We start from the raw sequence: 104,513 nt of genomic DNA, 5'->3' as shown, positions 1-104,513 counted from the left end.
CTTGAAATGATGGAGCACAGTCAGCCCGCCAACCAAGACACCCCGTCGAATGTCCAGGACACCTTGTTGTCCGAGAACCCGTATGGGACTTGGCCTGCGGAAACCATCAGGGCCAGCGGCCGCGTGCGCCGCGCAAACAGGCCGGACACACGTCTGCTTCTGACCAGTGCAAAATTATTTCAAAAATGTCTTGCTATGCAGGGGCTATCCACACAGGACATTCGTTGCAATCTGTACGAAAGACCCGACCGAAGCACTGAATCACGTTCGTGGCGAAACGGTAAAGGTGCACGTTCATTGTAGGAAACAAAAATTCTAAGGATGACACATTGCCCAATGTCGGGTTATCGTAAAGCAATCATTAGAAGAATCCTGCAATTAAAAGATGCTTATGCGTGCCAAATAATAACGAACTCCAAATATAGGCCGTGGCAAATTTAATAGGCAGCGGGCAGTAAAATTGACGAATTTCCATGGGGAGACAACTGGATATGTCACAATTATTACGAAGGCTGACGCAAGCGTCTGCTGCACTCATTTTATTCTCCGGAATGTCGGTGGCGCAGGACGCGTCGAAACCGAACATCCTTGTGATCTGGGGTGATGATATCGGGCAATCGAATATCTCTGCCTACACGATGGGACTGATGGGGTATCGAACGCCAAATATCGACCGCGTCGCCAATGAAGGGATGATTTTCACCGACTACTATGCAGAGCAATCTTGCACAGCTGGTCGATCATCATTCATTACGGGACAGTCGGTCTTCCGCACAGGCTTGTCAAAGGTGGGCATGCCTGGCGCCCCGGAAGGCATGCAGGTTGAAGACCCAACCATCGCGGGCCTTTTGAAAGAGCAAGGCTATGCAACGGGTCAATTCGGCAAGAACCACTTGGGTGACCGGGATGAAATGCTGCCGACAAATCATGGCTTTGATGAGTTCTTTGGCAACCTTTACCACTTGAATGCCGAGGAAGAGCCCGAGAACGAGGATTATCCTGCTGACCCAGCGTTCCGCGAGCAATTCGGTCCTCGGGGTGTGATTAAATCGTCTGCTGATGGTTCAATCGAAGACACGGGGCCACTGACGCGCAAGCGGATGGAGACTGTGGATGACGAAACCCTTGCTGGGGCAATCGATTTTATTAAACGTAAAGAGGCAGAGGGTGTTCCATGGTTTGTCTGGTGGAATGGCACACGAATGCATTTCCGAACCCATGTGAAAGATGACATGCGGGCTCAGGCCAACGAAATTATCGGCGGTGTCGCCGATGAATACACCGCTGGCATGATCGAACATGACATGCATGTGGGCCAGTTGCTGGATCTGTTGGATGAGCTGGGTATTGCTGACGAAACTTTCGTTCAATACTCAACAGACAACGGGCCTCATATGAACACGTGGCCTGATGCCGCTATGACACCGTTCCGTGGTGAGAAGAACACCAACTGGGAAGGTGGTTTCCGGGTTCCTGCGATGGTGCGTTGGCCCGGGAAAATCGAACCAGGTACCGTGTCGAACGAAATTATGCACCACATGGACTGGTTGCCAACTTTCCTGGCGATGGCGGGTGTTCCTGACATCAAGGAACAACTTTTGGCCGGCGACGTTCAAGCGATTGGGCGCAGCTACAAGGTGCATCTGGATGGGTATAATTCGCTTGGTTACCTGCTGGGTGAGGAAGCGGCATCACCACGAAACGAGATTTTCTATTTCTCGGATGATGGCGACCTGACCGCGCTTCGTTATAACGATTGGAAGGCGATCTTCCTTGAGCACCGCTATCCCCAGACTTTGCGGGCATGGGCTGAGCCTTGGACAGAGCTGCGCATTCCACTCCTCTTCAATCTGCGGCGTGACCCATATGAGCGATCCAATATCACATCCAACACATATTGGGACTGGTACATCGACCGCGTTTATCTTTTGCTACCAGCAGCGGATTATGTCGGGAAGTTTCTTGCAACATTCGAAGAATTTCCGCCTCGTCAGAAACCGGGTAGCTTCACGATCGGCGACGCCAAGGACAAAATCCTAGAGCAGACCGGCTCTAAATAAGAGTCTCGTGATTTTATCGGGTTCCGGGGTTTCCCGGGGCCCGACCTCTATTTTGGAGATTGCTATGATGAAACTATTTTCAGCTGGAGTGTCTTTGGCTCTGCTTCCCGCAATTGTATGCGCTGACCCTTTGCCATCTTGGGAAGGGGAGTCTGAAACGCAAATTATTGACTTTGTACAATCAGTTACAGATCCCAAGTCAGAAGATTACGTAATCCCATCTGATCGAATTGCAGTATTTGATAATGATGGCACTTTGTGGGGGGAGCAGCCGGTTTATTTCCAATTGATCTATGCCGTTGATCAAGTTGCCAAGATGGCCGAGTCTGATCCTTCCATCCTCACCTCAGATGCCCTCAAGGCCGCGGCGGAAGGCGATTACGAAGCGCTCATGGCAACGGGAAAGGAGGGGTTGATCGAGGTATTGAAGATTACCCATTCCGGAATGACGGTTGAGAGTTTTCAAGCATCCGTTGCGGAATGGCTGGCTAGCGCAACGCATCCAAAAACGGACTTGCCGTACAATAAGATGACTTATCAGCCGATGGTCGAATTGTTGCGTTATTTGCGGGATGAAGGGTTTAAGACCTATATCGTGTCCGGAGGTGGCATCCATTTCATGCGCGTCTTTACTCAAGAGGCCTATGGCATCCCGACGGAACAGGTGATCGGCACCTATACGGAAACCGAATATCACGTGACTGATGGTGTGCCACAAATCGTAAAAGCTCCCGCCATTGGGTTTGTCGACGACAAAGAAGGCAAACCAATTAACATCGAACGGATCATCGGCAAACGCCCCATCATTGCCGGAGGGAACTCGGATGGTGATTTTGCCATGCTTGAATGGTCAACCGCAGGAGAGGGGCCACGTTTGGGCATTCTCGTGCATCACACCGATGCGGAGCGCGAATGGGCCTATGACCGCGAAGGTCATGTTGGCGTTCTGAACCGTGGCCTGGATGAGGCTGCGGAGCGTGGTTGGGTGTTGGTCGATATGGCGAATGATTGGTCCCGTATTTTCACCGGGTCAAAGTAATCGCACTATAAAAGGCGGCCTTTAACGAGATCTCTTACGCCAGGCTTCCCATTCTTCGGGCGTGTCCAGATCGGTGGTAGCATGGTTTTCGGGTAGGGGGACGTATTCTATTTGCTCGCTTTTTAGCAAAGCATTCGCGCCCCGATCCCCTGAAAGTGTCATCAGCTTCTCGAACATGCGTTGAGGGAAGATAACAGGGTGGCCCGGTTCGCTCATCTGGTTGCAAGCCCGTACGATCGCGTGAGGCGCGGCAGAGGCGTGTGCAAACATTGTCCTAAGATCTGCTAAGGTCACCTCGGGCAGGTCTGCCAGAAGGACCATCACTCCACTTAGGCCCTTCTTTTGTGCCCACTGTGCACCCAACCTGATTGAGGCAGCCAGCCCTTCCGTCGAATTCTGGCACAGGATAACAGTAAGGCCCTTCTCTTCATAAGGGGCGAGCAATTGATGCCTCACAGACTGTTTCGCGGGCAAGGTAACGCAAGCAGGTACATTGCAAGTCAGCGCTAATTCAACCTGTCTCTTGAGGAGGGGAAGCCCATCGACGTCCTGAAGCAGTTTATCGGCACCACGCATTCGCGAGGACGCACCAGCTGCGGGGATCAAAATGCCCAGATCGGAGTGTGTAAGAGCCTTTTCCATTCACCTGCTTCGCGGTTGTTCATGGAATAGCATTACACGGAGTGGATTTGAGGGAAAGAGCCGCAACGTGGCGGCTCAGGCTTCACGCCCCTGCGCAACAAGGCGTGCATGGAGTGCGTCTGTTTCGGGCGCACCGCTGTCGAGCGCAAAGATATAGGCGTGTGTCAGGTAGAAACAGCTTGCATCGACATCGTTCGCCTCATCAGCCGCTTGAGAATAAAGGCGCACCAAGGCGGGTTTGTCACCCGCCTCGTGCGCTGCGATCATTTTCGCATCAAGCGTGTCGCTCATTCAGCCGCCTGCTGCATGGAGCGATAGGTTTCGATCTTGCCAGCCACCCAGTCGTGGAAGCAGTGTGTTGGACTGTCCATCACCGGCGAGAAGCGCCCGCCGTCAAAGCCCTCGACGTGGCGACCCTTTTGCATGCCCTCGACAACGAAGATATCTTCCTCGAACACTTCTTTCCACATCTTGGTATTGGTGGCCCGCAGGGATTGATCTGTTTCCGGTACCGCATAATAGAGGTGGATATGCTCAACCGTTTTTTCGGTGCTGATTGGGTTCAGTACGATGGTGAAGGCATGATCGCGTTGAACTCCCAGCAATACATTGGGATAGACGGCAATGTACTCTGCCTGTTCGCCCCATTTGGGGCCCACTTCGGGAAAGTCAGGAAAGCTTTTGCCGTCTTCGTCCTGAAGCTGGCGATACACAGTTGTGCCTTGGCCGGAGTAGCTGCCGTATTTTTCGATGTTGTAGTGATCTTCAAGGCGCGAATAGCTGTTCAGACCGGGGTGAACCCACGGTAGGTGATAGCTTTCGCAATAGTTTTCGACAGCCAGCTTCCAGTTGGTTTGGAGGTGTAGTTCAAATCGGCTATCTGTGCCGCCATGATACAGTGGCAGATCAAACTCTTTCCACCGTTCGATCAAGTCTGCGTTTACATCTTCGAATTCCGGGGCGGTACCGGATAGGTTGACCCAGATTACGTCACGCCAGATGTGGCTGCGCACTTCGCTGAGGCCCAGTTCCGATTTATTGATCGATTCGTGGGTATTGTGGCCAGCCCCGCCAACGTGGGGTGTGGCAACCAATTTGCCTTTGGTGGAATAGCACCACGAGTGATAGGGGCAGCGAATGGCGCCTTCGATTTTGCGCGGCTCTTCGACAAGGATCATGCCGCGGTGGCGGCAGATATTGTGGAACACGCGGACATCGCCGTCTTTGTCGCGGACCAGCAACAGTGGCTGGCCAAGAAACTCTATTGGCTTTGCATCGCCGTTTTCCGGCACGTCTGCAGTTACCGCAAGGCCTGCCCACTGCGTCTTGAGCAAGGCGTGTTTTTCTTCTTCGAAAACCACAGGGTCAACATAATGCGGATTTGGCAGGCCGTTGGCCTTGTCTACAGTGGTGCGCACATTAGACAGATCGGTGATGGGCTGCGACATCGTGGCTCTCCGTTATCGAGTATACGCTGGCAGGGATGTCCTTGCACTGGCGAATAGAACTATGGTTGTCAGGTTGTTTCTATTGAAACCAAGGCAGATTCTTTCGTGCCTCGTATGCAGTCATAATTTTATCTAAATGCGATAATGGGTCAACTTTTCGCGACATACATAGCATCTGAGGCGACCTGTAAGGGCAACGATTTTAGCGAAACTCCTGATCCAGTCGAAGCAATCTCAGGTGAAACGGTGGAACGTCTTCGCGCGAGATAAGCCCTGATTGCCGCGCACATTGCATGACCTTGGCCATATCGTGGCCGAGGTGTTCATACACCATGCGTGTCGCTCGTCGTCCCGAGACCTTTTCACGTGTGGTGCGGGTCGCGTAACCCTCCCAGAGATTGGATTGGAAAGATGTTTCCTGCGACAGGAAATTGAAGGAGCATGACATTGAATTCCGATGTGAAACGATGGCCATAATGCCCTCCTCCTGGCGCATGATCATTCCTCGATATTCTCTGTGTTGCGGATGTGTCGACAATCCCTGCATTCTAAGTGCTTCGCGCGGCTCAAATCCGCGAACGAACGTATATCCTGATGCTCTTTTGACATGAACGAGGCCCAAAGCGAATTTTGTGTCATCAATGAAGCTAGGGCGGACGAAGCGGTAGAAGCCGCTTGGGAACAATCTTTCATCAACATGAACGGGTTCGGAGCCGAAAAAACCACTCAGGATGGGGTGGTTCAAGAGGTCAATTTCGCGCGCCTTTAACTCGTTGATCGGTTCCAGCAAAATGCGCGCATCAACATCAAAGAATTGGCAGATCTGGCTCAGGATGTCGGGGCGAGGAAAGCTGTCGCCGGACAAATAACGATTGAACTGCGTGCGGTTAATTCTCAATTCCCGGCATATGCTAGAAACTGAAGGGTATTGATCACAAAGCATGCGAAGGTTGTCACCGAAAATTCGTCTCAGCGCAGCGGGTTCAAATTGGGCAGGGGCGGGAGAGGGGATGTTGCTCACAAAAAAGGCCGCTCGTTTGGGTAGAGAAGGATCACTTCATACAGTTTATTGGTTTTTAATCTTAAATTGAATGATTTGATGTGTCTCAAGTCACAGTTGATGCTATTTGGCGTCAATTATCAAAAAAAGTGACACAAAATAGATCTATGCGACACTCAAAAAGCCATACCAGAAACAAAATTCAATGCAGATAATGACCCTATTGCGTAAAGAAGGGGAGCGCATGTTTGGGGTAGTACTTTGGAGTGATCCGGATCAGAATCGGGCTGTAATCTGGTGTGAAGATCATGGGAATTTGGCCTTCTTGAGCAGTGAAGTTGTTCAAGGAGTGGAAGCCTGTGCGATCGAGGCAGGCGACTTGGTTAGATTCGATATCGTGGATGACGGTAAAGTTCGCCGTGCAGAAAACGCGCAGCTTGTTGAGCCCGGAGCGTATCCTCAACTCGTATCGAGTCTTCAAACCGCAGCAGATCGCAAAAAACAAAATGAAGTGCAAAAATTCGAAAGTAGTGGAACCAAAGTGGTTCCGATTGATGTTGCCCGTGCGAGAACACCCTCAAGAACGGGTTTCCTGCAAAATGGCCATCGTCTCAGATCTATTTAACTCAATTCTGTAAATCAAATTGAGTAAAGTGCTGGTCTAGAACTGAACTGAATTAATGGATCTGCAACCTGCGGTCGGACCCCATTTCAAGCTGACGGGCAGTTTTGCCCGCCAATGTTTCTGGATCGAAAGGTGTTCTTATCGCCCACGTGACAAGGCCGCGACACCTGTCCGTGCGATACGCCCAAGGCCAAGGGGGCGCATCAGTTCTGCAAAGGCGTCGATTTTATCTGGGGCACCCGTCAACTCAAATACAAAGCTCTCATGTGTCGAATCTACGACTCGAGCACGGAAGATCTCGGAAAGACGTAGGGCTTCAACTCGTTGGTCACCCGTTCCATGCACCCGAACAAGTGCCAGTTCCCGTTCGACAGAGTCACCCTCGACCGTCAGGTCGTGCACTTCATGAACCGAAACGATGCGGCCAAGTTGCGCTTTGATTTGTTCGATCACCTGCGGTGTGCCAGTGGTGACGATAGTGATGCGTGAAGTGTGCCCGGTGTGATCGACCTCGGCCACGGTCAGGCTGTCAATGTTGTAACCCCGGCCTGAAAATAGACCGATAACCCGCGCTAGAACGCCGGGTTCGTTATCGACGATAACCGCCAATGTGTGCCGTTCAATCACATCCGAAAACGTTGGACGCAGGTTATAAGCCGAGTGCTTGTTCGAGCCTTTTTTGATTTTTAGAGCAGACATGTCTTAGCCTTTCTTTGGATCTGTGCCAGCGACTCAAAAGCGCTTACACAAGCACCGCGCCAGTGTTTCCGATCGCGTCTTCGGTTGACGCTTCGCCCAACAGCATTTTGTTATGTGGTTCACCTGATGGAATCATCGGGAAGCAGTTTTCATGCTTTTCAACCAAACAGTCGAAAATCACCGGGCCATCATAGTTGATCATTTCCATGATTGCGTCATCCAGATCCGCAGGATCCGTGCATATGATACCCTTGGCACCAAAAGCTTCGGCAAGTTTTACAAAATCAGGCAGGGATTCAGACCAGCTGTGTGAATAGCGCTGTCCGTGCAGCAGTTCTTGCCACTGGCGCACCATGCCAAGGCGTTCATTGTTCAAGATGAACTGTTTCACGGGCAGATTGAACTGCATAGCCGTGCCCATTTCCTGCATGTTCATCAGCCACGAGGCCTCACCAGCCACATTAATGACCAAAGCATCAGGGTGTGCCATCTGAACACCGATAGAGGCCGGAAAGCCATAGCCCATCGTACCCAAACCACCCGAGGTCATCCAACGATGGGGATCTTCAAAATTCAGGTACTGGGCGGCCCACATTTGGTGTTGCCCGACTTCGGTGCAGACATATCGGTCATGGCCTTTAGTCAGCTCTTCCAGACGCGCCAGTGCATGTTGTGGCCTGATGGTTTTACCTTCTTGGGTAAATGCGAGGCAATTGACCTTTTTCCAGTCCTCAATCTCTGCCCACCATTGCTGCAAGCCCTCTCGGTTGACCTTGCGTCCTCGTGATTTCCAGACCTTGAGCAGATCTTCCAGAACATGTGCAACATCTCCGACAATTGGGATGTCGGCCTTGATCACCTTGTTAATCGATGAGGGATCAATATCGATGTGTGCTTTGATCGAATTTGGGCTGAATGCATCCACGCGGCCAGTGATCCGGTCGTCAAAGCGGGCACCGATATTGATCATTAAATCGCAGTCGTGCATCGCCATGTTTGCTTCATACAGGCCGTGCATGCCCAACATGCCCAACCAGTTTTTGCCGGATGCCGGATAAGCCCCAAGGCCCATCAGGGTAGAGGTGATTGGAATGCCAGTGGCCTCTACCAGTTCACGCAACAGTTGGCTTGCGGCATTGCCGGAATTGATCACACCGCCACCGGTGTAAAACACGGGGCGTTTGGCCGTTTCCATCGCCTCAACTAGTTCTGTGATGGTTTCGATGTCACCTTTGACTGGTGGTTGATAATGATTGGTCTTTGCTTTGCCGGGCGGGGTGTATTCCGCGCTGGCAAATTGAACGTCTTTGGGGATGTCCACAACAACCGGGCCGGGACGGCCGGTAGTGGCAACGTGGAACGCCTGATGTAATGTGTCAGACAGGTCGCCCGTGTCGCTGACCAGCCAGTTATGCTTTGTGCAGGGACGCGTGATGCCTACGGTATCGGCCTCTTGGAAGGCGTCATTGCCGATCATGAAGGTCGGAACCTGACCGGTCAAAACTACCAGCGGAATGGAATCAAGCAGCGCGTCAGTGATGCCGGTCACGGCATTGGTCGCGCCGGGGCCGGATGTTACTAGAACAACGCCGGGTTTACCGGTTGAACGGGCATACCCTTCAGCGGCATGAACTGCACCTTGTTCGTGTCGGACCAGAACATGGCGAATATCGTTTTGCTGAAAGATTTCGTCATAAATCGGTAACACGGCGCCACCGGGGTACCCGAACACGACATCCACACCCTGATCCCTCAAGGCTTGGACTACCATTTTCGCTCCGCTCATCTGACGTGTCATACTATCGCTCCGTTCGTGACGTCATCGTTATACGCATAAAAAAGCCCCCGATCTTCGGGGGCGCATGGGGTACCGTTATGGTGTCCGTTACCGGCCCATGCGCCATTTGCTTAGAATTACGACTAGCGCGTTCATTGCGCGACTCCTTTGCTGCGTGTGCGAGACACTATGTCTGTGGAAAAGGGGCGTCAACCGGTTTTGCGAGAATTGTTACTGAAATAGGCGCATTTCTTTACATATATTGCGCGTATTGTTCCGGGGTATTGGGCAGAGCAATCGATCTAAGTGTCGGGGTCGACCAGCTTGACCAGATGCCAGCGGATCACATCGCTGCGCACCGGATCGATGTCACGAACACGTTTAGAGAGGCCAACCAGCTGTGTGCGATGAAAGGGAATGAGGGTGCCTGATGTGTCGGCCAGATGTTCTTGCGCGCGAATGTAGAGCTTGCGTCGATCTTCGAAATTCAACTCTTTGCGTGCGGCAAGCAGCATCAATTCAAAGTTTGGGTCGCGATAGTAGCTTTCGTTGCCGCTAGCACTGGAGTGGTAGGCCTCGTTCAGAACCTGATCGGCGGGGCGAGCTGACCAACTTGTTGCAAAGCTATCTTTGTTTTTCCAAATCTCTGTCCAATATCCATCCGCTGAAGACTTAACAATGTTCACATATATGCCAGCCGGTAAGACTTGCTGCTGAAACGCTACGGCCAGCGCTGACCAGGCTTGGTCAATGGTGGAAACATGGAGATCTATTCCAATGCCGTTGGGATAACCTGCTTCAATCAGTAGCTCGCGCGCCGCCTCTATGTCTTGAGGGCACTCCATATTGGCGCGATATTGATCATCCGGAGCAACCGGCGTGTCACATGACACAGTGCCGCCGCCATCAAGAGCCAGTTTTAGAAGTTCTTCGCGATCAACAGCGAGACGGATGGCTTTGCGAACACGCGGATCGGTAAAGGGGGCAGTGTCCGTTCGAAACACAAAGCCTGACCAGTTTCCAGTCGGGATGTCTTGGATGATGTAGCGGTCTGATTGTGTCAGAGCCCGGCGGAGGAGGGGGAGAATTCCACGCTCCATGTCCAACTGGCCTGCCAAAAACGCCTGCAACCGCGCTTGCGAATCCGGAACGCCGATAATCTCTATTCGCTCAATATACGGCGCGCCTTCCCAATAGTTTGGATTGGCGACCAGATGCGTGATCCCATCCGGATCGAACTTTTCCACCATAAAAGGTCCGGTGCCAATTCCAGTTTGAGCGATTTCATCGCCGGTGCCTGCCGGAATGATCCGCAAGCGTGGATCCATCAGCAGTAGTGGTAAATCCGCAAACGTTGATTCCAGTGTGAATTGCACCGTTAGATCGTCCAATGCCTCTATTCCTGAGAACATTCTAAGCAATGATTGCGCTGGGCTATTCGTGGCCGGATCAAGCGTGCGGTTGAAGGTGTAAACGACGTCGGCGGCCACAAAAGGGGAGCCGTCGTGAAAGAGCACCCCTTCGCGCAATTTGACAGTCCAAACCGTGCCATCCTTGTTTGTGTACCATTCGGTTGCCAGATCAGGCTGCGGCAAGCCATCCATTCCGGGACGCGCCAAGCGGTTCATAATTTTCTCGGTGATTTGAAGCACGCGACCTTGAGAAATCGGATCGAGGCTGGAACGGGCACCTTTGCCGACGTCATGCGCCTGACGGAACACGTTATCTGGTTGCGCTGCGGCAGCCGAAGTCAGCAGGCTCACGGCAAGCATTACTATGATCAGCAGGCGCATCTTTCATCCCTGTCTGGTGACTATCTTGATTTGTGACCGATCCGGTTCGATAAATCAAACGTCACGCAGAATTGTGAGGGAAAGTGAGGAAGGACCTATTCGTTTAGCACCCATTCTTCGGTATCGAGGTGGAAGGTGACCATGCGTTTTGCGGAATACTTTGGCACAATGCGTTTTTCGCGTTGACGTAATAGCAACCCATGGAGCCGTTCCATTACCGTGGGTTTGCGACGAATGGTGCGCATTTCTTTGCGGTAAGCCCCGGGAACCTGGCGAGATAGCTGGTCACCTTCAAAAGTGAACGATCCCATATGTGCATTGACGACATAGAGTTCATTCTTTTGAGCTAAAGACTTCCAGAGAAAATAGTCGCCTGCGAGTTTGAACGTCGTGAGGTGCTCTAGGTCAATCAACAAATCTTCGCTTGAACGCCACAGAGTGCTTTCTTGTTGGATCGCATCCAGACGAGTGCCGTACATTCCACAATCGATCAAATTTCTTAGATAAGGGTGACGGAGGCGGCCATCATGAATATGTCCATAGCAGTTGCGTGCCACGGCGCGCCCCGTCAGCCATTTGATTTGGCCATATTTTTTGAAGATCATCGAGACAATCTCGAATGTGTAACGATCATAGCGTTCGCCTGCAGGCATGTAGCTGGTCACATCGCTATCGGTTACACGCGCGAACCCTTTGGCCAGCGCGTCGTACATGCCGCTGTCCGGTTCGGAAATGATCTCGATCCGTGGGTCATCAAACGCACGCACATGATCCAAAGTGTCATCTGTCGAAGCCCCGTCAGCAACGATCACATGAACGCTGTCTTCCCCTTTCAGAACCGACACCTGCTGAAGCAGGCTTTCGATTGTGGTGGCAATCTTGGGGCCGGAATTGAAGACGGGTATGACAATTGAATACTTCATGCGAAATCACAGGTTCTACCAATGGGGGTGACCACCGCTTTAGTGAGGTGGATCACCCAATTGCAATGATAGATATCATGATTGTTTGGCTTCAGGCGATATTTGTTGCCGTCAAGCCTCGGATGAGGCGCGTTGAACCATGCCAAAGAGGTCGCGCGGATCGTCCGGATCAGCCAAAAGATCCAGATCAATGAACAATTCGGTGCCTTTGATGTTATCGCGGACATATCGCAGGGCACTGAAGTCCTCGATTGCGAAGCCAACGCTGTCGAACAGAGTGATTTGCTCAGGATTGGTGCGACCTGCTTGTTTGCCTGAAATGACCTCCCACATTTCGGTTACCGGGTGGTCATCCTCCATTTGCTGGATCTCACCTTCAATACGGGTCTGTTCAGGGTATTCAACAAATATATCACTGCGGTGCAGGATCGCCGGGGCCAGTTCTGTTTTGCCCGGGCAGTCGCCACCTATGGCGTTGATGTGCACGCCCGAGCCGATCATGTTGTCTGTCAGGATCGTGGCACATTGCTTGTCGGCCGTGCAGGTGGTGATGATTTGCGCACCTTCCATCGACTCTTCCGCCGTGGAACATTTCACCACGTTCAGTCCCATACCTGCCAGATTGCGCGCGGCTTTATCCGTTGCCGCCGAGTCGATGTCATAGAGGCGCACGGAATCGATACCACAGATGGCTTTCATCGCGAGGCTTTGGAATTCGGACTGCGCGCCGTTTCCGATCATCGCCATGGTGGTTGAGCCTTTGGGGGCGAGGTATTTTGCGACCATAGCCGAGGTTGCAGCCGTACGAAGCGCCGTCAAAACCGTCATCTCTGTCAGTAGAACCGGGTAACCGGTGTTCACGTCCGCCAGCAGGCCGAAGGCCGTCACGGTTTGTAGGCCCTCCTTGGTGTTCTTTGGGTGGCCGTTGACGTATTTGAAGCCGTAAACCTCTCCGTCCGAAGTGGGCATCAGTTCGATAACGCCCTCTTGTGAATGGCTGGCGATGCGCGGGGTTTTGTCAAAAAGTTCCCAGCGGCGAAAATCAGCCTCGATATAGTCCGCAATCCCTTTCAGCATCGGTTCAATTCCGATGTGGTGGACCAGCTTCATCATGTCGTCGACAGATACAAATGGAACGAGGGCTTTGTCAGATGGTTGCAGCATTGTGGTCGCTCTTTGGTTCAAGGGTTGCGTTTGGACAGATGGATGCCGGCCAGCATGCAGCGTACAGAGCCGCCGGCACTTTCCAATGTCGGGATCGAGAGAGGGAGCAGCCGAACCGACTGTTCCAAAGTGATTACCTGATCTGGGGTGAGCGCATCGAAGGCGCACTGCGATAGCGCCAAGACCCGACCATCTGGTGATGAAAGTTCAATCGCGTTACCTGCGAAGGCATGGATCTGTTCATGGGTAAGAGCCACAACCTCGCGATCAGGTTCGCGCAGACGCCGTTCGATTTCAGCGCGGCGGTCTCGATCTGGAATCATATCCAGACCGACCATAGCCACCTTGGTTCCGATCGCCATCAGCACGTTGGTGTGATAGACTGGAACACCATTTTGATCGACGGCGTCGAAAACGATTGGTTCATAACCGAACTGCGTACAAAACCTTTCCAATAGGATCGGATCTGCACGGTGCGAGCGGGCGACATAGGCGACGCGGGTCAGGTGGTCGATGACCATGGCACCGGTGCCTTCAAGATAGAGGCCATCTGGCTCCAGTCCCGAATAATCCACCACTTCCTGAACACGGTAGTCTTGCTTCAGCATCTCAATGACGTCTGACCGGCGCTCGCGGCGGCGGTTCTCAGCGTACATCGGATAGACCGCGACCGATCCGCCTGCATGGGTGGAAAACCAGTTGTTCGGGAAAACCGAATCCGGCGTGTCTACGCCGTGATCCTGAAACACGTGGACACCAATGCCAGCACCTTGCAGGGCGCTAACTGCTTGATCAAACTCGTTTTGCGCCTTTGCGGCGATTGCGGCAGGGTCGTTGCTCAACTCGGTCTGAAAGACGTTGTCACCTGCGGTTTGCGGATTCGGATGAAATTGATCCGGGCGGATCATTACAACGCTGGAGGGGGCTTGAATACTCATGTTCAGAAGGCTCGTGTTGGCCGGTCAAAGACGCGGCGACCCAAGGCAGAGGCTGAGAGATCGACCATGACCTGTGCGGTTTTTCCGCGTTCATCAAGGAAGGGATTCAATTCAACCAGATCAAGCGACGTCATCAATCCGCTGTCGCTGATCATCTCCATCACCAGATGTGCCTCGCGCATTGTTGCGCCACCGGGCACTGTTGTGCCAACGGCGGGGGCGAAAGAAGGATCGAGAAAATCAACGTCCAATGACACGTGCAGCGCACCATTTTGTTGTGCGACATGATCCAAAAACGCGGCCAAGGGACGGGCGATCCCGTGCTCGTCAATCTGCCGCATGTCATGATAGCGCATGGGGGTTTCTTGCAACGAGTCGCGCTCTGCTGTGTCGACGGAGCGTAGGCCAATCAGGCAGATGTTTTCCAGTGGTACAGGATTTTTTACTTCGGGGAACCCGAAAAAACCATCGCGACCAGTGACGTAACCAAGGGGAGTACCATGCAAGTTGCCCGATGCGGTGGATTGTGGGGTGTGGAAATCGCTATGTGCATCAAGCCAGAGCACAAACTGTGGACGGCCGTTTTGAGCAGCGTGATTGGCAACACCGGCGACAGAGCCCAAAGACAAGCTGTGATCCCCGCCCAAGAAGATGGGGAGGCCCTTGTCCATTGCGGTTTCTGCGTTGCTGATCAGGGTCTGTGTCCAGCCAATGGTCTCCTCGCCCGCGTGGATGTGCGGGGGTAATTCATCGACCTTGGCCACGTCATCAGGAGACAAGTTCCCCCAATCTTCAACGGTATAACCAAGTTCGGTCAATGTTTCGGGCAGGCCGGCGACGCGGTAGGCATCCGGGCCCATGACGCAACCCTGACGGCGTTTGCCACTATCCACAGGAGCGCCAATCAGAATGCAGGAGCGAGGAGTCATCTTACAATCCTTTTCGAGTGATAAGATAAAAATACCGCTGAAACGGTTGTTTTGAAGTCCTCAATTTGCACATAATGGAACTTAACTATGCAAAACGGACCTTGGGATATCCAAAATGGACAAAATTGATCAGCAATTGATTTCAGCGCTTCGGCATAATGCGCGGGCGTCCTTGTCAGATCTGGCGCTGACATTGGGGGTGTCGCGGACCACCGTGCGAGGGCGGATTGAGCGGTTGAAGCAGAGCGGCGAGATCGTCGGGTTTACCGTTGTTCTAAAGGGGGAAACAGCGCTGGACCCGGTGCGTGGATTGATGTCACTGGGGATAGAAGGGCGCGGAATGGAGAGAATATTGAGACAACTCAATGGTTTGCGCGAAGTGCGGGCAATTCACACCACCAACGGGCGCTGGGATTTGATTGTTGAGATTGGCACCACGACTTTGGAGCACCTCGACAAAATCCTTGCTCAGATTCGCAAGTTCGATGGGGTCGCCAATTCGGAAACCAGCCTGCTGCTGAGCACGCGGAAATCCTCCACCGGGTAAGCGGAAATTTGTACAACTTGTACAGGTTGTACGCGGGTTTTGTACAAACCTACTATCCTACAATCCTGCTGTGAGAAGGAGCGCCTGCGGCGCACAGGTTTATCTCGTTGTCGGCCTCCGGTCTCCGCCTCGGGGTGTGCCTCCGGCGGAGATATTTATGGTCAGATGAAACGGGTGGATTGGGGCGTGTTCGCCCTTCGGTGGACCGCAAATTTTCTAGCCTAAGGCGCGCTGCCGAAAGCCTCGAAATAGCATTGATGCAAAAAAGGGCTGCGGTGGGCGAAAACGGAGTTGGCGATTCCAGCACCTGTAAGTTCCCAAACGCCGTAGCTTGTTTCCACCTGATGACGGCGCAGGAAGGTCATGCCAAGATCGCGACAGATCTGTTCGCCAGCGGGGGAACAGGTGATTGATCCAAAACCATGCAGCAAAATCCCACTGCGCGCCTGAATTTCCAGAAAATCGATGAAGGAAGACAGCAACAAAGTGCTGGCAGCCTGATGACCGGGGGCAACAATCAGGGCTGGACAGTAGCCGAAATAATGACCGGGCAACATCGGTTTTCTGATGCGGTCAACAGAGAGTTCAATTTCAACAAAGGAGCCCGCGCGAAAGCGGGTTTCATCCTCGGGGAGCAGAAACGGCAGGGCCCATTTCGCGACCATCTGATCGTTGTGCAAGACGGCGCACCAGTGATCGCGGTAGGTGTCATAGATCGGGCCAAAGACCGAGTCGTTGGCGGCGAAGGCACCATGGATGCCGGGGATAGAAGCACAGGCGAGATCGATAGAGGCGCGGGCGGCATCGCGCCAGGAGCCGTTGTAAAGTTCTGAGACGACTGTGTCGTCGAGCAGACGATAGGGGGCGGCGTCTGTATCGCGCCTTTGCCGTGTTTCCCAATCGGTGCGGCAGGCCAGGATGTCAGCGGATGTCCAGCCGAGGTCTTCGCTCAGGCGATGTTCCAGATCGCCGCGAATGAACGACAAAGAGCGCTCGTACTTGCTGATCGCTTCGACGCTGACTCCAAGCAACTCGGCCAGACTTTCTTGCGTCACACGACCATGCGTGCCGTTGCGGGCGCGCCAGTCCCGTAGTTTGCGGGCGAAGAGGGATGCAGTCGGAGCCATGAGAGGAGCATGGCATCGGCAATCCTTATTCGCCAAGCGAATTCGCAATGACTTACGGGTTGTTACGGGTCTCGCCAGATCAGGGCCGTGGTTTGAAATGCGGGAAACAGGCAGGTTGAAGTGCGAAGACCCATTAGGAGAAATTCCATGACCCGCCGCATTTCATCGCTGACACAGACCAGTTTTCTGTTTTCTTTGCCACCGAAGCGGGGAGGTGGCCTGCATCGGCAACCCGTTGATCCGGATGATTGGTATAGGCGAGATCGTCGCGAAAGGGCGAAACGGAGCCAGAGCAATTTCTGAATCTGCATGTCCGCTCAGTCTGAGTGTATTGGACGCAAGAGTGTCCTCTTCGTGTTTGTCTCAATATGCCAAATTAAAATTGGAATGGGAGACGAGTAAAACCAGTTTCGATCTTTTTGTCTGCGGTCAATGGCTTTCATGCGAGCAAATCTGCCGTTGCTTAGGTCGCAAATGAGTGGTTATGCTGACGCATGCCAGTTCAACCACCTGCCTCTTCACCGCAGTTCAGAATCGCACTTATCAGGAAGCTAAAAAACCTGTTTCCTGAGTACCAATTGGAGTTTCTAGAGGCGAGTCGAGGCGTGTCCTTTGTCATGAAGGACGGCCGAGGTCGCACCTGTTCGAAACCGATCCAAATCTATCGAAATACTGGAAGCTGCCTGCAAACCGAAAATATGAAACAGCAATTGGCGGGCGCTCAATTTCTAAAGATGCCACCCTTTTACGATTGATGAGTCCAATGTCCGTAACATGGGTTTAAACTGCCATTTGCTTTGCGCACCCCGCGCGGAATCAAGGCCGTAAGGCCGCCGCGTGATCGCCAGACCGCCCGCAAGGGCTGGCGATTTTGAAAGCTACCCGCACAATTTCGAGGGTCTGCTGGATTTGCCGGGATAAACTGGCAGCTAGAAACGGTCGGCCGCCACCCCGCGGCCTGGCAATTGCGCGGCTTTGCGCTTGCGGGGGATGGCTGCTACGGGTTCAAAGCAGACTTTGTGCAAGTAAAGTCATGAGCATCTGACCGCGGCCCGTCGCTGCGTGCCTTGTTGGTCTGGGGAGTGCCGCTCAGGTCACCGACAGGCAGGCGCATTTGGCTTTGTGGGTAACGGCCTGAGATGTGCTGCCTTGCAGGAGGGCACCGACGTTTCCCAGACCTCGGCGACCGGTGACAATCAGGTCTGCGCCGCAGGTATCGGCGTATTCTGTGATATGGTCGGCCGGGTCGCCATTTTTCAGGTGGGCCTGCGTGATGTCGATGTTGCAGGTCTTGGCGACGGCTCTGCCGGAGTCTAGTATTTTGTTTCCGGCCTCCTCGACCTCTTGTGGGGAGGGCATGGTGGTGGCCGCGTGGTAACCCGGCACCGCGCCCATGGCAAAGGCGACGGTTTTGGGCTGTGGGCTGTGGATCAGGTGAATTTTGGAATCGTATTTCTGGGCCATGTCACAGGCGACGCGCAGTGCATGTTCCGCAGAGTCTGATCCGTCGATACCGACAACAATGTTTTTGAACATATCCTGTCCTCCTTTGATTAAGGTGGCCCAAAGCATAGGTATTGCGCCTTCTGCGGGCCTTGATCTGCATCAAGAGAGGGTTTTGGCGGCTTTTTCTGGCGTTAGGGTACGGAGAGACAGGCGCAGTGGGCCTTTTGGTTGACGGCTTGCGAGGTGCTGCCTTGGAGGAATGCGCCAATGCTGCCCAGACCGCGCCTGCCGGTGACAATCAGGTCGGCGTTCAGGGCCTCGGCATAGACAGTGATCTGATTGGCGGGATCGCCGGATTTCAGATGCGCCTGGGTGATGGTCACATCGCAGGATTTGGCGACTTGCTTGCCGGATTCGAGGATTTTGTTGCCGGCGGTGCGCACCTCGTCCGAGGTGGGCATGGAGGTGGCGGTGTGATAGCCGGTCATCGCCCCCATGGCGAAGGCCACGGTTTGGGGTTGCGGCACATGAACTAAGTGGACATCTGCACCGCATTTCAGCGCCAAAGTGCAGGCGAGGCGCAGGGCGTGTTCAGAGGTTTCCGATCCGTCAATTCCGACAACGATTGTCTTGAACATAATATCCCCCGGTATGCTCGAAGTGTTCTTGAAATACCGGGAGTATAGCGGAATTTGGGTTTATTGCCATTGATTTAGGGGGCATCAACCCCCGGCCATCCCTGCGAGCATGGCGAAGAGCGCCACAATGTGGATGAGCATGATCGCCTTGTCATTCCACAGGATGCCGACGGTGCCCCAGCCCAGAACCCCGATCAGGAAGAGGTAGAGGTTCCACGGGGTCCAGCCAAAGGCGGTGGCGGTGTAGCCCATGATCTGGATGACCGAGGCCACCCATTTGATGATGAAGGCGATGCGCTCGGTGCGCGCGGTGGGGAGGAATTGATCAGACAGCACGGGTTAGCCCCCCGTCAACGCGCAGGTTCTGGCCGGTCATATAGGCGCCGTCACCTGAGGCGAGCCATGAAATCAGCGAGGAAACCTCGGTCACGTTGCCGTAGCGGCCCATGGGGATGCGCGCCTTGCGGTCTTCGGTTGCGGGCAGGCTGTCGATAAAACCGGGCAGGACGTTGTTCATACGGATGCCATGGGCGGCGTATTTATCGGCATAGAGTTTGGAAAAGGCTGCAAGGCCAGCGCGAAATACGCCCGACGTTGGGAACAGCGGATCAGGCTCGAACGCGGCGAAGGTCGAGATGTTGATGATCGAGCCGCTGCCTTGCTCTTGCATCAGGGGCGTGACCAAGCGGGTCGGACGGATCACGTTCAGCAGGTAATAGTCCATGCCGGAATGCCACTCGTCATCTGAGATGTCGAGGACCTCGCCCTTGGGCCCGTGGCCGGCGGAGTTGACCAGGACATCAACACGGCCCCAGCGGGATTTAGCACCTTCGACCAATGCCGTGAGGTCATCAGGGACGAGGTTGGACCCGGTGACGCCAAAGCCGCCGAGCTCTTGGCCCAGAGCCTCGCCCTTGCCGGAAGAGGACAGGATGCCAACGCGATAGCCATCGGCGGCGAGACGACGGGCAGCTGCGGCGCCAAGGCCGCTGCCTCCTGCGGTGATGAGGGCGACTTTTTCTACTGACATGATGAGGTCCTTTCGATGTTAAAGTTAATATAATTTGATGTTTGTGGAATTTCGCGTCAGAATTGATGTGACATGACTGTAGAAATATTATTGCCATATGGATGACCTTCCCCCTTTAAATGGACTGCGGGCCTTTGCGGCCTCGGGTCAGCATCTGAACTTTCGTGCAGCGGCTGATGCGCTGGGCGTGACACAGGGGGCGGTGGCGCAGCAGGTGCGCGCGCTGGAGGCGCATTTGGGCCTGCCACTGTTTGAGCGACTGCCCAAAGGCTTGGCCTTTACCCCGGCCGGGCGGGCTTATCATGCGCGGGTGCAAAGTGCGTTCGATGCGCTGCGTGAGGCGACGCTGATGGTAAAGCCGCAGCCGGAAAAGGTGCTAATCAGCGTAACGCCGACCTTTGCGGCGAAATGGTTGATCCCCAATCTGTCGGCGTTTTCGCAGGCCCATCCTGACGTTGACCTGCGAGTGGTGGCGACTGAACAAGTATCTAGCTTTCACAGCGATGGCATTGATCTGGCGGTGCGCTATGCAAATCCGCCCTTTGGGTCAGGGGTTGAGGCGAGCCTGATGTTTGCGCAAAAGGTGATTGCCGTGGCGGCTCCGCAGGTGGTTGAGGGGCAAGCCTTGCCCTTGTCGGCAGAGGTGTTATCCGGGTTGCCGAAGCTGCACGATGCGCATGATCTGTGGCCGGTGTTTTTGGGCGCGTTCGGTTTGGTTTGCCAGAATGAACGTGGTTTGCGGTTGAGCCAGACGTCGCTGGCGATTGATGCGGCGATTTCGGGGCAGGGGGTAGCGCTGGTCAGCCGGTTCCTGGTGGCGCGGGATCTGGAGGCGGGGCGACTCGTACAGGTGCGGCCCGAGGTGTTGGAGAGTGACAAGGATTTTTATCTGTTGGCTGCGCGGCGCAGCAAACGCAGCGCGGCGGCAGAGGTGGTGTACCGGTGGCTGTTGTCAGTGGCCAGGGCCGATTAGGCGCGGCGTGCGGCCATAATCCAGAGTGCGGCAAGCCCCAGTGACAGGAGCATGTTCCAGCTCGCCATTGACAGGGTGAAGAGCTCCCACGGAACCTCGTCACAGCGGATAACTGGCGCGGCCATGATCTGATCAAACAGTTCATCGGAGGTCAGGCCGGAGGTGCCTGCAGAGGTGCATGTGGCTGGGCCTTCCCACCAGCCGCGCTCGACACCGGTGTGGTAGCCGCCGAAGGCAGCGGTGGTCAGTGCAGCAAGCGCGCCGAGCCAGCACAAGAGGCGCGCGGGCAGGGCCAGGGCGATGGCACCGATAGCGATGGCAGCGGCGTGGGGCCAGCGCTGCCACAGGCACAGCTTGCACGGGGCCATGCCGCCGATGTGCTGGAACCCGAACGCCATGGCGAGGGTGAGGGCAGAACCAGCCGTGGCCAGAAAGATCAGAGTGCGTTGCGTGATCATCCCATGTGCCTCACCAGATAGAAGCCGCCGATCAGCAGAATAATGAACAGCGTGAACATCAGGCCAAGGCGCTTTTCAATGAACTCCCGGATCGGCTCGCCGAATTTCCACAAAAGACCCGCGACAAGAAAGAAGCGGATGCCACGGGCAAGGATGGAGGTGGCGACAAAGGTCATCAGCGGCATGCCGGTCCAACCCGACATTATGGTGATGACTTTGTACGGGAAGGGCGTGATGCCGGCGGTCAGCACGGCCCAGAAACCGAAGTCGTTGAATCGGGTGCTGAATTCGGCCATGGAATCGGCTTTGCCCATCGATTCCAGAATGGGCTGACCGATTTGTTCAAAGGCAAAGGCCCCGATGGCATAGCCGAGCAGGCCGCCGAGCACAGAAGAGACCAATGCGACGAGTGCGATTAGCCAAGCCCGGCTGGGGCGGGCCAGAATCATCGGAATCATCAGGATGTCGGGGGGGATCGGGAAAAATGAGCTTTCTATAAATGACACGCCTGCCAGCACCCACAGGGCGCGGGGGTGGTCGGCCATTCGGATTGTCCAGTCGTAGAGGCCCTTGAGCATGTCCCAGATCCACTTGTTTTTATTGCCCGCCACAGACCACGGGCCACGGCGGGGGTCAAGTTTGATGGGGGAACATGGTGTCGCGGCGGGAGCAATCAATGCACGACGAAATAATTGCAAATTTATCAGCCATGGGGTGATTGTAGGGCTGGACCTCAGGTTTCAGCTTGGATAGAGAGACCACCAGTGCCCAAGTGGCGGAATGGTAGACGCAGGGGATTCAAAATCCCCCGCCTTTGCGGGCGTGCCGGTTCGAGTCCGGCCTTGGGTACCACTGATTTTGGAATGAAGTCAGCCTTCCGTATTTTCAGACATAAACACGCTATGCACAGTCCCAACGTGAATGTGAACGCTCAGGGCTTGTGTATCTGGTATCCGCATATTTTATCAATCGCGCAACGAAAGGGAATTGCAGGCATGCCGAAAGCTGTCCTCTATCGAATGGATCTGCCCAATTATACCTGTGGTTATGGGACCGCTGCGCGGGATCTATTGCGCAACCACAAGTATGACATTGAAGAGCACATCCTTAGAACGCGTCGGGAAGCAGACGCATTCAAAGACAAGCACAACATCACGACGACACCATTGATTCTTATCGATGGGGTCAAAGTTGGTGGTTACACCGAACTGAGAAAATACATCAAAGCACAAAGGCCTAAGTCAAAACGGTTTTGGGCGCGTTGAGCAATTCGGCATTTGATTGCCGTCTAGATCGTCATACTGGTTTTTCTTTGAAGACAAGAGGTGTTTGCGGTCTTGCATTGTTAAGCGATTAGGTATCGCGTTAAAGACATGGATTATTGAGAATCCATGTCTTGGAGCGGTGATATGTCATTGGTCGGAAAAATTTCCCGAAAATTTAAAGAATATCGGCAGCAAAAACACCTCACTCATATACTGTCAGATGCGGAAAGCATGAAGCGGGATGCGCTTGCCAAGACAATGCCGCAACGCTGGCTTGAAACGACCAACGCGACGATTCTACATTTGAAAGCCCCGAGGTTTCCGAAGGACATCACTGTGAACCAAGATCCGGAAATGCCCAAGGCAGCCTGGCAATTGACTCTGTCGGAAGAGACATCTGCTTTGCGGTACGGCACCGGAGTTGAACGAGCTGGAAGCTCTATCTTCGAAGGGGTATGGAGTGCATCGTTTGCTGCGTTCGATTTTGAGAATGCGGACTATGTTTTTGGATCGGGCGTGACCTCCAAGCCAGAAGGCTGCTTGGTTCTGACCCCTCCAACGCATATGTTGGAAAGTATTTTCGTTCTGTATGATGCTGAGCGAAATACTCTGGCAGCCTCGAATTCATTGGCGGGTGTTTTGGCCTGTCTGCCGGAAGACATCCGAGAGGGCTTTGTCGCAAAAACTTCGGACATGATCCGCGCGGTGAATGATGCCCAGACGGATGCGGGGCTCTTTGGATATGATCCGAAGGTCCTTGAATACGAAAGCGTCGAATTGCATGCAGTTTTTGCACATAATTTGGTGTTGTTTCCGGGGCAGTCCCCGCGTTTCAGCCTGCGTCTGAACGAGCAGATATATGATCGTTATGAGGATTACGTCGGTTTTTTAAGGCAGGTGCTGGCTTCTGTGTTTGAAAACGGCGCGGATCCGGCGCGCAGTACGGCGGTGTTTGACCCGGCCTCCTGCATTAGTGCGGGATACGACAGCCCCGCCGTTACGGTTCTGGCTATGGGTCTGGGCGTAAACAACGCCTTTACGCTGGATTTAACCGTGCACACGGTCAATGACAGCGGACAGGAGATTGCGCGCGACCTGGGGGTGAAGTGTACGAGTTTTGTACATCCGGCGGGCAAGGTTATCGACAACCTGAACATGATGTACGAAGGAGACTTAGCGGAAACAGCACAGGAATTCATAGGGACCGCCGGATTCGGTGATGACATTTTGTATGCGGCTTTCGAAAGTGTTCTGCCAAACAAGATTTTGCTGGACGGTCGTTTTGGCGATGGTATTTGGGCGAAAGATACGATGAAGGCGGCTGGTGCTCCGGTCAACATATCCTTTAACAAGAGCATCACTGAATTCAGATTGCGGGTTGGGTTTGTCTTGATCCCGGTTCCGACCATTGGAGCTGAATTTCCAGAATCGATTGCCCGGATCAGCCGCTCCAAGGAGATGCAGGACTGGAGCGTTGGAGGGCACTACGATCGCCCAATTCCACGCCGGTTGGTTGAGCAGGCTGGCGGACAAAGAGGCAACTTTGGCCAAAAGAAAGGCGCCGCCAACCCGAATCCTTTGAATTTTGATGACCTCAAGCTTGATGCACTGAAAGCTATGGTGGATCGATACCTGTGATGCCAACCAATTTTGGACGGTATAAGGCTTCCTAAGTCAAGAAAAATGCCCCAGACGGGTAGTTTGTATTCATTTCTGAGCTCAAAGAGAGCATTTGCCGGTTGGGCGGTCTATCATTGGCGCTAACAAACGGCTATCAATTGTCTATATACGACTGCCTTTGGAACAGTTTGACAGGGACGGTGATCGGGTTTGGTCAGGTAAATTGGCCATGGGTATCACAAAGTAGCCAGATGAAGTTCGTGACGGATATTGATTGTGTTCTGTCGCTATTTGATTTGTTGCTGTTAACTGGGTAAGAGGCTGCAAAAGCAGAATCGGATGCAGGGAACAGTAGCGAATTGATGCAAACTTTCACGTTAAAGCGCGGACTTGAGTTGCCGGTTACCGGCGCCCCCGCGCAAGAAGTTCATCCGGGGCCAGAATGTCGATATGTCGGTGTTTTGGGCGCGGATTATTTGGGCCTCAAGCCACGGATGCTGGTGCAAGAGGGCGATGAGGTCAAACGCGGGACGCCGCTGTTTTGTCACAAGGATGCAGAAGAGGCGATGATGGTCGCCCCGCTGTCGGGCAAGGTGGTTGCAATCAACCGCGGTGCACGCCGGGTTTTGCAAAGCGTTGTGATCGAAGTGAGCGATTCCGAGGATACTGGCGTGAGCTTTGCCGATGTGGGCGACGCGGACAGCCGTGAAGGTGTCACTGCAAAGCTTTGCGCGGCTGGCCTATGGACCTCGTTCCGTACGCGGCCCTATTCCAAGTTGCCTGCGCCTGGATCTGTTCCGTCATCGATTTTCGTGACTGCGATGGACAGTGAGCCACTATCGCCGAATGCAGGTCCGATTATTGCGGCGGCGTCCGATGATTTCGCAGCCGGTGTGAAAGCGATTTCCGCCCTGACTGATGGTACCACCTACGTCTGCCATGATGCTGGAGCTTCGGTTCCAGGTGGAGATTTGGCGGGTGTTGAGGCGGCGTCATTTTCTGGGCCGCACCCTGCTGGGCTGGCGGGTACGCACATTCACTTTCTAGCACCCCCAAAAGGCAACGAGGAAGTTTGGACCATCGGTTATCAGGATGTGATTGCCATTGGCCGCCTGATGCAGACTGGTCATCTGGACCCAAGCGTTGTTGTGGCAATCTGTGGTCCTGAGGCGAGCAATCCGCGTTTGGTGCGGACTGTCATGGGTGCCTCGACCGAGGAGTTGACAGCGAATGAAGGCGCTGATGCCACATCGCGGGTGATTTCCGGATCGATCCTGAGTGGTCGGGCGGCGGCAGGACCAGAGGCTTATTTGGGCCGGTTCGCCCGTCAGGTCACAATCATTCGCGAAGATGCTGATCAGATCCCGATGGGCTGGATCCGTCCAATGCCATCGAAATATTCGGTGCAGCCGGTTCTGGGCTCGGCGTTTTCCAAGAAGCTGTATGCGCTGACTAGTAACCTGAACGGTGGTCGCCGTGCGATGGTGCCAACAGGCGTTTTCGAAGAGCTGATGCCGCAGGATTACCTGCCAACGCAGCTTTTGCGGGCGCTATTGGTGATGGACACTGATACGGCACAGGCGCTGGGTGCGCTGGAGTTGGACGAAGAAGATCTGGGGCTTGTCGGTTTTGCTTGCCCTGCGAAATATGAATACGGGATGGCGCTGCGCGATTGTCTCACCAAGATCGAGAAGGAGGGTTGAGCCATGGGTTTGCGCAACTTCTTTGACCGGATCGAGCCGAACTTCACCAAAGGTGGCAAGTACGAGAAGTATTTCCCCATCTATGAGATGATTGAAAGCTTCATCTACACGCCGAAAACCGTGACAACCGCTGCGCCACACGCGCGGTCTTACGTGGATATGAAGCGGATCATGACCTATGTCGTGATCGCGACCATTCCTTGTATCCTGTTCGGCATGTGGAACACAGGCTATCAGGCCAACTCGGCGATTGCCGCGATGGGCCCTGATGCGGCGACCGGGTGGCGTATTGGTATCTTGCAGGCCTTTGGCATCTCGCAAGATCCAAGCAGCTGGTTTGCCAATTTCTCGCATGGGTTCCTATATTTCCTGCCCATTTACCTGACGACGCTGATTGTCGGCGGTATATGGGAGGTGATCTTTGCCACTGTACGCGGACACGAGGTGAACGAAGGTTTCCTTGTGACTTCGATGCTCTACACGCTGATCATGCCCGCCACAGCGCCTTTGTGGCAGGTGGCTTTGGGTATCTCTTTCGGGGTTGTGATCGGTAAAGAGGTGTTTGGTGGCACCGGCAAAAACTTCCTTAACCCGGCACTTGTAGGCCGGGCGTTCCTGTACTTTGCCTATCCGGCAAGCATGTCAGGCGACACGGTCTGGACGCCGGTTGATGGGTTTTCAGGTGCGACTGCACTGTCGGTCTCAGCATCTGAGGGCTATCAGCAGCTAGCCGCGAATGGTCTGACCTGGTGGGATTCCTTCTTTGGCTTCATGCAGGGCAGCTTTGGCGAGACATCGACACTGGCCTGTTTGATTGGTTTGGCCTTCCTGCTGACGACGCGGATTGCCAACTATCGCCTGATCCTTGGCTGTCTGGCGGGGACGATTGGTTTCAGCTTGCTGCTGAACCTGATTGGCTCTGACAGCAATCCGATGTTCTCGATGCCGTTCTATTGGCACATCGTTGTTGGCGGTTATGCCTTTGGCATGGTCTTTATGGTGACCGAGCCTGTGTCTGCCAGCCACACCAATCTGGGGCGTTATATCTACGGTGCGCTGATTGGTGTCATGGTGGTGCTGATCCGGGTGATCAACCCGGCCTTCCCAGAAGGCATGATGCTGGCCATCTTGTTCGGGAACGTCTTTGCGCCGCTGATCGACTATTTCGTCGTGCAGGCCAATATCAAACGGAGGGCGCGCCGCCATGTCTGATCAACAAAATCAGGGGCCGATTGCCCGTTTTCTTGCGGCTTCGCCGGATTCGGTCGGTAAGACCATTATCGTTGCGGTATCGCTTTGCCTCTTTGCCTCGATGGTGGTGAGCCTTGCAGCGGTATCCTTGCGCCCGGTGCAAGAGGCAAACAAGCTGCGCGACAAGCAGGTGAACGTTCTGCAGGTGGCGGGTGTTTATGAACCCGGTATCGATGTCGCTGAGGCATTTTCTGCGTTCGAGCCGCGCGTGCTGGATCTGGCCTCAGGTGAGTTTACCGATGAATTTGATGCCAATTCGTTTGATGATCTGGCTGCAGCAGACGATCCAGAACTGAGTGTCGCACTGACCGACGACCCTGCAGGGATTGGTCGCAAGGCCAAGTACCGTGTGATCTACTTGTTGAAAGACACGGATGGTGCATTGGACAAGGTGATTTTGCCAATTCACGGCTATGGCCTGTGGTCGACGCTGTATGGTTTTATCGCGCTGGAAAACAATGGCAACGATATTTATGGCCTGCAGTTCTACCAGCATGGTGAAACGCCGGGTCTTGGGGCCGAGGTGGATAACCCCCGCTGGAAGGCCCTGTGGAGTGGTAAGAAATTGCGCGATGATGCAGGCGATCTGCAGATCAATGTTTCCAAATCCACGTCAGCCGCTGGTCCGGACTATCATATTGATGCATTGGCAGGGGCGACTTTGACGTCTGTTGGCGTCGACAATCTGGTGAAGTTCTGGATGGGCGACGAAGGTTACGGACCGTTTCTGGCCAAACTAAAAGCAGGAGAGATCTGATGTCCCAGACAAGAAGAGAGATGCTGGTCGATCCACTGGTCGACAATAACCCGATCACCTTGCAGGTTCTGGGCATTTGTTCGGCGCTTGCGGTGACGTCTTCGCTGCAGGTGGCCTTTGTTATGACACTGGCGGTGACCTTTGTGACGGCGTTCGCGTCGATGTTCATCTCGTTGCTGCGCAATCAGATCCCGGGTTCGATCCGGATCATCGTGCAGATGGTGATCATCGCCTCACTGGTGATTCTGGTGGACCAGATCCTGAAGGCCTACGCCTTCCAGATCTCAAAAACCCTGTCGGTTTTTGTCGGCCTGATCATCACCAACTGTATCGTGATGGGCCGTGCGGAAGCGTTTGCCATGAAAAACCCGCCAGTGGCGTCGTTCATTGACGGGATCGGCAACGGTCTGGGCTATGGCCTGATCTTGATGCTGGTCGGCTTTTTCCGCGAGCTGTTTGGTTCGGGTTCGCTGTTTGGCGTCACCATTCTGGAAACCGTGAACAACGGTGGCTGGTATGTGCCTAACGGTATGCTGCTGCTGCCTCCTTCGGCCTTCTTCATCATTGGTCTTTTGATCTGGGGCTTCCGCACTTGGAAACCTGCGCAGGTCGAAGATCGCGAGTATAAAATTCAGACGGTGGAGGCGCACTGATGGAAGGTCTTCTTTCACTGGCCGTAAAGGCCGTCTTTGTTGAAAACCTGGCGCTAAGCTTTTTCCTTGGGATGTGTACGTTCATCGCGGTTTCCAAGAAAATCTCAACCGCTTTGGGTCTGGGCATCTCGGTGATGTTGGTGCAGGCCATTACGGTCCCAACCAACAACCTGCTTTTGACTTACCTGCTCAAGCCCGGCGCGCTGGCCTGGGCCGGGTTCCCTGATGTTGATCTGACCTTCCTTGGTCTGATTTCCTACATTGGCGTGATCGCGGCGATGGTTCAGATCCTTGAGATGATCTTGGATAAGTACTTCCCGCCGCTTTACAACGCGCTGGGGATCTTCTTGCCACTGATCACGGTGAACTGTGCGATCCTTGGTGGCTCGCTGTTCATGGTGGAGCGCGATTACAACTTTGCCGAAGCGACAACCTATGGTCTGTCTTCAGGCTTTGGCTGGGCGCTGGCGATCACTGCGATGGCGGGTGTGCGCGAGAAGCTGAAGTATTCGGATGTGCCGGATGGTCTGCAGGGCCTGGGTATTACTTTCATAACCGCGGGATTGATGGCCTTGGCCTTCATGTCCTTCTCGGGCGTGAAACTGTAAGGAGGAGCTGAGATATGGAAACGTTTTCACTTGGTGTCATCCTCTTTACCCTGATTGTTGTGGCGCTGGTCGCGATCATTCTGGCGGCCCGGTCCAAGTTGGTGTCGACCGGTAATGTGAACATCACGATCAATGGCGAGAAAACCATTTCGGTTCCTGCGGGAGGCAAGCTGCTGCAGACGCTGGCGGCAGAGAAGCTGTTTGTGCCATCGGCCTGTGGTGGCGGTGGTACTTGCGCGCAGTGCCGTGTGAAGGTGCATTCAGGCGGCGGATCGATCCTGCCAACGGAAGAAAGCCACATCACCAAACGCGAGGCATCCTGCGGTGACCGTCTGTCGTGTCAGGTTGCGGTTAAGCAGGACATGGATGTCGAAGTGCCCGAAGAGGTCTTTGGCGTTAAGAAATGGGAATGCACCGTTCGTTCAAACGAGAACGTGGCGACCTTTATCAAAGCGCTGACTCTGGACTTGCCTGAAGGTGAGGATGTGAACTTCCGTGCGGGTGGCTATATTCAAATCGAAGCGCCGGCGCACCAGCTGGTCTACACCGATTTCGATGTTGAAGAAGAGTATCGCGAGGACTGGGACAAGTTTAACCTCTGGCAGTATAAGTCAGTGGTGTCCGAGCCCATCGAACGCGCCTATTCGATGGCGAATTATCCGGATGAGCGGGGCATGATCATGCTGAACGTGCGGGTGGCTTCACCGCCTCCGGGTTCCGAAGGGATCCCAGCCGGTCAGATGTCATCGTATATCTTCAACCTCAAACCCGGTGACAAGGTCACGATCTCTGGCCCGTTTGGTGAGTTCTTTGCTCGCGATACCCAGAAGGAAATGGTCTTCATTGGTGGTGGTGCAGGTATGGCGCCAATGCGCAGCCACATCTTTGACCAGCTTAAGCGGCTGCAGAACCGTGATCGCAAGATTAGCTTCTGGTATGGCGCGCGCTCGAAGAAAGAGATGTTCTTTGTCGAGGATTTCGACACGCTGGCCGCAGAGTTTGACAACTTCGACTGGCATGTCGCGCTGTCTGACCCGCAACCGGATGATGATTGGGATGGCTACACCGGCTTCATTCACAATGTTCTGTTCGAGGAATACCTTAAGAACCACCCGGCCCCTGAGGATTGCGAATTCTACATGTGTGGCCCGCCAATTATGAACCAGTCGGTCATCAACATGCTGCTGGATCTGGGCGTGGACCGCGAAGACATCATGCTGGACGACTTCGGCGGATAACCGGATCATTTGAGAACAAAAAACACCGGCCTCAAAGGCCGGTGTTTTTCTTTTGAGCATGTGTGTCGCTATCAGCCGACGATCATCTGCTTCATGCGCAGGGCTTCGTATTCGACCTCTTTCAGGCGGAAATTGACAACGTCGCCAATGGTGATCATGCCGCACAGGCGGTCGTTTTTGACCACCGGCATGTGGCGGAATTTGCCTTCGGTCATTTTCTTCAGGACGTCTGACAGCAGATCATCCGGCGAGCAGGTGACCACGTTCTTGGTCATCAGTGCGTCAACTTCTTGTGGCAGGGTCTGGCCCGGTGTTTCCGCCATGCGGCGGACGATGTCGCGCTCCGATATAATGCCCTGCAATGCGCCATTCTGATCGGTCACCACCAGCGCACCGATGTGTTTTTCGCTGAGCACCTGAACCACGTGGCTGATGTTATCATTGGCCCGGACCGAGAAGATTGCATCCCCTTTGCCTGATATCAGCTTGGCCACCGTGGTCTGGGCGTTGGACAAGTTCGACTCAAGCGATTGGCTGTGGGTCTTCTTATCGGTCTTGTCGCCTCGGGATGGAGCTTGGTAAGAGCTGGGTGCCATCTTTGGGTGTCTCCTGTCGGTTATGATCTGTTTTCTCTATCTTATCGTGGGATTGTGAACCCGAAAGGGGTAAAATGTAAAGAATGGCCCAATGGGTCCGTGTTGAAGGACGTTATAATGCTCTCAAACCTCTATCTGACCCCTGTGATCGGCACCATTTTGGTGGTGATCGTTGCGCTGAGCGGTCACCGTTTTCGCAAAGCGTGGAAGGAACAGGAAGAGGGGTGGAAAGCACGGGCCTGGATTTTCGGCATTCTGGCGATTTCGGGGCTGTGCACGCTGGCCTTTGTGCCGCTGAAGGCGTGAGTTTGATGAAGCGTCTGGTTGCGATATTCGCCCTGTTGGCCCTGACCGCCTGTTGGGGTGAGGGAGAAGCCGAGGTGCTGCGCCTGTCCGGAGAGACGATGGGCACAACCTACAACATAACGGCTGTTGGTGAGGAATTGGACGAGGAGGCGATTGCGACGGCGGTGGTTGATGCTTTGGCCATGGTGAATGCCAGCATGTCGAACTGGGATCCAGAATCAGAGGTGTCGAAATTTTCGGCATTGAAGACGTTGGATGCTATTCCTGTTTCTTCGGGGCTTGCCAGGCTGATGGCTGTGGCCAATGAGGTGAATGACCAAAGCGAAGGGCGGTTTGATGTCACGCTGGATCCGTTGATTTCGTTATGGGGGTTTGGGCCGCGCAAGCCTGAGGACCCTGTGCCATCGGATGAAGAAATCACCCAAGCCTGGTTGCAGGTGGGGCAGGGGCATCTGCTGACGCTGGATGCAGAGGCGCAGACCCTGACCAAATCACACCCGGATGTGAGTCTGAACCTGAGTGCGATTGCCAAAGGGTTTGGGATTGATGCGGTTGCGACGGCGTTGCAGGCGCAGGGGCTTGAGAACTATATGGTGGAAATCGGCGGCGATCTGGTTGCTGAAGGCCGCAATCCCAAAGGCGAGCCGTGGCGGATTGGCGTTGAGAAACCGCAACTGGGGGCGCAGAGCGTTCAGGTGGTTGTGCCGCTGCTGGGGCAGGGGCTGGCGACCTCGGGCGATTATCGCAACTTCTTTGAACACGAGGTCCAGCGCTATTCGCATATCATCGACCCCACAACTGGGCGGCCCATTACCCATGCCACCACCTCCGTGACCGTGATTGCCGACACGGCCATGCTGGCCGATGCCTGGGCGACGGCGATGCTGGTGCTGGGGGCCGAGGCCGGGCTGGAGCTGGCCGAGGCCCATAAACTTGCCGTGTTCTTTATCAGCAGGGATGTATCTTTGGGCGAAGATGCGTATATAACAGCGCAGAGCAGCGCGTTTCATGCCCTGCTGCAAGCCCAGACCGATTAATGGAGCCCGCCATGAGTACCTTTATCCTTGCCTTTGTGATTCTTGGGTTGGTGATGGTTGGCATGTCGCTGGGTGTGATGCTGATGGGCAAAACCATCAAGGGCAGCTGCGGTGGTCTGAATGCCATTTCCGGCGCGGATAAATGTCTGGTCTGTAAAAAAGACGTCGACCCCAACAGCCCCCTGCGCGACAAGATCCAATGCAAACGCGCCCGCAAGATGATCGAAGAGATGGAACGCACGGGCTGAGGGTTTCGCGACTACCGTTCAGACGGCGTAGGGTGGGTTTTCAACCCACCTTTTTTGTGTAGTGGTAGGGCGTGCCTGCATTTCCTGCAATTGGAGTTTTTATGATTTACCGCCCTTTTGTCGAAAGAGAACGCTTTGATACTGGTCTTTGGTGGAGCGACAATCCGTACGAAGAGGTTAGTCAGGCGAACCCGCGTCAGACGATGAATTTGGATATTCTTCTGGCCGATCCATTGACCGAGAAAAACAAAGCGTTTGTTGCGCGCCATTGGGCGGTGGTGAGTGGAGAAATCGACAGGCTGGGGGATGCGTTTCAAGGCTTTGATACGCGCGACATCGTGGTCGGTGGGAATGTCGCGCAAGCTATCGATAAATTGGAACCGGGTGTGCATGATCTGATCCCAATTCCGAATGTCTGGTCTTTGGGTAGCCAGCAGCGAGTGGAACGCAAATTTTATTTCCTCAATATATATGCAACCACCCGCACCGTAATCATGGAAAAGTCAGATACGTCTGGCGGCATTCGGAAAACGGATGGAAAAAGATGGAAATCATTGAGTGCCATTGCCCCTGAGTGTTGCCATGTGTTGGCAGAAGCCGCTGATGGGCGTCATTTGTGGCGTGACGACCTGACCCGTGCTGTTTTTATGTCTGACACGCTGGTTCGTGCACTAAACGAGGCGGGCGTTCGGGGCTTCGAATATATGGAAACAACTGTAATCACTCACTAAAACGGGATGAGAGTGCCCGCGATGCGGAGTGGTTTTTCAACCCACCTTTTTTGTGTAGTGGTGGGGTGGATGCCCCGTTAAGGATCAGAGTATGAAGTGCTATGTTATAGAAGGTAATTACGGCAAGCCGGACTTTGCTGACTACGTTTTTGCGAGAGCACCTGATCATAGTGAGCGAATTCATTGGAATGACCATGAAGGCGAATGGGTTCCTGATCGGGACATGCAGTATGAGCATGGCGGGCCGATGTCATACGGTGCTACGGTTAATGGAGGGCGCTTCACAGAACAAACGCGAAAAAAGCTTAGGAACCTCTGGTGCGTTAGTAGGTCGAAACATGCCCGACCGTTTAACGTTATTAAAGCGTTTGATGAAAGCCTTGTTTCTATCCCATTGATCTCTGAGGCTTTTAAGATTGCGATTGAAGCTGCGAGTTCTGATTTATTTGAATTTATGCTCATGGAACAGATTTGGGATGATACACACAAACAGCCTATTGCAGGCGGGCCGTTTTTTTTAGCGAACCTGCTTGTGCGACGGGATTGCTGGGATCAAGAGCGAACAAAGATAGTTCCGCAAAAGCGTGGTGATGGCTCATTCTTTAACGTAATCTCAAGCTCTTCAAATGTGGTTCTGCGATCGCGGATCGAAGGAGATTTGATCTGGCGCGACACCCTTACGATGACTGTAGTGTGCACGGATACCTTCAAGGAAATAGCCGACGCTGTTGGCTGTGGTGGTTGGTGGTTTCGAGAGATAAATGTCACCGATGACAGGTAGAGCTGTTTTCTGTCAGGTGATGGCTGTCGGAAAATGGTGGCTTGACACCCACCTTACGGAGTGATCTGCGGTGGCAGGTGGGCAGAGATTGCCCACCCTACGATTTTGTCTTTACCCTTCCGCGATGTGGGCGGCGGCGGCTTTGATGGCGGCGTGGGTTTGGTCCAGGTCGGCCTCGGTGATCGCCAGTGATGGGTATGTTTTACCCGGGGATTTGAATAAGCCATGTTCACGCAGGACCTTGTTGTAGGCGGCGCCTTTCTGGGCGTCGGCCTTGAGGACATCACGGTAGTCACTAACGTCGCGCTCAGTAAAGACCACCTCGAACAGGGTCTGGTCGCCAACGATCCTGTGCGGGATGTCATGGGCGTTCAGTTCCGTCGCGGTCATGTCGATGATGCGCTGGCCGATCTGGCGCAGCCTGTCGTATTGACCGTCCCGCTTGAGGATTTCCATGGTTTTTAGGCCTGCGACGGCCGCGACTGGATTGCCCGAGAGCGTGCCAAGCTGCATCAGCCAGCCTTCGGCTCCGACCTTGGCCTTGTCGAAATGCGCCATGATGTCGGCGCGGCCCACGGTGGCGGCCAGAGGGAAGCCGCCGCCGATGACTTTGCCTTGCGTGCAAAGGTCAGGGGTGACGCCATAGAGCTCTTGCGCGCCGCCGTAAGCGAAACGGAAACCGGTGACAACCTCGTCAAACACCAGCACGATGCCATATTTGTCGGCTTCTTCACGCAGCAGCTCCAAGAAGCCCGGTGCGGGCGGGATGATGCGTTGCAGTGGTTCGGCAATGATGCAGGCGACCTGATCACCATATTCCACCAGCAGTGAGCGGATATAGTCGAAGTCATTAAAGGGCGCGATCAGCATCTGGTCGCGCACGCTTTCGGGGATGCCGGCACTGTCAGGCACGGCCATGGGGAAATTGACCAGTTTGGTCGGCGCAAGGCTCATCTGTGCCTCAGCCGACATGCCGTGGTAGCCGCCTTCAAACTTGACCACCAGATCGCGACCGGTGAAGGCGCGCGCGGCGCGGATGGCGTACATGTCGGCCTCGCCGCCCGAAGAGACATAGCGCAGCTGTTCACCGCAAGGGGTGGCGCTGATGATCTCTTCGGCCAGTTCAATGGCGGCGGCGTTGTTGGCAAAGAAGGTCATGCCTTTGGGAAGCTGTTCATAGACCGCCTCGAGCACTTCTTCGTTGCCGTGGCCCAACAGCATGGGGCCAGAGCCGATCAGGTAGTCGATGTATTCATTGCCGTCCTCGTCCCAGACTCGGCTGCCTTTGCCCTCTTTGATAAAGACGGAGTGGTCAAAGTTGCCAAATCCCCCGGCTGGCAGGACTTCTTGCGCGCGGGCGGCCCATTCGGCTTGCGTGGTGAGTTTTTGCATTGGAATTCTCCTAGTCCAAAATGCAGAGCGGCGTGCCAAGCACGTCCATGTCAGGGGTGATGCCAAGGCCGGGCCCTTCGGGCGGGGCGATGCGGCCATCGGTGCGGGTTGGCGCGTCGTGCGCGAGGCGCGGGCCGACGTAATGCGAGAGGTCGCAGGTGTTCATGAGACCGCGCGCGGGGGTGGAGGCCGCGAGATGCAGCAGGGCGGCGGTGGTGATGTCACTGCCCCAGGTGTCTTCTATGCACATCTGGGTGCCGAGGGTGAGGCAGAGATCGCGGGCGCGGCGCATGGTGGATAACCCGCCGAATTTGCTGAGCTTGAGGGCGGCGGCATCCATGCAGCCTTGACGATGGCCCTCAAGCAGGCTGGCAATGTCATGGGCATTTTCGTCCAGCTTCATCGGCAGGCCGCAGGCGTTGCGCACGGCTGCGCATTCATCAATGGTGGCGCAGGGCTGTTCGAGCATGACATCGAGATGGCGCGCGGCACGGCCAACGCGGGTGGCGGTCAGTCGATCCGCGCCGCAGTTCCAGTCGCCGTAAACCAGCGGGCCGGGGCCCACCGCCTCGCGCACTTTGTGCAGGCGTTCGACGTCGTTTTGCCAGTTGTCGTCTGCACCCAGCTTGACCTGAAACTGGCGCATGCCGAGGGCGTAGGCATCTTTTGCCATTTCTGCCATATCATCGGGGGCAACGCAGGTGATCGAGTGATAGAGCGGCATGTCGGCAACCGCGCGGCCGCCCAGCAAGGCGTAGACCGGCAGGTCGGCGGCTTTGCCGGTGAGATCCCATAGCGCGGTGTCAACGGCGGATTTGGCATAGAGATGGCCTTGCAGGTGGGTGTTCATGCGTTCGATCAGCGCCTCGGGGCCAATCGGATCTTCACCCAAGAGAACCGGGGCCATTTCGGTGATCGCGGGGATGACGCCATCTGCGTAGGCGGGCAGGTAGTGCGGGATCGGGCAGACCTCGCCCCAGCCTGAAAGGCCGGCATCTGTGTCGAGCCGGACCACGACCGAGGTGGTGGTGTCGCAGGTTTTGCCGCCCGCCATGTAGTAGGTTTCATGGCTGGTCAGGGGAACATGCCACAGAGTGATGAGGGTGATTTTCATTGTTGTCCTTGCGTCTTGTGTTGCGCCGCCTTTGGCGTCGCCGGTGGCAGGGGGCTTTGCCCCCTCTGTGGCTGCGCCACATTCACCCCCAAGAAATTTGTGGTCAGATGAAACAGGGAATCAGTCATATTGCGCTTTCGGCATGCCGAGATTGTCGGGGTCTGGGGTGACACCGAGGCCGGGTTTGGACGGTGGGATAGCGAAGCCGTTTCGGTTGCGCGCCCCTTGCCCGAGGACAGGATCCACCGACAGGTGGTAGTGGCACAGCCAGCTTGCGAGGCGGTTGGCCTCAGGCGTGGAGGCGGCCAGATGAATCGCCGCGGTGTCGGCAAGCGCCGAGCCGCCGACGTCTTCGATATGCATCTGCCAGCCGACCGAGACGCCAAAGTCCCGGATTTGCTTGGCTTTGGTCAGGCCGCCGACGCGGTTGGGTTTGACCTTGACGCCTTCGCCAACACCGCGTTTCCAAGCCTCTAGGTGGTCTTGAAATGTGTGCATGCATTCATCTAGCATGATCGGGTTCGATACGCGGCTCGCCACATGGGCGCATTGATCAAGGGTTTCGCAGGGCTGTTCGACCCAGTCGCGGGCTTTGACGGAGTTCAGCACTTCGATGGCGGTGGCGGGTTGCCAGGCGCGGTTGACATCGAAAGTGACCTTGTGACCCTGAGGAAGAGAGGAGGAGATCGCCTCGATACGGGCGATGTCCATGCCAATGTCGGTGCCGCCGACTTTGGCAGAATGCACGGTGTAGCCTTTGGCCGCGGCCTTGCCGATCAGGGCGAGCATGTCTTCAGGCGTTCCGGTGGAGATCGAGGAGTTGACCGGGACAGCGGCGGCCTCAGACCCACCGAGGAGCTGCCATAGCGGCATGTTGGCAGATTGCCCGAGGATGTCCCAGCAGGCCATATCGATGGCGGATTTAGCGTAAGGGTGACCGGGCAGTTGGACGTCCATCATCCGGTTAATGTGTTGAACGCTGCGGGGGTCTTCGCCAATCAGAACGGGTGCGAGGGTTTCAATGCCGGACCGGATGCCGGGGCCGTGAGCGGGTAGGTAGGTGTGGCCCCAAGGGCAACCTTCACCCCAACCAGAGAGGCCTTCGTCGGTGTCGATACGGACAAAGGTGCTGTCGAGATTTTCGAATTTCAGCCGCCCGCCAGAGAGGTAGTAAGGCTCGTTTAGTGGCAAGTCGAGTTGCCAGATGGTGATGCGGGTGATTTTCATGAGGCGGCGCTCCGGGATTTTTGACGGTGATAGGTCAGGGCCATTTCGGCCATGTGCTGCAATGCGTCGGTGGGCAGGGGTGTTGCAGCCGGGAGGTGCGCGGCGCGGTTGCCTTCGAATTGGAAATGTTCGGCGTAGAGCGTGCGCCAGCGTGCAACCAGATCCGTTTGGCAGTGGACGTAGAGGATGCATTTGGCGTCATTCCACCCCAAACGGAGGGTTGTGCCCGCGCGTTTGGCTGGCAGATAGGCAGGCTGACCCCATTTGAGCGTTTCCGTCAACGGACCTGTATCGGTGCTGCTCGCGGCCTCAAAGATCAAATCGCGGATTTGCATCAGCCGTGTGTTCACAGCAGGCGGTGCTGTTTTGAAAACAACAGCAACGTTTTCTGGGGACGGGATCGTCATGACGCCTCCTCGCCATAGTTTGCGATCGGAGCGCCTAGACTGTTAAAGTCGGGGGTGACGCCGAGGCCCGGCGTGTCGGTGGTATACAGTTTACCGTCATGTACGGTCGGCCCGCCGATGCCGGTGGAGCGGGTGTTGTAGTGGTGCAGATCGGTGGAGTTGATCAGGTAGTCTTCTGGTGTTGAGGCTGCGAAATGGGCCACGGCGGAGGTTGTGATTTCACCCCCCCATGTGTCCTCGGAGACAACCGGAATGCGGTTTTCAACGAGGAAATCGCGCACGCGGCGGGCCTTGGAGAGGCCGCCGAGGTTGGAGATCTTTAAACAGCAGATTTCCGCGCCATGGTCGGCGACGATACGTTGGGCAGCGTGCAGGCCGGTGACGCATTCGTCGAGCTTCATTGGTTGTTCGGCGACGCGGCGCACCTGTTGGCATTCCTCATAAGTTTTGCACGGTTGTTCGAGAATGAAATCAAGATCGCGCGTGGCGTGCGCGACGCGGATGGCATTATCGACGCGCCAGCCTTGGTTCGCGTCCGCCATGGCTTTTTCGCCGGGTTTCAGGAGTGGGACCGCCTCGCGGATCCGGTCGATATCGACCACCCAATCAGCTCCGACTTTGATCTGGAACTGGCGATAGCCAGACGCGCGGTGGCGGTCGAGCTCGGCGATGGTTTCGGGGATCGCGCGTTGTGGGGCGACCCGGTACATGGGCGCGCCATCGGTGAGTTTACCGCCCATCAGCATCCAGACGGGTTGATCGGTGGCTTTGCCCAGAATGTCCCAAAATGCGGCATCAAACGGGGCCTTGGCATAGCCGTGGCCCTGCACGATGTGATCCATCAGCCGTTCCATGCGGGCGACTTGCCGGGGGTCTTCGCCCAACAATTGGTTTGCAGCGAGACGCGCGAAGGCTTCGACCCCTTCGGAATGGGCGACCATGTAGTTTTCACCACAGGGGGTGAACTCACCGCAACCTTGGATGCCCGCATCCGTATCGATGACCACAACAGAGGATTTGGCCACGGAAATGGCGTTGCCGGCGCCCCAGCCGTAGCTGCCGTCCACGTAAGGCAGGTCAGTCTTGTAGATGCGTATACGGGTAATTTTCATTTTAAACTCCGTAGGTTGCGACTGGTTCACCAAGGGTTTCAAGTTTGGGCGAAACGCCTAATCCTAAGGCATCAGGTGCTTCGGCGCCACCATTCACGATGGGGGCCTCAAATTCCGCAGTCGAAAGCGTGACCATAGACCGGGGATCCAACGCGCAACGCAATAGGTGGCGCGGCGTGGATTGAGCGATGTGCAGGATCGTGGCGAAAGAAATCTCCGATCCCACTGTATCCTGCACCGACATCACCAGACCGGCGGAGGCGGCGATGGTGCGCTGGCGGATCATCGGGGTGATACCGCCTTGTTTTGAGACCTTCAGGCCAACCCCGTCGCAGGTATCTTGGGAGATCGCTTGCATCAGGTCGGCTTCAGACTGGACCAATTCATCAAGTAACAGCGGAACATTGCAGCGTTGCCGCAGCGACTGGGTTTCGCGCCAACTGGCACAGGGGGCCTCGAGCACAAAATCCAACCCGTCGGGCAAAAGTGACAGCATGCGCAGGGCGTGCTCAACACTGAGTCCATTGTTGGCATCTGCCAAAAACCATTCGCCGGGTTGGCGGTCAGCCAGACAGGCTTGGATGCGTTCGGCATCAAGCATTGGCCCGCCCTCGGCCTCGGACGCGCCGATCTTGATGGAATGGCCAAGGAACCCTTGCGCACGGTGGTTGGCGACTTTCTCGCGCATCTTTTCCGGGGTGTCGCCACCGATGGAGGAGATCACCGGGATGGCCCCGGGGGTGCGCCCGCCGAGCATGTCGCAAAGCGGCTGGCCTGCGGCCTTGGCAGCGATGTCCCAGCAGGCAATGTCGAGCGCGGTGCGGGCGTCGCGGTGGCCTTTGAGCGTGTTGCACATTTTGTCCCAGAGGCGGTCGTGTTGGCGCGGGTCCATACCGATCAGCGTAGGGGCAAGCAGATCTATGCCTGCGCGGGTGCCGCCTGCGTGGGCGGCGATATAGGTCGAGCCAAAGGGTGTGGATTCGCCCCAACCCTCAAACCCGGTGTCGGTGCTGATACGGACGATTGTGGCGTCATAGGCCGTGTATTCGCGCCCGCCGGAGAGACGGTACACACCGCCTTTGACAGGGAGGTCAACCTGAAAGACATCTATGGTTTTGATTTTCATGGGCTCATTCTCGGGGGATCAGCCAGACCGGCACCGCGCCACAGGACAAAGGTCAGGATCGTCGCATCGGTGGTGGTCAGGGCGTGTGGCTGATTACTGAGGTGAAGGCGGGTGCCTTCGGGGCCAAGCGTGAGGGTGTCCTGATCTTCAATCATAAACTGACCGTGGCCGGAAACAACGCTGTACAGCTCTTCTGGCTCGTGCTGGTGCCAGTCGTAGTGCAGATTTGCGCCCCAAAAGCCGACGGTCAGGCGGGCCTCATTGGTGATAAAATGGCCATCCGGCCCGGCCAGTTCGAACCAGCCAAAACGATTGAGGAAATCGCGGCCCACTTCTTCTTCGGTGTAGGTGTGACGCCATTCGATGTAAGGCGCGGCGGTGATGATGGCATCGCGCAGGGGCGTGCTCACGGCGCTAGCGACACCGGGCTCAGCGGTCAGATGGGCGATATGGGGTAGCGCATGGGGTGGGCGCTCGGTGTAGGTCAGATCCTGCGGCCAGTGGACAAACTCTGACAGCGCGGGCAGAGCGCTGTGCCAGGCTTTGGCGGCGTCCAAGAGGGTATGAAGAGCGGCGCTTTGGGTCACAGCTGTTCCTCGGGGTAAGTAAAGACGGGTTTGGTCTTCAGATCGCCGCGCCACAACACATAGGCCATCACCGGGTGGTTATGAGTGATGAGCGCATGTGGGGCGTTCGATGGATGAAAGATGGTGTCGCCTGAGCATAGGGTTTTGGGATCGGCGCCTTCGAGGTGGAACTCAGCCTCTCCCGCTATAACCATATAAAGCTCTTCGGCCGGGTGGTGGTGCCAAGGATAGTGAAAACTGGCGGGTTGGTAGACAACAAAGGCGCGCATGTCTGTTGCACCAAAGGGTGCATCGACGCCGATGACCTCGTAGCAGGCGAAGCGGCTCAGGAAGTCCGCGCTTACAGTAGTGCCTTTGTAAGTTTCGCGCCATTTTGCAAGGGGGGCGGCATCGATCAGGGCATCGCGAAAACCTGCGAAGGTGTTTGACGACAAGTCTGAATCGTGGAGCATAAGATCTGCAGCCGGGATGTGATGCGACGCAACAGGTTGTTTGGTGACCGGTTCAGGAAAGGTGCAAAAATCCTGCAACGCCGGAACCCGCGCATGTGCTGCGCGGGCCTCGGTCAGCAGGGTTTCCCACCGTGGATCCATCAGGGCAGGACCACGATGTTGCCGGTGTGGCGTTTTTCAATAAAGGCGGTTTGCGCTTGGCGGTATTCTGACAGGGGGAAGGTTTCTGCCAGCATGGGCTTTACTTCGCCCCGCTCGATATATCCGACAACATCGCGGAAGACGTGCGTGGGGATGATGGTGGAACCGGTCAAGGTCAGATCTCGCAAGTAAAACGTGCGAAGGTCCAGTTCGACCATTGGCCCGGCAATCGCGCCTGAGCAGGTGTAGCGCCCACCACGTTCCAGTATATCGATGAGTTGCGGCCAGATGGACCCACCGACTATGTCGGCGACAACGGTGATTTTTTCATCACCCAAGGCAGCGCGCAGGTCTTCGGGGCTGCGAGGCAGGAGGACATCTGGGCCACTTTTCTGCACGTCGGCGTGTTTGGCCTCAGACGCCATGGCAATGACGCGAGCGCCGCGGCGTTTGGCCAGTTGGATCAGTGCACCGCCAACGCCGCCGGAGGCACCGGGGATCAATACTGTGTCGCCCTCGCCGACATTGGCGCGCACCAGCATGCCTTCGGCAGTGGTATAGCTGCACTGGAAAGTGGCGAGTTCGGCGTCAGAAAGGTCACTTTCGACCACAGCGACGTCACGGTAGTCGGCCATGGTGTATTCGGCATAACCGCCATCTTTTTCCGAGCCGTAGTAGCCGGTTTTGTCCATGTTATGCGGGTCGGACCAATCGCGCACCCAGCCGTCGATCATCACGCGTTTGCCGACGATGGATTGGTCACCATTTGCTCCCACGGCCACAACGCGGCCCACGGCATCAGCGCCCTGAATGCGTGGGAAGGTGAGAGGCGCGCCGCCCCAGGTGGGGTCATCCTCGTTGATCTCGCCATAAGCGCCACCGGTCGTCGCCTCGTCTACCGCCTTGGAATACCAGCCCGAGCGCGTGTTCACATCGGTGTTGTTCAGCCCGCAGGCCCCGACCTTGATCAGCACGTCATCAGGACCGGGCGTTGGGGCAGGCCAGTCTTCGTGCCAGTGGTATTGATCAAGATCGCCGTGGCCCATCAGGACCATGGCTTTCATTGTTTGGGGCAGATCGGTCATGGCATATTTCCTTTTGTTGGTTTCGGACCGCCTTTGCGATCCGATCGGGGCGAGGGGCTCTGCCCCTCGCGCTCCCCGAGATATATGGTCAGATGAATGGATCTAGAGTGACCTATCCATCTGTTCTGGGCAGAACGCTGGCCGGGTCGTAGGCTGGTTCACCCAGAATGCGCCCTTTGCGTGCGTGGCCGGCGATGATCACTTCGATTTCGGTGCCCGGTACGTTTGCGTGTGGCTTTATGTAAGCAAAGGCGAGAATCTTGCCGACTGTATGCCCGTAGGCGACAGAGGCTGTCGAACCCACGACTTTTCCATTCAGCATGACCGCTTCGCCGCCATGCCCGTCCTCTTCCCCGTCGGGTTCGATTTCGAGATAGGCGCAGACAAAGGACGTGGTGCCAACTTCGGACTGCTTGGCGCTTTCGCGGGTTTTGTCGGCGCCGAGATAGTCTTTGTCCAGCTTGGCAAAGCGCATCACGTCGGCCTCGGGCAGCGTGACTTCGTTGGTCAGCTCGCCCGCACCTTTGAACATCTTTTCCATCCGCATGGCGTTCATCGCGAATGAGCCGTAGTCCACGATATTGTGCGCCTCACCGGCGGCCCAAAGCGCATCGTAGACGGCCAGCGCGCTATCGCGGGGAATGTGGAATTCCCAGCCTAACTCACCGGCGTATGACATGCGGAAGGCCCAGAGCTTGTGTCCGGCCACGGTGATTTCCTGCGCGCTAAGCCATTTGAACCCAGCGTTGGACAGGTCGGCATCGGTGCATTCGGCCAGAACCTTGCGGGACATTGGTCCGTTGAGAGCGAGAGCGGCCCAATCGTTAGAGCGCAGAATAATCTCTGCATTCTCACCCGCAAGGTTCTGGTGCAGGTGATCGAGAAGGCGTTGTTCAAAGAACGCGGCGCAGACCAGATAGAAGCGGTCGTCGTCCAGTTTCACGATCGTTGTTTCCAGCTCGATCCGACCGCGGCGGTTGAGCATGTGGGTCAAGGCGATGCCGCCGACCTTTTGTGGTAGCTTATTTGCAACCAGACGGTCGAGCAGGGCGGCGGCATCAGGACCGGCGACCTCGACCTTGGTGAAGGCCGAGATGTCCATGATGCCAACGCTGTCGCGCACGGCTTTGCATTCGGCCCCGACAACATCGTGCACTTCGTTGCGCTTGAAGGAGTAGTAGTCGCGTTGCTCGACCCCGTTTTTGGCAAACCAACGTGGGCGCTCGTGGCCGTAAACCTCTTCATAGACGGCGCCTTTTTCCTTCAGGCGTTCGTACATTGGTGAGGGCTTGATCGGGCGACCGGCCAGACGGTTGAAATGTGGGAAGGGGATCTCGTGGCGCAGGCAGTAGTCTTCCTCGGCCTTGACCACCTGCCACTCTTTCGTGGCGTAGGAGCCAAAGCGGCGCGGATCATATTCGCGCATCGAAATGTCGGCAGATCCATGTACCATCCAGCGCGCCAGTTCTCGGGTCAGGCCAGGGCCCCAGCCGATGCCGATCTGTGTGCCGCAGCAGCACCAGTAGTTGCGCACCCCGGGAGCAGGGCCAATCAATGGGTTGCCATCTGGTGGGTGACTGATCGCACCGTGCACATCGCGGGTGATGCCCAGTTCGGCAAAGATCGGCATGCGGTTCAGGGATTCTTCGAGGTAGGGCATGACGCGGTCATAATCCGCCTCAAACAGCCAGTTTTCGTATTCCCATGGGCATTCATCGTGCCAGACCGAGTTTGGATTTTCTTTCTCGTAGATCCCGATCAGGCCCTTTTTCTGCTCCATCCGGATGTAGCCCGAAACCTTTTTGTCATCGCGGATGACGGGCAGTTCGGTTTCCAGATCCTGGAACTCTGGCACTTCGTCGGTGACAAAGTAGTGGTGGGTCATCGAGGTCATCGGCAGTTGCAGACCGGACCATTCGCCCATCTGGCGGGCATAGGTGCCACCGGCGTTGACCACGTGTTCGCAGGTGATGGCGCCCTGTTCGGTCTCCACCACCCATTCGCCATTGTTGGCTTGCGTGATGTTGGTTGCACGGCACTGGCGGATAATACGTGCGCCAAGTTGACGGGCGCCGGCGGCCATGGACATGGTCACGTTTGTCGGGTCCACGTGGCCGTCATCAGGGGTGTAAAGCGCACCAATCACGCCCTCGAGGTTATAGTAGGGATGCAGTTCCGCAACTTTTTCTGGGCCAACCAGCCCAATATTGAAGCCCAGAGAGCGACCGACGCTAAGAGTGTGACGCAGCCAATCCATCTCATCCTCGGTATAGGCCAAACGGAAAGAACCGCAGCCATGCCATGTGACGGCTTGGCCGGTCTCCGATTCGAGCGCGCCGGAATAGAGGCCGATGTTGTAATCCACACATTTGCCCAGACCAAAGCTGGAAGTCGAATGTGTGATCTGGCCTGCAGCGTGCCAGGTTGAGCCGCTGGTCAGCTCGGCTTTTTCCAACAGAACCACCTCGGGGCCCCAACCTTCGTGTGCAAGATGGTAGGCCAGACCTACCCCCATGACACCACCGCCAACAATCACCACACGAGCGTGGCTGGGGAACGCTTTTTCCGACATTTTGATTTTCCTCATCACAGAGTCGCAAATTTGCTCGACAACGTAAGCGTACATCTGTACCGTCGTCAATCATGAATGACACAAATGTATCAAATATCGTTTTGGAGCGCCTTTCGCGCGAATGGGAAGCCCTGACGCCAGAGGCGCAGAAGGCCGCGCGCTACGTGCTGGAAAACCCAAGAGATGTAGGGGTTTCCTCGGTGCGTGAGATCGCCGAGGCCGCCAAGGTGAAGCCCAATACCTTCGTGCGAATGGCGCGTCAGGTGGGGTTCGAGGGCTACGATGACTTCCGCGAGCCGTTTCGCGAAGCGATTCGTCGCGGCACTGTCAGTTTCCCAGATCGTGCGCGATGGCTGCAGGATATTGCCGCTTCTGGCGCATTGGGGCAATTGTTTGCTGATCAGGTCGGCTCGGCCATCCGCAATATCGAGGAAACTTTTGCCGGGATTGATGAGGCGGCTATGGAAGTGGCGGCCAAGGCTATCTGGGCGTCGCGCAAAGTATTCGTGTTGGGGGTTGGGGTGAACAATTCCAATGCCCGCAACTTCACTTACCTAGCCTCGACTGGCATGCGGGATTTCAATGCAATCCCGAAACCCGGATCGACAGCAGCGGATGATCTGGCCTGGGCGGATGAGCGCGATGTAGTGATCGCGATTACCTGCCACCCGTATCGAACCGAAGTCGTCGAAGCGGTGAACGTCGCAAGGGAGCAGGGGATCAAGGTCATTGGCATCTCTGATAGCCCGGCCTCGCCCATCATTCGGGGTTCCGAGCATGGGTTTGTCGTGGCTGCCGATACGCCGCAGTTTTTTCCATCATCCGTGTCAACGATTGCTTTGCTGGAAACACTTCTGAGCTTTGTCATTGCTGTCGCCAGCCCCAAGATCGTCGAACGTGTCGAAAAGTTCCACAAACGTCGCCATCAATTAGGTATCTACCAGGAGGAGCCTGAATGAACGCCCCGCTGATCCATTCCCTTGACGCGCGGTACTATACCGACCCCGAAATTTTTGAGACTGAAATGCAGGGCCTGCTGGCCCGAACGTGGCAGTTTGCCGGGCATGTCAGTCAGATCCCGAATGTTGGGGACTACTTCGCCTTTCAGATCGCGGGGCAAAACCTGTTTTGCATTCGTGGCCGCGATGGCGAGGCGCGGACGTTCTATAATGTCTGTCAGCACCGGGCGCATGAGCTGGTGAAAGACACGGGTAACACGCGTGTTGTTGTATGTCCTTACCACGCTTGGACGTATGAATTGACCGGGCAGTTGCGTGCCGGACCGAATATCAAATCGGTGCCGGGATTTGACAAAGAAAAGATCTGCCTGACCGAGGTGCGGACCGAAGATTTCAATGGCTTCATCTTTGTGAATTTGGATGATGATGCCAAATCGATGGACGAATGGTTCCCCGGTGTGCGTGAAGAGATCCGCGCCTTTGTACCTAACATCGACAAGCTGGCCCCGTTGGAGTGGGTGGAGATTGAAGAGAACTGCAACTGGAAGGTCTCGGTTGAGAACTATTCTGAGTGCTACCACTGCCCGATCAACCACGCGACCTTTGCCGAAGGCGTTGTGAAGCCGGAAACTTATGACATCCAACCGGACAAAGATGGTGGCTATGTGCTGCGCCACACCACAGAATGTCAAAGCATGGACAAGATGACCTATCCGATTGATACCTCGGTGCCGCATTCCGAGGAATATCAATCATGGTTCCTGTGGCCGATGGTCAGTTTTCAATGCTATCCGGGCAATGTGCTCAATACCTATCACTGGCGCGCGCGGGATGTGGATCATTGCACCGTTTATCGCGGTTGGTTCACCGAAGACGGGGCCGAAAGCGATGTGATCCGCGGGCTTGCGGTGCAGGATCGTCAGACCACCGTCGAGGAAGATATCCATCTGGTCGAGTCTGTGCACAAAGGATTGAAATCACGTGGGTATAAGCCCGGCCCACTGGTGCTGGACCCAAAGCGTGGCGTGAATTCCGAGCATTCGATTCAAAAGCTGCAGCAATGGATGCGCGAGGCGGTGGATGAGTGAGCTTTCGGGGAAGTGTTTTTGCGGTGCTGTGAAGTGGCGGGCCAGCTCAAAAATTCTATGGGCAGCCCTCTGTCACTGTGAAGATTGTCGACGTGCTGCGTCATCTGACTATGTCAGTTGGTTCGGTGTCGAGAAGGAGGCATGCGAGTGGGAAGGCCCTTGTATTTCATATCGTTCCTCCAAACGGGTGACACGCCGTTTTTGTGGAGAGTGCGGATCTCCGCTGTCTTTTGAGACAGAGGTGTTCCCGAACGAAACACATCTTTATGCGACAACACTAAATGACCCGACTATCTATGTACCGACTGCGCATATTTATTGGTCGGAGCGCTTACCATGGGTGCGTATGGCTGACGAACTACCAAAGCACGATAAGGGCCTGCAAAATGCAGCGCAAAAGGGGGAGCGGTTGCTTTGAAGAAATGTCTTTGTCTAGGAGCTTGTGACTGATGGTGCGGGTGGAGGTATTTTATTCGCTGCAAAGCGACTATTGTTACCTCTTGTTGGACCGATTGATCGGGCTGGCACATAAAAGCGTGCAGGTTGATATTGTTCCGGTTTTGGGTGGGGTGCTCCGGTTGCCCCATCGGTATCTGGACCGAGATGAGCTGGAGCAGCAATATTTCGCGACCGACACCAAGCGGTTGGCCGAATTTCTGGGGTTGCCGCATGCCTATCCCGACCCATCGCCTATAGATTTCAAACCCGGATCACTGTGGATTGCGGAAGAAAACCAGCCCCGCAATGAATACCTGTGCCGTCTGTACATCGGGGCCACTCGTGCCGGGCGCGCAATGGCGTTTCTGGATGTGGTGGGGCGGATGCTTTGGGATGGCTCAACCCCCGGATGGGATCAGGGCGATCATCTAAGCAGGGCGATGGCGAAGATAGGGTTGAATCTGGCGGAGGTGCTGGAGGGCACTAGCTGGGAGAGCGCCAAAGAAGAGCTGGATCGCAATGCTGAAGCGATGCTTGCCGCCGGGCACTGGGGCGTGCCGCTGATGGTCTATGACGGAGAGCCGTTTTACGGGCAGGACCGTTTTGATCATCTGATCTGGCGGATGCGACAGAAGGAAGATCTGCAATGAATGTCAGGCACATAACTAGGGAGGGCCATAAACAATGATGCCAGAGAAATGGACGCCGGAACAGAAACTGTTCCCGCATCAGGTTGGGTTTACCTGCCCTCCGTTTGATTATTGCGCAGGCCCGTCGGACTTTATGCGGATGTGCCCGGAGACCGTGGGCGTGCATGGCTGGATGCTGCATGTGCCAGACTATGTGCATGGACTGGACCAGAGAAAGCAGAACTTTGGCATGTTGGAGGACTTTGTGCATTGTATGGCGCGCAATGGTGCCGATGTGGCGGGCCAAGTGGGGTCGAACTGGGTGCATGCTTGCGGTTTGGGCGTCGAAGGCGTGCGGCAACACTGCGAAGATCTGAGCGACAAATATGGCGTGCAGTTTCACATGGCGGGCTATGCCATGATCGAAGCACTGCGCGAAATGAACGTGGAGAAAGTCGCGCTCAATGCTGCTTATCACTGGCCCGAGTGGTGGCAGGGCACGGCAATCTTCCTGCGTGAGGCCGGATTTGACGTGCTTTGGGCCGGAAACTTTCATGATCAGGGCTGGTTTGAAAGCCAGGAAGAGATCAACAAACTGCGCTGGGTGTTTGACGGTGATCTGTTTGAGAAATCTTTTCTTTATGTCGCCGAACAAGCGCCCGAGGCCGACGCTTATCTGATCAACGGCATGTGCAATTTTCGTTCGGGCCCAAATGGATTGCCGCAGCGACCGTTGCACCTGACCCGCGATATGGAGGCCAAGCTGGGCAAGCCGGTGATCGGTCATGATACCGCGCTCTACTGGCGTATTTTCAAATCCCTTGGTCTTGCGCCGGTGACGGACCAAGACTGTCTACTCTCGTCTTTGAAAGGATAAAACAGCATGCATAAGATTGTTGCGCTTTGGGCGATCCCGCGGTCCACCTCGACTGCCTTTGAGTGGATGATGCGACAACGGGGCGATTTGGATTGTCTGCACGAGCCTTTTGGCGAGGCATGGTATCAGGGCGAAGATCCGATGTGGCACCGTTTTGCACCGGGCGAGGAAACGACGCCGGGGCTGACATTGGACTCTGTCTGGGCTGATATTCAGGCGCGGGCGGAAAAGGGGCCAGTATTCACTAAGGATTTTCCACATTATATCAACCACATGTGGAATCCGGATTTTCTGGGGCATTTCACCCATGCATTCCTGATCCGAGACCCGGCAAAGACCATCACCTCGATGCACAACAAATGGCCGGATTTTCATGAAGGCGAAGTTGGCTTTCCTGAACAGCGCGCCTTGTTTGACCTGCTTTGGGCTCTGAACGGCACTCCACCGCCAGTGGTCGACAGTGATGATTTGTTGGAAAACCCGTATGACATGACCAAGGCTTTCTGCGAGGCGGTGGGTATCCCTTTCCTTCCCGAGGCACTGAGCTGGGAGCCGGGCGGTGACCCGTCGGAGCACAGCTGGTGGGATGGCGGATCATTCCACGCCAATCTGGCGCAGTCGACCGGGCTCACGCCGCAAACACGCAGGTATGTGGCGCTTGAAGATACACCACCCCGGGTGCAGCAAGTACACCGACGGATGAAGCCGCACTATGACCGGCTCTATGCACACAGAATTACAGTTTGAAAGACAGACCATGACTGACATCCAATCTTATTGGCGCAACTATATCGATGGAGAATGGGCTGACGGCGGGGCGGGCCGAATTGATGTTATCAATCCCGGTACCGGAACCAAGCTGGCAGAACATGCACTGGCGGACGAGGCAGATGTTAACCGTGCTGTTCAGGCGGCCAAACGTGTGCATCAGTCCGGAGCGCTGTCAGATATGCGCCCGATTGAACGCGGACGTCTGGTGCAGGCGATGGGACGTTATTTGCTGGATAACATCGCTGAGATTGCACAGGTGCTAACGCTGGAACAGGGCAAGCCACTTTGGGAAGCCGAGATCGAGGTCAAAGGTGCTGCGGCGTATTTTGAGTATTACGGCAATCAGGCCTCGACCGTAGAGGGACGCTCGATTCCGCTTGGGTCTGGATATTTCGATTTCACTGACAATGTGCCTTTTGGTGTGTCGGCGCAGATCATTCCGTGGAATTATCCGGTTGAAATGACCGCGCGATCCTTGTCGGCGGCTTTGGCCACAGGCAATACCATTGTCATCAAAACACCAGAGCTGACTCCGCTGACCAATGCGTGGTTTGCACACGCGGCCGAGGCCGTGGGTCTACCCAAAGGTGCGGTTAATATTCTGTGTGGTTGGGGCCATCAGGCTGGCGCGGCCTTGTCCGGGCATCCGGATGTCAATCAGATTGTCTTTACAGGATCAGTGGCAACAGGTGTGGCGATTGCCACGGCGGCAGCGCAAAACGTTGTGCCCTGTGTGTTGGAACTGGGTGGTAAGTCAGCGGCGATTGTACATGATGACGCAGATCTGGAAGCGTTCGAGAATGATATCCGCTGGGGCATCTATTTTAACGCGGGTCAGGTCTGTTCGGCGATGAGCCGAGTGATTGTACACGAATCGCGCCATGATGAATTGGTTGAACGCGCTGTAAACATCGCTCGTTCGCTGTCTGTCGGCCCGGGGATTGAGCGCGCAGAGGCGGGGGCCACTATGGGATCCATGGTGTCCGAGTCGCAGCGCGACCGGGCGGCGGGCATGGTCGGAGATGCCGAAACGGCTGGAGCAATCGTAGCGGCGGGCGGTCGCAAGATGAACATCCCCGGTGCATTTTTGGAACCTACCGTTTTAGCGAATGTCACGCCGGATATGACAATAGCACAGGAAGAGGTCTTTGGCCCGGTTCTGTCTGTTTTGAAGTTCCGTGACGATGCAGAGGCGCTCGAGATCGCCAATGGAACACAATACGGACTGGTTGGTGGTGTCTTTACCCGCGATCTGGATCGCGCGACCCGCGCGGCTCGTCAGGTGCGCGCTGGTCAGGTGTTTGTGAATGAATGGTTTGCCGGTGGCATTGAAACGCCATTTGGGGGCATCGGCAAATCTGGGTACGGTCGCGAAAAGGGCCGCGAGGCGCTTTGGAACTATGTCCAGACCAAGAACGTGGCGATTAAGTTAGGGTAAGGAACTGAATGGACGATACGGTTAGTCATCCGCAGTCGGTTCGCGAGGTTGTTGAAAACGGTCTCTGTATTGGCTGTGGCCTTTGCGAGGCGTTGGCACCTGACCGGTGGTCCATGGGAATGACCGCGCAGGGGCGTTTGCGCCCCGCGCCAATTGCAGCCGAATTGGAGGCCGAGGATCAACCGATTTTGGCCGCGTGCCCGGGTTGTGTATCGAACGCCACCGCTGAAGGGGACCTAGAGGATCCGATGTGGGGGAAGTACATTCACATTGGGGAAGCCTGGGCCGGGGACGATGATATTCGGTTTCGCGCGGCCACGGGGGGTGTTCTGACTGCATTGGCCGTGCATCTGCTGCGCAGCAAAAAGGCCGGGTTCATCTTGCATTGCGCTGCGGATACAGAAAATCCGATGCGCACGAAATGGGAAATCAGCGAAACAGCTGAACAAATCCTACAAAGGGCCGGATCGCGCTACGGGCCCTCTGATACGCTTGCGGGGCTGGAGAAGGCTTTGGAGCGAGGCCAAGCGTTTGCGATAATTGCCAAACCATGTGACGCCGGAGCGGTCAGTCAACGAGCGAAGGCCGATCCACGGCTCGATGCATTGCTGGTTGCGGTGCTGGTGATGGTGTGTGGCGGAGCTTCGGAGCTTGGAAAGTCGGAAGACCTGTTGGAAGAGTTTGGAGTTACCGAAGATGAACTGACGCTTTTCCGATATCGCGGCTATGGCAACCCTGGGCCGACGCGGGTTGAGACGGAAGATGGCCGGGCGTTTGAGAAAACCTATCAGGAATTTTGGGCCGACGAATCCGGCTGGAAAATTCAAAGCCGCTGCAAATTGTGCCCGGATGCCATCGGCGAAGCCGCAGATGTGGCTGCTCTCGATATCTGGCCCGGTGGTACCCCGGTGGGCGAAGATGAAGGATTCAATGGGATCATCACGCGTTCCAAGGTGGGCCAGGACTTGGTTCAGGCCGCTGTCGCAGCAGGTGACCTGGTTTTGGGGCAGGATCATGATCCCAGGCAGTTGGATGACTTTCAACCGCATCAGGTCTCCAAAAAGCATGCGGTTGCGGCGCGCTTGAGAGGGCTATCAAAAGCCGGGCAACCGACCTACCGCCACGAAGGATTGCGGTTGGAGAGCCTTGATGTCAGGGATGAAGCCGAAGAACGCGGGGCCTTTGAGCGCGCAAAGGCCGGCCGTTTCAAAGAAGAGATGCCAATTCACCCAAGAGGAGACAGTAATGGATAATATGTTCGAAACCGGGCTTGAGCAGCGCAAGGCGACGCTGGGTTCGGATTATGTCGAGAAAAACCTAGCAGCGGCGGATGGGTTCACCCGCTCGTTTCAAGAGGCGATGACAGCCTGGTGTTGGGGATTTGGCTGGGGCGATGACACCATTGATCCGAAAACTCGTAGCATGATGAACCTGTCGATGCTGGGAGGATTGGGCAAAATGCACGAATGGGAAATCCATTGCCGTGGTGCGTTAAACAATGGTGTCTCCAAGGAAGAAATCCGTGCGATCATCCATGTGGTTGCGATATATTGCGGTGTTCCACAGGGCTTGGAGTGTTTTCGTGCCGCGAAAAAGGTGTTTGACGAACGTGGGATTACTTTTGAAGAGTAAATTGACCTGAATAGCGGCCTTGGAGGGAATTGAGATGACGAAGCCTTGTATTATATGCGTGGCGATCACAGGCTCGGTTCCCACCAAGGTGGACAATCCTGCTGTGCCCATCACAGTGTCCGAACAAATCGAGTCTGCGCATGAAGCCTTTGAAGCGGGCGCATCGATTGCGCATTGCCATGTGCGATTGGACGATGGCACGCCCTGTTCTGATCCTGAGCGCTTTGCGCACCTGAAAGAAGGGTTGCAAAAACACTGCCCCGGTATGATTATCCAGTTTTCGACCGGGGGGCGTTCCGGCGCGGGCAGTGAGCGCGGGGGCATGTTGCCACTGCGCCCAGATATGGCCTCTCTTTCGGTTGGGTCAAACAACTTTCCAACACGCGTTTATGAGAATCCACCCGAACTGATTTCTTGGCTGTCGAGTGAGATGCGCACCTATCAAGTGGTGCCTGAGATCGAGGCCTTTGATATGAGTCACATCCTGCATGCGATCCGAATGCATGAAGAGGGACTTTTGTACGGAAACCTCTATGTCCAATTTGTGATGGGTGTGCGCAATGCCATGCCTGCGGACAAAGAAGTGTTCGACTTCTATGTAAAAACAATGCAAGAGCGCGCACCTGATGCAGAATGGTGCGCGGCTGGCATTGGCCCTAATCAAGTTGTGGTCAATGAATGGGCGATCGCTGCGGGCGGACACACCCGAACAGGGCTTGAAGACAACATTCGATGGGATAAGGAAACGTTGGCACCTTCAAATGCTGCGCTCGTGCGTCGTGCCGCAGGAATTTGTGAAAAATACGACCGCGCTGTCGCGACTCACCTTCAAGCACGAGAGATTCTGGGGCTTGTGGCTGCCGCGTGACGACGTCGCCTTGAAAAGGCCGAAATGATTCCTGAATTCGCTTTTTGAAAGCCAATTTATTTGTATTTGGCCGCTCATCGATGCAAGACCGTAGCCATTGGTGTTGTTGAATTTTTTCGGCAATTTTACGCCATAGCCTTATATTTATGGGTTTTGATGCCTGAACCGCAGAAGGTGTGTGGTTTAAGTGCCACAACAAAAGCAACATTGAGACAAAGGTTTGCGGTTTCGTTGACAGTTGGGGGGTGTTTGCTCCATTTCATCATCCAAGCCGTGTCCACACCGGGGCGGCGGAAATGAAACTTTCCTGCTTATACGAGGAGGGACACCCTTTGAAAAAGCATCTTCTGAGCACCAGCGCGATCGCACTTGGCGTAGTCGCAGCTGCACCAGCTTCAGCCCAAGATTGGGACGTGAGCTGGGGCGGGTTCTTCAGCTCGCACATCGCAATCGTTGACACAGACAGCCAAATCCCTGATGGAGAAGGCGGCCTGCGTTCTTATGACGGCGACGGCATCAACTTCCTGAACACTGGCGAAATCATCTTCACGCCAAGCGTTACTCTGGACAACGGTCTGACATTCGGTGTCAACGTCCAAATGGAAGCGCAAAACAGTGGTGGCGGTTCCGACGGTATCGACGAATCGTACATGACCATCAGTGGCGACAGCTTCGGCCAACTGATCATCGGTGCCGAAAACTCCGCTGGTTACAAATCACTGGTTGGCGCGCCTGGCGTGACTTCCATGTACATCAACTCGCCTTCGATCTCGGCGTTTATTCCACTGTCAAGCGTTGTGCCATTCTCATTCCGTGACGCTGGCGTATCGTCCTACACCGAAGTTGGTGGTAACAACGACGTTAACCGTCTGACTTACTTCACACCTAGCTTCAACGGCTTCACAGCTGGTGTTTCGTATGCCCGCAACAACCGTGGCAACGCCGTGCAGGGTTTCGATCCAGCTGGCCAAGTCAACGACAACTCTGGCGCAACTCTGGAAGATATCTTTGATATCGGTCTGAGCTACAGCCAGTCCTTTGGCACAACAGACGTAACTCTCGGCGCACGCTGGGGTACAGGTGCTGTTGTAGGTGGTGCCGGTGGTGACGCAACCACATGGGGTCTGGGTGCACAGATCGGCTTTGGCGCTGTTACCATTGGTGGTAGCTATGCTGAAAACAACAACAACGACTTGGCTGCTGTTGCTGGCAACACCTCATCAACAGGCTGGAGCTTTGGTGGTACATATGACGCCGCAGGTCCATGGTCTTTCGAAGCTCTGACATATCAGGGTGAGTACAAGACCGGTGCGAGCGACGAGTATACAGCATACCGCGTTGGCGCAAGCCGCGATCTGGGGCCAGGTGTCGATTGGGACATCTACTACGTCTATGCAGAAGCTGAAGACAGTGCTAACACAGTTGATGGTAACGTCATCGGTACAGCGATCAACCTGAGCTTCTAAGCTTTGGTCGATAATTTGAGCGAGGGGGCAATTTGCCCCCTCGTTTTTTTTGTAAAACAGATTTATGTACCGCACATCACTATCGGGTATGAAAACAATGAAAAAAAGCATCGTCTGGCTGGCCTCTTATCCAAAGTCAGGAAATACATGGACACGGGTTTTCCTGGCCAACTATCTGATGAATGCGAAAGAGCCTGTCCCAATCAATGAAGTTCATAGATTAGGGATGGGAGATTCAATTGCCAAAACTTATCATATGGTAGCGGGCCGCAAAATTGATGTTAAAAACATTGAACTTACTTTGAAGCTCCGAGATAAAGTTCTTCGCGGGATTGTCGGGAACAATGCCGACATTAATTTTGTCAAAACGCATAACATTCGAAAAGTTGCACGTGGCGTGCCACTTATCCCCGAACAATATACAAAATCGGCAATTTACATCCTGCGGAACCCACTTGACATGGTGCTGTCGTATGCACGGCATTATTCGGCTTCGGTCGAAGAGGCCGTAATGAGAATTGGCCGTGAAGATAACGGTAATGCGCCAGATGAAAAAACTGTTGCTCAGTACTTGGGCAAATGGTCTGACCATGTTGATAGTTGGACGAAAAACCCTCCTTTCCCCTTGTTAACAATTCGTTACGAGGATCTTTTAGCTGAGCCCGAGAAGAACTTTACCAAAGTCTTGGAGCATATCGGTGTACCAGTAGATCAAGATCGGCTTAATCGCGCGGTAGAGTTTTCAAGTTTCAAAGCACTATCCGAACAAGAAAAAAAAACTGGTTTCGTGGAGAAGCCAAAGCAGGCTGAGAAGTTCTTCAACAAGGGGCAAAGTGGGCAGTGGAAAGAGGACCTCAGTGAGGAATTAATCCAGAAGATCAAACGAGACCACGGCAATGTAATGAAACGTTTCGGATACCTGTCATGAGCAATTTGCGGCGGATCATTTGGCTGGCTTCCTTTCCAAAGTCGGGCAATACTTGGATGCGAACCTTGCTGGCGCATTATATGATGCCAGCAGGAAAAGCGCCTGATATCAATAACCTACGTCAATTCACAACCGGCGATGTGCGGCGCGATTTTTTCGACGCTGCCGTGGGCGGATCTTATCGCACGACCAAAGCTGAAGAATGGATTAAGGTGCGTCCGGTGGCAATGAGATTAATTGCGGCGTCAAAGCCCGACCACCATTTTGTTAAGACGCACTGTGCTCCTGTAAAGCTGTATGGCATTGATGTCATTCCACCCGAAGTGACTGCCGCAGCGATCTACATCATGAGAAACCCTTTTGACCTCGCGCCGTCGTTCGCGCGTCATCAGTCTTGCGACATCGATACAGCCATTAGTCGTATGACAAATCCAGATATGGTCATGGGAACTCCTGAGGGCATTTATGAGTACCTTGGACGATGGGACGATCATGTGCAAAGATGGAATTCAGCGGATGGTCTGCCGCTCTATGTTATTCGTTACGAAGATATGTTGAATAACCCGGCAAAAGTGATGCGCGGACTGCTTCAAAAGTTTCTGAAGCTTCCGATTGACAAACCAAAGCTGGCTAAAGCGATTAAAGCCAACAGTTTTGAAGCCCTGAAGAAGCAGGAAGAGACCCTAGGATTCACTGAAAAGCCCGATGGCATGCAAAAGTTCTTTGCGAAGGGGACATCCGGTGTCTGGAAGGAAGATCTGACCCCAGAGCAGGTTGGGCGTATCCGGGAAGAGTTTCTCCCCACGTTGCGCAGATGGTACCCTGACATGCTGGAAGAAACGCGGGCTTTTGCAGAGGCAGGTAAGACAAACGGCGATTCTTGAAGGCGCGTGAGTTGATAAGTTCGCGGATCGGTCTAAACTGTTTTTAAGATCTGAGAGAAAGTAAGGCCATGATGAAAAAGATCTTTGCTGCGATTGCGGGGGTGGGACTCGTAGTTAGTTGCAGCCAGGTGGTTTCGACCAGCACATCGAGTTTGGGAAACAATTTGGTGGTCGATGGGGGTAAATATACCTCTGGCGGTGGATTGACGATCGCGGCAGAGCTACGCAACAATCAAGGGCGTACAATGCTTTGTGGCGTCTGGGCGCAAAGCCGGCAACAATCCATTCTGACCAAGAATGTTGAACGCAAAGTCTTGGGCGTTGCAAGTTTCTTCGCTGGAAATGAACGAATTCATACCGGTTTTGTCTTTATGAACGAAGTCCCGCCATCTGCAAGCTACGTCGGACAACAAGCCAATTGCATTACGCTTCAACGCGCTTGGCGCCCCGAATATGCCAACAACGGCCGTATGAGAATTCCGCGAGTTCTGGTTTACGGTGATTTTGATCCGTTTGGTGATCCATCAGTATATTTCATACAAGAAGGCCCTCGCGCTGGTGATTCCTAAACGCTTTGCCGTGCCGTGACCTTGTTATGAGAAAAATTAACCGCACTGCGTTGCGCAAATCTGCGTGCCGGTCTGTCACCCCGATGATGGGCTGGACTGACCTAAGATGAATAGGCCGACATCAAAGAGTATCAGCGCCAACAAGAGTTATGCGGTCGATCAGTGGCAGTTCGTAGGTTGGTAGAAATAGGTCTCATGTATTGCGCAGCATTTTCAGTGATTAATTGTAAAGATGTGGACGACGCGGACTTAAAAATTGAGTTTAACGGAGCTGCGACAAACCCAATCTTTGCTAGGTAATCTGTGAAACCTTTAGTGATGCCAATTGGTTAACAGAATATTCAATCGCTTCGCAACTTAGAAACATTTTCAAACAAACGAGATTTTGAAACGCCGCTTTCTTATCTGCAATTTACCTGAAAATTGCATGTGCCCTTTTTCAGCATTATATTGTAAACAACTCAATCTCGTCAAAGGCACAAATTTTTCTTCTAATGTTTCATTGTTTCAGAGGGTAATTCCCCAAATAGACGTTTGTAATCTTTTGCAAACTGTCCCATATGCCAAAAATCATAGTGATTGGCCGCTTCAAATATGGTATCGCATTCATTTTCTTTTAGCAGAGTGTATCTGACCCAATTCAATCGCATTTGGTTGAAGTAGGCCTTGGGCCCAATGCCGAAATTCTCTTTGAAAGCCCGATCGAGTGTGCGCCAAGATGCGCCGACTTCTTTGCAAAGGTCGGCAATTGGCAGTGCGGTTTCGTAGTTTTCCTTCATATAGTCGATCGCGCGGTACATTGCCTTTTGTCGGCTGCTCAAGCTGCTTTTGTCCGAGTGAACAACATCATCTTTGATCAGGTCGAGGACATTGAGTGCAATCTCTTGCTCCAAGTCCTTGGTCCAACACACCGAAGGCGATGACAGAAGAGAATTCAACTTTACATAAAGGTCTGTCAGCCGGTTCATTTTGTTTGCAATTTGAAACTTGAAAGAAGTGTCAAATGAATCTGGCAGGTCCATTCCAATGCTTTGTGCCAGACTGCGAAAACTGTTTTCAGTAAATGAAAACACTGCGGCATTGAAACCCGCGCGGCTCAGGCTTTCGAAACCATCTGCAGAGCTGAAATGCAGCAAGTCATTTTGTTGCGCGGGTGTGCTTTGCCAAGTATTGAGCGTTGCTGCGTCTGCAATCCCAAAAGTTAGCCAGCCTTTAGGAGGATTGCCGGTCTGGTGAACGCGCTTAGACATGGAAATGCCGTAGACCATGCAATCACCCGACGCCTGAAACTTTAACTTTGTTTCGTTCAATCCGGGTGTCAGTTGATGGAAGTCAACATCCCATTCCGTGACATCGCTGATCTGGTTGGGATGATCCAGCACAATTGAAGCTGTAGGAACGATTGGAGGTTCCCTTGGGGTATTTGGCGAATTTTTGATGCCACCCATAACGCGCGCCTTTTATCGTACCGGTAAAGTAAACTTATCGATGGGGATAAAAAAATCAATGATTCGGCTGAGATAGACCCCAAGCCAAAGCTTGGTAGGCCGCCTTTGGACAAGGCTGAAGCACGGTCAAAACGCATCGTGACGTTTGTGACAAAACAGGAACGCAAGGAACTTGAAGCCCTGTCAAAGCGCAAATGTAAGTCGATCTCAGCCGTTTGTTACGAACTTTTAGCAGCAGCAATATCGGATTTAAGAAAACGAGGACCAAACAAATGAAGTCGTTCAACAGTCGTCATGCAACCGCCCTCGTGGTGGCCGGATTTATACCGGTTGCTGCGATGAGTCAGGAGAACCCGGTGGTTCATGATACAGAATACTACATCCTGGAAGCTCAGCATGGGGAAGGATGGGCCAGCGACAACGAGAGTGTCGAAGAAAAGCTGGCGGCGTTTCGAGAATCCAATGGGGGCAATGCACCAAATATTTTAAACATTTTGGTGGATGACCTCGGCTTTGGAGACATGGGAATACCGGAACTGAATATGGTTCGGGGATATTCCACAGAAAATATCAATCAATTCTCAGATGAAGCAATGCGATTGGTGCGCATGTATACCGAACCATCCTGCACGCCTACGCGTGTTGCGCAAATGACCGGGCGTCTACCCGTGCGCACAGGAATGGGTGACACGGCGGTTGATATTGCTGGCTTTGGCCTGCCCGGAGATGAAGTAACGCTTGCGGAGGTTCTGAAGCAGGCCGGTTATGCGACCTCGCATATCGGGAAGTGGCATATGGGTGATATCGCTGAAAGTTGGGCGATGAACCAAGGGTTCGACTACGCGCAGCACGCCGTTCACCAGCAAGGACAACTCACAATCTTCAATGATGATGCCATTCGTGAACAAGTGTCCGTCGCGATTCAAGACTATGACCCGAAATATACCCTTGATGAGTTTTTTCGCCCTGACGCCTCGACCATGGCGACGGTGATTGAGGGCGAAGCGGGTGGCCCAATCAATGAGATCCGTTTCAACGCTGGCGATCGATGGAACGCGGCGAAGTATGATGAAATGAACCAAGCCTTTCAGGACAAGACCATCGAAGAGTTAATCAGATTGGCTGAAGGCGATGCTCCCTTCTTTTTGCAGTATTGGCCAATGATCCCGCTTCACAACACCAGAACCGGTAGAGATGGGCCAGAGAGCCCCAACGGTGGCTTGTATGTCGACAAGATGCAGCAGCTTGATCGTTGGCTGGGCGATATCTTCGCAGAAATGGACAAGCTTGGGATCGCAGACAATACTGTTGTTGTCCTGATGGGGGATAACGGGCACTTTACCAAGTATTCTCCACAGTCAGGCTTCACGCCAATGGTCTTTCGCGGAGGCAAAGGGGATACAACTGAGGGCGGCATTCGCGTTGACGCCTTTATTCGCTGGCCGAACCTGATTGGCGCGGATTCAATGATCAATAATATAATGCACGTATCTGACCTCTATACCACGCTGGCGCGGATCGGCGACGCTTATGACTTTATCCCGCGTGATCGATTGGTTGATGGCGTGGATCAGACGGCATCCATCCTATTTGCCGATGAGAGCAAAGGGCGCAGAGATAGCTTGATCGTTTATTCGGGATCTACGCCAAAAGCGGTCATCAAGGATAAACTGAAGCTTGAGCTTCCAGGACCCGGGGAGAACCCGATCGGTGCAAATTTCTATGACATTTTTCGGGATACACATGAAAAGTATCCTGTTTCGACCGAAGTGGGCGCTTGGGGCGGGCAGGAATTTGTCCGGGTGCTGAAGCGGCATCTTGCGCGCAAGCAAAAATACCCTGATGTGCCACCAGCCTTTGGCGTGCCCTATGAGGGGATCGAAAACCTGCGGCCTGAAACGATTTCTGCGCTTGAGGCGTGGAAGATCAAACAAGCAGCTGTGCAGAGGTGACAACGATGTCTCGAACACAGCTAATTCACCAGCACCCATCAATCGAAATGCTGCGCATTGGTACCTTGGGCTTGGTCGTTGGAATGGTGGGTCTTGGCGGTACAGTGGATCAGGCCCACGCTGAACCCGCTGTTCTGGGTGATACGGAAGGGTGGCGGAAGGAAATCACAGCCTATCTTTTCGCGCCCGTGTCGACCGAGGGGACTTCGGCGGTTGCGGGGCAGAGCGCTGAAATTGACCTGTCATTGTCAGACGCGTTAGATGTTCTGGACTTTACGATATCAGGTCGTTTCGAGGCTTGGTTAGATGACTTTGGGGTCATCTTCGAAGGCAGCTATCTGGGCATTTCGGAAGACCAAACCATCACGGGGCCCGGGCCTGCAGCAGCACCGGTGTCAGTCTCGGTTGACGTCGAGCAAAGTTGGTTCAGCCTACTGGGGGGATATCGCCTTGCGACGGGTTCGACGGACACTGGAAAGCGCTACTCGGTCGATGTCGCGGCTGGGGCAAGGTACAATTATCTCAAGCAGGAGATTACCATTTCTGGCCCTCCCGGATCACGTCGATTGGGAGGGTCTGAAAGTTGGTTTGAACCTGCTATCTCGGCTCGTGGCGCGCTGGAACTGGGCTCTGATTGGACCGGTGTCTTAGGGCTGGAAGCCAGTGGATTTGGTGTCGAAGGGAATGATTTGACTTGGAGTACCACCTTGGCGTTTGACTGGGCGTTGAATGAGCAAACGGCTGTTAAATTCGGCTACCGGTATTTCAGTATCGATTACGAAACAACCAAATCTGATGGGTTGTTCAAATATGATGTGAGCCAGCATGGACCGTTCATCGGCATGTCATATCGCTTCTGAACAATGGGCAAACACACCTTTTTTGAAAGGAGGTGCAGAGTGAAAAATTGCATCTCGAGTTCGCTGCGAACGTGGGAAAATTTGAGAAAACAGAACCTCTTTAAGTCCGTTTTTTTGTGTTTCGTGACCTTCGGTCTGCTGTCTTGCTCTGGGCCAAAGGATTTGGTTGACGTTCCAACGACTGTCCCGGTCGAGAGCGTACCGGAGGTAACAAAGCACCGAATTTTTATAGCAACGTCCCGGGCGAAGTCTGATGAATCCGGCGAGTTTTATTCCGGGGAACGTGGTCGGGGGCTGAACTTCGCTTCGGTCACTGTTTCGATTCCACCGGAGCATCGGAAGGGAAAAATTGAACGCCCAGGGAGCCTGCCAGCCGATCCTGAAAAACATTTTGTGATTAACGATCCTAAAAATTTCAAAAACCGATCAGCTTTTCAAACAGACTTGTCCGCGCATCTATCAACGTTGAAGCAGGACGACCGAAACCTGCTGGTATTTATCCATGGCTACAACACTAATCTGACCTCGGCTATCTTGCAGGTTTCACAGTTTGTCGAAGATAGCGGCTATGACGGTGTCCCGGTTTTGTTTTCCTGGGCGTCGAGCGGGAAAACCGTCAAATACGTTTATGACATCAACAGCGCTCTGGTCGCGCGCGATCACCTTGTGAGCATGTTTTCAACCCTTCAGATTCCGATCATCAAGGGTTACGATGTGGTGGCACATTCGATGGGAACCTTGTTGGTGATGGAGGCATCACGACAGATTGCCATGACGACAGGCCTAAATCCAACTGGCAAGGTCAGAAACGTAGTACTGGCAGCGCCTGATATCGATATCGATCTGTTCATTTCCCAGATAAGGCTGCTGCCGGCCAAGGGTCGAAACATTATAATTATGGTTTCCAAAGACGATGCTGCGCTGAAAGCCAGCAGACGAATTGCGGGGGGCGTGCAGCGCGTTGGTCAAACGTCTGCGACAGAGCTTTCAAAACTTGGCGTCACTGCCATCGATTTAAGCGAAGTACAGGACAAGAGTTCATTTTCGCACTCCAAATTCAAAGATTCGCCGGCAGTGGTACAGCTTATTGGGACTGCGCTAGAGGAAAAAAGCAGCTTCAATCAAGGGCCAAGTCTATCTCTTGGTCAGGTGATCTCTGTTGGTGTGGACGGAGCAATAAAGGCGATTCCCGGAACGGGAGGTTGATCCTGCGCACATGGTCAATTGATACAATAACCACTCACAAATCTATGAAAGAAAGGAAAGAAAATGAAAGTTACAATGAAATTAAAGCCTCTATTGGGTTTCGCGGTGTCGTGTATGATCGGACTATCTATGATGGGGTTGAATTCAAAGGTCCTTGCTGAGGAAGCCGGGGAAAATTGCCCGGAAAATCCGGCGAAATCTGGGACCATCACCTTCAGCGGGCAATCGACGGCCGTCCTGGTGGGGGTCCGGTGGGGCAAGGGGGTTCTCACTCTGGCAGATGGTCAGGAGATTCCGTTTAGAGCCCGCGGTTACAAGGGCGGCGAGATGGGAGCTCGCGTTGCGGATATCAATGGTGAAGTTTATGGACTGGACAATGTGAATGACTTCACCGGCGATTACGAAGGAGTATCGGATGGTGTTGTGCCAATTAAAGGCAAGGGGCAACTCGGTTTGGTGAATTCCAAATGTGTCTTCATTGTCGCCAAACACGATTCAACCGGCTGGACTGCTTCGGCCCCTTCAAGTCAGCGTGTAACAATTAAGTTCGTGAAGGAAAAAAATAAAACTGCGCGGGGGCACCAGACAAGCTTGTCAAACTAGCGCAGCGTGCAAGTGCTCTCGCAACTTAGCATATGCCTTTGCTGTGCTAGTCCAAATTCATTGAAAGCTTGGAGGCGAGTCATGGCAAACTCAAACAAACACATTCGTTTCAGCAAACTTATATCTAGCGCGGCAATATTTTTAGCGGGGTTCTCGGGCTTTGTAGCAGCCCAGGAGACGACCGAGATCATCCATGATGCCGAGTACTATGTTCTTGCTGCTCAACATGGTGATCGCTGGTTGACGGAAGATGCTGACATCGACAGTAAGCTCGAAGAGCTGCGAGAAAAATTCGGCAAGCCGCCTAACATCATTCACATCATGTGGGACGACACGCCGGTGGGCGAGGTTGGTATTCCCGAGATTCAAAAAATGCGGGGATGGGAAACCCCAGTCATGAATGAGATGGCTGCCGATGGCATGAACCTGCTTCGGATGTATACGGAGCCATCGTGCACACCCAGCCGAGCGGCGGCAATAACCGGCCGACATGCGGTACGTAACGGGATGTACAATGTTGGCTTTCCCTATGAATACGGGGGGCTTGCAGCTGACGAGGTCACAATTGCAGAGGTTCTAAGCGAAGCAGGATATGCCACGGCATTTTATGGCAAATCCCATCTAGGGGATGTCACGTCGGCGAACTTGAATAATCAGGGTTTTGATGAAGCGATCTGGTCGCCCTACAACCAAGTACCCAGCCTTTATGTACCAGCAGGGCAGGCGCATGCCCTTTCCCCAGCGGTTATGTTTCCCAACATGTTTCCGGACGACCCTTATGACATCGACAAGGGGTGGCGTCCGACCGGTTTTGTCTGGGCGTTAGAGGGTAAAAAGGGCGGCGAGGTACGCGAGTTTGGAACACCTCCATTCGATCATGAGGGATATATGGCGCTGGAGGATGCTTTTGAAGAAGCCACTTTAGACTTTATCCGCCGCAATGCAGAGGGAGACAAGCCGTTCTTCATATCCTGGTGGCCTCAACTGACGTCCTTTCTGGGTTTCCCGGATCGCGTGACACCCGCAGGCGGGCTATTGCAAGAGGCGCTGGCGCGCCTGGACGTTAGGGTTGGCAGGCTGAGGGATGAGTTGGATGCGCTGGGTATCTCGGAAAACACGCTTGTTGTGCTGATGGCGGACAATGGCCCAATGGTTCACGATGGGCCCGTGGGTATGGTGGAAACGATTTATGCTGGCGGCAAGGGTGACTTCACCGAAGGCGGTGTACGCGTTCCTGCCATTGTATGGTGGCCGGGTGTCGTTGAACCTGGGCAGACCGTTGGCGATATCGTCCATATCACGGATCTGTTCACCACCTTCGCGCGCCTTGGTGGCGCCTTGCAAAACATTCCAACTGACCGGATCATCGACGGAATCGATCAAACAGCTTTACTCTTCAATGGCGATACATACAGCAGACGAGATTACAATTTCATCTATACCGGACCAGTTCTGGCGGCGCTTGTGAAGGGGCGGTACAAACGTCACTTGGTCGGGGCCAAACCCGGCCTGTCGGGGCCTGAGTTTTATGATCTCTACAATGACCCGCGCGAAGCCAGCGCGAAAATGCTGCCGATGTTTCCGGCCAAGGGCATGTTCAACATTATGAAACTGCGCCACCAGATGTGGATCGAGAAATATCCCAATCAGGGGCAAAATCGCGACTATCCATTTGTGGATGTCGTGGATGCGCGACCCGAAGTGGCGGCCGCCAGCAAGCCCAGAATCAACCCTGAAGATCTGCCGTTTGATCCGCGGGAGGTCATCTCGCGCATTCCTGAATGGGAGAATATTGACGCCAGATGGGGCGCGCAGCGGTAAACCCGCCCCCTCGGTCTTAACGGCGCAGTCGGGCAAATTCCGTGTGAGCGTTGTCTCAGTTTCGGGATTTGCCGCAGCAAGGAGACGTGACGATGACGACGGAAGTATTGAACCCTGCAGAGATAATTGGGATTTGGGTAAACGGAGCGATTGCCGCGGCACAGTAGCGAGCGTACGCCAATGCTGAGCCGCAAAAGAGCGAAACGGTGGAGCTCTTCGGCCCTGTCGCACTTTATCCAGATACAGTTCTTATGCAGGTTCTGGTGGCGGCGACACTACCGATCGAAATTGTGAAGCCAGACCGGCTTTTGGCAAAAAAATGAGAAGCAAAGCGATGATGAGACCGGGGGCTCGTTGAAGTGGAAAAACAACTTAAATATCGGCTTTTTTGACAACTCGTGCCCGGTATTTACTGCCCGGTTTGCTCTTGCACTCTACAATTTTGCCCATTATTTAGCATCCTCTATTTTTGCACACTGCGGATATTTGTTTGCGGTATGCCAAGCCCCTTGTGGGTATGCCGAAAACTCAAAATCTGGTAAAACCCAGTAAATCAAAGTCCAAACAGTTCATCGATCAGGTCAACAAAGATTGTCCAAATGACAGATAAGTCCTTAATAACAAAGGCCGCGCGGCTCTCCGTTGCACCGATGATGGATTGGACCGACAGGCATTGTCGTGTTTTGCATCGTCATTTGTCGAGCGAGTCTTTGCTTTACACCGAAATGGTTACCGCTCCGGCTTTGGTGCGGGGCGGAGCAATGCATTTGCTGGATTATAGCCCAGAAGAGCACCCGGTCGCGCTGCAACTTGGTGGATCAGATCCCCAAGAATTAGCGCAGGCAGCACGTTTGGGGCAAGAGGCTGGGTATGATGAGATTAACCTAAACGTGGGGTGCCCGTCTGATCGGGTGCAGTCGGGGACGTTTGGTGCGGTCCTAATGAAGGATCCGGCATTGGTGGCACGCTGTTGTGCCGCGATGCGAAGGGCTGTGAATATTGAGGTCACGGTCAAATGCCGGATTGGCGTGGATGATCAGGACCCCGAAGAGGTTTTGCCGGAATTTCTGGCCCAGGTCATCGCCGTGGGCATTGAACGCGTGACCGTACATGCCCGCAAAGCCTGGCTGAGGGGACTTTCTCCCAAAGAGAACCGCGATATACCGCCGCTAGATTATGATCTGGTGATGCGCATGAAGGGGTTGTTTCCATCGCTGCACCTGTCGGTCAATGGCGGGATCACCTCGCTTGTTCAAGCAGAAGAGTTCTTGGATCGTGGGTTAGATGGCGTCATGATCGGGCGCGCAGCCTATCATCAGCCTGCGGATCTTCTGAGCGCGGCAGATCGTCGAGTCTTTGGCCGTCCCGGACCAGATACAACAGCGGAGCAGGCGGTGCAAAAAATGCTTCCCTATATCGAAGCACATTTGTCGTCAGGTGGTCGATTGAACCAGATCACGCGGCATATGCTGGGCTTGTTCGCGGGGCGCCCGGGTGCGCGCCATTGGCGGCGAGTGCTGTCAGAAGGTGCCCATAAACCCGATGCGGGACCAGAGCTGGTAGAACGTGCATTGTCCGAGATAGTGACACCCGCAGCAGCATAGCTAGATACCGCTGGCACAGAGGTGATCATGTGCCACTTTCCCTTCTGAAAACCGCGGTGTATGCCTTCGTTGAAAATTAGCGGAGGCGACGATGTCTGATCCCATGCTGCTTGTGCAGATGTTACTGCTGTTGATGGTTATCGGGGCCTTTGCCGGAGTATTGGCAGGGCTCTTGGGGGTCGGTGGTGGGATAGTATTGGTTCCTGCCTTTTTCTATGCCTTTCACACACTTGGATATGGCGGCCCGCAATTGATGCAGATGTGTTTGGCAACCTCTTTGGCGACAATCATCATCACGTCACTGCGCTCTGTTCTGAGCCACAACAAGAAGGGCGCTGTCGATTGGAACATTCTGAAAACCTGGGCACCGGGTATTGCGGTTGGTGCGGTGTTGGGCGTGATGCTGGCGTCCAATCTGCGTTCGGAAACTCTGCAAGGGGTTTTCGGTGTCCTTGGGTGCGTAATTGGACTGTATATGGGGTTGGGTCGGGCGGAGTGGCGGCTTGGGCCGGCCATGCCAGCGGGCGCAACACGCGCGGTTCTGTCTCCGGGGGTCGGCTTCCTGTCGGTCCTCATGGGGATCGGCGGCGGTAGCTTTGGGGTGCCTCTGATGAGCTTGTACAACACACCTATTCACCGGGCCGTGGCCACGGCTGCGGGATTTGGTATCTTGATTGCCGTGCCTTCTGTCATCGGGTTTCTGTTTCTGGATATTGCAGAAGATTACAGACCGCCGCTGACAATTGGCGCCGTCAATCTTGTGGCTTTTGGCGTCGTAATTGCGATGACGTTGATTACCACACCTTGGGGGGTGAAGCTGGCCCATGCGATGGATCCGAAGCCCTTGAAACGGGTATTTGCGGTTTTCCTGACTTTGGTGGCGCTGAACATGCTGAGAAAGGCCGCAGGATGGTAAATCAACTGCTGGAAAAAGGGTGGGTCAAGTTTGGGTCTGATCCTTCTCTCAACGATTGGCTTGCCGAAGCACATAGCGTCGCAGTTCAACGTGTTCAGGATCCCGAGCAACAGCGTGAGTGGCTGCAGTGCGAAGGTACTTGGTTTGTCGGGGTGGACACCCTGCCCAACGATACTGAAGGCGCGGTTGGGCCGGCGGGCCCTTTGCAAGGCACGGCCTATCAGGCGGCGCGCGATCTATATGGCGACCTACCTCTTCACCGGGGACAAGTGTCGGTTATGTATCCAGGCTATCCCAAGCCGCGCGATGGAGAGGCAGAAAGTGCGTTTCGGTATCGTACGAAACGCGATGCAGCGCATGTGGACGGGCTATTGGCCGTCGGGCCTGAACGAAAACGCATGCTGAAAGAACCGCATGCCTATATTCTTGGGTTGCCATTAACCTCATGCGACCCAGAGGCGAGCCCACTTATTGTGTGGGAGGGTAGTCATCACATTATGCAGGCAGCGTTCAAGGAATACTTGTCTCAATTCCCCGTCGAAACATGGCAGGATGCCGATCTGACCCAAATCTACCAAGCTGCTCGCAATAAGGTCTTCGAAACCTGTCCACGGATTGAACTACCTGCAAATCCGGGCGAGGCAACGTTGCTTCACCGGCATATCCTACACGGTGTTGCGGCATGGAAAGAGGGGGCCTATGCGCCAGAGGAGGGGAGAATGATTGCCTATTTCCGACCTGAGTTTGTTGGTGGGGCGGAAGAGTGGTTGAGCGCACCATAGGGCAGTGACCGTACTGTACGGTGTTTCGGCGACGCCATCGATGCATGTTGCGCTGGCCGTGATGTGGGCGTTGTTGTCCGCCCTTATCAATCGGTGGCTTGGCTTGGTTGACGTTCTGTATATGTGGTAATTTGGGTCGGCTCTGTGCACCTAGGTTGGCATTACGCTATAGACGGCGTGGCGTCTGCACTCATCGTGGCGCCGATCTGGTTTGTGGTGCGCGCACTTCCATTTCGTTTTGGTCAACCAGTTATTTCTGCTTCTATTCTTAATGATGAAAAAGAGTTGACGATCTAGTTTGGAAGACTCAGTTTCGCGCCATTCGCGCTGCGCGACCGCCACGACGTTTGCGCAGCATGGGCGCGCGGCCTGGCAAGGCGTCCATGATCTGCTTGCGCTCTTCGTTGCTCATCTTTGACCAGCGTGAGATTTCATCGGTCGTGCGATAACACCCTGTGCAAATGCGTGCCTCGGGGTGCACAACGCAAATGCGTACGCAGGGGCTTGCAATTTCGCTGCGTGTCCAAACGGGTACTTCACTCACTGTTCAGCCCTCATATGCGCCAACCGATCCAATACTCCCTGTAGAATATAGGATGCTGCAACGCTATCGATAACCTCTGAGCGACGTTTTCGTGTCGCATCCGCCTCAAGTAGTGCCTTTTCTGCCGCAACTGTGGACAGGCGCTCATCCCAAAATCCGATGGGAATCGGGCACAAACGCTCGAAATTACGGGCAAAAGCACGAGTGGATTGGCTGCGCGGGCCTTCGGAGCCGTCCATATTGCGGGGCAGTCCCAAGATGATTCCGCCGATCTGTCGGTCGGCGATAATTTCCTGTAATCGCGCGGCATCGATGCCGAATTTCTTGCGTTTGACGGTTTCGAACGGGCTCGCGACTGATTGAAATGTGTCCGAGACGGCCACGCCAATCGTCTTGGTTCCCAAATCTAAACCCATCAAAGCGCAGTGGCGGGGCAGGGCGGCGGCGAATTCGGTGATGTCTTCGATGATCATTCTTCTACTCCGGCATCCTTAGCTGCGGCACGCAAAAGTTCGAGAGCCTCAGTGGATTGCGAGAACAGGCCTTCTGCCTCGACCCAGATCGCCCGTGCCTCATCAGTCTCGTTCAAGACCCCAAGGGCTCGGATCAGCCGCGCCCATTCTTGTGGGCTACCGCCTTCGGTTGCCAAACGCTCTGAGAGCTGATTGACCATGCCGCGGATCATGTTCTGGCGATCTTCATCGCTGAGCTCTTGCGCAGCCTCTATGGCATCGGGACCGAGGAGCGGAGCGGTTTCGGGCGCGGTGTACTCAACTCCGGCGCGCCAAGCGAGTTCTTCGATGCGGCTGCGGATGGGGGCGATCCAAGGGGCATCTTCGGGGCCCTCTGCCAAAAGCTGTTCCCACAGGCGAAAGGCGCTGTCTGGGCGGTCAACCTGCATCAGAAAGAGCCCAAGGTAATAGCGGGCGCGCTGGTCAGACGGGTTGCGCTCCAATGCCTGGCGCAGCGCGCGTTCCGCATCAGATGACACGTAGCCGCCAGCGGCACTGATCATCAAATCGGCGAGAAGCGTAAAGTCCTCGGCAGAAGCCTCAGGGCCTTTAATGTCGATGACCTGCGATTGCGCGATATAGGCAGCCATCAAATTGCCCAAGGTGGCCTCGTTCTGCACTAGTAGGCGCAAGCCTTGCAGATCACCCGGGCGTTCTGCCACGGTGTCACGCAGCTTTTGGATGAGGTCCTGATATTCAGGGCTGATCTCCGGTGTGGGGGGGAGCGAGGCTCGTTCTTCGGCCTTTGACTGATCGAGCCGAGCTGAGCGCGCCGCATCTGAAGCTGTCAGGCGAGAGTTGAGCGACAGGTCTTCGTACCCAGGTGCGCCGAGATTTGCATAAAGCCACGTTGCTGTGCCAACGAAAGCGATAATGATGACGCCAGCAGCCAAGCGGGTGGTGGCAGTCGCAGGACCAGCTCCACTGCTTTCGTTTTGCAGCCGCGCGTCTGCTGCAAGGAGGCGACGTGAAACCTCGACGCGAACCCGCTCTGCCTCTTCCTTGGGTAAGGTGCCACGGGCGGTGTCGCGCTCGATTTCTTTAAGCTGGTCTCGGTAAATTTTCAGGTCATTGGCGGCATCCGGCGCAGACTCGTTGCGCACATCGAATAATCCCCGCAACAGGAAAACCCCTGCCACGGTGGCCAGCCCTATGAATGTGATCCAAAAAATCATGCTGCCTCCGGCAATGTCATACCCATGTAACGGCGGGTTTGGCTGTCGAAAAGAGGGCAGAGGGTCACATGGACATCCATATTTAGCGCGTTCGCCGGATATGTCGCAAATCGTATATTTTGCGACGCGCTGGATATTCTGAAACTCGAGCTTTTGCCGCATTACCTTTAACATTGCAGACCAATCTGCGAATCCATTCAGACCGAGAGCGCGCATGAAACGTTATTCTGCCTTTGCTGTTGTTCGCGAAGCCCTGAGTTATCACATGGGGTGGGAGCGGGCCTGGGCATCGCCCGAGCCAAAGAAAAAGTACGACGCCATTATCATCGGGGCCGGTGGCCACGGTTTGGCGACGGCTTATTACCTTGGCAAAAACCACGGGATCAAAAATGTCGCCGTCCTTGAAAAAGGCTGGCTGGGCGGTGGCAACACTGGCCGGAACACGACGATCATCCGTTCCAACTATCTGCAAGACGCCTCGGCGGCATTGTACGAAAAAGCGCGTAGCTTGTACGAAACTATGTCACAGGACCTGAACTACAACGTGATGTTCAGCCCGCGCGGCGTGATCATGCTGGCACAGACCGAGCATGAGGTTCGTGGTTACAAGCGCACCGCGCAAGCCAATGCTCTGCAAGGCGTGACAACTGAATTCATCAGCCCGCAGCGTGTGAAAGAGATCGTGCCGATCATCAATCTGGATGGCCCACGCTACCCGGTTCTGGGTGGTTTGTGGCAAGCCCGTGGTGGCACTGCACGCCACGATGCGGTGGCCTGGGGATATGCCCGTGCCTGTTCTGCGATGGGTATGGACGTGATCCAGAAATGCGAAGTCACCAGCATCCGCCAAGAGGGTGGCAAGGTTGTGGGCGTCAGCACAAACCGTGGTGATATTGCTTGTGACAAGCTGGGCATCGTTGTTGCGGGTCATTCTGGCCACGTGGCCGATATGGCTGGCTTCCGCCTGCCCATCGAATCCGTCTCCTTGCAGGCGCTTGTTTCTGAACCCATCAAACCTTGCATGGATTGCGTTGTTATGGCGAACACCGTGCACGGCTACATGAGCCAGTCTGACAAAGGTGAAATGGTCATCGGTGGTGGTGCCGACGGGTACAACAACTACACCCAACGCGGATCGTTCCACCACGCTGAAGAAACCGTTCGTGCGCTGTGCGAAACCTTCCCAATGGTCAGCCGCCTGAAGATGCTTCGCCAGTGGGGCGGCATCGTAGACATGACCGGTGACCGCTCGCCCATCCTGTCGAAGGCACCTTTGGATGGTGTGTTCATCAACTGTGGATGGGGCACCGGTGGCTTTAAGGCGATTCCGGGTTCCGGCTGGGGCTTTGCTGAGCTGATGGCCAGGGGATATTCGCCATTGACTGAACAGTTCGGATTGGACCGCTTTAAAGAAGGCCGGTTCATTGACGAATCCGTCGCCGCCGGCGTTGCGCACTAAGGAGATAGAGATATGCTGATCCTTGAATGCCCATATTGCGGTGTGACCGCAGAAGAAACTGAATTCCACGGTGGTGGCGAGGCGCACATCAAGCGTTATGGCCCCGGCTCAACTGAGGAAGAATTCAACAACTACCTGTTCGCCAAGGTGAACCCGAAAGGCGTGCACTTTGAACGCTGGCGCCATGCCAATGGGTGCGGCAAGTGGTTCCACGCGGCGCGCAATACCGTCACGCTTGAGGTTTATGGCACCTACACGGCGCAAACCTCTGACATCCCGCAGGACATCAAAGACAAAGTCTCGGCCAAAGTGCCGGGCTGGAGCTGGAGAGAGTTCGAATGAGCACACGTCTGTCCAATAGCGGCCGCCTGCTGAACAAAGGTCGCGCCATGAACTTTACCTTCAACGGCAAGCGCATGAGCGGCTTTGAAGGGGATACGCTGGCCTCGGCGCTTCTGGCAAATGACCAGATGCTGGTGGGTCGTTCGTTCAAATACCACCGTCCACGCGGCATTGTTGCCAGTGGTGCGGAGGAGCCAAACGCGCTGTTCAACATGGGCGAAGGGTCCAAGTTTGAGCCCAACCAGCGCGCCACCACAACTGAGCTGTTCGACGGTTGCAAGCTGGGGTCGCAAAACCACTGGCCGAGCCTCGAGTTCGACGTGGGCGCGGTTAACAACAAGCTGGGCCGGTTCCTGACGGCTGGTTTTTACTACAAGATGTTCATGCATCCACGCCCGCTGTGGAAGCACGTGTATGAGCCAATCATCCGCCAATCTGCGGGCCTGGGCAAAGCGCCAAAAGACCGTGACGCCGACAAATACGAGCACTTCTACGCTTATACCGATGTTGCCGTTGTCGGTGGTGGTGTAGCTGGCCTACAGGCAGCTTTGGTTGCAGCAAAAACCGGTGCCCGCGTTCTGGTAATGGAGCAAACCGCCCATTGGGGCGGACGTGCACCCGTTGATGGCGGAACCGTAAACGGCGAGCCTGTGGATAAGTTCGTGGACCAAATCGTTTCCGAGTTGGAAACGATGAGCAATGTGACCATACGCACCCGGATGATGGGATCAGGCGTTTATGACCATGGTTATTTGCTGGGTTATGAGCGTGTTAACGATCACCAGCCTGAGGCGAAAGGTCCGCGCCACCGCCTGTGGCGGATCCGTGCGGGGCAAATCATCACCGCTACTGGTGCCATTGAGCGCCCAATAAGCTTTGCTGGGAACGACATTCCGGGCGTCATGCTGGCCTCGGCCGTGCGTGATTATGCGGTGAACTATGGCGTATCCGTTGGCGACCGCACTGTGGTTGTCACCAACAACGACGATGCTTATCGCACCGCGATTGCCCTTAAAAACCTAGGGTTAGATGTTCCGGCGATCATCGATGCCCGTTCAGGTGGTGCTGGAGCATTGGGTGACGAAGCACGCGCCTTGGGCATCCGCGTCGAAAACGGCAAAGGTATAGCTAAGGTAAAAGGTTACAAGCGCGTCGAAGGCGTTGCGATCTGCTCGCAAGCTGGCGAAGGCGCTGTACTGGAAGAAATCGCATGTGATGCAGTTGCAATGTCTGGTGGTTGGTCGCCTGTTGTGCACCTGTGGTCGCATTGCGGTGGCAAGCTCTACTGGGATGAGGCGCAAGCCCATTTCCGCCCCGATGTGGATAAAGCGCCGACAGGTGCCGCAGGGGAGGCTTTTGTCATCGTTGCAGGCTCTGCCAATGGCTACCTTGATCTGGCCGCTGGTCTGGCCGATGCCGACGCTGCTGGTAAGGCTGCTGCGAAAGCTGTTGGTAAGAAAGTTGCCAAGTCGGATGTGCCTGCTGCTGAAGCCACTGACGAAGCCGCAAGCGAGGCGATTTGGTTGATGCCGCAGGGTGCCAACATCAAGCTGCGCATGAAATCCTGGCTGGATTATCAGAACGACGTGAAAGTGTCGGATATCCAACTGGCAGCACGCGAAGGCTTTGAATCGGTGGAACACGCCAAGCGTTACACCACGCTGGGTATGGCGACAGATCAGGGCAAGCTGTCCAACATCAACGGATTGGCCATTCTGTCGGATGCGCTGAACCAGCCGATTCCGCAGACCGGCACCACAACCTTCCGTCCGCCCTACACACCGATCTCGATGGGTGCAATTGCGGGTGAGGCACGTGGTGAGATCTTCCAGCCGATCCGGAAAACCCCGATCCACAGCTGGAACGAGGAAAACGGCGCGGACTTTGAACCGGTTGGTGCATGGCGTCGCCCATACACCTATCTGCGTGATGGTGAGGATCGTCATTCAGCGGTGATCCGCGAGATCGATCAGACCCGTTCAAGCATGGGCCTGTTGGATGCCTCGACCCTTGGCAAGCTGATCGTCAAGGGCCCCGATGCGGGCAAGTTCCTTGACATGATGTACACCAACATGATGTCGACGCTGAAACCGGGACGTTGCCGCTATGGTCTGATGTGTAACGAAAACGGCTTCTTGATGGATGACGGTGTTGTTGCGCGTATCGATGACGATACCTTCCTGTGTCACACCACAACCGGTGGTGCCGAAAACATCCATGGCCACATGGAAGAATGGCTGCAGACCGAATGGTGGGATCTGAAGGTCTACGTTGCCAACGTGACCGAGCAGTTCGCCCAAATCGCCGTGGTTGGCCCGAATGGCCGCAAGGCGATGGAAAAACTGACCGAGGATGACATCAGCGCGGAAGGCCTGCCCTTCATGGCGTTCAAAGACATCACTTTGGCCGGGATTTCTGCGCGCGCCTACCGGATTTCGTTCTCGGGCGAGTTGTCCTATGAGATCGCAGTTCCAGCAAGTCAGGGCCGTGCGCTTTGGGATGCGTTGCTGGAAGCAGGTGCCGAATTCAACGTCATGCCATATGGCACCGAAGGGTTGCACGTGATGCGGGCCGAGAAGGGCTTCATCATGATTGGTGATGAAACCGATGGCACCGTCATTCCGCAGGACCTGAATATGCAGTGGGCGATTTCCAAGAAGAAAGAAGACTATCTTGGCAAACGTGCGCAAGAGCGTTCCTACATGACCGATCCAACACGTTGGAAACTCGTTGGTCTGGAAACCACCGATGGTTCGGTGCTTTCTGAGGGCGCTTATGCGGTGGCTCCGGGTGAAAACGCCAATGGCCAGCGCAATGTTCAGGGGCGGGTGACCTCGACCTATTATTCACCGACTTTGAAACGTGGCATTGCCATGGGGCTGTTGCTGAATGGACCGGACCGGATGGGTGAAGTCGTTGATTTCCCTCGTGTGGACGGCACATCAGTTCTGGCGAAAGTCGTTGATCCCATCTTCTATGACAAGGACGGGGAGAAGCAAAATGTCTAACCCGGTAAGCGCGCTGCAAGGTGCAGCATACGACGGTTACGTCAAAGTTGAGGAACTTGGCCTGCGCGGGATGATCACCGTGCGGGGCAACCTGGCCTCGACCAAGCTGAAGAACGCGGTCAAAGCGGCCACTGGGGCCGCCATGCCAAAACAGCGCCAGATCAGCATCGCTGACGAAGGGGCTGTGGCGTGGATGTCGCCGGATGAGCTTTTGCTCTTGGTGTCTTATGACAAAGTGAACGAGGTGATTGCAGCGTTCGAAGAAGCGATGGCAGGCCAGCACTTCCTCGCGGTTAACGTCTCGGACGCCCGTGCTATGTTCCGCCTGAGCGGCGACAAGGTGCGCGAAGTCATTGCCAAGATCAGCCCGGTTGATATGGCGCAGGATGAGTTCAACACCGGCGACTTCCGTCGCACCCGGATGGCGCAGATCCCTGCTGCCTTCTGGATGGCGGACGAGCAGACAGTTGAAATAATCTGCTTCCGCTCGGTTGCTGACTATGCCTATGGCCTGCTGAAGGACGCAGCAGAGCCTGGTGGCGAAATAGGTATCTTCGGGTAAAATTTCCGATAAACTGATGAATAAGGGCCCTGAGGGGCCCTTTTTTATTGAGATTATTCATAGTTGATGGTGAGCTGCGATCTCATACCTTGATAAGGTGTCGCTATGAAAACGCCTGAGTCGGATGTTGGTGACGATGCAAAGCAATTTGACATTGCGATCATCGGCGGTGGCATAAATGGTGCAAGCGCTGCGCAACATTTAAGCGCAGCGGGATACTCGGTGTTTCTGGCAGAACAAGATGACTTTGCGAGTGGTGCTACGAGCCGATCAAGCCGGTTGCTACATTGCGGACTAAGACATCTGGCCAATGGGGAAACTTTTTGGCGTAACCTTTGTCAGCCTAAGCAATTGCTCAAGTCCTTTGTCACCGCCCGACATGACATGCTGGCGCGTGATGACATTACACACAATCTGCCCAATAGAGTTCGAAAAATAGATTTTTACCTGCCGATCTATAGCAGCGATAAATATTCACCCTGGCAGTTGGACGCCGCTTTCGCGGCATTGAAATGTGCCAACCCATTTGGCGAGCCGCTGAATTATCGGCGTGTAAGCAAATCTCAGTTTGATTCCATTCCAATCGCACCTTGGTTGCGTGATGCTGGTGATCTGAAACAAATCGCAGTATTTTCTGAATATCTTTTTGATTGGCCTGAACGTATCGCACTTGACTGTCTTTTTTCCGCAGAAAGGCAGGGCGCTACAATCTGTAATTACACCCGTCTTACCAAAGTGGGTCGATTAGATGAGGATAATGGTTGGCAACTGACTTTGCGATCTGAAAAGAACAGCAATGAGACGCCAGGTTCCGAGTATCGTATTTCTGCGAAAACTGTCATGAATTTAGCCGGAGCGTGGATTGATCAAGTCATCAGGAGCAGTGGCTCGAACGCCGAACCAAAGTGTTCGGGGATCAAGGGAATCCATATTGCTTTGAGATTGCCCGAAGCGTTTCAGAATTGCGGTGTTTTTTCATACAACAGCCTGGGGGAGCCGCTTTACTGCTTACCCTTCAGAGGCGTGCACTACGTCGGATTGACACGAACCGCACACGATGGTGATCCAACTGGAGTGGTTGCGCATGATGACGAAATTGCCTGGATGATTGGTGAAATCAACCGAGCGATGCCACGCTTGAGTGTGCAGCCGGAAGATATTTTATATACATGGGCAGGTGTGAATCCTCTGACACGTGATCAGTCGCATAATCTTGGAAGTCGGGAAATCAAGATCCATGATCTAGCAGCGGACAACTTGAATGGCATCTTTTCACTGACCGGCGGTGCAATTATGACTCATCGGAGAGTTGCCCGTCAATTAGTGAAGCTTGTATCAAAAACCTTAGGCTCTCGGCAGAAACCCTTGGATCGTGAAGATGCGATGCATTACCCTGATGTCGCCGAAATGGATTTTCGAGATGCTGCGAAACACTGTGCCCGCCATGAAAAACCTGCGACACTCGCTGACTTGATGCTTCGGCGCCTAGGGGCTGGATGGGATCCAGATCAGGGGCGAGACCTTGCACCTGAAGTGGCGCAGCTTATCGCGCCGATTATGGGCTGGGATAGTGCGAAAATTGAAGAAGAAGTTTTGGCTTATGAAGCTATCTTGGCGACTGAGCGGCGTAAGCCCCTTGACCTTGCCATGTGAAAGCAGCCATCTAGGTGCAGAAATTCACGCACGAACATAAAGGGCTTTGCAAATGGCTTTTGAACTTCCTGATCTTCCTTATGCACATGACGCGCTGGCATCCAAAGGCATGTCAGCCGAAACGCTAGAATACCACCACGATCTGCACCACAACGCTTATGTCACCAACGGCAACGCGGCGATTGCGGGCACCGAATGGGAAGGCAAGACGATGGAAGAGATCATCGTCGGCACCTACGACAAATCCGCCGTGGCGCAAAACGGCATTTTTAACAACATCTCGCAACTGTGGAACCATAACCAGTTCTGGGAGATGATGGGCCCGGGTGAAAGCGCAATGCCCGGCGAGCTGGAAAAAGCGATTGCTGAGAGCTTTGGTTCGGTTGATGAATTCAAGTCGCAATTTTCTGCTGCTGGTGCAGGTCAGTTCGGTTCCGGCTGGTGCTGGTTGGTAAAAGACACCGACGGAGGCCTGAAGGTGACCAAAACCGAAAACGGCGTCAACCCGCTGTGCTTTGGTCAAACTGCGCTGCTTGGCTGCGATGTGTGGGAACATTCCTACTACATCGACTTCCGCAACAAGCGCCCGGCCTATCTGGCGAATTTCCTTGAAAATCTTGTGAACTGGGACAACGTGGCTTCGCGCCTCTGATCCAGTTACAGATCCAAATTCAAAGCCCGCCACTGGCGGGCTTTTTTAGGTCAGTACAACAGCCATGCCTTCAATTAAGAATGAAACGCGTAAAGGATTGGTCGCATTGGCGGCAGGCTGTGCGTGTTGGGGCGTTGTGCCTCTGCTATACAAGGCCTTGGATCAGGTCGATGCAGTTGAAGTTCTGATGCATCGCGTGATCTGGTCAAGCGTGTTTTTTGCTATCGTGCTGGCCTTTCAACAGCGATTGCGAGAGGTTCCGACGCTTTTCGTTGAGCGGCGAGAGCGTTGGATCATTCTTATGGCCACCCTCATGGTTGCTGTGAACTGGGGCATTTTTATCTATTCTGTTCAATCTGGTCGCGCACTGGAGGCTAGTCTGGGCTATTTCATATTCCCGCTGGTTTCGGTGCTGTTGGGGGTATTCATCCTGCGCGAGGCGATCAGCCCCCGTCAAGGATTGGCGATCGGTGTTGCAGCGATGGGTGTTTTGGTCCTGATCACGGGTGCTGGTGTGGTGCCGGTTTTGGGATTGGTGCTTGCCGTGACCTTTGGTCTGTATGGGTTGTTGAAAAATCAGGTCGAGGCTGGGCCGGTTCTTTCAGTGTCTGCAGAGTGCCTGATCATGCTGCCCGTCGCACTGGTGTGGTTGGCCCTATTCAATGAGGAGGGGCAATTCGGAATCGCACCTTGGGAAACATTTCTGATGGTGGCCTCGGGCCCTGCAACGGCCATTCCGCTCGTTCTATTCTCTTATGGCGCAAAGCGGGTAAGCATGGGATTGACCGGGCTGATGTTTTACATCAACCCGATTTTGCAGTTTCTGGTCGCGGTCTTTCTGTTCTCTGAGCCGTTCACTTTGTGGCATGGGATTGCATTTGGATTCATTTGGGCCGCAATCACAATATACCTGACTGCGCCCAAACGTGGTAAAGGTGCCGCTTGAGATCAGAGTGTGGAGAGATGACCTTTGATTTCTTCAATCGTGCCATAGGCATGGAAATAGTCACACAGTGAGGTATCGGCGAAGCCTTGGGCGATGACATGATCGATCAGGGCAATCAGCGGATCCCAGTACCCCGCGACATTGAGCAAGAAGATCGGTTTTTTGTGAAGTCCGATTTGCCCCCAGGTCAGAACCTCGAAAAACTCATCCAGCGATCCTGCTCCACCCGGCAATACGACAAAAGCGTCAGAGTTCATGAACATCACCTTTTTGCGCTCGTGCATGTTTTCGGTGACGATAAATTTGCTCAGGTCGGTCTTACCAACTTCCAATTGCAGCAGGTGTTCAGGGATGACACCAAAGGTTTCTCCACCTGCATTTTGCGTGGCCCGGGCGACCGCACCCATCAGGCCGATATCCCCAGCCCCATAGACCAAACGCCAGTTTTGATCGGCCAGCATCTGCCCCATATCGGTTGCGATGTCTTGAAATGCGGGGTTTTCGCCGGAACGTGCGCCGCAGAAAACACAGACGGAAAGTTTTTTCATATGAGAGGTGCCTGATGCCAAAGGGTTGTTTTGACCCGTGATAACCGGGTTGCTATGGTCCGGCAACCGCGCTGGGGATTGGGGGCGGATAAAGAAAGGGCAACCATGGCGCAGAAATCCGGATTTCCGGGGGGAATGGTTCTTGGCTTTGCGGTGGCGGCAGCGATCGCACTGGCCGTATTAAGTGCGGTGTCATTCTTTTCAGCAAACGACAGTATCGAAACAGCGCAAGACGTAGAGGTGCTTGAGACAGCGGGCAGTACAGAAGACGTTACCGCCGAATCTGCTCAAGCTGAAGCTATGGATGTCGTCGACGACACCGGACCTGTACCGGAAATCAGCACCTTTTTGTTGAACCCCGATGGTCAGATGCTCTTGGCCGGGCGGGCCCCTGAGGGGTGGGAGGTGTCTGTTTTGCTGGACGGCGAACCGATTGCCAGTTTCGAACCAGGTGCCGGGGGTGAGTTCGCGGAGTTTTTGGAGTTGGATGGCAGCAATGAGACGCGCGTGTTGTCGTTGGCGATGACATCTCCGGATTCTGGCGAAGTCGTCCAATCACACGACGAGGTTATCATCACAGAATTGGCCGACGCGGACATCACATCGCGTGATGATGCCAGTATCAATGAGAAGACGGTTTTGTTGTCCAACGAAACCGGGGTAACGGTGTTGAAGGCTCCGTCGGAAGAGGCTCCCGAGGTCATGGCAAACGTGGCGTTGGATGCGATTTCCTATTCGGATGAGGGGGAAGTGCAGCTCTCCGGCCGGGCTTCAGGCGAAGGGTTTGTGCGTGTCTATCTGGACAACGCGCCGCTGACTTTGGCCCCGATTGAGGCGGATGGTAGCTGGCAGTCGGATCTGGCTGAAATTGATACTGGCATCTATACGTTACGGGTGGATGAGTTGGACGCCGAAGGCAATGTCACCTCACGTGTGGAATCGCCGTTCAAACGCGAAGAACAGGCATTCATTACACAAACCACGTCCAATGGCGAAAAGGTTCGCGTAATCACTGTTCAACCTGGAAATACACTATGGGCCATTTCCAACGCGGCTTATGGGGATGGCTATGCTTATATCCGCGTGTTCGAGGCTAACCGAGACCGAATCCGCAACCCCGATCTGATTTATCCGGGGCAGGTGTTTAGCGTTCCTGAATAAGCAGGGCTGGTCTTTGTTGCCCTGCGCGCTTATCTCTGACCGGTCTTAATTTGCCAAGGGGCCGGAATGCGCCGCAGTAGCCTGACCACCACCGAAATGCCAAAAGATGGATGGCGCACAATCCGCCGCGTCATGCCCTATCTATGGCCAGATGATGAGCCATGGGTGAAACAGCGCGTGGTGCTGGCGATGCTAGCGCTTTTGCTCGCCAAACTGATCGCGGTGGGCACACCGTTTTTCTATAAAGCCGCCGTTGATGCTTTGGCGGGCGAGGTGCATGACGATGCCTGGTTGCTGGCCTATGGGGCGGTTGGTCTGACCGTGGCCTATGGTGTGGCGCGGTTGATGAATGTTGGCTTTCAGCAGTTGCGAGATGTGATCTTTGCCCGGGTTGCGCAGCGGGCTTTGCGGCAACTGGCCTTGAAAACGTTCCAGCACATTCACCGCATGTCGATGCGTTATCACATCACGCGAAAAACTGGCGGGCTCAGCCGAATAATTGAGCGTGGTGTCAAAGGTGTGGAATTTCTACTGCGCTTTTTGCTGTTCTCGATTGGGCCGCTGATCCTTGAATTGCTGTTGATCGGCATCGTGCTTTGGACGCTGTTCGATGTTTGGTATCTGGCAGTCGTAGTCGCAGTGATCGCAGCTTACGTCTTCTTTACCTTCCGTGTCACCGAGTGGCGGGTGAAGCAGCGGATGAAGATGAATGAACAGGACACTGACGCCAATCAAAAGGCAATCGATAGCCTGCTTAACGTTGAAACCGTCCGCTATTTTGGGGCCGCTGACCGCGAAGCGGCACGTTATGATGCCGCAATGGCTGGATACGAAGATGCAGCACTGAAAACCTCTTATTCGTTGGCGTTCTTGAACTTTGGACAATCGTTTCTGATTACATCTGGCTTGGTCGTGGTGATGGTCATGGCGGCAATGGGTGTGCAGTCGGGTGCTTTGAGTGTCGGTGATTTTGTGATGGTCAACGCCTACATGATCCAGATCACCATGCCGTTGAACTTCTTGGGCACGGTTTACCGCGAAATCCGTCAGGCATTGGTGGATATGAGTGAAATGTTCAGGCTGCTGGATCAGGCGCCGGACGTGACGGACAAGCCAAGTGCGAAAGCGCTCACTGTGCATGGAGGTGCGGTTGCATTCGAGGATGTGCAGTTTGGCTATGATGCCGACCGCCCCATTCTAAAGGGCGTAAGTGTGGAAGTTCCTGCCGGGCAAAGCGTAGCCATCGTAGGTTCCTCGGGCGCGGGAAAGTCCACCATTGGGCGGCTGTTGTTTCGGTTTTACGATGTGACATCAGGTGCGGTAAAAATTGACGGACAGGATATTCGCGAAGTGACCCAAGACAGCCTGCACGGTGCCATTGGTGTCGTGCCACAGGATACGGTGCTGTTCAACGATACCATCGGCTATAACATCGCTTATGGGCGAGAGGGTGCGACGCAGGCCGAGATCGAAGCTGTCGCGAAGGCCGCCCAGATCCACGATTTCATCAAAAGTTTACCAGATGGATACGAAACTACCGTGGGCGAGCGCGGGTTGAAGCTCTCGGGCGGTGAAAAACAACGGGTTGGCATCGCGCGCACCTTGCTGAAGGATCCGCCGATCCTGTTGCTTGATGAGGCAACCAGCGCACTGGATTCCGAAACCGAAGAGGGGATTCAGGGGGCGCTAGCTCGCGCTGGACAGGGACGCACCGTGATCATGATCGCGCACCGCCTGAGCACCGTGGCCGACGCTGATAGGATCATCGTTCTGGAGGATGGCCAGGTCGTCGAAGAGGGTACCCATGCCGAGCTTTTAGCGCGTCGTGATCGTTATTTTGGCCTGTGGCAGCGGCAGGTCAGTGAAAACGTTGCCTGAGCATTGATGGTATAGAGTTGCCAAGAACTGGCCTGCGTATTGAGCGGTGCCTGGCAGCATACTGATTAATGTCTGGCAAGTCCCTCATGAGGCTTCCTATTGCAATTATTACCATTTTCGCCGGTCGTCGAGGGTAGCTGGCGAGCATCAAGCCAATGCCTATCGCCCAGTTTCAATACCACTAGCTTTGGCGTTCACTAATATGGTTTCGGGGACAGGCGGGCGCATGTTCAAAGCTTGATGTGGGTCGATCTTGATGTATTGCCTGAGCCAAGTATTTATAGCGGCCTGTCCCTCTTATTCTACTTTACAGAAGGCGGGTATATGACTGGCTTTTCCGATTATGCCCGCATGGTGGATCAACAGATGGCAAGATTCGGAGGTGGTTTCTTGGCGGCCGGCGTCAAAGGAGCCGCCACTTCCACGTTCGAAGGGGATTGGCCAGAGGCTTCCGGGGCTCACCTCTATAAGATTTCCACACCAACAGCATTTGGATGATTTTTGGAATTCAGACGATTGCCAATCCAACTTGGGAATTGGGATCGAATTTCTGTCGTCTGATTGTAGGAATGGATTCTCAAGCTGCAAATAGTGTTGACTTGGCCGAACAAAGTAACGGGTTTGGACTACCACTCACGCAACGCTAAAATTGAATTGCCGTTGCGTGTCTTTCTAGCAGTTCAAGGATATCTTTTTGAAGAGGCCAATGACCTCTTCAATTGTCTTCGTAGCTCACGCCTTCAGCGCTTTGGCTTGTGCAAAAGACAAAAGCTGCCGGCTGTTTTCGTCCCACAGGTGAAGGCGTGCGCTGTTGAAGCTTTCTCGGATCGTCATCCGGTTGATGCCCGCCAAGTAACTGTGATCGCGGATAACCTCCGTTAGACGGTAAAACGGGATCCGGCTATAGAGGTGATGCACATGGTGGATACCGATATTTGCGCTCAGCCATTGCAGGGGTTGGGGTAGGACGTAATGCGAACTGCCGTAGAGGGCCGCTTCGTGCAGTTGCCACTCTTCTGCGGCTTTCCAATGGGCGTCTTCAAATTGATGCTGCACATAGAATAGCCACATGCCCGCCGTTGCCGCCAGAATGGTTGAGGGGAGGAAAATCAGCAAGATTGGCATAATGCCGCCAAAAAACCAGACCGTACTCAGTATGGCGATCAGCGCAAGATTGGTACCCATCGCGCTCACCCAGTATTTTGCCGTATCCGTCAGGCCCAGTGGTAGGCGGTTTTGCAGCAAGAACAGGTAGGTCGGGGCAAATCCAAACAACGTCAATGGATGGCGGTATATGCGGTACATAAACTGGCCAAAGGGTGTGCGGGCGTTGTATTCCTCGACCGTCAAGGTCACGATGTCTCCAATACCGCGCCGTCCCAAATTGCCCGAGGCGCTATGGTGAATGGAATGCGTCCGGCGCCAAACATCATAGGGTGTGACGGTTATGACCCCAAGAACGCGGCCAACCCAATCGCTCACGCCACGCTGCTTGAACAACGAACCATGCCCGCAATCATGTTGGATGGTAAAGAGGCGCAACAAGAAGGCAGCATTCACCAGCGATATCCCCAAAGTCAGCCAGTAGCTGACAGAGAGTGACACCCAGGCCAAAGCCCAAAGCGCTACAAATGGGATGGCCGTGATCGCAAGCTCAAACCAACTACGGCCTGCGCTGGGTTCGCGGTATTTGGCCAGAGTTAGCGTCCATTCCCTTGCCGAGATGTCTTCTGGCTTTGGGGCTTCGATGTCTCGGATGTGTTTCATGAACCTGCTTATCTCTTTGCTCGCGCCACCGATACGCGACCCGGCTCGTGATGCAAACCGCGAATTGGCTTATTTACCTCTAAAGAACGAACAATTTCTGAAATGTGATCAGAAAACCCGAAAATCAACAGCAGAATGGCCGGATGCATGGTCAGCTGGTTTTTGCTGGGGCGCTTGATGGTACGAATAACGGAACCATATTGAGAGTGTCTAAATATGTGAGGTGTTACATGAAATGTCCGATTGATGGTGCGGAACTGGTTATGGCGGATCGTGCCGGGGTTGAGATCGATTATTGCCCGCAATGCCGCGGGGTATGGCTTGATCGCGGAGAGCTGGATAAGATTATCGAGCGGTCAGCGCCTCCGGCGGCACCCCAACAGCGTGTTGAGACGCAAGTCTGGCAGGAACAATCCAGCCCGAAACACCGCAAGAAGAAACGTGGCGGGTTTCTGGAAGACTTGTTTGATTTTTAATTGGGCAAATTGATGTGAGGTGTCATAGAATGCTATGAACTCCGCCCCTTGCGAAAGGTCTGCTCATGCATCCGCTGATCGTGCTTTGGTCTCATCCCCGGTCGATGTCCACTGCGCTTGAGCGGATCATGCGTGAGCGTGGTGATCTTTGGTGCGCGCACGAGCCATTCATGTATGATTACTACGTTGCAAGGCAGGTGCGGAAAATGCCCGGTTTTGATGTGCAACCGGATCATCCCGTGGCTTATGAAGACGTGCGTGACATGTTGCTGTCTCGGGCCGAGGAGGGCCCGGGTTTTTTCAAGGACATGGCCTATTATGTCATGCCGCGTATTCTTGACGATACATCCTTCATGTCGCGCCTGACGCATACGTTTTTGATCCGTCATCCATTGGCTTCGATCCTGAGCTATCATCAACTGGACCCAAAGGTGACCAGCGAAGAGATTGGCCTTGAAGCGGAATGGGCGCTGTATGAAGCATTGCTGGCTGCGGGGCATGATCCTGTGGTGATTGACGCTGAAACAGTGCGTGCTGATGCCAAAGGCACGATGGCGGCGCTCTGGTCGCATGTCGGGCTGGAGTATCACGAAGAGGCCTTTAACTGGGCCAAAGAGCAGCCCAAGGAATGGCAGCAGGTCGGGGCCTGGCACGAAGAGGTGAGCACGTCATCAGGGATACGTGCTGCAGATGCCGAAGAAATGCTGCGCAAGGAGCTGGAGTTTGAAGCGCTGACAGACACCTATCCGCATTTGCGGGATCTGCTAGAGCATCATATGCCGTATTACTTGAAACTCAGTGAGCGGGCACTTGTTCCTTAACTTATTTTAGCAGCGCGCAAGCCAGGCGTTGATATCTTTGGCCATTTGTTCGCGTGGCGAACTGGTGAAACCGTATTCCAATGGCACCCTCTCGCGGTCTTTTATCAAAACCAACCTTTCCATCCGGCTGTTATCGCTCCATTGTGCCTGCACCGCAACGCGCTCAATTTCGGTTAACGGGATTTTTGACTGGAGACGGCCCGTGACGCGGGCGACTTCGCGCGTAAACTGCCCCGACCTACAATCAAACGACAGCCGTTGAAATGGAAAGAAGTAGTGGGCCAACACAAATGCCCCCACGCCCAAAACGGTGACCAAAATAGTCTCTGGCATGTCGCGGGTTTGCCCGCTGAGCGCCGCGTAGATGCAGGCCAAACCCATAAACCAGACAAAACCCGCCATAAGGCGAGGGCGGTCTTCGAGAGTTAATTTGTCTGGAGTCATTTCCACGATACGCATGCCCTTAAGGTCGCGCTAAATTCAGGCGGTACTGGGGCCGGAGTTGGGGGAAGTTTCGCCTTTACGCCACGTCCTTCGCCTTTATTGAGGTTGTTTTGATTTTAAATTTACAAAATTGTGCAGTGTTTTCGTCAATATTGGCATGCTTGGAACGTCCAAAGAACGCCTTCGGCGTGCTGGAGGTCTCCCCGTTTCTCTTAGTGTCGGCCTCTGGCCTCCGCCTCGGGGTTTGCCTCCGGCGAAGATATTTAGGGCCAAATGGAACAGGAGGAGTGGGATGTGTTGATTGGTCGGGTGGGTGATAACCCACCATTGTGTGGTTGGTAGATGTTGGATGGAGGGATGGCACCCACCCTACGGCTGGCTTATGAATTCAACTTGAACTGCTTCATCCACTCTATAAGATTGGTACCATTGCGAAGTTCCAAATCATTTCCAATGTGGTCTTTCCATTCTTGCCAAATTCCTGGTGCAAAGTCTGATGTGGTCGATACTACTGCTCTAGAGGCGCGGGGTTCTCTATAGAAAGTGCCCATCATTGCTCGGACATCATTCGCCGATACCAGTCTGCCTTTACTAAAGGCTTTACATTGATCAAGCACTCTGATGGTCACTAGCCCGTGCTTTTCGGCAATTACGTCTCTTCCTAAATCGCCGCTGGCAGGGGTCAAAACAACTTTGTCAAAGCCGGCATTTTCATAAGCGCCAGCAATGAACTCTTCAAACTTTCGATGGTTTTTTGAAAATTCATAAAGCAGATTTGGGTTTTGCTCGAGCTGTTCGAATATAGTTTGCCAAGGGTTTATGAGTGCATTGACAATTCTTCCGTCATCAACCTCACCGACCACACTCAAAAGCTCCATCGGCAAGATAAGCTCATGAGAGAGACTCTCCAAGGTTTCCTTGGTCACGGCAGGTGGGTTTGAATTTGAAAGCCCTAAACCCAGATTGAGTCCCATTCCAACCATTATGATCGTCCCTTCTTCCGCTTCACCCCACCACGTTGTCCCGGGCGGCCTGCGGTTGAGCGGCCGCGGGCGTTTTTAGCGGCTTCTCCGGCAGCCTCGATGGCGGACTGGCGGGCGAGGGGGTCGTCGGCGATGGCGAGGTCTACGGCCTCGAGGCGTTTGACCTCGTCGCGCAGGCGGGCGGCTTCTTCGAATTCGAGGTTTTCAGCGGCTTTGCGCATCTCGGACCGCAGCCCGTCGAGGTGGGCCTCGAGGTTGGCACCGTGCAGCGGTTTGTCGATGGTGGCGGTGACGCGGTTCATGTCGACATCGCCCTGATAGAGACCGGCGAGGATATCCTCGACATTCTTTTTCACGGTCGCCGGCGTGATGCCGTGTTCCTCGTTATATGCGATCTGTTTGGCGCGGCGGCGGTTGGTTTCACCCAAGGCCCGCTCCATGCTGCCGGTGATCTTGTCGGCGTACATGATGACGCGGCCCTCGGCGTTGCGCGCGGCACGGCCGATGGTTTGCACGAGGGAGGTTTCGGAGCGCAGGAAGCCCTCTTTGTCGGCATCGAGAATGGCGACGAGGCCGCATTCGGGGATGTCCAAGCCTTCGCGCAGCAGGTTGATGCCGATCAGCACATCGAAGGCGCCTAGGCGCAGGTCGCGCAGGATCTCGATCCGCTCGATGGTGTCGATGTCCGAGTGCATGTAGCGGACCTTGATGCCCTGTTCGTGCAGGTATTCGGTCAGATCCTCGGCCATGCGTTTGGTGAGGGTGGTGACCAGCGTGCGGAAGCCATCGGCAGTGACCTTGCGGACCTCATCCAGCAGGTCGTCGACCTGCATCTCAACCGGTCTGATTTCAACCTCGGGGTCCAGCAGCCCCGTGGGGCGAATGACCTGCTCGGTGAAGACGCCGCCGGTTTGTTCAATCTCCCATTTCGCAGGCGTGGCCGAGACAAAGACGGATTGCGGGCGCATGGCGTCCCATTCCTCGAACTTTAGCGGGCGGTTGTCCATGCAGCTGGGCAGGCGAAAGCCGTGTTCGGCCAATGTGGATTTGCGCCGAAAGTCGCCCTTGTACATGCCGCCGATCTGCGGAACGGAGACGTGGGATTCATCTGCGAAAACAATGGCGTGGTCGGGGATGAATTCGAACAAGGTTGGGGGCGGCTCGCCGGGTGCGCGGCCGGTGAGATAGCGGGAATAGTTCTCAATCCCGTTGCAGACGCCTGTCGCCTCGAGCATCTCGAGATCAAAGGTGGTGCGTTGCTCAAGCCGTTGGGCCTCAAGCAATTTACCCTCGGACACCAGCCGGTCAAGATGCGTGCGCAGTTCCTTTTTGATGCCGATAATGGCCTGCTGCATCGTCGGTTTTGGCGTGACGTAGTGCGAATTGGCGTAGACGCGGATCTGATCAAAGGTGTCGGTCTTTTCGCCGGTGAGCGGGTCGAGTTCGGTGATGGCTTCGAGTTCTTCACCAAAGAATGACAGCTTCCAGGCGCGGTCCTCCAAGTGGGCGGGCCAGATTTCCAGACTGTCACCACGCACCCGGAAGGAACCCCGTTGAAAACCCTGATCGTTGCGGCGGTATTGCTGGGCGACCAGATCAGCCATGACCTTGCGCTGGTCATAGTCGCCGCCGACTTTGAGGTCCTGCGTCATTGCGCCGTAGGTCTCGACCGAGCCGATGCCGTAGATGCAGGAGACTGAGGCGACGATGATCACATCATCGCGTTCCAGCAGGGCGCGGGTGGCAGAGTGGCGCATGCGGTCGATCTGCTCGTTGATCTGGGATTCTTTCTCAATGTACGTATCCGAGCGGGCGACATAGGCCTCGGGCTGGTAATAGTCATAGTAAGAGACGAAGTATTCGACGGCGTTGTCGGGGAAGAACCCTTTGAACTCGCCATACAGCTGGGCGGCGAGAGTTTTGTTGGGGGCAAGGATGATCGCCGGACGTTGGGTTTCCGAGATGACCTTGGCCATGGTGAAGGTTTTGCCGGTGCCGGTGGCCCCCAACAGCACCTGATCGTGCTCGCCGTCAAGTACACCCTGCGTCAGTTCCTTGATCGCGGTGGGCTGGTCGCCTGCGGGATCGAATTCTGTCACCAGCTCAAATTGCTTACCACCCTCTAGCTTTTCACGGACATTCACATCCGGGGCGGGGGCGTGCATCAGAGCATCGGATTTGTCCGAATGGGCATAGGGCATGGGCGATTCCTTTGGTTGCCCCCAGATTTGATCTGTTTTTGTTCTTCTTCAAGGGGGGAGGCGCGGAAAAGCCGGGTTCTTAGGTGAACTTGTTTTTCAAAAGGTTCGCCTGGTTGGCAAATTGAGTTCTGTGTTGGGGCAGGATGAGTTGCCCCAACAAGCTCATTTAAGCGGTTAAGTGCTGTTAGAACGGTGCGAAACCGTCTGACTGGCCTGAGGGCTTTGCCCAGCGTTGATGCGGGTCGCTGGTTCCACCGGTCGCACCTTGCGGTGGGATCTGACCGTGGTCGCCATAGAGCCAGAGCACGAAGTTGTACCGTTCGCCGCGTGTGATCGGCTCGGACGCGTGGGGCACGCTGCCGTGGTGGATCAGCGCGGTGCCGGGGGTGAAGGACAGGCTTTGCACCCTGCGTGTTGTGCTGTCGATGAAGCTGACACCGGAGCCTGAAAAGTCCTCGCCCGGCAGGTTCAGGTTGATGTTCAGCGTGACGGCTGAGGCATCGGTGTGCGGGCGCAAAGACGTGTCCTTGTTTTCCTGCCAGCGGATCGAGAACCCGAAGGTCTGCGTATCGTAGCCCATCACATCGGGGAACAGGAGACGGGAAATCGGGCGCATGTAGGCGTCCATCAGATCATTGTAGAACGACTGAAATTGAGGCGCTGCAAGATAGCCTTCAGACCGCGGGTCGAGCATTGCACCACCCCGGTTCAATGAGATCCCATAGGGCGGGCGCAGGGGGATATCTGCATTTGCAACCTCATCCAGATAGTCGCGCAGAACAGGCAGGTGCTCTGGATCAAAGAATTGGGCCTGATAGACGCCGGGGAAAACCTCTTGCCACAGGTCTTTGACTGCCGTCTCTTTGGTCGGGTCCTCCCAGGCCTGTTCGATGGCGTCGCGCAGGCGAGGGTCATAGAGGTTGCGATCCAGCACGATGTTGCGCTGTGAAGCGGCATTTTCCCATTCTGTCCAAGCGTCCTTAAACAGGTCTTTGTTTTGGCCCCAAAAGCGTTGCACCGCTGGGGAACGTTGCAACATTGCGTCACGTGTGGGGCGTTCAACCGCACGTGCGCGTTCGAGTGAAGAAAGTGACATGGCCGGGCTTGGCTCCTCTTATATTTTCAGCGTTTTCGCTCAGAGGGCACAAGTATTGTATTCGATATCCAATGTAAGCGGTGTTGAATTTGATTTAGAATTCGGGAATTGGATATAATAAAGGCGTGCAAAACGCACAGCTTATGGGGGCTCAGTCCGTGGCACCCGGTGGGTTGTTCAAAGTCAATCCTTGCACGTAAGCAAGGCCGCGGGCCGCCGCGTGATCACCAGACCGCCTGCAGGGGCTGGCGATTTTGAGGTGTTGTGCGTTACGGCGATCTTTTTCGGACTAGGCGGATATAAATCGCGCTTAGCCGAATTTGCTTCGCCACTCCGCGGTCTGGCGATCACGCTCTGACTGGCTAATCCAGACCTGCGGATCACTTCCGGCGGGGTGGGGTGGTGCCGCCTTGTTTGCCGCCGGGTTTCGCCGCAGCGCGGGCTTTGTTCTTCTTGCTGTTGGGTTTGCCCTTTGGCGGTGGCGGGCCTTTGGGTTTGTTGCCAGGTTTACTACGGAGCGATTTGCTGGGGTCAGCGCTGAACTTGGGTTTGGAGGGGCCATCGCGTTTATCTGCGGGTTTTTCGTTGCCTTTGAATGGCGGCTTGCCTTTGCCCTTTGCTGGCGGACCTTTGCGATCTTGTGGTTTGGGCTTGCGTGAGCGTGGTTCGGGGGAGTCGTTCCAATCCGTTGGTGGGGTGCTTGCCGATTTCGACTTGGTGCGCGGCTTGGGGGCCGCAGCGTCATCGGCGTGCCATTTGTCTTTGCGTGGCGCTGGTTTGTCGTCGCGCTTGCGATCGTCCCGTTTATCAGAATTCCTATCTGGGCGCGGACCAGAACGGCGGTCGTCACGACGATCATCTCTGCGTCCGTCCCGGCGATCTGATCGATCAGAACGGGGTCCGCGTTTTTTGTCACCAAAGGCCGGACGAGGGGATTTGGCAATGACTGGGGGCGTGTCAAGCTGGGTCAGCGCGTCACCTTCAACGTTCAGGCCGGGGCCGAGCGCCTCAAGAAAGCCTGCAACACTGCTTTCGCGCAGTTCAATGAAGGATTCACTTTGTTGCACGCGGATCGCGCCGATGTCGTCCTTGGTGATGTTCCCAGCTTTGCACAGCATCGGCAGCAGGCGGCGGGGTTCGGCCTCGGCGTCGTGACCACCGGCCAGTGAGAACCAGACGCTGGGGCCAAAAGCCTCGCGCGGTTTTGGTTTTTCCCTTGCGTCAACGGCTGAGAGCTCTTCCGGGGCGGAATGGCGCGAGTGGTAAAGTTTGAGATAGGCCGAGGCCAGTTGCTCGGGCGTGAACTGCTCCATCAATTTGGCGATGGTGCCTTGATCTGAGTCTGCAATCTCTTCGTTCCAATGCGGATCGGCCAGCATGCGTGCTTCGTCGTTGGCTTTGACGGCATCTGCGGTTGGTGCGCCGTCCCAGCTGGCATTGAGTTTGGCCCATTTTAGCAGGCGTTCAGCCTTTTTGCGTGCTTTCGGGGGCACAATCAGAGCGCTGACACCCTTGCGACCAGCGCGACCGGTGCGGCCTGAGCGGTGAAGCAGGGTTTCGCTACCGGTGGGCAGTTCGGCGTGGACCACCAGATCCAGATTGGGCAGGTCAATCCCGCGTGCAGCCACATCGGTTGCCACGCAGACACGGGCGCGTCCGTCGCGCATCGCCTGCAAGGCGTGGGTGCGCTCGGATTGTGACAGTTCGCCTGACAGAGCCACAACAGAGAAACCACGGTTTGACAGTCGTGTGGTCAGACGGTTGACCATGGCGCGGGTGTTGCAGAATACGATGGCATTGGGCGCCTCGTAGAAGCGCAGGGTGTTGATGATCGCATTCTCAGAGTCGCGATCTGACACCATCATCGCGTGGTATTCGATGTCGGAGTGTTGGCTGTTTTCGGCCTTGGTCGTGATGCGAATGGCATCTTTTTGATAGTTCTTTGCCAGTGACCCGATGGAGTTCGGAACAGTGGCGGAAAACAGAAGCGTTTGACGTTCTTCCGGAGCTTCGCCGAGAATGAATTCGAGATCTTCGCGAAAGCCCAGATCCAACATCTCATCTGCTTCGTCCAGGACCACGGCGCGCAGCTCTGACAGATCGATTGAGCCGCGCATGATGTGGTCTCGCAGACGGCCGGGAGTGGCCACAACGACATGCGCACCGCGGGCCAGCGCCCGGCGCTCATCGCGCATGTCCATACCGCCAACACAAGAGGCAAGCGTTGCTCCGGCCTTGGCATAAAGCCAATCCAGCTCACGTTTGACCTGAAGGGCCAGTTCGCGCGTGGGCGCGATGATCAACGCCAGAGGCGCAGCGGCGGCGGCAAAGTGTTCGTCATCACCCAGCAATGTTGGTGCAATTGCCAAGCCAAAACCCAATGTTTTACCGGACCCGGTTTGTGCTGAGACCAGCAGGTCCTTGCCGATCAGATCAGCGTCCGAGACGGCGACCTGCACTTGGGTCAATGTATCATATCCGCGCTCATTCAGCGCGTCGGTCAGGGCTTGTTTCACGATAGGCATTTCTGTTTGCAGGGCAGCGGTGGCAGAGGATTGTTCGGGTCCACCGGGCCAAATCCCGTCAAGGGATCGGTTACGGATAAGAGAGTTGACGGCACATAGGCCGTTTCATGAGGAATGTATAGCAGGTTATTGGTGAAAACACAGCGTTCATGGGGTGACTGCCATCTTGCGCTGGCCTAACCAGACAAAGGTGTTGCCATCCCGGTGCTTTGGCGGTTGTCTGATGAAATATGTGCAAATGCCCGGAGTTGAGTATGACAAATTTTCTTTCTTCAAAGCTTTTCATCATTTCAACCGTTGCTTTTACGACCCTCACCTCGAACGTTTTTGCCCAAGATGCCGACACGATCTATAAAGGTGGCACAATCTTGACCATGGATGACGCGGCCCCGAGGATTGAAGCGGTTGCGGTGAAAGATGGGTTGATTCTGGCTGCTGGAGCTGCCGCTGATGTCGAAAGCCATCAAGGGGAAGCAACGCGTCTTGTCGATCTTGGTGGCGCTGCAATGCTGCCCGGATTTGTCGATAGCCATGGCCATGTTGCCGCTGGTGGGGGGATGCAAGCAACAGTTGCCGATTTGCTTGCGCCGCCAGATGGCGACGTGATCGATATCGCAAGTCTGCAGCAGAAATTGCGCGACTGGGCTGAGGACAACCCGGATCTGGTTGATGTTTCAGGACTTATCTTAGGCTTTGGCTACGATCCTGCACAGCTTGCGGAAAACCGGCATCCGACACGCGAGGATCTGGATGCGGTGTCGACAGAGCTGCCGGTGTACATTGTGCATCAGTCCGGCCACATCGGCGCGGGCAATAGCAAGGCGCTGGAACTGCTGGGGTATAGTGCCAATAGCGAAGACCCCGAGGGAGGGGTGATCCGGCGGATGCAGGACAGTCGCGAGCCTGATGGCGTGCTGGAAGGTAACGCGCATTTCGCGGGGCTATTCCAATTCAGTTTCAGTTTTGGCGAAGAAGGCCGCCTGCAGATGGGGCTGGCCGGGATCGACAGTTGGATCAGTTATGGCTTTACTACCGCGCAGGAAGGGCGGGCCGATCCGGCAACGATCAATATGCTGCAAACGCTGGCGGCGGCGGGCAAGATCAAGATTGATATCGCGATTTACCCGGATGTGATGATTGACCGAGAGATTGTCGAAAAACACCATTCGCGTGCGTACAAAAACCGCATCCGTATTGCCGGCGGTAAGCTGACCATCGACGGCTCACCGCAGGGCTTCACGGCTTTGCGGGATAAACCCTATTACGATCCGGTTGGCGATTATCCTGCAGGGTACTCTGGTTTGGCCTATGAGAGTGTTGAGACCATCAACGATATGTTCGATTGGGCTTATGAGAATGATATCCAGATGCTGAGCCATGCGAATGGCGAGGGCGCCTCGGATAGGTTGATTGCGGCCGTGGAACAGGCAGCCGCCAAACATGGGCTGGGGGATCGCCGGACCGTGCTGATTCACGGTCAGTTTCTGCGCGAAGATCAGGTCGATGCCTATCAGCGCCTCAAGGTGTTTCCATCGCTGTTTCCAATGCATACATTCTATTGGGGTGACTGGCACCGCGACCATACGGTTGGACCGGATGCGGCTGACAACATCTCGCCCACCGGGTGGTTTGCGAAACGCGGTATGAAGTTTGGCACGCACCACGATGCGCCTGTGGCCAACCCCAATTCGATGCGGGTGTTGGCTGCCACGGTGACGCGACGGACCCGGTCAGGCGATATATTGGGGCCGACGCAGCGGGTGGATGTGATGACCGCACTTAAAGCGATGACGATCTGGCCCGCTTACCAGCATTTTGAGGAAGACAAGAAAGGATCGATCGAAGTTGGAAAACTGGCAGACTTTGTGATCCTGTCTGAGGACCCGACGGCGGTAGACCCGGAGACACTGGCGGAGCTGACAGTGGTCGCGACGATCAAGGAAGACGTCGAAATTTACCGTGCAGCAGGAGAATGATCTGGACGCGGGGACTTGTGAGGACGTGGTATGACTCTTGCTGACAAAGTGGCACTGGTGACCGGTGGAGGTTCGGGCGTTGGTTTGGGTGTTGCCCGGCGGTTGGGGCAAGCGGGTGCAAAGGTGGCGATTGCTGCACGTGGTCTGGAGCGGCTTGAGGGTGCGGCGCAGGCTTTGCGTGATGAGGGCGTGGAGTGCCGCGCCTTTCAAGTGGATTTGACTGAAGAAGAACAGATCAAAGACCTGCTGGTGCATGTATCGCAGGCGTTTGGTGGTCTGAATACTCTGGTGAACAATGCCGGTTGCGGGCTGATGCATAGCCCATTGTCTGATAACGCCAGCACATCCGAGCGTTGGGACTTTTACCACAATGCTAATCTACGCTCGGCCTATTTGATGACCAGCCACGCCTTGCCCTATCTGGCGGCTGACCCCGGTGGGGCGGTGGTGAATATCTCCTCAACGGCTGCGTTTCAGGGCAGTTGGGGCCTATACGGCGTGGCCAAGGCCGGGGTCGAGGGGCTGACGCGGGCCTTTGCGTCAGAGGCGGCCCCCTTGGGCATCCGGGTGAACTGCGTGAGCCCCGGCTGGATCGCCACTTCTGAGCAACAACGGGCCGTGGTCGAACAAGATGCCGAGGCCGCGCCACCCTCGCTGCTGAACAGGATGGGCACGCCTGAAGAGATCGGCAATGCCGTTCGGTTTCTCGCCTCGGACGAGGCTTCGTTCATCACCGGCCAGACCTTGATTGTCGATGGGGGCATGGCAGTGGTGGATTACCCGTCGCAGTCAGCGCTCAACGAGATTGGTCGGCGCGGGGCTTCGAAACCGTCAAAACCATGACAATTCCCTTTGAAATCAATCGTCTTGGCGAAAACTGTGGCTCAGGGTAAGCTCTGCGCATGATACAAATTCTTTTTAAGCGACTTAAAAGCGAGATGAATCACGGTGATGATCAGATTTTTCAAGAAACCATTGCAGATTTTCACGATGCTGGCTGTCATTGTGTCCGCATCAAGTGCGTTAACTGACACATTTCCCTCGGTCACGGGGGTATGGGCGGGCTCGTACAGGGTGGCGTTTCCAGCGGACCATCCGAAATATCCGGACCAGTCTGTTGAGACATCGATGGAGTTGGATATTTACCAACAGGAGAGCAATCTGATCTGGGTGATCAACCGGTGGCGGCGCGATGCGAATGAGCCTTGGGTGGTTGAATATGCAACCGGCAGTTTCGACCTTGAGGACAGATCGGATCTGGTGATCACAGAGAAAGGCCCAGCTGAGAATGAACACGTGAATACAGGCGTGTTTACAGGTGAATTGGAAGACGGAGATCTCTATCTAAACTACATAGGGTTGGGGGATGGAATCACGTTTTCGGTTAAGCTTAGCCGTCAGTGAGTTATTGAAGCGCAGGACGTTTAAAACATCTCGCAGAACTGTCTGCGGCTGAATATGTACGGAGTTGAAAGATGAATGTATTGACCAAGGCAATAACCGGCATTTTGGCAGGAGTAATCGTTTCTGCGGGCGTGGCAACGGCTGAGACACAATATATGGATGACCGCTCGACCCCGGAAAAGCTGGTTCAAAGCTTTTACAACGCGATTAACAAAAAACAGTATGCGAGGGCGTATAGTTATTTTTCAGATGGTTTCGCGCCCAAGGATTATCAGGCTTGGGTCGATGGTTATGCCGCTACAAAATCGGTCTCGGCACAGTTTGGCGATGCAGTGCCAGATGCTGGCGCCGGGCAGATTTTTTGGGGGCTGCCCGTTGCGATTTCTGCGCTGCATACGGACGGAACAACTAAGGTTTATGGCGGTTGCTATATCATCCACCAAGTCAATCCCGGGATGCAATCAGATCCGCCGTTTCAAGGGATGTCAATTAATAGTGCAGAGTTGCACGCGTCAGACAAACCGGTCTACGAGTCGATTCCGAAAAGTTGCGATTCTGAGTGAGGCAGCTATGGAGAGACGCAACTCGGCTATGCAATGATGCGCCTTGGCTTAACCATGTATCGGTGAGCGAAACTCTCCAGACCCTAAACGCACCTCTCCCTCGGCCGTGGTATTTAGCGTAGAGGGCGATATATGAACTATTGCTGTGCGACTAGTCGAGGTTCACCACATTTGCGTTGGACCAATACGCCAGCAGTTTGGCAATCTGGTTGTGTTCGTCAAATTCGAACACATCGATAATATGCATTTCTTTGCCGTCCGAATGAGCGATAAAGGCGAAGGCTGCAGAGTTGCCTGCCAACCGCACCTGACCTTCAAGTTCCGCGTGTATTGAGCGGGTAAAGGGGCCATTTTTAAAGAATTCCAAGAGTGCCGCGCGACCGTCGATGCGTTTTGTGCCTACCGGGTCGAGGGCGACCACAGTATCGGAAAAGAGATCCGATATTGTGTTCAGATCGGACTCATTAAGAGCGCGAATATATCGATAAACAACTTCTGTTCTTTGCTCGATCTGATCGGGTGATAGAGCATTATTTGAAAGCCTGTCTTCAATGCTGGAAATCTAAAGTCTCCCTGTTGTGGAATTTCTGAAATCTATAATGAATTCTTAAACACCATTCTAAAATAATCAAACTGAAGTAATAATTGTTGGTGTCGGTCGGATACGTGCGAAGTCTAATGAAGGCAAGTGCTGGACAAGACGGCCTGAGAGTCCGTTCCCAAGAGCTGCGATTCCGATTGAAACGGTAGCGTTCACTAGGAGCCCAAGACAGGCATCAGCGTAGACGTAAGAAATCGCATAGATTAGGCTATATTCAATCAGTAGGAGCCGGTGATGACTGCAGATCGCGGAACGGCCCGCAAATGGTGGACCCTCATCGCCATGGCACTATCCGGCGGGTTGATCATGCTGGATGAGACCGTGGTTGGTATTGCGTTACCGACGTTGCGAAATGATCTCAACATGTCCCAGACGAGCGCTCATTGGGTCATCAGTATCTATATGCTTGTCTTTGCATGCTGCGCTGCGGCTGGTGGACGGTTGGGAGATATCGTCGGATTTCGCAAACTCTTGATCATCGGAGCTGCCCTGTTTGCCTTGGGATCGCTGGCCTGCGGTCTCGCCTCAGACGGTGTGATGTTGATCGCCGCGCGGGCTGTACAAGGGCTTGGGGCGGCCGCAATTTTTCCGATGACGGTTGCGATGATCATGGTTGTTTTTCCCAAAGATCAGCGCGGTATAGCAATAGGCACGCTGGCCGCGATCAGTACGGTGTTTCTGGCACTGGGTCCTATTGTTGGCGGTTATCTAAGTGAGGTTGTGTCGTGGCGTTGGATCTTCTGGATCAACGTACCTGTCGTTGTCGCTGCGACCGCGATTGTCGTTGTCGCGTTCCCGCGCCAACCGAGCCGCGATGCCCGCGAACGGTTTGACACCTCGGGGTTTGTGACGCTGACCGCAGGATTGACCCTTTTGGTTTTCTCCATCATGCAAGGTCCGACTGTCGGCTGGATCAGCGGTCTTATCCTTGGATGTTTTGCTGGCGGGGTATTTCTTTTGATCGGGTTCATCCTGATCGAGGCAAGAAAAAACGCGCCGCTCATCGATGTGAGCCTCTTCAGACTCAAAGCATTCAGTGCCGCCAATCTGATCATTTTCACGGGGCAGTATTCTAAAATCACAATCGTCGTCTTTGGAGCGCTTTATTTTCAGGATAAACTCGGAATGCAGCCCATTGTGGCAGGAGCCACGCTGCTTTTGGCGGTCGTTGGGTTTCCGTTCCTTTCAACAGCTGTCGGCCGAATGGCCGATAACACCGGCGCCCGGCGACTGGTCTTGAATGGCCAGATGGTCGCTACAGCTGCAATGTTCCTGATCGCCCTGACGGCGCAAAGTGAAGGTCTTAAATGGATGGTCGCAGGTCTCGTGCTTTGGGGCTTGGGAATGCCTTTTGTCTATGCCCCCGTCCTGCGGGAAATGGCGAATGCAGTTCCAGTTCAAAAACAAGGGCAGGTGGGCGGCATAGGCGTGAGCTTCCGTTTGCTGGGCGGTGCTGTTGCAACCGCCATCAGCAGCAGCATTTTATCCGTTTCAGGTAATTTTCAGTTGGTGTTCTTTTCAACCGCTATCTTGATGCTGGTCGCTTTGCTGTTTGGTTTTATGGGACTGACCCGCGATGCGCCCCAGCCTGTGGCAGACCGATCTTTGCAGGACCAGAACAATGACGTTATATAGTACCTTTGACGGCAGCTTTGCGACCTCTTGAGGCCCCAGGATTTGCGACACCAACTGACATGATAGACCTGAAGGTTTGAGGCTTGATCTGCGACGCATATCAGCCGGTCAATGCTTGAGTGAAGAACACCCCCGTCTCGTATTCGGAAATTTGTTCATTATCCGCCTATTTTTGGCCCTTCATCAGCCGGTCGGCCTTTTTGCGAACCAAGGTCGAGCGCAGGTCGTGCATGGCCAGCAAGAGGGCGTCGGTGACGTCTTCGAGTTGGTCATCTGTGGCGCGGGACTGGGCCCAGTGGGTGGTCAAGTTCAGGTAGTCGACCGCGCGGTGGATGTCGTCGATGTCGCGTTTGGCCAGCAGTTCGGTGCGTTCCGCCATCCATTTGTCGATGGTCGCCTTGTCCTCGGTGGTCAGTTCGCGGTCGCCATGCGGTTTGATCTGACCGTTCTTGATGTTGACGACGGCGATCTGATCCATCTCGATCCGCTGGTGGCGGTTTTCGGTGTCGATGCGAAAGACAAACGCACCGTTTTCACGAACTCGGAAATAATACTCGGGGAGCTGGTGCGCCATCGAAAACCTTTACGTCAAACTTGCACAGAAGTTCTGAATGCGTTTGCAGGCCTCTGTCAAGGCTTCGTCCGAAGTGGCGTAGCTGACCCGGAAGTTTGGCGAGAGACCAAAGGCTGCGCCAAAGACGATGGCGACATCTGCCTCTTCCAGCAGTGCGATAGCGAAATCTTCGTCGGTGCTAATGGCTGTGCCCTTGGGGGTGGTTTTGCCGATCAGCCCGGCGATCGAGGGGTAGACGTAAAACGCGCCTTCGGGTGTCGGGCAGGTGACGCCATCGATGGCACTGAGCATAGAGACAGCGATGTCGCGGCGCCGGACGAACTTCTCGTTGTTGGGCGCAAGGAAGTCTTGCGTGCCGTTGAGGGCCTCTACCGCGGCCCATTGGCTGACCGAGCAGGGATTTGACGTTGATTGCGACTGAACCTTTCGCATGGCACGGATCAATTCGACGGGACCAGCGGCATAGCCAATGCGCCAACCGGTCATGGCATAGGCTTTGGAGACACCATTGCAGGTCAGTGTACGCTCGTACAGGCCGGGTTCGACTTGTGCCGGGGTGCAGAATTCGAAATCGTCATAGGCCAGATGTTCATACATGTCGTCCGTCATCACCCAGACATGCGGATGGCGCATCAACACATCGGTCAGGGCTTTGAGCTGCTCCCTGCTGTAGCCCGCGCCGGTGGGGTTGGAGGGCGAGTTGAAGATGAACCATTTGGTGTTGGGGGTGATGGCGGCCTCAAGCTGTTCAGCCGTCAGTTTGAAGCTGCTTTCCAGTGAGGTTTCCACGATCACCGGCGTGCCGCCCGCCAGCAGCACCATGTCGGGGTAGCTGACCCAATAGGGCGCGGGGATGATCACCTCGTCACCTTCGTTCAGCGTCGCCATCAGCGCGTTATACAGTGTCTGCTTGCCTCCAGTGCCGACCGAGACCTGCGCCGGGGTGTAATCCAACCCGTGGTCGCGTTTCATCTTGGTGCAGATCGCTTGTTTCAGTTCCGGAATGCCATCTGGCGCCGTGTATTTGGTTTTGCCCGCGGCAATCGCGGCAACAGCGGCGTCCTTGATGTTTTGCGGCGTGTCGAAATCCGGCTCTCCGGCGCTCAGCCCGATGACATCGCGACCTGCGGCCTTGAGCTCGGTTGCTTTGGCGGTCATCGCGATGGTCGGGGATGGTTTGACGCGTGATAGTGTCGCGGAAAGGAAATCCATGTCGCACTCCGGTTGGAAATTGAGCCTGCACCTGTCATATGATTGCCGTGATCTCGGATCAAGCACAGTTGATCCAAATTGGACAATGATATTTTGATAGAGGGTTTTTTAATGGGCGCTGAAGTAACGCAAGACTGGTTTGATCCAGAGACTACCACCTATGGGGACCGCATCGCAGGGGCACGTGAGCAGGCTGGCATGAGTCAGGATGATTTTGCAGAACGTCTTGGTGTGAAACTTGAAACCCTCAAGGCTTGGGAAGAGGATCTGTCCGAGCCGCGCGGGAACAAGTTGCCGCGTATGGCTGGCTTGTTGAATGTCTCATTGGCGTGGTTACTGGTTGGTGAAGGTGATGGGCCTGAAACGCCTGCGGCCGAATTGGCGCAGGGGGCTGTTGAATTAATTGCGGAATTCGAAGCCATTCGCAGCCAAGTGACCGCGGCGGCTGAGCGCCTGGAGCGTCTCGAGCAAAACCTTCGGTCCTTACTGAAAGGTGCCGACCTTGGCTGAGACGGCAGAAAACCGGCTCAAACGCCTGCAGATGCGATCAATGCGCCGTGGGATCAAGGAAATGGACATCATTCTGTCGCGATATGCGCAGGCGCGGTTGCAGGAATTGGGTCCGGCTGAGCTTGACCTCTATGACGACCTGCTATCGGAAAATGATCAGGATTTGTATCAGTGGGTGACGGGACAGAATGCGGGGCCTGATGTCTATTCTAACCTGATTGCGGATATCGCTACCGTGGCGGGTGCAGGAAAGTAGATAGAATTTTAGGCACTATTGGTGCAGTTTAACCGATTGTTGGGCATTTACATTCAAGGTGTCTCTGAGCAGGTTTGTTTGGAGACGAGTTATGAGTGTGCCCGCCCCCCTTGGCCTTTCTGAAAAACAGCAGGGCTTTGTGATTGGATATCTTGATACATTGGCATTGGTTGAGCGATTGCATCGGCTTTTGCTGGATGTGATCAAGGACGAGTTTGAGCGCGTGAACCTGTTGGAGGTTAACGCCGTGCAGGCGCTGCTGCTGTTCAATATCGGCGACAACGAGGTGACAGCAGGAGAGTTGAAAACTCGCGGGTATTATCAGGGTAGCAATGTCAGTTATAATCTCAAAAAATTGGTTGAAATGGGATATATGCACCATCAGCGTTGCGAGATGGACCGTCGGTCTGTGCGAGTGCGCTTGACCGAAAAGGGCCGTCATATTCGGGATGCGGTCGGCCAATTGTTTGAGCGCCATGCCGAAGGCCTGCAGGGCAAAGGTGTTCTGGGAACTGATGGAATTGATCAGATCACCACATCCCTGCGCCGGGTAGAGCGGTATTGGATGGATCAGATCCGCTATATTTACTAGCCGCCTTGCGTTCGGTTCGGGTGCTTCAGGTGCCCGACAGCCAACTCATTGATCTCGCGAAACAGTTTGCGGGTCATTGCGGTTTTGAATTCTTCAAACCCGTTGGCAATGATCAGAAAAGCCCCCGAGCCGCGCAATATTCTGTTTCGGTAAAAGTCGGCCACATTGGGGCTTTCCCCCAGCAAGACCAATCCGTTCACGACAACCCCGTCAAATGGGAAATTGCGATAGGCGGCGAGCGGTCCATAACCGTGATTGTTGACGCCGTCGCCTGAGACATCAATCACCTGGCGGCGACAATCTGGTGCACGTTTTAGAACCAAAGCGCCATAGCCAAGAGCCTGCCCGACGGAGGTTGGAAAATTGTCGTGGCTGCGGGACATCTTGGCCAAGATCGCGACGGCCTGATCAATGTCTGCGTGGTTGCGCAGCAGGCTCCAGTCCAGATGCAGTTTTTGCTGATTGAAGCCGCTCCATTCATAAACCGCCAGAGCCACATGCCCGTTGCCACCTTGCAAAATCGCATGTCGCACATCAGGGGCATTCAGAGCTGCAGCCAGACCCAACCTTTGTAGGTCGTATTCGTTCGCATCCACGGATGAGGACACGTCGAGCGCCAAAACCAGCGCAAGGCGACAGTTCGCCTGCGCAAGCCCGGCCCAGAAAGTGGCCACAAAAAAGGCGGCCAATATGGCCGTCCACCTTACCATGTTCCGGTATTTTCCATGCTGGCCCAAGGCTCGGCCGGGGCAAGCGCTTTGTCCGCTTGCAGCAATTCGATTGAGATGTTGTCAGGGCTTTTGACAAAGGCCATCCACCCATCGCGTGGCGGGCGGTTGATCTCGACGCCATTGTCCGACAGGTGCTGGCACATCTCGTAGATGTTTTCGACCTCATAAGCGAGGTGGCCAAAGTTTCGACTGTCATCGGGCAGGGCATCGTCGCCATCCCAATTATACGTCAACTCAACCGGGCATTCTTCTTGCCCCTCCGGGGCCATGAAAACCAGCGTGAATCGCCCGCCTTCGTTGTCCCAGCGGCGGGTTTCTTTCAGGCCCAACAAGCCATAAAACTTGATCGATTCTTCCAGGTCCTTAACCCGGACCATTGTGTGCAGATAGCGCATGTTGCCCTCATTGACGATAACTCCCTTGCAACAATAGTGCGTTGAAGGAGGCTGTCGACCCTCGTTGCACTAAGATCGAATATTTCCCTGATTTGGCTGTTCAGATCTCTTTGCCTGCCAGATATAGTAATTCTTGAATCATAAGAGCATTGGCATTGAGGGGGCCTTGACATGGTATTGAGCGTCGAGCAGCAGGCGGAGATTGATGAGCTTCGGGCAGCACCGCAGCAGACCTTGCGGGTGGTCTCGGAAGGGATGGAAAAGCATCTTTATAGCGCGCATCCGGTGCTGGATCACGGCTTTGTCC

General features: G+C 54.7%; 107 protein-coding genes, 1 tRNA gene and 1 pseudogene. 63 read left to right on the top strand and 46 right to left on the bottom strand.

The genetic code is table 11. The annotated features are described in order from the left end of the window. Positions 1 to 20: 20 nt before the first annotated feature. Positions 21 to 149: a hypothetical protein gene (locus tag ROA7450_RS21450; protein WP_268808482.1), complete on the bottom strand. Its 129-nt coding sequence runs from the start codon at positions 147 to 149 to the stop codon at positions 21 to 23. A 342-nt stretch (positions 150 to 491) separates the two neighbouring features. On the opposite strand from ROA7450_RS21450, the gene ROA7450_RS17845 reads away from it, so the two are divergent. Further along, positions 492 to 2,060 carry an arylsulfatase gene (locus ROA7450_RS17845; protein WP_085807309.1) on the top strand — a complete coding sequence of 523 codons (1,569 nt, stop codon included), beginning with the start codon at positions 492 to 494 and terminating at the stop codon, positions 2,058 to 2,060. Positions 2,061 to 2,127: 67 nt separating this feature from the next. Then, positions 2,128 to 3,099, top strand: a complete 972-nt coding sequence (locus ROA7450_RS17840) for an HAD family hydrolase (RefSeq protein WP_085807317.1) — start codon at positions 2,128 to 2,130, stop codon at positions 3,097 to 3,099. A 21-nt stretch (positions 3,100 to 3,120) separates the two neighbouring features. On the opposite strand, the gene ROA7450_RS17835 is transcribed toward ROA7450_RS17840, so the two are convergent. From ROA7450_RS17835 to ROA7450_RS17820, 4 genes are all read right to left on the bottom strand, one after another. Beyond that, positions 3,121 to 3,741 carry a nucleotidyltransferase family protein gene (locus ROA7450_RS17835; RefSeq protein ID WP_085807308.1) on the bottom strand — a complete coding sequence of 207 codons (621 nt, stop codon included), beginning with the start codon at positions 3,739 to 3,741 and terminating at the stop codon, positions 3,121 to 3,123. A gap of 75 nt (positions 3,742 to 3,816) precedes the next feature. Further along, a complete protein-coding gene (locus ROA7450_RS17830; RefSeq protein ID WP_085807307.1) occupies positions 3,817 to 4,032 on the bottom strand; it encodes a hypothetical protein in 216 nt (71 codons plus the stop codon). Next, positions 4,029 to 5,189 (bottom strand): aromatic ring-hydroxylating oxygenase subunit alpha, encoded by a 1,161-nt coding sequence (locus ROA7450_RS17825; protein WP_085807306.1) that lies wholly within the window; start codon positions 5,187 to 5,189, stop codon positions 4,029 to 4,031. The genes ROA7450_RS17830 and ROA7450_RS17825 overlap by 4 nt, the downstream gene beginning before the upstream one ends. Before the next feature lie 202 nt (positions 5,190 to 5,391). After that, complete coding sequence (locus tag ROA7450_RS17820) at positions 5,392 to 6,087, bottom strand: XRE family transcriptional regulator (protein WP_234999581.1); 696 nt, start codon at positions 6,085 to 6,087, stop codon at positions 5,392 to 5,394. A gap of 346 nt (positions 6,088 to 6,433) precedes the next feature. Here ROA7450_RS17820 and ROA7450_RS17815 point away from each other — a divergent pair, with 346 nt between their 5' ends. Then, complete coding sequence (locus ROA7450_RS17815; RefSeq protein ID WP_159454097.1) at positions 6,434 to 6,814, top strand: hypothetical protein; 381 nt, start codon at positions 6,434 to 6,436, stop codon at positions 6,812 to 6,814. Between the two features lie 138 nt (positions 6,815 to 6,952). Here the strand turns inward: ROA7450_RS17815 and ilvN are convergent, their stop codons facing one another. The 7 genes from ilvN to rocF form a co-directional block, all read right to left on the bottom strand. Further along, complete coding sequence (gene ilvN / locus ROA7450_RS17810) at positions 6,953 to 7,513, bottom strand: acetolactate synthase small subunit (RefSeq protein ID WP_085807304.1); 561 nt, start codon at positions 7,511 to 7,513, stop codon at positions 6,953 to 6,955. Positions 7,514 to 7,556: 43 nt separating this feature from the next. Next, on the bottom strand, positions 7,557 to 9,311 hold the full coding sequence (locus ROA7450_RS17805; RefSeq protein ID WP_085807303.1) for an acetolactate synthase 3 large subunit: 1,755 nt from the start codon (positions 9,309 to 9,311) through the stop codon (positions 7,557 to 7,559). Positions 9,312 to 9,592: 281 nt separating this feature from the next. Continuing rightward, complete coding sequence (locus tag ROA7450_RS17800; RefSeq protein ID WP_085807302.1) at positions 9,593 to 11,083, bottom strand: ABC transporter substrate-binding protein; 1,491 nt, start codon at positions 11,081 to 11,083, stop codon at positions 9,593 to 9,595. Between the two features lie 95 nt (positions 11,084 to 11,178). Then, positions 11,179 to 12,006, bottom strand: a complete 828-nt coding sequence (locus tag ROA7450_RS17795) for a glycosyltransferase (protein ID WP_085807301.1) — start codon at positions 12,004 to 12,006, stop codon at positions 11,179 to 11,181. A gap of 111 nt (positions 12,007 to 12,117) precedes the next feature. Continuing rightward, positions 12,118 to 13,170: an ornithine cyclodeaminase gene (ocd, locus tag ROA7450_RS17790; protein WP_085807300.1), complete on the bottom strand. Its 1,053-nt coding sequence runs from the start codon at positions 13,168 to 13,170 to the stop codon at positions 12,118 to 12,120. A 17-nt stretch (positions 13,171 to 13,187) separates the two neighbouring features. After that, on the bottom strand, positions 13,188 to 14,108 hold the full coding sequence (gene ctlX / locus ROA7450_RS17785) for a citrulline utilization hydrolase CtlX (protein ID WP_200812981.1): 921 nt from the start codon (positions 14,106 to 14,108) through the stop codon (positions 13,188 to 13,190). Between the two features lie 2 nt (positions 14,109 to 14,110). Further along, positions 14,111 to 15,037 (bottom strand): arginase, encoded by a 927-nt coding sequence (gene rocF, locus ROA7450_RS17780; RefSeq protein WP_085807298.1) that lies wholly within the window; start codon positions 15,035 to 15,037, stop codon positions 14,111 to 14,113. 115 nt (positions 15,038 to 15,152) lie between these two features. On the opposite strand from rocF, the gene ROA7450_RS17775 reads away from it, so the two are divergent. After that, positions 15,153 to 15,584 (top strand): Lrp/AsnC family transcriptional regulator, encoded by a 432-nt coding sequence (locus tag ROA7450_RS17775; protein ID WP_085807297.1) that lies wholly within the window; start codon positions 15,153 to 15,155, stop codon positions 15,582 to 15,584. 221 nt (positions 15,585 to 15,805) lie between these two features. Here the strand turns inward: ROA7450_RS17775 and ROA7450_RS17770 are convergent, their stop codons facing one another. From ROA7450_RS17770 to ROA7450_RS17745, 5 genes are all read right to left on the bottom strand, one after another. Further along, positions 15,806 to 16,711 (bottom strand): helix-turn-helix domain-containing protein, encoded by a 906-nt coding sequence (locus tag ROA7450_RS17770; RefSeq protein ID WP_085807296.1) that lies wholly within the window; start codon positions 16,709 to 16,711, stop codon positions 15,806 to 15,808. 1,089 nt (positions 16,712 to 17,800) lie between these two features. Continuing rightward, positions 17,801 to 18,247, bottom strand: a complete 447-nt coding sequence (locus ROA7450_RS17760) for a universal stress protein (protein ID WP_143534523.1) — start codon at positions 18,245 to 18,247, stop codon at positions 17,801 to 17,803. Positions 18,248 to 18,348: 101 nt separating this feature from the next. Then, positions 18,349 to 18,795 (bottom strand): universal stress protein, encoded by a 447-nt coding sequence (locus ROA7450_RS17755; protein ID WP_085807293.1) that lies wholly within the window; start codon positions 18,793 to 18,795, stop codon positions 18,349 to 18,351. An 84-nt stretch (positions 18,796 to 18,879) separates the two neighbouring features. After that, positions 18,880 to 19,131, bottom strand: coding sequence for a DUF6552 family protein (locus tag ROA7450_RS17750; protein ID WP_370738217.1), 252 nt, complete (start codon positions 19,129 to 19,131; stop codon positions 18,880 to 18,882). Beyond that, positions 19,121 to 19,825, bottom strand: a complete 705-nt coding sequence (locus tag ROA7450_RS17745) for an SDR family oxidoreductase (RefSeq protein WP_085807292.1) — start codon at positions 19,823 to 19,825, stop codon at positions 19,121 to 19,123. Before ROA7450_RS17745 ends, ROA7450_RS17750 begins: the two co-directional genes overlap by 11 nt. A 97-nt stretch (positions 19,826 to 19,922) precedes the next feature. Here ROA7450_RS17745 and ROA7450_RS17740 point away from each other — a divergent pair, with 97 nt between their 5' ends. Further along, positions 19,923 to 20,798 (top strand): LysR substrate-binding domain-containing protein, encoded by an 876-nt coding sequence (locus ROA7450_RS17740; RefSeq protein ID WP_085807291.1) that lies wholly within the window; start codon positions 19,923 to 19,925, stop codon positions 20,796 to 20,798. On the opposite strand, the gene ROA7450_RS17735 is transcribed toward ROA7450_RS17740, so the two are convergent. Beyond that, on the bottom strand, positions 20,795 to 21,256 hold the full coding sequence (locus tag ROA7450_RS17735; protein ID WP_085807290.1) for a disulfide bond formation protein B: 462 nt from the start codon (positions 21,254 to 21,256) through the stop codon (positions 20,795 to 20,797). The genes ROA7450_RS17740 and ROA7450_RS17735 overlap by 4 nt on opposite strands. Beyond that, on the bottom strand, positions 21,253 to 21,834 hold the full coding sequence (locus tag ROA7450_RS17730; protein WP_085807314.1) for a YqaA family protein: 582 nt from the start codon (positions 21,832 to 21,834) through the stop codon (positions 21,253 to 21,255). The genes ROA7450_RS17735 and ROA7450_RS17730 overlap by 4 nt, the downstream gene beginning before the upstream one ends. A 188-nt stretch (positions 21,835 to 22,022) precedes the next feature. Here ROA7450_RS17730 and ROA7450_RS17725 point away from each other — a divergent pair. The 9 genes from ROA7450_RS17725 to nqrF all read left to right on the top strand — a co-directional run bounded on the left by ROA7450_RS17725 (position 22,023) and on the right by nqrF (position 30,351). Then, positions 22,023 to 22,108, top strand: a tRNA-Leu gene (locus tag ROA7450_RS17725). Between the two features lie 143 nt (positions 22,109 to 22,251). Beyond that, entirely contained in the window at positions 22,252 to 22,521 is a 270-nt protein-coding gene (locus ROA7450_RS21065) for a glutaredoxin family protein (protein ID WP_159454096.1), read from the top strand. Between the two features lie 231 nt (positions 22,522 to 22,752). Beyond that, positions 22,753 to 24,159 (top strand): hypothetical protein, encoded by a 1,407-nt coding sequence (locus ROA7450_RS17715; protein ID WP_143534521.1) that lies wholly within the window; start codon positions 22,753 to 22,755, stop codon positions 24,157 to 24,159. 344 nt (positions 24,160 to 24,503) lie between these two features. Then, positions 24,504 to 25,844, top strand: coding sequence for a Na(+)-translocating NADH-quinone reductase subunit A (locus ROA7450_RS17710; RefSeq protein WP_085807287.1), 1,341 nt, complete (start codon positions 24,504 to 24,506; stop codon positions 25,842 to 25,844). A 3-nt stretch (positions 25,845 to 25,847) separates the two neighbouring features. Next, positions 25,848 to 27,056, top strand: coding sequence for an NADH:ubiquinone reductase (Na(+)-transporting) subunit B (locus ROA7450_RS17705; protein WP_085807286.1), 1,209 nt, complete (start codon positions 25,848 to 25,850; stop codon positions 27,054 to 27,056). Further along, positions 27,049 to 27,852, top strand: coding sequence for a Na(+)-translocating NADH-quinone reductase subunit C (locus ROA7450_RS17700; protein ID WP_085807285.1), 804 nt, complete (start codon positions 27,049 to 27,051; stop codon positions 27,850 to 27,852). Before ROA7450_RS17705 ends, ROA7450_RS17700 begins: the two co-directional genes overlap by 8 nt. Beyond that, complete coding sequence (locus ROA7450_RS17695) at positions 27,852 to 28,505, top strand: NADH:ubiquinone reductase (Na(+)-transporting) subunit D (RefSeq protein WP_085807284.1); 654 nt, start codon at positions 27,852 to 27,854, stop codon at positions 28,503 to 28,505. The genes ROA7450_RS17700 and ROA7450_RS17695 overlap by 1 nt, the downstream gene beginning before the upstream one ends. Next, a complete protein-coding gene (nqrE, locus tag ROA7450_RS17690) occupies positions 28,505 to 29,113 on the top strand; it encodes an NADH:ubiquinone reductase (Na(+)-transporting) subunit E (protein ID WP_085807283.1) in 609 nt (202 codons plus the stop codon). Before ROA7450_RS17695 ends, nqrE begins: the two co-directional genes overlap by 1 nt. A 14-nt stretch (positions 29,114 to 29,127) precedes the next feature. Continuing rightward, positions 29,128 to 30,351: an NADH:ubiquinone reductase (Na(+)-transporting) subunit F gene (nqrF, locus tag ROA7450_RS17685; RefSeq protein WP_085807282.1), complete on the top strand. Its 1,224-nt coding sequence runs from the start codon at positions 29,128 to 29,130 to the stop codon at positions 30,349 to 30,351. A gap of 71 nt (positions 30,352 to 30,422) precedes the next feature. On the opposite strand, the gene ROA7450_RS17680 is transcribed toward nqrF, so the two are convergent. Beyond that, the gene (locus ROA7450_RS17680) at positions 30,423 to 30,947 is read right to left on the bottom strand and encodes a CBS domain-containing protein (RefSeq protein ID WP_085807281.1); all 525 of its coding nucleotides are present in this window, start codon (positions 30,945 to 30,947) and stop codon (positions 30,423 to 30,425) included. Between the two features lie 117 nt (positions 30,948 to 31,064). Between ROA7450_RS17680 and ROA7450_RS17675 the strand changes: the two genes are divergently transcribed. The 5 genes from ROA7450_RS17675 (at position 31,065) to ROA7450_RS17655 (ending at position 34,050) form a co-directional block, all read left to right on the top strand. Next, positions 31,065 to 31,253, top strand: coding sequence for a hypothetical protein (locus ROA7450_RS17675; protein ID WP_085807280.1), 189 nt, complete (start codon positions 31,065 to 31,067; stop codon positions 31,251 to 31,253). A gap of 5 nt (positions 31,254 to 31,258) precedes the next feature. Then, positions 31,259 to 32,290 (top strand): FAD:protein FMN transferase, encoded by a 1,032-nt coding sequence (locus ROA7450_RS17670; protein WP_085807279.1) that lies wholly within the window; start codon positions 31,259 to 31,261, stop codon positions 32,288 to 32,290. 11 nt (positions 32,291 to 32,301) lie between these two features. Then, a complete protein-coding gene (gene nqrM, locus ROA7450_RS17665; protein WP_085807313.1) occupies positions 32,302 to 32,538 on the top strand; it encodes a (Na+)-NQR maturation NqrM in 237 nt (78 codons plus the stop codon). Positions 32,539 to 32,639: 101 nt separating this feature from the next. Further along, a complete protein-coding gene (locus tag ROA7450_RS17660; RefSeq protein WP_085807278.1) occupies positions 32,640 to 33,269 on the top strand; it encodes an imm11 family protein in 630 nt (209 codons plus the stop codon). Between the two features lie 91 nt (positions 33,270 to 33,360). Beyond that, on the top strand, positions 33,361 to 34,050 hold the full coding sequence (locus ROA7450_RS17655; protein WP_085807277.1) for an imm11 family protein: 690 nt from the start codon (positions 33,361 to 33,363) through the stop codon (positions 34,048 to 34,050). Between the two features lie 111 nt (positions 34,051 to 34,161). Here the strand turns inward: ROA7450_RS17655 and ROA7450_RS17650 are convergent, their stop codons facing one another. The 10 genes from ROA7450_RS17650 to ROA7450_RS17605 all read right to left on the bottom strand — a co-directional run bounded on the left by ROA7450_RS17650 (position 34,162) and on the right by ROA7450_RS17605 (position 45,265). Further along, positions 34,162 to 35,442, bottom strand: coding sequence for an aspartate aminotransferase family protein (locus ROA7450_RS17650; RefSeq protein ID WP_085807276.1), 1,281 nt, complete (start codon positions 35,440 to 35,442; stop codon positions 34,162 to 34,164). A 10-nt stretch (positions 35,443 to 35,452) separates the two neighbouring features. Then, positions 35,453 to 36,556, bottom strand: coding sequence for a mandelate racemase/muconate lactonizing enzyme family protein (locus ROA7450_RS17645; protein WP_085807275.1), 1,104 nt, complete (start codon positions 36,554 to 36,556; stop codon positions 35,453 to 35,455). Positions 36,557 to 36,676: 120 nt separating this feature from the next. Then, a complete protein-coding gene (locus ROA7450_RS17640; protein ID WP_085807274.1) occupies positions 36,677 to 37,783 on the bottom strand; it encodes a mandelate racemase/muconate lactonizing enzyme family protein in 1,107 nt (368 codons plus the stop codon). Next, a complete protein-coding gene (locus ROA7450_RS17635) occupies positions 37,780 to 38,190 on the bottom strand; it encodes a DUF1801 domain-containing protein (protein WP_085807273.1) in 411 nt (136 codons plus the stop codon). The genes ROA7450_RS17640 and ROA7450_RS17635 overlap by 4 nt, the downstream gene beginning before the upstream one ends. Then, positions 38,187 to 39,302, bottom strand: coding sequence for a mandelate racemase/muconate lactonizing enzyme family protein (locus ROA7450_RS17630; protein WP_085807272.1), 1,116 nt, complete (start codon positions 39,300 to 39,302; stop codon positions 38,187 to 38,189). Before ROA7450_RS17630 ends, ROA7450_RS17635 begins: the two co-directional genes overlap by 4 nt. Before the next feature lies 1 nt (position 39,303). Then, positions 39,304 to 40,428: a mandelate racemase/muconate lactonizing enzyme family protein gene (locus tag ROA7450_RS17625; protein WP_085807271.1), complete on the bottom strand. Its 1,125-nt coding sequence runs from the start codon at positions 40,426 to 40,428 to the stop codon at positions 39,304 to 39,306. Then, positions 40,425 to 41,015, bottom strand: a complete 591-nt coding sequence (locus tag ROA7450_RS17620; RefSeq protein WP_085807270.1) for a dimethylsulfonioproprionate lyase family protein — start codon at positions 41,013 to 41,015, stop codon at positions 40,425 to 40,427. The genes ROA7450_RS17625 and ROA7450_RS17620 overlap by 4 nt, the downstream gene beginning before the upstream one ends. Further along, positions 41,012 to 41,608 carry a dimethylsulfonioproprionate lyase family protein gene (locus ROA7450_RS17615; protein WP_085807269.1) on the bottom strand — a complete coding sequence of 199 codons (597 nt, stop codon included), beginning with the start codon at positions 41,606 to 41,608 and terminating at the stop codon, positions 41,012 to 41,014. Before ROA7450_RS17615 ends, ROA7450_RS17620 begins: the two co-directional genes overlap by 4 nt. Further along, positions 41,608 to 42,693: an alcohol dehydrogenase family protein gene (locus ROA7450_RS17610; RefSeq protein ID WP_085807268.1), complete on the bottom strand. Its 1,086-nt coding sequence runs from the start codon at positions 42,691 to 42,693 to the stop codon at positions 41,608 to 41,610. The genes ROA7450_RS17615 and ROA7450_RS17610 overlap by 1 nt, the downstream gene beginning before the upstream one ends. 112 nt (positions 42,694 to 42,805) lie before the next feature. Further along, a complete protein-coding gene (locus tag ROA7450_RS17605; RefSeq protein ID WP_085807267.1) occupies positions 42,806 to 45,265 on the bottom strand; it encodes an FAD-dependent oxidoreductase in 2,460 nt (819 codons plus the stop codon). A 71-nt stretch (positions 45,266 to 45,336) separates the two neighbouring features. Between ROA7450_RS17605 and ROA7450_RS17600 the strand changes: the two genes are divergently transcribed. The 14 genes from ROA7450_RS17600 to ROA7450_RS17535 all read left to right on the top strand — a co-directional run bounded on the left by ROA7450_RS17600 (position 45,337) and on the right by ROA7450_RS17535 (position 57,812). Further along, on the top strand, positions 45,337 to 46,224 hold the full coding sequence (locus ROA7450_RS17600) for a MurR/RpiR family transcriptional regulator (protein ID WP_085807266.1): 888 nt from the start codon (positions 45,337 to 45,339) through the stop codon (positions 46,222 to 46,224). Continuing rightward, entirely contained in the window at positions 46,221 to 47,312 is a 1,092-nt protein-coding gene (locus tag ROA7450_RS17595) for an aromatic ring-hydroxylating oxygenase subunit alpha (protein ID WP_085807265.1), read from the top strand. Before ROA7450_RS17600 ends, ROA7450_RS17595 begins: the two co-directional genes overlap by 4 nt. Further along, positions 47,305 to 47,730 carry a GFA family protein gene (locus tag ROA7450_RS21545; protein WP_085807264.1) on the top strand — a complete coding sequence of 142 codons (426 nt, stop codon included), beginning with the start codon at positions 47,305 to 47,307 and terminating at the stop codon, positions 47,728 to 47,730. The genes ROA7450_RS17595 and ROA7450_RS21545 overlap by 8 nt, the downstream gene beginning before the upstream one ends. A 31-nt stretch (positions 47,731 to 47,761) precedes the next feature. Further along, positions 47,762 to 48,400 carry a 2-hydroxychromene-2-carboxylate isomerase gene (locus ROA7450_RS17585; RefSeq protein WP_085807263.1) on the top strand — a complete coding sequence of 213 codons (639 nt, stop codon included), beginning with the start codon at positions 47,762 to 47,764 and terminating at the stop codon, positions 48,398 to 48,400. Positions 48,401 to 48,434: 34 nt separating this feature from the next. After that, positions 48,435 to 49,256, top strand: coding sequence for an aspartate racemase/maleate isomerase family protein (locus ROA7450_RS17580; protein ID WP_085807262.1), 822 nt, complete (start codon positions 48,435 to 48,437; stop codon positions 49,254 to 49,256). A gap of 6 nt (positions 49,257 to 49,262) precedes the next feature. Continuing rightward, positions 49,263 to 50,003, top strand: coding sequence for a sulfotransferase-like domain-containing protein (locus ROA7450_RS17575; protein WP_085807261.1), 741 nt, complete (start codon positions 49,263 to 49,265; stop codon positions 50,001 to 50,003). 10 nt (positions 50,004 to 50,013) lie between these two features. After that, the gene (locus ROA7450_RS17570; RefSeq protein ID WP_085807260.1) at positions 50,014 to 51,465 is read left to right on the top strand and encodes an aldehyde dehydrogenase family protein; all 1,452 of its coding nucleotides are present in this window, start codon (positions 50,014 to 50,016) and stop codon (positions 51,463 to 51,465) included. Between the two features lie 8 nt (positions 51,466 to 51,473). Continuing rightward, the gene (locus tag ROA7450_RS17565; RefSeq protein WP_085807259.1) at positions 51,474 to 52,718 is read left to right on the top strand and encodes a Coenzyme F420 hydrogenase/dehydrogenase, beta subunit C-terminal domain; all 1,245 of its coding nucleotides are present in this window, start codon (positions 51,474 to 51,476) and stop codon (positions 52,716 to 52,718) included. Next, positions 52,711 to 53,097 (top strand): carboxymuconolactone decarboxylase family protein, encoded by a 387-nt coding sequence (locus ROA7450_RS17560; RefSeq protein ID WP_085807258.1) that lies wholly within the window; start codon positions 52,711 to 52,713, stop codon positions 53,095 to 53,097. Before ROA7450_RS17565 ends, ROA7450_RS17560 begins: the two co-directional genes overlap by 8 nt. Before the next feature lie 34 nt (positions 53,098 to 53,131). Beyond that, positions 53,132 to 53,965 carry a 3-oxoadipate:acetyl-CoA acetyltransferase gene (locus ROA7450_RS17555; RefSeq protein ID WP_085807257.1) on the top strand — a complete coding sequence of 278 codons (834 nt, stop codon included), beginning with the start codon at positions 53,132 to 53,134 and terminating at the stop codon, positions 53,963 to 53,965. Between the two features lie 332 nt (positions 53,966 to 54,297). After that, positions 54,298 to 55,431 (top strand): porin, encoded by a 1,134-nt coding sequence (locus ROA7450_RS17550; RefSeq protein ID WP_234999580.1) that lies wholly within the window; start codon positions 54,298 to 54,300, stop codon positions 55,429 to 55,431. A 64-nt stretch (positions 55,432 to 55,495) separates the two neighbouring features. After that, positions 55,496 to 56,359, top strand: coding sequence for a sulfotransferase domain-containing protein (locus ROA7450_RS17545; RefSeq protein ID WP_234999579.1), 864 nt, complete (start codon positions 55,496 to 55,498; stop codon positions 56,357 to 56,359). Then, entirely contained in the window at positions 56,356 to 57,243 is an 888-nt protein-coding gene (locus ROA7450_RS17540) for a sulfotransferase domain-containing protein (protein WP_085807255.1), read from the top strand. The genes ROA7450_RS17545 and ROA7450_RS17540 overlap by 4 nt, the downstream gene beginning before the upstream one ends. Positions 57,244 to 57,314: 71 nt before the next feature. Next, positions 57,315 to 57,812 carry a hypothetical protein gene (locus ROA7450_RS17535; RefSeq protein WP_143534520.1) on the top strand — a complete coding sequence of 166 codons (498 nt, stop codon included), beginning with the start codon at positions 57,315 to 57,317 and terminating at the stop codon, positions 57,810 to 57,812. Positions 57,813 to 58,303: 491 nt separating this feature from the next. Here ROA7450_RS17535 and ROA7450_RS17530 read toward each other — a convergent pair whose 3' ends face one another. Continuing rightward, positions 58,304 to 59,260, bottom strand: coding sequence for a helix-turn-helix domain-containing protein (locus ROA7450_RS17530; protein WP_085807253.1), 957 nt, complete (start codon positions 59,258 to 59,260; stop codon positions 58,304 to 58,306). Positions 59,261 to 59,532: 272 nt separating this feature from the next. Between ROA7450_RS17530 and ROA7450_RS17525 the strand changes: the two genes are divergently transcribed. From ROA7450_RS17525 to ROA7450_RS17490, 9 genes are all read left to right on the top strand, one after another. Then, complete coding sequence (locus tag ROA7450_RS17525; RefSeq protein ID WP_085807252.1) at positions 59,533 to 61,212, top strand: sulfatase-like hydrolase/transferase; 1,680 nt, start codon at positions 59,533 to 59,535, stop codon at positions 61,210 to 61,212. Positions 61,213 to 61,217: 5 nt separating this feature from the next. Further along, complete coding sequence (locus ROA7450_RS17520) at positions 61,218 to 62,072, top strand: outer membrane protein (RefSeq protein WP_085807251.1); 855 nt, start codon at positions 61,218 to 61,220, stop codon at positions 62,070 to 62,072. 39 nt (positions 62,073 to 62,111) lie between these two features. Beyond that, positions 62,112 to 63,278 (top strand): alpha/beta hydrolase, encoded by a 1,167-nt coding sequence (locus ROA7450_RS17515; RefSeq protein WP_159454095.1) that lies wholly within the window; start codon positions 62,112 to 62,114, stop codon positions 63,276 to 63,278. A 63-nt stretch (positions 63,279 to 63,341) separates the two neighbouring features. After that, the gene (locus ROA7450_RS17510; protein ID WP_143534519.1) at positions 63,342 to 63,881 is read left to right on the top strand and encodes a hypothetical protein; all 540 of its coding nucleotides are present in this window, start codon (positions 63,342 to 63,344) and stop codon (positions 63,879 to 63,881) included. An 81-nt stretch (positions 63,882 to 63,962) separates the two neighbouring features. Beyond that, a complete protein-coding gene (locus ROA7450_RS17505; RefSeq protein WP_085807248.1) occupies positions 63,963 to 65,702 on the top strand; it encodes a sulfatase-like hydrolase/transferase in 1,740 nt (579 codons plus the stop codon). A gap of 206 nt (positions 65,703 to 65,908) precedes the next feature. Beyond that, positions 65,909 to 66,025, top strand: a complete 117-nt coding sequence (locus ROA7450_RS21540; RefSeq protein WP_143534518.1) for a DUF3300 domain-containing protein — start codon at positions 65,909 to 65,911, stop codon at positions 66,023 to 66,025. 276 nt (positions 66,026 to 66,301) lie between these two features. Next, on the top strand, positions 66,302 to 67,306 hold the full coding sequence (dusA, locus tag ROA7450_RS17500) for a tRNA dihydrouridine(20/20a) synthase DusA (RefSeq protein ID WP_085807247.1): 1,005 nt from the start codon (positions 66,302 to 66,304) through the stop codon (positions 67,304 to 67,306). Between the two features lie 91 nt (positions 67,307 to 67,397). Beyond that, positions 67,398 to 68,222, top strand: coding sequence for a sulfite exporter TauE/SafE family protein (locus ROA7450_RS17495; RefSeq protein ID WP_085807246.1), 825 nt, complete (start codon positions 67,398 to 67,400; stop codon positions 68,220 to 68,222). Next, the gene (locus ROA7450_RS17490; protein ID WP_085807245.1) at positions 68,216 to 69,004 is read left to right on the top strand and encodes a hypothetical protein; all 789 of its coding nucleotides are present in this window, start codon (positions 68,216 to 68,218) and stop codon (positions 69,002 to 69,004) included. The genes ROA7450_RS17495 and ROA7450_RS17490 overlap by 7 nt, the downstream gene beginning before the upstream one ends. A gap of 307 nt (positions 69,005 to 69,311) precedes the next feature. On the opposite strand, the gene ROA7450_RS17485 is transcribed toward ROA7450_RS17490, so the two are convergent. The 3 genes from ROA7450_RS17485 to ccmI are packed head-to-tail and all read right to left on the bottom strand — an operon-like array spanning position 69,312 to position 71,235. Then, positions 69,312 to 69,548 (bottom strand): DUF1289 domain-containing protein, encoded by a 237-nt coding sequence (locus ROA7450_RS17485; protein WP_085807244.1) that lies wholly within the window; start codon positions 69,546 to 69,548, stop codon positions 69,312 to 69,314. Beyond that, positions 69,545 to 70,021, bottom strand: a complete 477-nt coding sequence (gene ruvX / locus ROA7450_RS17480) for a Holliday junction resolvase RuvX (protein ID WP_085807243.1) — start codon at positions 70,019 to 70,021, stop codon at positions 69,545 to 69,547. The genes ROA7450_RS17485 and ruvX overlap by 4 nt, the downstream gene beginning before the upstream one ends. Then, positions 70,018 to 71,235 carry a c-type cytochrome biogenesis protein CcmI gene (gene ccmI, locus ROA7450_RS17475; protein ID WP_085807311.1) on the bottom strand — a complete coding sequence of 406 codons (1,218 nt, stop codon included), beginning with the start codon at positions 71,233 to 71,235 and terminating at the stop codon, positions 70,018 to 70,020. Before ccmI ends, ruvX begins: the two co-directional genes overlap by 4 nt. A gap of 214 nt (positions 71,236 to 71,449) precedes the next feature. On the opposite strand from ccmI, the gene ROA7450_RS17470 reads away from it, so the two are divergent. The 7 genes from ROA7450_RS17470 (at position 71,450) to rarD (ending at position 79,857) form a co-directional block, all read left to right on the top strand. Continuing rightward, complete coding sequence (locus ROA7450_RS17470) at positions 71,450 to 72,694, top strand: sarcosine oxidase subunit beta family protein (RefSeq protein ID WP_085807242.1); 1,245 nt, start codon at positions 71,450 to 71,452, stop codon at positions 72,692 to 72,694. Positions 72,695 to 72,706: 12 nt separating this feature from the next. Further along, positions 72,707 to 73,036 carry a sarcosine oxidase subunit delta gene (locus tag ROA7450_RS17465; protein WP_085807241.1) on the top strand — a complete coding sequence of 110 codons (330 nt, stop codon included), beginning with the start codon at positions 72,707 to 72,709 and terminating at the stop codon, positions 73,034 to 73,036. Then, on the top strand, positions 73,033 to 76,044 hold the full coding sequence (locus tag ROA7450_RS17460) for a sarcosine oxidase subunit alpha family protein (RefSeq protein ID WP_085807240.1): 3,012 nt from the start codon (positions 73,033 to 73,035) through the stop codon (positions 76,042 to 76,044). Before ROA7450_RS17465 ends, ROA7450_RS17460 begins: the two co-directional genes overlap by 4 nt. Beyond that, positions 76,037 to 76,606, top strand: coding sequence for a sarcosine oxidase subunit gamma (locus ROA7450_RS17455; RefSeq protein ID WP_085807239.1), 570 nt, complete (start codon positions 76,037 to 76,039; stop codon positions 76,604 to 76,606). Before ROA7450_RS17460 ends, ROA7450_RS17455 begins: the two co-directional genes overlap by 8 nt. A gap of 105 nt (positions 76,607 to 76,711) precedes the next feature. Beyond that, on the top strand, positions 76,712 to 78,259 hold the full coding sequence (locus ROA7450_RS17450; protein ID WP_085807238.1) for an FAD-dependent oxidoreductase: 1,548 nt from the start codon (positions 76,712 to 76,714) through the stop codon (positions 78,257 to 78,259). 52 nt (positions 78,260 to 78,311) lie between these two features. Beyond that, on the top strand, positions 78,312 to 78,911 hold the full coding sequence (locus ROA7450_RS17445; RefSeq protein WP_085807237.1) for a superoxide dismutase: 600 nt from the start codon (positions 78,312 to 78,314) through the stop codon (positions 78,909 to 78,911). 64 nt (positions 78,912 to 78,975) lie between these two features. After that, a complete protein-coding gene (gene rarD, locus ROA7450_RS17440) occupies positions 78,976 to 79,857 on the top strand; it encodes an EamA family transporter RarD (protein WP_085807236.1) in 882 nt (293 codons plus the stop codon). A gap of 2 nt (positions 79,858 to 79,859) precedes the next feature. Here rarD and ROA7450_RS17435 read toward each other — a convergent pair whose 3' ends face one another. Next, positions 79,860 to 80,405, bottom strand: coding sequence for an LOG family protein (locus ROA7450_RS17435; RefSeq protein WP_085807235.1), 546 nt, complete (start codon positions 80,403 to 80,405; stop codon positions 79,860 to 79,862). A gap of 54 nt (positions 80,406 to 80,459) precedes the next feature. Between ROA7450_RS17435 and ROA7450_RS17430 the strand changes: the two genes are divergently transcribed. From ROA7450_RS17430 to ROA7450_RS17420, 3 genes are all read left to right on the top strand, one after another. Then, complete coding sequence (locus ROA7450_RS17430) at positions 80,460 to 81,566, top strand: LysM peptidoglycan-binding domain-containing protein (RefSeq protein ID WP_085807234.1); 1,107 nt, start codon at positions 80,460 to 80,462, stop codon at positions 81,564 to 81,566. A gap of 66 nt (positions 81,567 to 81,632) precedes the next feature. Continuing rightward, positions 81,633 to 83,444, top strand: coding sequence for an ABCB family ABC transporter ATP-binding protein/permease (locus ROA7450_RS17425; protein ID WP_085807233.1), 1,812 nt, complete (start codon positions 81,633 to 81,635; stop codon positions 83,442 to 83,444). Between the two features lie 324 nt (positions 83,445 to 83,768). Then, positions 83,769 to 83,942, top strand: coding sequence for a DUF1330 domain-containing protein (locus ROA7450_RS17420; RefSeq protein ID WP_159454094.1), 174 nt, complete (start codon positions 83,769 to 83,771; stop codon positions 83,940 to 83,942). A 234-nt stretch (positions 83,943 to 84,176) separates the two neighbouring features. On the opposite strand, the gene ROA7450_RS17415 is transcribed toward ROA7450_RS17420, so the two are convergent. After that, complete coding sequence (locus ROA7450_RS17415) at positions 84,177 to 85,211, bottom strand: fatty acid desaturase (RefSeq protein WP_085807231.1); 1,035 nt, start codon at positions 85,209 to 85,211, stop codon at positions 84,177 to 84,179. A gap of 230 nt (positions 85,212 to 85,441) precedes the next feature. Here ROA7450_RS17415 and ROA7450_RS17405 point away from each other — a divergent pair, with 230 nt between their 5' ends. Together ROA7450_RS17405 and ROA7450_RS17400 are read left to right on the top strand one after the other, a co-directional pair. After that, positions 85,442 to 85,687, top strand: coding sequence for a TFIIB-type zinc ribbon-containing protein (locus tag ROA7450_RS17405; protein ID WP_085807229.1), 246 nt, complete (start codon positions 85,442 to 85,444; stop codon positions 85,685 to 85,687). Between the two features lie 65 nt (positions 85,688 to 85,752). Further along, the gene (locus ROA7450_RS17400) at positions 85,753 to 86,508 is read left to right on the top strand and encodes a sulfotransferase-like domain-containing protein (protein ID WP_085807228.1); all 756 of its coding nucleotides are present in this window, start codon (positions 85,753 to 85,755) and stop codon (positions 86,506 to 86,508) included. 6 nt (positions 86,509 to 86,514) lie between these two features. Here ROA7450_RS17400 and ROA7450_RS17395 read toward each other — a convergent pair whose 3' ends face one another. From ROA7450_RS17395 to ROA7450_RS17375, 5 genes are all read right to left on the bottom strand, one after another. Then, positions 86,515 to 86,952: a hypothetical protein gene (locus tag ROA7450_RS17395; RefSeq protein WP_143534517.1), complete on the bottom strand. Its 438-nt coding sequence runs from the start codon at positions 86,950 to 86,952 to the stop codon at positions 86,515 to 86,517. Between the two features lie 380 nt (positions 86,953 to 87,332). Then, a complete protein-coding gene (locus ROA7450_RS17390) occupies positions 87,333 to 87,935 on the bottom strand; it encodes a restriction endonuclease (RefSeq protein WP_085807226.1) in 603 nt (200 codons plus the stop codon). Then, positions 87,935 to 90,136 carry an excinuclease ABC subunit UvrB gene (gene uvrB / locus ROA7450_RS17385; RefSeq protein ID WP_085807225.1) on the bottom strand — a complete coding sequence of 734 codons (2,202 nt, stop codon included), beginning with the start codon at positions 90,134 to 90,136 and terminating at the stop codon, positions 87,935 to 87,937. Before uvrB ends, ROA7450_RS17390 begins: the two co-directional genes overlap by 1 nt. 184 nt (positions 90,137 to 90,320) lie before the next feature. Next, entirely contained in the window at positions 90,321 to 91,232 is a 912-nt protein-coding gene (locus ROA7450_RS17380; protein ID WP_085807224.1) for a 2OG-Fe(II) oxygenase family protein, read from the bottom strand. A 380-nt stretch (positions 91,233 to 91,612) separates the two neighbouring features. Continuing rightward, complete coding sequence (locus tag ROA7450_RS17375; protein WP_370738216.1) at positions 91,613 to 93,757, bottom strand: DEAD/DEAH box helicase; 2,145 nt, start codon at positions 93,755 to 93,757, stop codon at positions 91,613 to 91,615. 254 nt (positions 93,758 to 94,011) lie between these two features. Here ROA7450_RS17375 and ROA7450_RS17370 point away from each other — a divergent pair, with 254 nt between their 5' ends. The 4 genes from ROA7450_RS17370 to ROA7450_RS17355 all read left to right on the top strand — a co-directional run bounded on the left by ROA7450_RS17370 (position 94,012) and on the right by ROA7450_RS17355 (position 97,700). Further along, positions 94,012 to 95,733 carry an amidohydrolase gene (locus tag ROA7450_RS17370; RefSeq protein ID WP_085807223.1) on the top strand — a complete coding sequence of 574 codons (1,722 nt, stop codon included), beginning with the start codon at positions 94,012 to 94,014 and terminating at the stop codon, positions 95,731 to 95,733. A 30-nt stretch (positions 95,734 to 95,763) separates the two neighbouring features. After that, entirely contained in the window at positions 95,764 to 96,576 is an 813-nt protein-coding gene (locus ROA7450_RS17365; RefSeq protein WP_085807222.1) for an SDR family NAD(P)-dependent oxidoreductase, read from the top strand. Between the two features lie 147 nt (positions 96,577 to 96,723). Further along, on the top strand, positions 96,724 to 97,137 hold the full coding sequence (locus ROA7450_RS17360) for a hypothetical protein (RefSeq protein ID WP_143534516.1): 414 nt from the start codon (positions 96,724 to 96,726) through the stop codon (positions 97,135 to 97,137). 71 nt (positions 97,138 to 97,208) lie between these two features. Then, positions 97,209 to 97,700, top strand: a complete 492-nt coding sequence (locus ROA7450_RS17355) for a hypothetical protein (protein ID WP_085807220.1) — start codon at positions 97,209 to 97,211, stop codon at positions 97,698 to 97,700. A 151-nt stretch (positions 97,701 to 97,851) separates the two neighbouring features. Here ROA7450_RS17355 and ROA7450_RS17350 read toward each other — a convergent pair whose 3' ends face one another. Next, complete coding sequence (locus tag ROA7450_RS17350; protein ID WP_268808483.1) at positions 97,852 to 98,211, bottom strand: nuclear transport factor 2 family protein; 360 nt, start codon at positions 98,209 to 98,211, stop codon at positions 97,852 to 97,854. Between the two features lie 324 nt (positions 98,212 to 98,535). On the opposite strand from ROA7450_RS17350, the gene ROA7450_RS17345 reads away from it, so the two are divergent. After that, positions 98,536 to 99,936: an MFS transporter gene (locus ROA7450_RS17345; RefSeq protein WP_085807218.1), complete on the top strand. Its 1,401-nt coding sequence runs from the start codon at positions 98,536 to 98,538 to the stop codon at positions 99,934 to 99,936. 166 nt (positions 99,937 to 100,102) lie between these two features. Here ROA7450_RS17345 and ROA7450_RS17340 read toward each other — a convergent pair whose 3' ends face one another. Both ROA7450_RS17340 and ROA7450_RS17335 read right to left on the bottom strand, forming a co-directional pair. Beyond that, positions 100,103 to 100,510, bottom strand: coding sequence for a hypothetical protein (locus ROA7450_RS17340; protein WP_085807217.1), 408 nt, complete (start codon positions 100,508 to 100,510; stop codon positions 100,103 to 100,105). Positions 100,511 to 100,519: 9 nt separating this feature from the next. Next, positions 100,520 to 101,722, bottom strand: a complete 1,203-nt coding sequence (locus tag ROA7450_RS17335) for a pyridoxal phosphate-dependent aminotransferase (protein ID WP_085807216.1) — start codon at positions 101,720 to 101,722, stop codon at positions 100,520 to 100,522. A 111-nt stretch (positions 101,723 to 101,833) separates the two neighbouring features. Here ROA7450_RS17335 and ROA7450_RS17330 point away from each other — a divergent pair, with 111 nt between their 5' ends. From ROA7450_RS17330 to ROA7450_RS17320, 3 genes are all read left to right on the top strand, one after another. Further along, on the top strand, positions 101,834 to 102,232 hold the full coding sequence (locus tag ROA7450_RS17330; protein ID WP_085807215.1) for a helix-turn-helix domain-containing protein: 399 nt from the start codon (positions 101,834 to 101,836) through the stop codon (positions 102,230 to 102,232). Beyond that, a complete protein-coding gene (locus ROA7450_RS17325; RefSeq protein WP_085807214.1) occupies positions 102,225 to 102,488 on the top strand; it encodes an FAD assembly factor SdhE in 264 nt (87 codons plus the stop codon). Before ROA7450_RS17330 ends, ROA7450_RS17325 begins: the two co-directional genes overlap by 8 nt. 91 nt (positions 102,489 to 102,579) lie before the next feature. Then, positions 102,580 to 103,080, top strand: a complete 501-nt coding sequence (locus ROA7450_RS17320) for a MarR family winged helix-turn-helix transcriptional regulator (RefSeq protein WP_085807213.1) — start codon at positions 102,580 to 102,582, stop codon at positions 103,078 to 103,080. Here ROA7450_RS17320 and ROA7450_RS17315 read toward each other — a convergent pair. Both ROA7450_RS17315 and ROA7450_RS17310 read right to left on the bottom strand, forming a co-directional pair. Next, on the bottom strand, positions 103,077 to 103,790 hold the full coding sequence (locus ROA7450_RS17315) for a DUF1194 domain-containing protein (RefSeq protein ID WP_085807212.1): 714 nt from the start codon (positions 103,788 to 103,790) through the stop codon (positions 103,077 to 103,079). The two genes, ROA7450_RS17320 and ROA7450_RS17315, sit on opposite strands and share 4 nt — an antisense overlap. Then, entirely contained in the window at positions 103,784 to 104,206 is a 423-nt protein-coding gene (locus ROA7450_RS17310) for a VOC family protein (protein WP_085807211.1), read from the bottom strand. The genes ROA7450_RS17315 and ROA7450_RS17310 overlap by 7 nt, the downstream gene beginning before the upstream one ends. A 171-nt stretch (positions 104,207 to 104,377) precedes the next feature. Between ROA7450_RS17310 and ROA7450_RS20830 the strand changes: the two are divergent. Then, a pseudogene (locus ROA7450_RS20830) lies at positions 104,378 to 104,513 on the top strand (FAD-dependent thymidylate synthase); the annotation flags it as partial.

Source organism: Roseovarius albus (assembly GCF_900172335.1).
GTDB lineage: Bacteria > Pseudomonadota > Alphaproteobacteria > Rhodobacterales > Rhodobacteraceae > Roseovarius > Roseovarius albus.
The sequence above is the reverse complement of the archived record's forward strand: the minus strand, read 5'-3'. Positions and strand labels throughout refer to the sequence as shown.

Excerpts from the sequence above, each read along its gene's own strand:
- ROA7450_RS17845 (WP_085807309.1), top strand. The coding sequence starts at position 492 with ATGTCACAATTATTACGAAGGCTGACGCAAGCGTCTGCTGCACTCATT.
- ROA7450_RS17840 (WP_085807317.1), top strand. The coding sequence starts at position 2,128 with ATGAAACTATTTTCAGCTGGAGTGTCTTTGGCTCTGCTTCCCGCAATT.
- ROA7450_RS17835 (WP_085807308.1), bottom strand. The coding sequence starts at position 3,741 with ATGGAAAAGGCTCTTACACACTCCGATCTGGGCATTTTGATCCCCGCA.
- ROA7450_RS17830 (WP_085807307.1), bottom strand. The coding sequence starts at position 4,032 with ATGAGCGACACGCTTGATGCGAAAATGATCGCAGCGCACGAGGCGGGT.
- ROA7450_RS17825 (WP_085807306.1), bottom strand. The coding sequence starts at position 5,189 with ATGTCGCAGCCCATCACCGATCTGTCTAATGTGCGCACCACTGTAGAC.
- ROA7450_RS17815 (WP_159454097.1), top strand. The coding sequence starts at position 6,434 with ATGTTTGGGGTAGTACTTTGGAGTGATCCGGATCAGAATCGGGCTGTA.
- ilvN (WP_085807304.1), bottom strand. The coding sequence starts at position 7,513 with ATGTCTGCTCTAAAAATCAAAAAAGGCTCGAACAAGCACTCGGCTTAT.
- ROA7450_RS17805 (WP_085807303.1), bottom strand. The coding sequence starts at position 9,311 with ATGACACGTCAGATGAGCGGAGCGAAAATGGTAGTCCAAGCCTTGAGG.
- ROA7450_RS17800 (WP_085807302.1), bottom strand. The coding sequence starts at position 11,083 with ATGCGCCTGCTGATCATAGTAATGCTTGCCGTGAGCCTGCTGACTTCG.
- ROA7450_RS17795 (WP_085807301.1), bottom strand. The coding sequence starts at position 12,006 with ATGAAGTATTCAATTGTCATACCCGTCTTCAATTCCGGCCCCAAGATT.
- ocd (WP_085807300.1), bottom strand. The coding sequence starts at position 13,170 with ATGCTGCAACCATCTGACAAAGCCCTCGTTCCATTTGTATCTGTCGAC.
- ctlX (WP_200812981.1), bottom strand. The coding sequence starts at position 14,108 with ATGAGTATTCAAGCCCCCTCCAGCGTTGTAATGATCCGCCCGGATCAA.
- rocF (WP_085807298.1), bottom strand. The coding sequence starts at position 15,037 with ATGACTCCTCGCTCCTGCATTCTGATTGGCGCTCCTGTGGATAGTGGC.
- ROA7450_RS17775 (WP_085807297.1), top strand. The coding sequence starts at position 15,153 with ATGGACAAAATTGATCAGCAATTGATTTCAGCGCTTCGGCATAATGCG.
- ROA7450_RS17770 (WP_085807296.1), bottom strand. The coding sequence starts at position 16,711 with ATGGCTCCGACTGCATCCCTCTTCGCCCGCAAACTACGGGACTGGCGC.
- ROA7450_RS17760 (WP_143534523.1), bottom strand. The coding sequence starts at position 18,247 with ATGTTCAAAAACATTGTTGTCGGTATCGACGGATCAGACTCTGCGGAA.
- ROA7450_RS17755 (WP_085807293.1), bottom strand. The coding sequence starts at position 18,795 with ATGTTCAAGACAATCGTTGTCGGAATTGACGGATCGGAAACCTCTGAA.
- ROA7450_RS17745 (WP_085807292.1), bottom strand. The coding sequence starts at position 19,825 with ATGTCAGTAGAAAAAGTCGCCCTCATCACCGCAGGAGGCAGCGGCCTT.
- ROA7450_RS17740 (WP_085807291.1), top strand. The coding sequence starts at position 19,923 with ATGGATGACCTTCCCCCTTTAAATGGACTGCGGGCCTTTGCGGCCTCG.
- ROA7450_RS17735 (WP_085807290.1), bottom strand. The coding sequence starts at position 21,256 with ATGATCACGCAACGCACTCTGATCTTTCTGGCCACGGCTGGTTCTGCC.
- ROA7450_RS17730 (WP_085807314.1), bottom strand. The coding sequence starts at position 21,834 with ATGCTCAAGGGCCTCTACGACTGGACAATCCGAATGGCCGACCACCCC.
- ROA7450_RS21065 (WP_159454096.1), top strand. The coding sequence starts at position 22,252 with ATGCCGAAAGCTGTCCTCTATCGAATGGATCTGCCCAATTATACCTGT.
- ROA7450_RS17715 (WP_143534521.1), top strand. The coding sequence starts at position 22,753 with ATGAAGCGGGATGCGCTTGCCAAGACAATGCCGCAACGCTGGCTTGAA.
- ROA7450_RS17710 (WP_085807287.1), top strand. The coding sequence starts at position 24,504 with ATGCAAACTTTCACGTTAAAGCGCGGACTTGAGTTGCCGGTTACCGGC.
- ROA7450_RS17705 (WP_085807286.1), top strand. The coding sequence starts at position 25,848 with ATGGGTTTGCGCAACTTCTTTGACCGGATCGAGCCGAACTTCACCAAA.
- ROA7450_RS17700 (WP_085807285.1), top strand. The coding sequence starts at position 27,049 with ATGTCTGATCAACAAAATCAGGGGCCGATTGCCCGTTTTCTTGCGGCT.
- ROA7450_RS17695 (WP_085807284.1), top strand. The coding sequence starts at position 27,852 with ATGTCCCAGACAAGAAGAGAGATGCTGGTCGATCCACTGGTCGACAAT.
- nqrE (WP_085807283.1), top strand. The coding sequence starts at position 28,505 with ATGGAAGGTCTTCTTTCACTGGCCGTAAAGGCCGTCTTTGTTGAAAAC.
- nqrF (WP_085807282.1), top strand. The coding sequence starts at position 29,128 with ATGGAAACGTTTTCACTTGGTGTCATCCTCTTTACCCTGATTGTTGTG.
- ROA7450_RS17680 (WP_085807281.1), bottom strand. The coding sequence starts at position 30,947 with ATGGCACCCAGCTCTTACCAAGCTCCATCCCGAGGCGACAAGACCGAT.
- ROA7450_RS17675 (WP_085807280.1), top strand. The coding sequence starts at position 31,065 with ATGCTCTCAAACCTCTATCTGACCCCTGTGATCGGCACCATTTTGGTG.
- ROA7450_RS17670 (WP_085807279.1), top strand. The coding sequence starts at position 31,259 with ATGAAGCGTCTGGTTGCGATATTCGCCCTGTTGGCCCTGACCGCCTGT.
- nqrM (WP_085807313.1), top strand. The coding sequence starts at position 32,302 with ATGAGTACCTTTATCCTTGCCTTTGTGATTCTTGGGTTGGTGATGGTT.
- ROA7450_RS17660 (WP_085807278.1), top strand. The coding sequence starts at position 32,640 with ATGATTTACCGCCCTTTTGTCGAAAGAGAACGCTTTGATACTGGTCTT.
- ROA7450_RS17655 (WP_085807277.1), top strand. The coding sequence starts at position 33,361 with ATGAAGTGCTATGTTATAGAAGGTAATTACGGCAAGCCGGACTTTGCT.
- ROA7450_RS17650 (WP_085807276.1), bottom strand. The coding sequence starts at position 35,442 with ATGCAAAAACTCACCACGCAAGCCGAATGGGCCGCCCGCGCGCAAGAA.
- ROA7450_RS17645 (WP_085807275.1), bottom strand. The coding sequence starts at position 36,556 with ATGAAAATCACCCTCATCACTCTGTGGCATGTTCCCCTGACCAGCCAT.
- ROA7450_RS17640 (WP_085807274.1), bottom strand. The coding sequence starts at position 37,783 with ATGAAAATCACCCGCATCACCATCTGGCAACTCGACTTGCCACTAAAC.
- ROA7450_RS17635 (WP_085807273.1), bottom strand. The coding sequence starts at position 38,190 with ATGACGATCCCGTCCCCAGAAAACGTTGCTGTTGTTTTCAAAACAGCA.
- ROA7450_RS17630 (WP_085807272.1), bottom strand. The coding sequence starts at position 39,302 with ATGAAAATTACCCGTATACGCATCTACAAGACTGACCTGCCTTACGTG.
- ROA7450_RS17625 (WP_085807271.1), bottom strand. The coding sequence starts at position 40,428 with ATGAAAATCAAAACCATAGATGTCTTTCAGGTTGACCTCCCTGTCAAA.
- ROA7450_RS17615 (WP_085807269.1), bottom strand. The coding sequence starts at position 41,608 with ATGGATCCACGGTGGGAAACCCTGCTGACCGAGGCCCGCGCAGCACAT.
- ROA7450_RS17610 (WP_085807268.1), bottom strand. The coding sequence starts at position 42,693 with ATGACCGATCTGCCCCAAACAATGAAAGCCATGGTCCTGATGGGCCAC.
- ROA7450_RS17605 (WP_085807267.1), bottom strand. The coding sequence starts at position 45,265 with ATGTCGGAAAAAGCGTTCCCCAGCCACGCTCGTGTGGTGATTGTTGGC.
- ROA7450_RS17600 (WP_085807266.1), top strand. The coding sequence starts at position 45,337 with ATGAATGACACAAATGTATCAAATATCGTTTTGGAGCGCCTTTCGCGC.
- ROA7450_RS17595 (WP_085807265.1), top strand. The coding sequence starts at position 46,221 with ATGAACGCCCCGCTGATCCATTCCCTTGACGCGCGGTACTATACCGAC.
- ROA7450_RS21545 (WP_085807264.1), top strand. The coding sequence starts at position 47,305 with ATGAGTGAGCTTTCGGGGAAGTGTTTTTGCGGTGCTGTGAAGTGGCGG.
- ROA7450_RS17585 (WP_085807263.1), top strand. The coding sequence starts at position 47,762 with ATGGTGCGGGTGGAGGTATTTTATTCGCTGCAAAGCGACTATTGTTAC.
- ROA7450_RS17580 (WP_085807262.1), top strand. The coding sequence starts at position 48,435 with ATGATGCCAGAGAAATGGACGCCGGAACAGAAACTGTTCCCGCATCAG.
- ROA7450_RS17575 (WP_085807261.1), top strand. The coding sequence starts at position 49,263 with ATGCATAAGATTGTTGCGCTTTGGGCGATCCCGCGGTCCACCTCGACT.
- ROA7450_RS17570 (WP_085807260.1), top strand. The coding sequence starts at position 50,014 with ATGACTGACATCCAATCTTATTGGCGCAACTATATCGATGGAGAATGG.
- ROA7450_RS17565 (WP_085807259.1), top strand. The coding sequence starts at position 51,474 with ATGGACGATACGGTTAGTCATCCGCAGTCGGTTCGCGAGGTTGTTGAA.
- ROA7450_RS17560 (WP_085807258.1), top strand. The coding sequence starts at position 52,711 with ATGGATAATATGTTCGAAACCGGGCTTGAGCAGCGCAAGGCGACGCTG.
- ROA7450_RS17555 (WP_085807257.1), top strand. The coding sequence starts at position 53,132 with ATGACGAAGCCTTGTATTATATGCGTGGCGATCACAGGCTCGGTTCCC.
- ROA7450_RS17545 (WP_234999579.1), top strand. The coding sequence starts at position 55,496 with ATGTACCGCACATCACTATCGGGTATGAAAACAATGAAAAAAAGCATC.
- ROA7450_RS17540 (WP_085807255.1), top strand. The coding sequence starts at position 56,356 with ATGAGCAATTTGCGGCGGATCATTTGGCTGGCTTCCTTTCCAAAGTCG.
- ROA7450_RS17535 (WP_143534520.1), top strand. The coding sequence starts at position 57,315 with ATGAAAAAGATCTTTGCTGCGATTGCGGGGGTGGGACTCGTAGTTAGT.
- ROA7450_RS17530 (WP_085807253.1), bottom strand. The coding sequence starts at position 59,260 with ATGGGTGGCATCAAAAATTCGCCAAATACCCCAAGGGAACCTCCAATC.
- ROA7450_RS17525 (WP_085807252.1), top strand. The coding sequence starts at position 59,533 with ATGAAGTCGTTCAACAGTCGTCATGCAACCGCCCTCGTGGTGGCCGGA.
- ROA7450_RS17520 (WP_085807251.1), top strand. The coding sequence starts at position 61,218 with ATGTCTCGAACACAGCTAATTCACCAGCACCCATCAATCGAAATGCTG.
- ROA7450_RS17510 (WP_143534519.1), top strand. The coding sequence starts at position 63,342 with ATGAAAGTTACAATGAAATTAAAGCCTCTATTGGGTTTCGCGGTGTCG.
- ROA7450_RS17505 (WP_085807248.1), top strand. The coding sequence starts at position 63,963 with ATGGCAAACTCAAACAAACACATTCGTTTCAGCAAACTTATATCTAGC.
- dusA (WP_085807247.1), top strand. The coding sequence starts at position 66,302 with ATGACAGATAAGTCCTTAATAACAAAGGCCGCGCGGCTCTCCGTTGCA.
- ROA7450_RS17495 (WP_085807246.1), top strand. The coding sequence starts at position 67,398 with ATGTCTGATCCCATGCTGCTTGTGCAGATGTTACTGCTGTTGATGGTT.
- ROA7450_RS17490 (WP_085807245.1), top strand. The coding sequence starts at position 68,216 with ATGGTAAATCAACTGCTGGAAAAAGGGTGGGTCAAGTTTGGGTCTGAT.
- ruvX (WP_085807243.1), bottom strand. The coding sequence starts at position 70,021 with ATGATCATCGAAGACATCACCGAATTCGCCGCCGCCCTGCCCCGCCAC.
- ccmI (WP_085807311.1), bottom strand. The coding sequence starts at position 71,235 with ATGATTTTTTGGATCACATTCATAGGGCTGGCCACCGTGGCAGGGGTT.
- ROA7450_RS17470 (WP_085807242.1), top strand. The coding sequence starts at position 71,450 with ATGAAACGTTATTCTGCCTTTGCTGTTGTTCGCGAAGCCCTGAGTTAT.
- ROA7450_RS17465 (WP_085807241.1), top strand. The coding sequence starts at position 72,707 with ATGCTGATCCTTGAATGCCCATATTGCGGTGTGACCGCAGAAGAAACT.
- ROA7450_RS17460 (WP_085807240.1), top strand. The coding sequence starts at position 73,033 with ATGAGCACACGTCTGTCCAATAGCGGCCGCCTGCTGAACAAAGGTCGC.
- ROA7450_RS17455 (WP_085807239.1), top strand. The coding sequence starts at position 76,037 with ATGTCTAACCCGGTAAGCGCGCTGCAAGGTGCAGCATACGACGGTTAC.
- ROA7450_RS17450 (WP_085807238.1), top strand. The coding sequence starts at position 76,712 with ATGAAAACGCCTGAGTCGGATGTTGGTGACGATGCAAAGCAATTTGAC.
- ROA7450_RS17445 (WP_085807237.1), top strand. The coding sequence starts at position 78,312 with ATGGCTTTTGAACTTCCTGATCTTCCTTATGCACATGACGCGCTGGCA.
- rarD (WP_085807236.1), top strand. The coding sequence starts at position 78,976 with ATGCCTTCAATTAAGAATGAAACGCGTAAAGGATTGGTCGCATTGGCG.
- ROA7450_RS17435 (WP_085807235.1), bottom strand. The coding sequence starts at position 80,405 with ATGAAAAAACTTTCCGTCTGTGTTTTCTGCGGCGCACGTTCCGGCGAA.
- ROA7450_RS17430 (WP_085807234.1), top strand. The coding sequence starts at position 80,460 with ATGGTCCGGCAACCGCGCTGGGGATTGGGGGCGGATAAAGAAAGGGCA.
- ROA7450_RS17425 (WP_085807233.1), top strand. The coding sequence starts at position 81,633 with ATGCGCCGCAGTAGCCTGACCACCACCGAAATGCCAAAAGATGGATGG.
- ROA7450_RS17420 (WP_159454094.1), top strand. The coding sequence starts at position 83,769 with ATGACTGGCTTTTCCGATTATGCCCGCATGGTGGATCAACAGATGGCA.
- ROA7450_RS17415 (WP_085807231.1), bottom strand. The coding sequence starts at position 85,211 with ATGAAACACATCCGAGACATCGAAGCCCCAAAGCCAGAAGACATCTCG.
- ROA7450_RS17405 (WP_085807229.1), top strand. The coding sequence starts at position 85,442 with ATGAAATGTCCGATTGATGGTGCGGAACTGGTTATGGCGGATCGTGCC.
- ROA7450_RS17400 (WP_085807228.1), top strand. The coding sequence starts at position 85,753 with ATGCATCCGCTGATCGTGCTTTGGTCTCATCCCCGGTCGATGTCCACT.
- ROA7450_RS17395 (WP_143534517.1), bottom strand. The coding sequence starts at position 86,952 with ATGACTCCAGACAAATTAACTCTCGAAGACCGCCCTCGCCTTATGGCG.
- ROA7450_RS17390 (WP_085807226.1), bottom strand. The coding sequence starts at position 87,935 with ATGGTTGGAATGGGACTCAATCTGGGTTTAGGGCTTTCAAATTCAAAC.
- uvrB (WP_085807225.1), bottom strand. The coding sequence starts at position 90,136 with ATGCCCTATGCCCATTCGGACAAATCCGATGCTCTGATGCACGCCCCC.
- ROA7450_RS17380 (WP_085807224.1), bottom strand. The coding sequence starts at position 91,232 with ATGTCACTTTCTTCACTCGAACGCGCACGTGCGGTTGAACGCCCCACA.
- ROA7450_RS17375 (WP_370738216.1), bottom strand. The coding sequence starts at position 93,757 with ATGCCTATCGTGAAACAAGCCCTGACCGACGCGCTGAATGAGCGCGGA.
- ROA7450_RS17370 (WP_085807223.1), top strand. The coding sequence starts at position 94,012 with ATGACAAATTTTCTTTCTTCAAAGCTTTTCATCATTTCAACCGTTGCT.
- ROA7450_RS17365 (WP_085807222.1), top strand. The coding sequence starts at position 95,764 with ATGACTCTTGCTGACAAAGTGGCACTGGTGACCGGTGGAGGTTCGGGC.
- ROA7450_RS17360 (WP_143534516.1), top strand. The coding sequence starts at position 96,724 with ATGCTGGCTGTCATTGTGTCCGCATCAAGTGCGTTAACTGACACATTT.
- ROA7450_RS17355 (WP_085807220.1), top strand. The coding sequence starts at position 97,209 with ATGAATGTATTGACCAAGGCAATAACCGGCATTTTGGCAGGAGTAATC.
- ROA7450_RS17345 (WP_085807218.1), top strand. The coding sequence starts at position 98,536 with ATGACTGCAGATCGCGGAACGGCCCGCAAATGGTGGACCCTCATCGCC.
- ROA7450_RS17340 (WP_085807217.1), bottom strand. The coding sequence starts at position 100,510 with ATGGCGCACCAGCTCCCCGAGTATTATTTCCGAGTTCGTGAAAACGGT.
- ROA7450_RS17335 (WP_085807216.1), bottom strand. The coding sequence starts at position 101,722 with ATGGATTTCCTTTCCGCGACACTATCACGCGTCAAACCATCCCCGACC.
- ROA7450_RS17330 (WP_085807215.1), top strand. The coding sequence starts at position 101,834 with ATGGGCGCTGAAGTAACGCAAGACTGGTTTGATCCAGAGACTACCACC.
- ROA7450_RS17320 (WP_085807213.1), top strand. The coding sequence starts at position 102,580 with ATGAGTGTGCCCGCCCCCCTTGGCCTTTCTGAAAAACAGCAGGGCTTT.
- ROA7450_RS17315 (WP_085807212.1), bottom strand. The coding sequence starts at position 103,790 with ATGGTAAGGTGGACGGCCATATTGGCCGCCTTTTTTGTGGCCACTTTC.
- ROA7450_RS17310 (WP_085807211.1), bottom strand. The coding sequence starts at position 104,206 with ATGCGCTATCTGCACACAATGGTCCGGGTTAAGGACCTGGAAGAATCG.